This is a genomic window from Pseudomonas sp. I3-I5 (assembly GCF_022699445.1).
Lineage (GTDB): Bacteria > Pseudomonadota > Gammaproteobacteria > Pseudomonadales > Pseudomonadaceae > Aquipseudomonas > Aquipseudomonas fulva.
This window is the reverse complement of the sequence record NZ_CP093940.1, coordinates 4636338-4749566: the sequence shown is the minus strand read 5'-3', so window position 1 is coordinate 4749566 and position 113229 is coordinate 4636338. Positions and strand designations below refer to the sequence as shown.

Annotated in this window: 111 protein-coding genes (2 of these 111 running past the window's edge); 54 read left to right on the top strand and 57 right to left on the bottom strand. The window is 59.5% G+C overall.

Annotated elements, in window-relative coordinates; all coding sequences use genetic code 11:
* From MOP87_RS21390 to MOP87_RS21350, 9 genes are all read right to left on the bottom strand, one after another.
* Nucleotides 1–468: the beginning of a type IV secretory system conjugative DNA transfer family protein gene (locus MOP87_RS21390; RefSeq protein WP_027913252.1), read on the bottom strand. The gene continues 1371 nt to the left of window position 1, outside the view; only the first 468 of its 1839 coding nucleotides appear in the window; the start codon lies at nt 466–468; its stop codon lies beyond the left edge, outside the window.
* Nucleotides 469–514: 46 nt separating this feature from the next.
* The gene (locus MOP87_RS21385) at nt 515–1054 is read right to left on the bottom strand and encodes an IncP plasmid survival protein KfrC family protein (RefSeq protein ID WP_023532599.1); all 540 of its coding nucleotides are present in this window, start codon (nt 1052–1054) and stop codon (nt 515–517) included.
* Nucleotides 1055–1064: 10 nt separating this feature from the next.
* Nucleotides 1065–1826 (bottom strand): TraX family protein, encoded by a 762-nt coding sequence (locus MOP87_RS21380; protein WP_242809968.1) that lies wholly within the window; start codon nt 1824–1826, stop codon nt 1065–1067.
* Nucleotides 1823–3523, bottom strand: coding sequence for a DUF2235 domain-containing protein (locus MOP87_RS21375; RefSeq protein ID WP_145278678.1), 1701 nt, complete (start codon nt 3521–3523; stop codon nt 1823–1825). The genes MOP87_RS21380 and MOP87_RS21375 overlap by 4 nt, the downstream gene beginning before the upstream one ends.
* A 69-nt stretch (nt 3524–3592) precedes the next feature.
* The gene (locus MOP87_RS21370) at nt 3593–4180 is read right to left on the bottom strand and encodes a hypothetical protein (protein WP_231977362.1); all 588 of its coding nucleotides are present in this window, start codon (nt 4178–4180) and stop codon (nt 3593–3595) included.
* Between the two features lie 245 nt (nt 4181–4425).
* Nucleotides 4426–4896 carry a hypothetical protein gene (locus MOP87_RS21365; protein WP_027913255.1) on the bottom strand — a complete coding sequence of 157 codons (471 nt, stop codon included), beginning with the start codon at nt 4894–4896 and terminating at the stop codon, nt 4426–4428.
* Nucleotides 4897–5003: 107 nt separating this feature from the next.
* Nucleotides 5004–6698, bottom strand: coding sequence for a DUF2235 domain-containing protein (locus MOP87_RS21360; protein WP_059183493.1), 1695 nt, complete (start codon nt 6696–6698; stop codon nt 5004–5006).
* 60 nt (nt 6699–6758) lie between these two features.
* Nucleotides 6759–7217, bottom strand: coding sequence for a hypothetical protein (locus MOP87_RS21355; protein ID WP_027913256.1), 459 nt, complete (start codon nt 7215–7217; stop codon nt 6759–6761).
* Between the two features lie 348 nt (nt 7218–7565).
* Nucleotides 7566–8171 carry a muramidase gene (locus tag MOP87_RS21350; RefSeq protein WP_111475821.1) on the bottom strand — a complete coding sequence of 202 codons (606 nt, stop codon included), beginning with the start codon at nt 8169–8171 and terminating at the stop codon, nt 7566–7568.
* Between MOP87_RS21350 and MOP87_RS21345 the strand changes: the two genes are divergently transcribed.
* Nucleotides 8164–8475 carry a hypothetical protein gene (locus tag MOP87_RS21345; RefSeq protein ID WP_241194853.1) on the top strand — a complete coding sequence of 104 codons (312 nt, stop codon included), beginning with the start codon at nt 8164–8166 and terminating at the stop codon, nt 8473–8475. The two genes, MOP87_RS21350 and MOP87_RS21345, sit on opposite strands and share 8 nt — an antisense overlap.
* A 31-nt stretch (nt 8476–8506) precedes the next feature.
* Here the strand turns inward: MOP87_RS21345 and trbL are convergent, their stop codons facing one another.
* From trbL to prlC, 15 genes are all read right to left on the bottom strand, one after another.
* Nucleotides 8507–10210, bottom strand: coding sequence for a P-type conjugative transfer protein TrbL (gene trbL, locus MOP87_RS21340; protein ID WP_242809967.1), 1704 nt, complete (start codon nt 10208–10210; stop codon nt 8507–8509).
* Nucleotides 10211–10225: 15 nt separating this feature from the next.
* Nucleotides 10226–10471 carry an entry exclusion lipoprotein TrbK gene (gene trbK / locus MOP87_RS21335; RefSeq protein ID WP_111475819.1) on the bottom strand — a complete coding sequence of 82 codons (246 nt, stop codon included), beginning with the start codon at nt 10469–10471 and terminating at the stop codon, nt 10226–10228.
* Between the two features lie 10 nt (nt 10472–10481).
* Nucleotides 10482–11261 (bottom strand): P-type conjugative transfer protein TrbJ, encoded by a 780-nt coding sequence (trbJ, locus tag MOP87_RS21330; RefSeq protein WP_033694858.1) that lies wholly within the window; start codon nt 11259–11261, stop codon nt 10482–10484.
* 23 nt (nt 11262–11284) lie between these two features.
* Complete coding sequence (locus MOP87_RS21325; RefSeq protein WP_027913260.1) at nt 11285–12682, bottom strand: TrbI/VirB10 family protein; 1398 nt, start codon at nt 12680–12682, stop codon at nt 11285–11287.
* 6 nt (nt 12683–12688) lie between these two features.
* Nucleotides 12689–13132: a hypothetical protein gene (locus MOP87_RS21320; protein ID WP_081728179.1), complete on the bottom strand. Its 444-nt coding sequence runs from the start codon at nt 13130–13132 to the stop codon at nt 12689–12691.
* Between the two features lie 2 nt (nt 13133–13134).
* The gene (gene trbG, locus MOP87_RS21315; protein WP_023532808.1) at nt 13135–14025 is read right to left on the bottom strand and encodes a P-type conjugative transfer protein TrbG; all 891 of its coding nucleotides are present in this window, start codon (nt 14023–14025) and stop codon (nt 13135–13137) included.
* Nucleotides 14026–14035: 10 nt separating this feature from the next.
* Complete coding sequence (locus MOP87_RS21310) at nt 14036–14794, bottom strand: VirB8/TrbF family protein (RefSeq protein WP_027913262.1); 759 nt, start codon at nt 14792–14794, stop codon at nt 14036–14038.
* Nucleotides 14791–17349, bottom strand: coding sequence for a VirB4 family type IV secretion/conjugal transfer ATPase (locus MOP87_RS21305; protein WP_027913263.1), 2559 nt, complete (start codon nt 17347–17349; stop codon nt 14791–14793). The genes MOP87_RS21310 and MOP87_RS21305 overlap by 4 nt, the downstream gene beginning before the upstream one ends.
* Nucleotides 17346–17657, bottom strand: a complete 312-nt coding sequence (locus MOP87_RS21300) for a conjugal transfer protein TrbD (protein ID WP_023532470.1) — start codon at nt 17655–17657, stop codon at nt 17346–17348. The genes MOP87_RS21305 and MOP87_RS21300 overlap by 4 nt, the downstream gene beginning before the upstream one ends.
* Before the next feature lie 3 nt (nt 17658–17660).
* Nucleotides 17661–18062, bottom strand: a complete 402-nt coding sequence (locus MOP87_RS21295; protein WP_050587287.1) for a TrbC/VirB2 family protein — start codon at nt 18060–18062, stop codon at nt 17661–17663.
* 13 nt (nt 18063–18075) lie between these two features.
* Nucleotides 18076–19026: a P-type conjugative transfer ATPase TrbB gene (gene trbB / locus MOP87_RS21290; RefSeq protein ID WP_305955236.1), complete on the bottom strand. Its 951-nt coding sequence runs from the start codon at nt 19024–19026 to the stop codon at nt 18076–18078.
* Nucleotides 19027–19566: 540 nt separating this feature from the next.
* Complete coding sequence (locus tag MOP87_RS21285) at nt 19567–20625, bottom strand: PA0069 family radical SAM protein (RefSeq protein WP_145278702.1); 1059 nt, start codon at nt 20623–20625, stop codon at nt 19567–19569.
* A 61-nt stretch (nt 20626–20686) separates the two neighbouring features.
* Entirely contained in the window at nt 20687–22693 is a 2007-nt protein-coding gene (locus MOP87_RS21280; protein ID WP_145278705.1) for a M3 family metallopeptidase, read from the bottom strand.
* Between the two features lie 121 nt (nt 22694–22814).
* Nucleotides 22815–23096 (bottom strand): YheV family putative zinc ribbon protein, encoded by a 282-nt coding sequence (locus MOP87_RS21275; protein ID WP_027913266.1) that lies wholly within the window; start codon nt 23094–23096, stop codon nt 22815–22817.
* Nucleotides 23093–25180, bottom strand: coding sequence for an oligopeptidase A (prlC, locus tag MOP87_RS21270; protein ID WP_028687752.1), 2088 nt, complete (start codon nt 25178–25180; stop codon nt 23093–23095). The genes MOP87_RS21275 and prlC overlap by 4 nt, the downstream gene beginning before the upstream one ends.
* A gap of 66 nt (nt 25181–25246) precedes the next feature.
* Between prlC and MOP87_RS21265 the strand changes: the two genes are divergently transcribed.
* Complete coding sequence (locus MOP87_RS21265) at nt 25247–25795, top strand: gamma carbonic anhydrase family protein (protein ID WP_023532446.1); 549 nt, start codon at nt 25247–25249, stop codon at nt 25793–25795.
* A 74-nt stretch (nt 25796–25869) separates the two neighbouring features.
* Nucleotides 25870–26526, top strand: coding sequence for an HAD family hydrolase (locus tag MOP87_RS21260; RefSeq protein ID WP_049695250.1), 657 nt, complete (start codon nt 25870–25872; stop codon nt 26524–26526).
* A 16-nt stretch (nt 26527–26542) separates the two neighbouring features.
* On the opposite strand, the gene MOP87_RS21255 is transcribed toward MOP87_RS21260, so the two are convergent.
* Nucleotides 26543–27643, bottom strand: a complete 1101-nt coding sequence (locus tag MOP87_RS21255; protein ID WP_242809966.1) for an aminopeptidase — start codon at nt 27641–27643, stop codon at nt 26543–26545.
* 66 nt (nt 27644–27709) lie between these two features.
* Between MOP87_RS21255 and MOP87_RS21250 the strand changes: the two genes are divergently transcribed.
* Both MOP87_RS21250 and MOP87_RS21245 read left to right on the top strand, forming a co-directional pair.
* Nucleotides 27710–28123, top strand: coding sequence for a hypothetical protein (locus MOP87_RS21250; protein WP_027913270.1), 414 nt, complete (start codon nt 27710–27712; stop codon nt 28121–28123).
* A 57-nt stretch (nt 28124–28180) separates the two neighbouring features.
* Complete coding sequence (locus tag MOP87_RS21245) at nt 28181–28594, top strand: hypothetical protein (RefSeq protein ID WP_023532343.1); 414 nt, start codon at nt 28181–28183, stop codon at nt 28592–28594.
* Nucleotides 28595–28622: 28 nt separating this feature from the next.
* Here the strand turns inward: MOP87_RS21245 and MOP87_RS21240 are convergent, their stop codons facing one another.
* Both MOP87_RS21240 and MOP87_RS21235 read right to left on the bottom strand, forming a co-directional pair.
* Nucleotides 28623–28856 carry a DUF1161 domain-containing protein gene (locus tag MOP87_RS21240; RefSeq protein ID WP_027913271.1) on the bottom strand — a complete coding sequence of 78 codons (234 nt, stop codon included), beginning with the start codon at nt 28854–28856 and terminating at the stop codon, nt 28623–28625.
* Between the two features lie 71 nt (nt 28857–28927).
* Complete coding sequence (locus tag MOP87_RS21235; protein WP_027913272.1) at nt 28928–29353, bottom strand: OsmC family protein; 426 nt, start codon at nt 29351–29353, stop codon at nt 28928–28930.
* A 151-nt stretch (nt 29354–29504) separates the two neighbouring features.
* Here MOP87_RS21235 and MOP87_RS21230 point away from each other — a divergent pair, with 151 nt between their 5' ends.
* Nucleotides 29505–30509 (top strand): LLM class flavin-dependent oxidoreductase, encoded by a 1005-nt coding sequence (locus MOP87_RS21230; protein ID WP_242809965.1) that lies wholly within the window; start codon nt 29505–29507, stop codon nt 30507–30509.
* A 123-nt stretch (nt 30510–30632) separates the two neighbouring features.
* Here the strand turns inward: MOP87_RS21230 and MOP87_RS21225 are convergent, their stop codons facing one another.
* Nucleotides 30633–30854 carry a DUF1161 domain-containing protein gene (locus MOP87_RS21225; protein WP_023532365.1) on the bottom strand — a complete coding sequence of 74 codons (222 nt, stop codon included), beginning with the start codon at nt 30852–30854 and terminating at the stop codon, nt 30633–30635.
* A 101-nt stretch (nt 30855–30955) separates the two neighbouring features.
* Complete coding sequence (locus MOP87_RS21220) at nt 30956–31171, bottom strand: dodecin (RefSeq protein ID WP_023532741.1); 216 nt, start codon at nt 31169–31171, stop codon at nt 30956–30958.
* Nucleotides 31172–31321: 150 nt separating this feature from the next.
* On the opposite strand from MOP87_RS21220, the gene MOP87_RS21215 reads away from it, so the two are divergent.
* Nucleotides 31322–31645 (top strand): DUF883 family protein, encoded by a 324-nt coding sequence (locus tag MOP87_RS21215; protein ID WP_023532474.1) that lies wholly within the window; start codon nt 31322–31324, stop codon nt 31643–31645.
* Here MOP87_RS21215 and MOP87_RS21210 read toward each other — a convergent pair.
* Entirely contained in the window at nt 31642–32538 is an 897-nt protein-coding gene (locus MOP87_RS21210) for a LysR family transcriptional regulator (protein WP_236166837.1), read from the bottom strand. The genes MOP87_RS21215 and MOP87_RS21210 overlap by 4 nt on opposite strands.
* Before the next feature lie 108 nt (nt 32539–32646).
* Between MOP87_RS21210 and trpB the strand changes: the two genes are divergently transcribed.
* Nucleotides 32647–33864, top strand: coding sequence for a tryptophan synthase subunit beta (trpB, locus tag MOP87_RS21205; RefSeq protein WP_023532832.1), 1218 nt, complete (start codon nt 32647–32649; stop codon nt 33862–33864).
* Nucleotides 33861–34670, top strand: a complete 810-nt coding sequence (trpA, locus tag MOP87_RS21200) for a tryptophan synthase subunit alpha (RefSeq protein ID WP_027913275.1) — start codon at nt 33861–33863, stop codon at nt 34668–34670. The genes trpB and trpA overlap by 4 nt, the downstream gene beginning before the upstream one ends.
* A gap of 165 nt (nt 34671–34835) precedes the next feature.
* Here trpA and MOP87_RS21195 read toward each other — a convergent pair whose 3' ends face one another.
* Nucleotides 34836–35174, bottom strand: coding sequence for a DOPA 4,5-dioxygenase family protein (locus MOP87_RS21195; protein ID WP_027913276.1), 339 nt, complete (start codon nt 35172–35174; stop codon nt 34836–34838).
* A 55-nt stretch (nt 35175–35229) separates the two neighbouring features.
* Nucleotides 35230–36129, bottom strand: coding sequence for a LysR family transcriptional regulator (locus MOP87_RS21190; RefSeq protein WP_027913277.1), 900 nt, complete (start codon nt 36127–36129; stop codon nt 35230–35232).
* 108 nt (nt 36130–36237) lie between these two features.
* Here MOP87_RS21190 and betC point away from each other — a divergent pair, with 108 nt between their 5' ends.
* The 3 genes from betC (at nt 36238) to MOP87_RS21175 (ending at nt 40356) form a co-directional block, all read left to right on the top strand.
* Nucleotides 36238–37755, top strand: coding sequence for a choline-sulfatase (gene betC / locus MOP87_RS21185; protein WP_145278719.1), 1518 nt, complete (start codon nt 36238–36240; stop codon nt 37753–37755).
* A 14-nt stretch (nt 37756–37769) separates the two neighbouring features.
* Nucleotides 37770–38699, top strand: a complete 930-nt coding sequence (gene choX / locus MOP87_RS21180) for a choline ABC transporter substrate-binding protein (protein ID WP_197873900.1) — start codon at nt 37770–37772, stop codon at nt 38697–38699.
* A 91-nt stretch (nt 38700–38790) separates the two neighbouring features.
* Nucleotides 38791–40356 carry a SulP family inorganic anion transporter gene (locus MOP87_RS21175; RefSeq protein WP_197873901.1) on the top strand — a complete coding sequence of 522 codons (1566 nt, stop codon included), beginning with the start codon at nt 38791–38793 and terminating at the stop codon, nt 40354–40356.
* Nucleotides 40357–40395: 39 nt separating this feature from the next.
* Here MOP87_RS21175 and aroE read toward each other — a convergent pair whose 3' ends face one another.
* Nucleotides 40396–41220 (bottom strand): shikimate dehydrogenase, encoded by an 825-nt coding sequence (gene aroE, locus MOP87_RS21170; protein WP_028687745.1) that lies wholly within the window; start codon nt 41218–41220, stop codon nt 40396–40398.
* Between the two features lie 25 nt (nt 41221–41245).
* On the bottom strand, nt 41246–42157 hold the full coding sequence (gene hemF, locus MOP87_RS21165; protein ID WP_023532527.1) for an oxygen-dependent coproporphyrinogen oxidase: 912 nt from the start codon (nt 42155–42157) through the stop codon (nt 41246–41248).
* A 134-nt stretch (nt 42158–42291) separates the two neighbouring features.
* Between hemF and MOP87_RS21160 the strand changes: the two genes are divergently transcribed.
* Entirely contained in the window at nt 42292–43269 is a 978-nt protein-coding gene (locus MOP87_RS21160; RefSeq protein ID WP_028687744.1) for an NADPH:quinone reductase, read from the top strand.
* Nucleotides 43270–43599: 330 nt separating this feature from the next.
* Here the strand turns inward: MOP87_RS21160 and MOP87_RS21155 are convergent, their stop codons facing one another.
* From MOP87_RS21155 to dprA, 3 genes are all read right to left on the bottom strand, one after another.
* The gene (locus MOP87_RS21155; RefSeq protein ID WP_242810560.1) at nt 43600–43908 is read right to left on the bottom strand and encodes a DUF3077 domain-containing protein; all 309 of its coding nucleotides are present in this window, start codon (nt 43906–43908) and stop codon (nt 43600–43602) included.
* 362 nt (nt 43909–44270) lie between these two features.
* Nucleotides 44271–44828, bottom strand: coding sequence for an L-threonylcarbamoyladenylate synthase (locus tag MOP87_RS21150; RefSeq protein WP_027913284.1), 558 nt, complete (start codon nt 44826–44828; stop codon nt 44271–44273).
* Nucleotides 44829–44869: 41 nt separating this feature from the next.
* The gene (dprA, locus tag MOP87_RS21145) at nt 44870–45967 is read right to left on the bottom strand and encodes a DNA-processing protein DprA (protein ID WP_242809964.1); all 1098 of its coding nucleotides are present in this window, start codon (nt 45965–45967) and stop codon (nt 44870–44872) included.
* 207 nt (nt 45968–46174) lie between these two features.
* Between dprA and def the strand changes: the two genes are divergently transcribed.
* The 5 genes from def to MOP87_RS21120 are packed head-to-tail and all read left to right on the top strand — an operon-like array spanning nt 46175 to nt 50692.
* Complete coding sequence (gene def, locus MOP87_RS21140) at nt 46175–46681, top strand: peptide deformylase (RefSeq protein ID WP_023532616.1); 507 nt, start codon at nt 46175–46177, stop codon at nt 46679–46681.
* 59 nt (nt 46682–46740) lie between these two features.
* Nucleotides 46741–47673 (top strand): methionyl-tRNA formyltransferase, encoded by a 933-nt coding sequence (fmt, locus tag MOP87_RS21135; protein ID WP_242809963.1) that lies wholly within the window; start codon nt 46741–46743, stop codon nt 47671–47673.
* Nucleotides 47670–48980, top strand: coding sequence for a 16S rRNA (cytosine(967)-C(5))-methyltransferase RsmB (gene rsmB, locus MOP87_RS21130; RefSeq protein WP_242809962.1), 1311 nt, complete (start codon nt 47670–47672; stop codon nt 48978–48980). The genes fmt and rsmB overlap by 4 nt, the downstream gene beginning before the upstream one ends.
* A gap of 19 nt (nt 48981–48999) precedes the next feature.
* A complete protein-coding gene (gene trkA, locus MOP87_RS21125) occupies nt 49000–50373 on the top strand; it encodes a Trk system potassium transporter TrkA (protein ID WP_242809961.1) in 1374 nt (457 codons plus the stop codon).
* A gap of 10 nt (nt 50374–50383) precedes the next feature.
* Nucleotides 50384–50692 (top strand): tetratricopeptide repeat protein, encoded by a 309-nt coding sequence (locus tag MOP87_RS21120; protein WP_027913289.1) that lies wholly within the window; start codon nt 50384–50386, stop codon nt 50690–50692.
* A gap of 55 nt (nt 50693–50747) precedes the next feature.
* Here MOP87_RS21120 and MOP87_RS21115 read toward each other — a convergent pair whose 3' ends face one another.
* Nucleotides 50748–51635: a lysophospholipid acyltransferase gene (locus MOP87_RS21115; RefSeq protein WP_027913290.1), complete on the bottom strand. Its 888-nt coding sequence runs from the start codon at nt 51633–51635 to the stop codon at nt 50748–50750.
* A 41-nt stretch (nt 51636–51676) separates the two neighbouring features.
* Nucleotides 51677–52228 carry a DNA-3-methyladenine glycosylase I gene (locus MOP87_RS21110; protein ID WP_027913291.1) on the bottom strand — a complete coding sequence of 184 codons (552 nt, stop codon included), beginning with the start codon at nt 52226–52228 and terminating at the stop codon, nt 51677–51679.
* An 83-nt stretch (nt 52229–52311) separates the two neighbouring features.
* Between MOP87_RS21110 and glyQ the strand changes: the two genes are divergently transcribed.
* Genes glyQ through MOP87_RS21090 form a run of 4 tightly spaced genes read left to right on the top strand, consistent with a single transcriptional unit; the run spans nt 52312 to nt 56671 of the window.
* Nucleotides 52312–53259, top strand: coding sequence for a glycine--tRNA ligase subunit alpha (gene glyQ, locus MOP87_RS21105; RefSeq protein WP_023532379.1), 948 nt, complete (start codon nt 52312–52314; stop codon nt 53257–53259).
* On the top strand, nt 53256–55310 hold the full coding sequence (glyS, locus tag MOP87_RS21100; protein ID WP_028686817.1) for a glycine--tRNA ligase subunit beta: 2055 nt from the start codon (nt 53256–53258) through the stop codon (nt 55308–55310). The genes glyQ and glyS overlap by 4 nt, the downstream gene beginning before the upstream one ends.
* A gap of 3 nt (nt 55311–55313) precedes the next feature.
* On the top strand, nt 55314–55841 hold the full coding sequence (gmhB, locus tag MOP87_RS21095) for a D-glycero-beta-D-manno-heptose 1,7-bisphosphate 7-phosphatase (RefSeq protein WP_027913294.1): 528 nt from the start codon (nt 55314–55316) through the stop codon (nt 55839–55841).
* A 47-nt stretch (nt 55842–55888) separates the two neighbouring features.
* A complete protein-coding gene (locus tag MOP87_RS21090) occupies nt 55889–56671 on the top strand; it encodes a lysophospholipid acyltransferase family protein (RefSeq protein WP_049695258.1) in 783 nt (260 codons plus the stop codon).
* Nucleotides 56672–56851: 180 nt separating this feature from the next.
* Here the strand turns inward: MOP87_RS21090 and MOP87_RS21085 are convergent, their stop codons facing one another.
* Both MOP87_RS21085 and MOP87_RS21080 read right to left on the bottom strand, forming a co-directional pair.
* Nucleotides 56852–58471, bottom strand: coding sequence for an MFS transporter (locus MOP87_RS21085; protein WP_027913296.1), 1620 nt, complete (start codon nt 58469–58471; stop codon nt 56852–56854).
* 93 nt (nt 58472–58564) lie between these two features.
* Nucleotides 58565–60211, bottom strand: coding sequence for a GMC family oxidoreductase N-terminal domain-containing protein (locus MOP87_RS21080; RefSeq protein ID WP_242809960.1), 1647 nt, complete (start codon nt 60209–60211; stop codon nt 58565–58567).
* A gap of 169 nt (nt 60212–60380) precedes the next feature.
* On the opposite strand from MOP87_RS21080, the gene MOP87_RS21075 reads away from it, so the two are divergent.
* Entirely contained in the window at nt 60381–61268 is an 888-nt protein-coding gene (locus tag MOP87_RS21075) for a LysR family transcriptional regulator (protein WP_027913298.1), read from the top strand.
* Here the strand turns inward: MOP87_RS21075 and MOP87_RS21070 are convergent.
* The 3 genes from MOP87_RS21070 to MOP87_RS21060 are packed head-to-tail and all read right to left on the bottom strand — an operon-like array spanning nt 61257 to nt 64265.
* The gene (locus tag MOP87_RS21070; RefSeq protein WP_242809959.1) at nt 61257–62075 is read right to left on the bottom strand and encodes a sulfite exporter TauE/SafE family protein; all 819 of its coding nucleotides are present in this window, start codon (nt 62073–62075) and stop codon (nt 61257–61259) included. The genes MOP87_RS21075 and MOP87_RS21070 overlap by 12 nt on opposite strands.
* Nucleotides 62072–63343 (bottom strand): FAD/NAD(P)-binding oxidoreductase, encoded by a 1272-nt coding sequence (locus MOP87_RS21065; RefSeq protein ID WP_128611056.1) that lies wholly within the window; start codon nt 63341–63343, stop codon nt 62072–62074. The genes MOP87_RS21070 and MOP87_RS21065 overlap by 4 nt, the downstream gene beginning before the upstream one ends.
* Before the next feature lie 37 nt (nt 63344–63380).
* Nucleotides 63381–64265 carry an MBL fold metallo-hydrolase gene (locus MOP87_RS21060; RefSeq protein ID WP_242809958.1) on the bottom strand — a complete coding sequence of 295 codons (885 nt, stop codon included), beginning with the start codon at nt 64263–64265 and terminating at the stop codon, nt 63381–63383.
* Between the two features lie 230 nt (nt 64266–64495).
* Between MOP87_RS21060 and MOP87_RS21055 the strand changes: the two genes are divergently transcribed.
* Nucleotides 64496–65794 carry a sigma 54-interacting transcriptional regulator gene (locus MOP87_RS21055; protein ID WP_088522806.1) on the top strand — a complete coding sequence of 433 codons (1299 nt, stop codon included), beginning with the start codon at nt 64496–64498 and terminating at the stop codon, nt 65792–65794.
* Nucleotides 65795–66072: 278 nt separating this feature from the next.
* Here the strand turns inward: MOP87_RS21055 and gyrB are convergent, their stop codons facing one another.
* From gyrB to dnaA, 4 genes are read right to left on the bottom strand one after another with little or no spacing between them, the layout of a single operon-like run.
* Nucleotides 66073–68493 (bottom strand): DNA topoisomerase (ATP-hydrolyzing) subunit B, encoded by a 2421-nt coding sequence (gene gyrB, locus MOP87_RS21050; protein WP_027913303.1) that lies wholly within the window; start codon nt 68491–68493, stop codon nt 66073–66075.
* Nucleotides 68494–68497: 4 nt separating this feature from the next.
* The gene (gene recF, locus MOP87_RS21045) at nt 68498–69601 is read right to left on the bottom strand and encodes a DNA replication/repair protein RecF (RefSeq protein ID WP_110606327.1); all 1104 of its coding nucleotides are present in this window, start codon (nt 69599–69601) and stop codon (nt 68498–68500) included.
* 14 nt (nt 69602–69615) lie between these two features.
* Complete coding sequence (dnaN, locus tag MOP87_RS21040) at nt 69616–70719, bottom strand: DNA polymerase III subunit beta (RefSeq protein WP_023532585.1); 1104 nt, start codon at nt 70717–70719, stop codon at nt 69616–69618.
* Nucleotides 70720–70759: 40 nt separating this feature from the next.
* Complete coding sequence (gene dnaA / locus MOP87_RS21035) at nt 70760–72286, bottom strand: chromosomal replication initiator protein DnaA (RefSeq protein WP_027913305.1); 1527 nt, start codon at nt 72284–72286, stop codon at nt 70760–70762.
* A gap of 598 nt (nt 72287–72884) precedes the next feature.
* Here dnaA and rpmH point away from each other — a divergent pair.
* The 23 genes from rpmH (at nt 72885) to cfaB (ending at nt 96807) form a co-directional block, all read left to right on the top strand.
* Entirely contained in the window at nt 72885–73019 is a 135-nt protein-coding gene (gene rpmH, locus MOP87_RS21030) for a 50S ribosomal protein L34 (protein ID WP_003253163.1), read from the top strand.
* Nucleotides 73020–73032: 13 nt separating this feature from the next.
* Nucleotides 73033–73437 (top strand): ribonuclease P protein component, encoded by a 405-nt coding sequence (gene rnpA, locus MOP87_RS21025; protein WP_027913306.1) that lies wholly within the window; start codon nt 73033–73035, stop codon nt 73435–73437.
* Complete coding sequence (gene yidD, locus MOP87_RS21020) at nt 73430–73675, top strand: membrane protein insertion efficiency factor YidD (RefSeq protein ID WP_078477749.1); 246 nt, start codon at nt 73430–73432, stop codon at nt 73673–73675. The genes rnpA and yidD overlap by 8 nt, the downstream gene beginning before the upstream one ends.
* A gap of 2 nt (nt 73676–73677) precedes the next feature.
* A complete protein-coding gene (gene yidC, locus MOP87_RS21015; protein ID WP_242809957.1) occupies nt 73678–75366 on the top strand; it encodes a membrane protein insertase YidC in 1689 nt (562 codons plus the stop codon).
* 87 nt (nt 75367–75453) lie between these two features.
* Nucleotides 75454–76824, top strand: coding sequence for a tRNA uridine-5-carboxymethylaminomethyl(34) synthesis GTPase MnmE (gene mnmE / locus MOP87_RS21010; RefSeq protein ID WP_027913308.1), 1371 nt, complete (start codon nt 75454–75456; stop codon nt 76822–76824).
* Between the two features lie 483 nt (nt 76825–77307).
* Nucleotides 77308–79200, top strand: a complete 1893-nt coding sequence (gene mnmG, locus MOP87_RS21005) for a tRNA uridine-5-carboxymethylaminomethyl(34) synthesis enzyme MnmG (RefSeq protein WP_028686809.1) — start codon at nt 77308–77310, stop codon at nt 79198–79200.
* Nucleotides 79197–79847 (top strand): 16S rRNA (guanine(527)-N(7))-methyltransferase RsmG, encoded by a 651-nt coding sequence (gene rsmG, locus MOP87_RS21000; RefSeq protein WP_027913310.1) that lies wholly within the window; start codon nt 79197–79199, stop codon nt 79845–79847. The genes mnmG and rsmG overlap by 4 nt, the downstream gene beginning before the upstream one ends.
* 18 nt (nt 79848–79865) lie before the next feature.
* Nucleotides 79866–80657 (top strand): ParA family protein, encoded by a 792-nt coding sequence (locus tag MOP87_RS20995; protein ID WP_027913311.1) that lies wholly within the window; start codon nt 79866–79868, stop codon nt 80655–80657.
* A 9-nt stretch (nt 80658–80666) separates the two neighbouring features.
* Entirely contained in the window at nt 80667–81539 is an 873-nt protein-coding gene (locus tag MOP87_RS20990) for a ParB/RepB/Spo0J family partition protein (protein WP_027913312.1), read from the top strand.
* 148 nt (nt 81540–81687) lie between these two features.
* Nucleotides 81688–82095, top strand: coding sequence for a F0F1 ATP synthase subunit I (locus tag MOP87_RS20985; RefSeq protein ID WP_023532288.1), 408 nt, complete (start codon nt 81688–81690; stop codon nt 82093–82095).
* 16 nt (nt 82096–82111) lie between these two features.
* Entirely contained in the window at nt 82112–82981 is an 870-nt protein-coding gene (gene atpB / locus MOP87_RS20980) for a F0F1 ATP synthase subunit A (RefSeq protein ID WP_023532311.1), read from the top strand.
* A gap of 145 nt (nt 82982–83126) precedes the next feature.
* On the top strand, nt 83127–83384 hold the full coding sequence (gene atpE, locus MOP87_RS20975) for a F0F1 ATP synthase subunit C (RefSeq protein ID WP_003097235.1): 258 nt from the start codon (nt 83127–83129) through the stop codon (nt 83382–83384).
* A gap of 57 nt (nt 83385–83441) precedes the next feature.
* On the top strand, nt 83442–83912 hold the full coding sequence (locus MOP87_RS20970) for a F0F1 ATP synthase subunit B (RefSeq protein ID WP_011536505.1): 471 nt from the start codon (nt 83442–83444) through the stop codon (nt 83910–83912).
* Between the two features lie 12 nt (nt 83913–83924).
* Complete coding sequence (locus tag MOP87_RS20965) at nt 83925–84461, top strand: F0F1 ATP synthase subunit delta (protein WP_023532623.1); 537 nt, start codon at nt 83925–83927, stop codon at nt 84459–84461.
* Nucleotides 84462–84482: 21 nt separating this feature from the next.
* A complete protein-coding gene (gene atpA, locus MOP87_RS20960) occupies nt 84483–86027 on the top strand; it encodes a F0F1 ATP synthase subunit alpha (protein WP_023532736.1) in 1545 nt (514 codons plus the stop codon).
* A gap of 48 nt (nt 86028–86075) precedes the next feature.
* Nucleotides 86076–86936 carry a F0F1 ATP synthase subunit gamma gene (gene atpG / locus MOP87_RS20955; protein ID WP_023532742.1) on the top strand — a complete coding sequence of 287 codons (861 nt, stop codon included), beginning with the start codon at nt 86076–86078 and terminating at the stop codon, nt 86934–86936.
* A gap of 27 nt (nt 86937–86963) precedes the next feature.
* Nucleotides 86964–88340, top strand: a complete 1377-nt coding sequence (atpD, locus tag MOP87_RS20950; protein WP_023532615.1) for a F0F1 ATP synthase subunit beta — start codon at nt 86964–86966, stop codon at nt 88338–88340.
* Between the two features lie 44 nt (nt 88341–88384).
* Nucleotides 88385–88804 carry a F0F1 ATP synthase subunit epsilon gene (locus tag MOP87_RS20945; RefSeq protein ID WP_023532701.1) on the top strand — a complete coding sequence of 140 codons (420 nt, stop codon included), beginning with the start codon at nt 88385–88387 and terminating at the stop codon, nt 88802–88804.
* Between the two features lie 120 nt (nt 88805–88924).
* Entirely contained in the window at nt 88925–90292 is a 1368-nt protein-coding gene (gene glmU, locus MOP87_RS20940; protein WP_128611060.1) for a bifunctional UDP-N-acetylglucosamine diphosphorylase/glucosamine-1-phosphate N-acetyltransferase GlmU, read from the top strand.
* Between the two features lie 199 nt (nt 90293–90491).
* The gene (locus MOP87_RS20935; protein WP_028686807.1) at nt 90492–91265 is read left to right on the top strand and encodes a DeoR family transcriptional regulator; all 774 of its coding nucleotides are present in this window, start codon (nt 90492–90494) and stop codon (nt 91263–91265) included.
* Nucleotides 91266–91271: 6 nt separating this feature from the next.
* Entirely contained in the window at nt 91272–93107 is a 1836-nt protein-coding gene (gene glmS / locus MOP87_RS20930; protein WP_242809956.1) for a glutamine--fructose-6-phosphate transaminase (isomerizing), read from the top strand.
* A gap of 352 nt (nt 93108–93459) precedes the next feature.
* Nucleotides 93460–95511, top strand: coding sequence for a TonB-dependent receptor (locus MOP87_RS20925; protein WP_242809955.1), 2052 nt, complete (start codon nt 93460–93462; stop codon nt 95509–95511).
* A gap of 111 nt (nt 95512–95622) precedes the next feature.
* Nucleotides 95623–96807 carry a C17 cyclopropane fatty acid synthase CfaB gene (gene cfaB, locus MOP87_RS20920; RefSeq protein ID WP_111475537.1) on the top strand — a complete coding sequence of 395 codons (1185 nt, stop codon included), beginning with the start codon at nt 95623–95625 and terminating at the stop codon, nt 96805–96807.
* 67 nt (nt 96808–96874) lie between these two features.
* Here the strand turns inward: cfaB and cls are convergent, their stop codons facing one another.
* Nucleotides 96875–98314 carry a cardiolipin synthase gene (gene cls / locus MOP87_RS20915; protein WP_028686803.1) on the bottom strand — a complete coding sequence of 480 codons (1440 nt, stop codon included), beginning with the start codon at nt 98312–98314 and terminating at the stop codon, nt 96875–96877.
* 130 nt (nt 98315–98444) lie between these two features.
* Between cls and MOP87_RS20910 the strand changes: the two genes are divergently transcribed.
* Nucleotides 98445–98972: a DUF3617 domain-containing protein gene (locus tag MOP87_RS20910; RefSeq protein WP_027913319.1), complete on the top strand. Its 528-nt coding sequence runs from the start codon at nt 98445–98447 to the stop codon at nt 98970–98972.
* On the opposite strand, the gene folE2 is transcribed toward MOP87_RS20910, so the two are convergent.
* Complete coding sequence (gene folE2 / locus MOP87_RS20905; RefSeq protein WP_110606330.1) at nt 98956–99867, bottom strand: GTP cyclohydrolase FolE2; 912 nt, start codon at nt 99865–99867, stop codon at nt 98956–98958. The two genes, MOP87_RS20910 and folE2, sit on opposite strands and share 17 nt — an antisense overlap.
* Nucleotides 99868–100090: 223 nt before the next feature.
* Here folE2 and zigA point away from each other — a divergent pair, with 223 nt between their 5' ends.
* Genes zigA through MOP87_RS20890 form a run of 3 tightly spaced genes read left to right on the top strand, consistent with a single transcriptional unit; the run spans nt 100091 to nt 102928 of the window.
* Nucleotides 100091–101299 carry a zinc metallochaperone GTPase ZigA gene (zigA, locus tag MOP87_RS20900; protein ID WP_110606331.1) on the top strand — a complete coding sequence of 403 codons (1209 nt, stop codon included), beginning with the start codon at nt 100091–100093 and terminating at the stop codon, nt 101297–101299.
* 53 nt (nt 101300–101352) lie between these two features.
* Nucleotides 101353–101916, top strand: coding sequence for a DUF1826 domain-containing protein (locus tag MOP87_RS20895; RefSeq protein ID WP_042139011.1), 564 nt, complete (start codon nt 101353–101355; stop codon nt 101914–101916).
* 40 nt (nt 101917–101956) lie between these two features.
* Nucleotides 101957–102928, top strand: coding sequence for a CobW family GTP-binding protein (locus MOP87_RS20890; RefSeq protein WP_110606332.1), 972 nt, complete (start codon nt 101957–101959; stop codon nt 102926–102928).
* Here the strand turns inward: MOP87_RS20890 and MOP87_RS20885 are convergent, their stop codons facing one another.
* Nucleotides 102929–103321, bottom strand: coding sequence for a DUF3301 domain-containing protein (locus MOP87_RS20885; protein ID WP_110606333.1), 393 nt, complete (start codon nt 103319–103321; stop codon nt 102929–102931).
* 119 nt (nt 103322–103440) lie between these two features.
* Here MOP87_RS20885 and pdxY point away from each other — a divergent pair, with 119 nt between their 5' ends.
* Nucleotides 103441–104313 carry a pyridoxal kinase PdxY gene (gene pdxY, locus MOP87_RS20880; RefSeq protein ID WP_049695278.1) on the top strand — a complete coding sequence of 291 codons (873 nt, stop codon included), beginning with the start codon at nt 103441–103443 and terminating at the stop codon, nt 104311–104313.
* Here pdxY and MOP87_RS20875 read toward each other — a convergent pair.
* Nucleotides 104310–104795: an acyl-CoA thioesterase gene (locus MOP87_RS20875; protein ID WP_023532667.1), complete on the bottom strand. Its 486-nt coding sequence runs from the start codon at nt 104793–104795 to the stop codon at nt 104310–104312. The two genes, pdxY and MOP87_RS20875, sit on opposite strands and share 4 nt — an antisense overlap.
* A 330-nt stretch (nt 104796–105125) precedes the next feature.
* On the opposite strand from MOP87_RS20875, the gene MOP87_RS20870 reads away from it, so the two are divergent.
* Nucleotides 105126–106886, top strand: coding sequence for a cation:proton antiporter (locus tag MOP87_RS20870; RefSeq protein WP_028686796.1), 1761 nt, complete (start codon nt 105126–105128; stop codon nt 106884–106886).
* Between the two features lie 76 nt (nt 106887–106962).
* On the opposite strand, the gene MOP87_RS20865 is transcribed toward MOP87_RS20870, so the two are convergent.
* From MOP87_RS20865 to zwf, 5 genes are all read right to left on the bottom strand, one after another.
* Nucleotides 106963–107370, bottom strand: a complete 408-nt coding sequence (locus MOP87_RS20865) for an SMI1/KNR4 family protein (protein ID WP_023532298.1) — start codon at nt 107368–107370, stop codon at nt 106963–106965.
* Nucleotides 107371–107650: 280 nt separating this feature from the next.
* Nucleotides 107651–108505: a Tim44 domain-containing protein gene (locus MOP87_RS20860; RefSeq protein ID WP_027913326.1), complete on the bottom strand. Its 855-nt coding sequence runs from the start codon at nt 108503–108505 to the stop codon at nt 107651–107653.
* Between the two features lie 166 nt (nt 108506–108671).
* Nucleotides 108672–110858: a DNA helicase II gene (uvrD, locus tag MOP87_RS20855; protein ID WP_059183518.1), complete on the bottom strand. Its 2187-nt coding sequence runs from the start codon at nt 110856–110858 to the stop codon at nt 108672–108674.
* A 137-nt stretch (nt 110859–110995) separates the two neighbouring features.
* On the bottom strand, nt 110996–111310 hold the full coding sequence (locus MOP87_RS20850; RefSeq protein ID WP_027913328.1) for a hypothetical protein: 315 nt from the start codon (nt 111308–111310) through the stop codon (nt 110996–110998).
* A gap of 82 nt (nt 111311–111392) precedes the next feature.
* Nucleotides 111393–112835 (bottom strand): glucose-6-phosphate dehydrogenase, encoded by a 1443-nt coding sequence (gene zwf / locus MOP87_RS20845; protein WP_027913329.1) that lies wholly within the window; start codon nt 112833–112835, stop codon nt 111393–111395.
* A gap of 104 nt (nt 112836–112939) precedes the next feature.
* Here zwf and hexR point away from each other — a divergent pair, with 104 nt between their 5' ends.
* Nucleotides 112940–113229 carry the beginning of a transcriptional regulator HexR gene (gene hexR / locus MOP87_RS20840; RefSeq protein ID WP_023532857.1) on the top strand. 577 nt of this gene lie beyond the right edge of the window, so 290 of the gene's 867 nt are visible here — the first part of the coding sequence; it begins with the start codon at nt 112940–112942; its stop codon lies off the right edge, out of view.

Below are 113229 nucleotides of genomic sequence, written 5' to 3'. Positions count from 1 at the left end.
GTTGTGACGCAGGTAATGCAGCTTGTTGCGCTTGTCGAGCCAGGCGCCGACGTACACGCCTTCATCGGCCAGCAAACCCGCGCTCTGGATGTCCTTGTGCCCACCCCAGCGCGCCGAACCGTGCAGGAAGGCGTTGGCCTGGGCACTGTTGTTGGTGATCATGCGCACCACCACCACGGCAATCAGGCCAACCCCTGTGACCAATACCCCGACGGAGCCTGCGGTCATCAGCGCGTCCTGCTGTTCGGTCGACCAGCGAGCGGCCCACACCAGGATCATCCAAGGGGCATAGACCCCGTTGAGGTTAGGCCCAAGGGCGGCGTGATAGTTGAACAGATAGGCGAAATATTGCGTGGCAGTGGCCAACCCGGCGAGCAAAAACGCCAGCGCCAGCAAAGCTTGCCAACGGCTGGCGCCGCCGCGCCTCTCGCCGCGAATTTGCGGCCCAACGGCGTTGTTGTGCTTCATGGATGGGCTCCGGAAAGGATGAAGTGAGTGGGAAAAAGGGTTGGCGTCATGGTGATGGCGTCCGACCACGGCTCAGCTCTTGGGTGAGGCTGCGGCGCTGTGTTTCGGTCAAGCTGCGCTCGGCCTGGCGTTGCAGGCTCCATTGCTCGACCAGTTCAGGTTGCTCGGCTCGCAACTGGCGCGCCGCCATCTCCTCGATACGCGGAGAGTACAGACCCATGCCATGGTGCAGGTCCTGTACCCGTTCCAGGCGCGCCTGCAACTGTTGCAACCGTGCCTGGCAGCGCTGGTTCGCCTGTTCCCAGGCAGCACGTGTGGAGGGCAGGGCGATCATGCCTGGGCGTGAGGCCATGTTCTGCTGCAATTGCGCCTGCTGACGATCGAGCATGTTCTCCAGCCGCTGTTCCAGCGCACCCGCCTGATCGGCTTTCTGCTCCACCAGTTCGCCGAGGGCCTGATCGTAGCGGGCCTGTACCGAACTGCCCTGCAGCAGCGCAGCCTGCTCGGCGGCCAATGCCTGGGCCTGCGCCTCGATACCTTGGCCAGCATCATCCGCCGGCGGGTTGATGGGGGTGGGCATTTTCATCAAGCACTCCTCAAATCAGGAACAGGTAACCGGCCTTGGCCATGGGGATACGGATCAGCCAAAGCGCCGCAAGGTGCAGGGGGTAATAGGCATAGAACAGCCAGCGCCACCGCGGTACGTTCAGTGACAGGCCGCGCGCCAGCAGCACGATGGGCAGGGCAGCCATGGCCCAGGCATTGCCATTGACATAGGTAAGCGATGCCAACGAGAGCACTGCGCCCAGTGCGGCTATCGGATTGGGACGACGGACGAACCAAGTCGTACACAGCCCCAGCAGTACCGCCGGCCACCAGAACTCCACCAGTGCGCCGCCGAGCACGAACACCATCAGTGCCACGAACCACGCCCAGCGTTGGCCTGCCAAGGCGCGCTCGCAGGCGGCCAGGGTAAGCGTGATGACCAGCAGGGTGAAGAGGATGTTCAACGGGTAGTAGCCATACCACAGCCCGCCCAAGGCGATGAACGGCGGCGTGGCGAGCAGGCCGGCGCCCAGCAGGCGCCAGGCGGTACGCCGGTGGCCGCCCTTGTGCCAAGTCGTCGGGCGCGCCAGGTTGTAGCTCAGCACCATCACGAACAGCGGCATCGCGACACGGCCAGCCTCGAACAGATAGGGGAGCGTCTCGTTGAACAGGTACTTGTTCACGTGATCGCCGGTCATCAACAACAATGCCAGCCACTTCAACGCTTCAAGCGCACCGGTCTGAAATCGAACGCCCGGCGCTGCCACCTGATCGGCAGGTGCAGGGGCGCAATGTGCGCTGGTGTGCGTCATCTGCGCATCGCCTGGCCTAGTCCTGTTTCGAGGGAGAGTTTGGGTGTCATGTCGCGCGCGACCTCGCCGAGCCCCTTCTCGTTGACGATGGCCGTGCTTTTACCAATCTGGAAATTACGGTTGGGGTCCACATCACGACGGTCGTGAATCACGAATTGATCGGAGCGCCCCACCTTCTGCAAGATGTGGTGATCATCCATGTCCACGACCATGCCACTGGTGGCAGAGCGGCCCTCTTGCCCAGCGTCGCGAATACTGGCCCCAGGGTTTAGCGACTTAGCCTTTTCCTCCATTGCTTTGTGGGATTCACCACGTTGGCGGGCCTGAGTATCTTCCTCGCCCGGGCGGTTTTTCTGACCGGGTATGGGAACAGGTTGCAGGTTCAGGCTAGAGATGTAGGCCTGGTCGGGCCTGGACTGCGTCATCGCAGCCTTCATGGCTTGGCTCTGCGCCGTAGACTGCGCATTCAACTGCTTGAGCTGCTTGTCGAAGAGGTCGTCGCCCATCTTGTCGACAGTTTGACTGACTTCGGGACGCTTACCCACGAATTCCGCAGCCCGGTTCTTGAGTTGATCGCCGGCTTTCTCAAACCATGTCCCGACCGTCTCCACGCCACGCTGGATCCGCGTTTTGCTCAGCGAGTCGTCGTTTTCAAAAATCACGCCTCGACCATTCGTCTCGTGATCGAACGGCCGAGTCTGGCGATTAGAGCTCAGCACCGTGCCTCGCTCACCGATGAACGGCGTATTGTCCAAGACAATATACGAGCCGTCTTCACCCCGTCCGAATGCCAGATTCCCATCCTTGAGTCGAGAATCGATCAGGGCCTCCTGAACCTTGGCAGGATCTTGAATAATGTCGTTATAGCGTCCGACGCGCTGGAGGTCCTCTTGCAACATTGGCTTGAGATCAAAGCCGGCGTCCTCAAGGCTGTTGTACATATGGGCAAGTGGCCCAGCCGCTAGGTCGTCATCCCTGTACCCGCCACCCACCTGCGAATGCGCACCAGGGAATTTCACCTCTTCGATCTTGGAGTTGTCATCATTGCGCAGTGCACTGGTCAACCGGAACGTACCGCGGTATTCGTTACTGGCCACCAGATGAGTGGTGGAGTCGACGTTCTTGCTGATTTCCAGGTTCTTGCCCAAGTGCTCGTCGGACAAGGCGTTCCCATAGGAAGCAACGGTATCGAAGATCGCCAACTTGTGAACGTGAGCTTGTCCGGGAGGAATCAGATATTCGCCCGTGCTTTTGCCTTGGTCATCGAGCTTGGGCACACCACGATCAATGAACTCGTTGGCCAAGGCACGCGACTGGGCAGCACCACGGCTGAAACCGACGATGTTTACATCGACTTTCTGATCCGGGTATTTGTTGTGGAACGCCACGATGGCGTTGTACGCCTGCTCAACCCGCTCCTGCCCGCCCAGGCCCGTCCCACCTTCCAGTGCCGAGCGAACGGACGTCTGTGCCTGACTGCCGACGCCGTCGAAGTACACCTTCTCGGACTGTCCCGTACGCAAGGTACTGTCGTACTGAGCGGGCTCGTGACCGGAGTTTCTGGCCAAGTTGGTACCTTGGGCATTATCCAGGTCGTACAGGCGAGCCACGTTCGTGTGCATGCCTTTAGGTTGGTCCAGGTCTTTGTTATTCCCGGTGCCATCAAAAAAGACCGAAAATCGCAGAGCGTCGCTCATGTCACGTCCCTATGCAGTTGTAAGGCTTGAGTGTTCGCGAGCCGGCGTGCATACCACGCCGGTACGCGGTCAGGCGTCTCGTTTGTTCAGCGTGATGATGAGATCACGAACTGCATCACCTGCCGCCCCGATGTAACCTTTGTAGAACTCCCTGCCCTGATGCAGTAATGGCGAACCGTCCATCGATTCTGCGGCGGCTTCGACGGTCGCAGAACCGTACTCTTCGCTCATCGCCTCGACACTGCGCGCTCGTGCGGCAGGATCGTCGTAGGGTTTCTGATACCAGCTCGACACTTGGTATTCGACGCCTTCACGTTCGAACTTTTCATTCATGTGCGCCGCCAGTGCGATCAACGACTCACGTATCAGCGTCGGGTCGATATCGTGCGCTTTCATGTACGCCTCAACGCGGACCTGAGCGGCTGCGATCAGGTCACCATGGGTGTAACCCTCCATGGGCGGGAAGACACCGTCGGGGAGCTTCATGCCAGGGGTGTAGGGGTGGTAGGTGTAGTCTTTATCAGCCATGGTTGGCTCCTTTGCTTGAACAGGGGAATTGATCAGCAGCGCTACCAGACTGGTAGTCAGTGCAAAGCCCAGTAGGCCGCCGCGCATTAGTCCACAGCGTCCTTGAGGCCAACGTTTTTTTTGGTTCATCACTCTCCTCCATAATGAGGAATGAAATTCAATGGTATTTTCCATGGTTGAAGTTTGGTCGTTGAGTGGCCTGCGTCCTTCTGAAGTGTTTTTCTGTTGATGCGTTGGCCTCACAAGACAGGCGAAGCCGAGAAGTTATGAGGCTCAGCAGACCAATGTTGCACCAGAACAGGGTGCCTACCTCGACTAAGTCGTGAGAGAACGTTCGACGAGCTTGGTGTCCTCATTCACTCGGCCTGGTGACCCTACACATCCGGTGTGGCGTCTGGCCGTTCCAAGCCAGCGATCAGGTCGTGCACGCCGTCCCCCGCGTTGCTGATGTACTCACGGATAAAATCCCAGTCTTTGTCCAATAACGCAGAGCCTCGCAGAGATTCGGTGGTGGCTCGCACCGCGAGAGCGCCAAAGGTTTCGGCCATGTCAGCAACGCTTCTGCCACGATCCGCCGGGTCCGCATATGGTTTTTGGTACCACGTCGAGATCTGGTACTCGACGTTTTGGGCCTCGAATGCTGGCTTGAGGTAGTTTGCCATTGCCAATAGCGACTCCCGAATCAGCGTGGGGTCCATACCATCCTTGGTCAGTACCGCTTCGGCACGGACTGCCGCCGCGCTTATCAAGTCCTCATGGGTATATCCCTGCATAGGGGGGAAGACCCCATCGGGCAGCTTCATGCCGCGTGTATCGCACGAATAGGCATCGTTTTTTTCAGTCATTTTGGACTCTCAGGTTTGTGGGGTAGCGCCTGCGATCAGGCCGGCAACTGACTGCCGAGCGACGCGTACAACACGTGAACTGGCAAGGTCTGCAGGTCGAGATGGATTTATCTACGCATCGCCTGACCTAGCCCCACATCAAGTTCGATCTTGGGTGGGGTACTACGCCCCAGCTCACCAATACCTTTCTCGTTGACGATGGCTGTACTTTTGCCTACCTGGAAGTTTCGGTTAGGGTCGACGTCACGCCGGTCATGGATCACGAATTGATCAGTCTGACCGACCTTTTGAAGGATATGGTGTTCGTCCATGCCAACGACCATACCGCTGGTAGCCTTGCGCCCGGATTGGGAAGCCTCATTAATAGTTGCTGATGGGCTCATGGCACGAGCCTTATCTTCCATCGCTTTGAACGACTCGTTACGTGGCTGCGAGAGAGGATCCAGTTCCTGGGCGTGCGAAGCAGTTTTGGGAATTGGGACAGGTTGTAATTTTATGCCTTCGATGTAAGTCGCGTTGGGGCGCGATGCCTTCAGGTCGCCCGTCAAATCAGAAACTTGCTTCTGCGCAGCCGCTGCTCTTTCCGCCTGCAGCTGATCAATGACGTCAAGCCCGTCTTGCTTGGCCTGCTTGCGCGTATCAAGCCCGACAAAACGCGATGTGGCTTCCAGCGCATTCTGGCCCAACGCCTTAAGACTGCCACCAAGCCCTTCCAGGCCACGGGTGACGCTGCTGCGGCTCAGGCTGTCGTCGTTCTCGAAAATCACGCCCCTGCCATCGGGTTCGTGATCGAAAGGCCGGCTTTGGCGATCAAAGACATTGAGCGTCCCTCTTTCCAGAGGAAAGGGCTGATTGTCGAGGGTTTTGTAGGCGCCGTTCTCGTCTTGGGAAAATGCCTTTTCACCTTTTATCAGGCGTGAATCAATGAGCGCTGCTTGGACCTTCTGCGGATCCTTTATCAATTCATTGTACTGCTCGACGCGTTGCACATCTTCCTGGTGCATCGGTTTGAGTTCGATGCCTGCCGACTGCAAGCGATCGTACATCACGGCAAGAGGACCCGCGGCCAGCACGTCATTCTGATAGCCACCACCGACCTGCGAGTGGGCGCCTGCGAACTTCAGCTCCTCGATTTTGCCGTTATTGTCATTGCGCAGCGCACTGGTCAACCTGAACGTATCTCGGTATTCGTTCATGGCCACCAAGTGGGTAGTCGAATCGACGTTCTTGCCGATTTCGAGATTCTTGCCCAGGTGCGTGTCTGTAATGGACAGGCCATCGGTGGCCACAGTGTCGAAGATCCCCAGCTTGTTGACGTGCGCTTGCCCAGGGGGAATCAGAAAATCCCCAGTAGGCTTGCCTTGCCCGTCGAGCTTAGGCACGCCGCTTTCAATGAATTTGTTAGCGAGCGCCCTGGACTGCGATGCACCCCTGCTGAAGCCAACGATATTTACGTCAACCTGCTCACCGGGATACTTGTTATGAAAGGCCACGATAGCGTCGTAGGCCTGGTCAACGCGCTCCTGTGCGCCGCGCCCGGTAGCGCCTTCGATGAGCGAGCGCCCTGATGTCTGGCCTTGGCTGCCCACGCCATCGAAATAGATTTTCTCAGACTGGCCCGAACGCTCCTGCGTGTCGTACTGCTGCGGAACATGCCCTGAGTTGCGTGCCAAGTTGGTGCCCTTGGCCGTATCAAGTTCAAAAAGGCGCGCGACGTTAGTCTGCGTACCTTCCGGCGTATTCAGGTCTTTGTTATTCCCGGTGCCATCGAAGTACACCGTAAAGCGCTTGGCATCACTCATTTCATGTCCCTATGGTGCTCGTAGCGCGGTACGGGCTCTCGGTACCGCTCTGGATAACGATCAGGCGCCTGGCTTTTCCAGGCCAGCGATCAAATCGTGAACGCCATCCCCGGCACTGCTGATGTATTCACCAAGCAGCTCCCTGTCTTGGTCCAGCAACGGCGACCCCTTGAGAGATTCAGTTGCGGCCCGGACGGCCAGTGCGCCGAAGGTCTCCGCCATGTCAGCGACGCTTTTGTCGCGATCGGCAGGGTTTGCATAAGGTTTCTGATACCAGGTCGATATCTGGTACTCGACATTCTGGGCTTCAAGCGCCTGGTTGAAGTGCTTGGCTAGCGCTATCAACGATTCGCGTACCAGTGTTGGATCCACGCCACCACGCTTGAGCACGGCCTCGGCACGCTTGGCTGCAGCGCCTACCAAATCTTCGTGTGTATAACCCTGCATAGGTGGGAACACACCCTCTGGTAGCTTCATGCCAGGTGTGTAGGGTTGGTATTGGCCTTGATTGTCTTGCATGGAAATCTCCTTGGCTTGGAGTGCAGAGGAAGTAGCCGGCAGGAGCACGAACGCTCCCAGGACCAGCGTGGCGAGCCAGCTCAGACGCAGGCGAGACCAGCAGCCTTGAATGGCGCTACTTGCAGCGGCGGGAACCCATGTACTCAGAATGTCGGTTCTACTCATTTATCCTCCGTGACCTCCGTCTCCGGATGGCTCTTGACAGGTTGTATTCGCATGGGTCATCCGGCTAAGTTGATCGAAGAATACTGATAAATCCCGAAATTGGGGCCACTACACGCGTATCCAACAACGTGAACAACTCACGGTTTGCGCTGATTGAAATGTCACCGCGCAGTACATTCACTATCATTTGCCGCCCAGCACCAGACCTCGCGGCACATACGCGGTCGCTGCCTTAGGCTGGGCCACGGCTGGCTGCGTTTCAACGACCGGCGTCGCTTCAAAAAAGGTGCTCGCCGCAACGACAGGCGCTTGGCCCGGGGCAGTAGACAAGACGGCGCCTTGTGCTACTTGCTGCGTGGCGAAGCGCTCATCCAGCCAATCGGCCCACCAGGCCGCCCGACGCATCAATTGCTGGCGATAGCGGGCATTGATGGCGGGGGTGCGCGAGTGGTAGTTGGCGACCCGCGTCCACAAGTCGCCACGGTCGTTGCGCACATGGCCGCGCAAGCGCCAAGCCGCCAAGTCGTAGGCATAGCAGCCACCTTGCTCCACATCCTGGGCAGTGATGCCGTAACGGGCGAGCTCGCGTAGGTAGCTGGTGTTGAACTGCATGGGGCCTACGTCGTAGGTGCCATTGGTATTGCGCACCCATTGGCCCGGCTTGCCGCCTTCCTGAGCTGCCACCGCGAGCACGATGTTCACGGGCAGCTCGTACTTAACGGCGGCCATGACCGAGCACACGATGGGCTCTTCGAGTGGCGGGAGCGGAGGCGGGGCGTCGATGGGCATGCGCGTGGGCCTAGATCACTTTGCCAAATTTGTTGTTAATTTCTTTGGTCTTATCCGAGTCAGCTGCTGGGCAGCTATCCAGGAAAGACTGCCTGGCGTTAGCGGTATCGTTCCACTTGATACCACCATGCTTTTTTCTCTTAACGATATTGAAATAGTCGGCTACTGGACCCTCGCAGCCTTCAACGACACCGGTGCCTTTGAGCTTGCCGAACATGCACAGTACTGTGGCGCATGGGTCACCGGCTTGGGCTGGGCTCACAACAGCCAGTGCAAGCGTGGCGGCCAACAGTATTTGAGTTGAGCGTATTGAGTTCTTCACAACGACCTCCAGGTCAGGACAAATCTTGTTTGCGCTCGCTGAAGCTCTTCACTTCTGCGTCGGGGTTGAAGTCACGGCTTTTTGACTGCGTGTCCAAGTTGCCTGATGTACGCTGGCCGCTATTGCTCACTGCCTGAGCCAGCTTACCGCCCGAGCTTTTGTCTACGCGCGCCTGCGCCACACGGCCTGAACCTGAGATTAGATTCGCTGTGGTTTGCAAAGCGACACGTCCCGCATTACCCAACTTACTTGAGGAGGTCTGAGCTGAACCGCTGCCAGCGGTGCTGCCTGCAGCGTCTTTTGAGGCGGAAGAGGTGCTACCCCCCTGAGCAACCGCAGCGCCAGCGGCGGTTGCAGAGTCGTTACTGCCCCCAGCTGTGCTTCCACCTCCAGCGTCAGCGACACTCTCTTGCGCCCCGCCAGCAGATGAACCAGACGACTCTGCACCTGCACTGGTCAAGGACTGTTCGCCTCCGCTAGAGGAGGCGCTTTGTACGCTTCCCGCACTCGATGATGAGGACAGGCCCATCACTGAGCTGAGAGGACTTGATTCCGAACTACTACTTTTGCCGCCAGGTAAACCCGCTTGGCCCCCATTGGTGCCGCCACCCAACATGCCGGAAAGACCGCTAGCCATGCGCGAGCCAATGTCGGAGCCAGATGCGACGCTTGATTGCGCTCCTTTGAATGCGGCATGCACAGCCTGCGCACCACCTATCAGGTTTGCCCCGCCGCTGGCGACTGCAGATGCACCCTTTCCAGCCATCGAAACAGCGGTAGTTGCCGCACCCACTACCGCGCCTGCGCTAAAGTTTCCGATGCCCGATGAAGCACTGCCTGCGCCACCTACCAGCGCTGCAATCATGGGCGGAATTTTGTGAACAAGTAAAAGTAGCAGCACAGAGACTACGAGCATCACAGCCAGCTCTTGCACTGCCATTTTGTCGCTGATGCGGTTAGCGAAGTCTTCAATGAAACGTTTGCCAATGGCGACAAGAAGGACCATCGAAAACAGCTGGGCCCCGACACCTAATACCGCTCGGTAATAGTTCAAGGCGATATCAGAAGTCCATCGCGAGCCGCCGAAGCCCAAGAAAAACACACCGGCATACAATAAGAACCAACTCGATGCCAGAAGTATTAGCAGGTTGATACCCACTACGGCCAGGACGACCAGAACAACGATTGCCATTAGTTCCATAGTGATCTGCCGGCCCATTTGGTACCAGCTCAGCTTATCAGTCGCTTTAACTGTCCGGTCATAGAGTTCGAACCCTATGTCGACAATGGTAGACGGCTGGAGATCAGTAGTACCAATATTACCGGTTGTCGATCCCAGTTCGCTCAATGATCTCACGATGCTCTCAGCCAATTGGAGGCCCTGCATGGCATTTCTCAGTAACCACCAAAACAACCCGAACACCACCAGAAACCGGATCAGCTCTGCGAAAAACTCGCCAATGTCGGCTTTTTTGAGCAGCATGAGCCCAAACGTCCACACCATGGAAATCACGGTCAGTGCCAAAAACAGCCGTTCAGCAGCAGCCTGAATGGCGGGCAACCATTCCTGGGTGGCATCACGGAAGCGATGGAGCACTTCGTTCATGATTCCCGAGCTGCCTAACCCGGGGCCCGCCGCTTGAGCCACCGCCGGGATTGACAGAATGGCGAGGATAGCCAAGGCGTTTACGAACAAATCCCGACGTTTGCCAAGCATAAAACTCATTCCTTACTAGAAATCGTCTTTCGGACTTTTCTTAAATTCCCAATCCGTCATTTTTTTGGAAGACAAGAAACTATCACAGTTGGCTTTGAACTCATTTTTACTGGCCTCTTTCGAAAGTTCTGCAAGGACTTTTTCGTACATAACGGGCGAGCAGTTTTCAGCCGTAGCCTGCGGTACGTCTTCGCCAAAGCAACCTGCCAGCAACCCGGCAGTGACCAGCACGAGGGCAGCTTTTACGCTAAACACTTTCATAACTTCTCCATTAAAAATCATCTTTAGGGCTCTTTTTATAAGTCCAATCGGTGAGCCTGCGATTCTGGGCTTCGCCACGTGCTCGCTCATCGAGCTCTGCAGCATGACGGTTGGCTTCGGCGGTTTGCTGCGCCAGCATCAAGGTACGCAGTTGAAGTAGCTGATTGGCCTGCTGGCTAGACAGTTGGTTGGCATATTGAATGGCCTTCACTTGTCCATCGGCAGTGGTGGCGGCCTGTTGGAGCCTCTCAAGCTGCCGAGCGTCCGCTTTCAGGTTTTCTTGCTGCTGTTTGATGCTCTTGAACATCCCATCGTTTGCGTTTTTCTGGGATGCAGTGGCCATGTCCTGTTGTTTCTGAATGGCCGCCTCGTCTTCAGCTGAGCATCCGCCGCTCCCATAGCAGGGGGAGTTCCTGTAGTAGCTTGTATCCTGGAACTTATCCAAATAGGAATCGAAACTACCCGCCTGATTGGTGTAGTAGTCCAGCATATCCTGGGCACGCATCAGTTTGTTGATCGTGTTGTTCGCTTCATCCCAGATATAAGCTGCAGGGGCGACAGTATTCTTGATCATGTTTTCGTACTGATCAAGCTGTGTCTTGTATTGGTTAACCTGCGTTGCATACTCTTCGATCTGCTTTGCCGTCTGGGCAATGCTTTCAATAGAAGTGACCTTATTAAGCGCCACATTCGCTCCATCGATCACTGGAATCCCAGCATGGGCTTGCAGGGCGAGCCCGATACCAGCCACTAAGCCCAGAGCCGATTTAAACGCGGTAGGTCTGTTCATAGTCCTCTCCTTGACTTAGTCCATCAGTAGTCAAACGATTGATAAGGCTTGGAAAACGTAAGGTCTTTGGTGACCATCACGTTGAAACGGAATCCAGGGCGAATCTCGAGGGTGGGGGCGATATTCAGGTTCTTGGCGATCATCTGGGCCGTCACCTGACCCAACTGCTGACCCAGTGCTTCGCTCATGGCGCTGCTGGCACTCTCGCGCTGATTGCCGCCACCAAAACTGCTGCTGTTGTTCTGGTCTTGGCTCAAGCTGATACCGGCCACTACGCCGGACATCAGGAAGGCAGACCCGAAGAGTCGCACATAGTGGTTATTGACTTGATCGCTCAGACCGGAATAGCCCAGGCCGTCCGCTCCAGGCATCGCGCCGATATCCATCGCCTTGCCATCTGGAAAAATGATGCGCTGCCAGGCAACCAGTACTCGCGCCTGACCATAGGCCACCTCGCTGGAGTACGACCCCACCAGCCGCGCGCCCTGAGGCACCAACAAGTGCTTGCCGGTCGCAGTGTCATAGACGCCCTGAGTGACCTGCCCAATGATCTGCCCTGGCAAGTCGGAGTTGATCCCAGACACCAGCATCGCGGGAATAATGAAGCCGGCGCGCAACTCGTAAGGGCTTCTCGGTGCCTCCACTTTCGAATTCAGTGCCCAACGGTCTTCGCTCCCACCTGCGGCGAACTGGTCGTAGCCCGCATTGCGAGCGGATGAAGGCGTTACTCTAAACGGCGAGTCATCGTCGCCGTCAGCGCCACCACCGACGCCGCCCATGCCTGCACGACGCAGTTCGGCCATGCGGGCCTTGAAGGCGCTGTTTGGATCACTTCGCGCCTGTTCATCCAACCGTTGGCGTGCAGCCGCAATGTTTGCGAGCGCGTCCTGAGGGCCCAGCGGACCATGAGTCGGTTGAGAGGATGCTGCGCTACGCGGTGCTTGCACCTGAACGGTGCTCCTGGCCCGCACTGCCTCCTGGAACTGCTGCGCCTTCATTACGCGAATGCGTTGCAACTCGTCCGCATTCACATCTGGCTGCGACGCACGCGGAGGCAATGGCGGCGCATCAAGGTTGTCCGGGCGCACCACCTGAAGCCGCTCAGGTTCGCGCGCGGGCGCGTTGTCGAGCACTGGCACTTTTGGCGGTTCTGCCTTGCTTGGGATGATCCCGTCCGAGTCCATACCGCTGATCTGACTGGCAAACAGGCTACTGTTGCCCGTTTTTTCACTCTTCTTGTCCTTCGGCTCGCTCTGCTCACCCGACCGATCCGCTGCCACCAGCATCATGATCAGCAGGAAGATAGCGGTCGCAGCACCGATGATGTACATCGGCCAGTTGTTCACGCGGCGCACACCGCTGCTGCGGTTCAGCTTGCCAGGGGAGGCATCCGGGGACATGGCATCGTTAGCTTTACTCATCCCATGTCACTCCTTGCGAACCCAGACGCCAGCAGCCAGCAGGCGATCGTTCTGTACGCCATAGGCACGGCTCAGGGTTTCAGGGCCGACCCGCAGGATCACCCGCAGTAGCTGGGTGTCTTTGGGGGTGTCGACCACGTAGTTCAGCGGCAGCGCAGGTACCACGCCGCGCGCAGCAGGCGCTGGCTGCGCCTTGGGGTCGAACTCCTGCACGGAATAGCCCGAGGCGCGCAGAGTGCTCAACAGGGCAGTACCGAAGCCATCACGGGTTTCCTGAGCAAACCGCAAGCGGGTGCTGGCAGGCGGGTGCACCACCGCCAACTGGCGAACGGTGGCCTGCGCCAGCTGCTGGTTGACCGCAGGCGATGTGCGCTCGGCGAAGTTGCCATAAGGCCCGTTGGCACAGGCGGCCAGCCACAGGGTGGCGAACAGTGCTAGACAAGCGCGCATGCTCATTTACCCCGCTGGATGGTGACACGGTCCTGGGACTTGCCCACGCCGGCAATCAGGATGGCTTTGTCGAACACGGTGTCAACAATGTAACGGTCGCCCTGGATGCGGTAGTTGACCATCACGGTCTCATCATCCCGGAACCAGCCGCCGTCCTTGCGCACCACCATCAGCGACGGGGCCTCGGTTTGGGCTACGGTTTGCGGCATCTGGATGATGGTCTTGCTGCCATCGTTATAAACCCGCACGGGTTTCCAGGCAGTGTCGCCTTCGACGGTGTAGTCGAAGCTCAGGTTACCCAGGTATTCGCCGGTTTCGGGGATGGTCGCGCGCTTGCGCTCGGTGGTTTCGCGCTGCTTGATCATGTTCCACTTCGCCAGCGCTTCTTCCGGATAGGTGAAGGCCACCTGCGGCATGTACTGGGTGCGGTGCGAGCGGAGCTTGAAGTGGTAGGTGCGGCGGTTGGTGGTGACCACCAGCGACGTCTCCAGCCCCACGTCCATGGGCTTGATGATCAGGTGTTGTACTTCGCTCGGGCCCACACCGGTGATGGCCGGCTCGACGGTCCAGCGTGCAGTGTCACCCAGGTTGATCGAGTTGACCTGCTCACCGGCTTGCAGGGCGATGTCGCACACCTGCAACACGGCGCAGACGATGCTCGGCTGCTGGGCACCGAAGATGAAGCGGGCAGTACCATCGCCGCCATCGACCGGCTTGATGCCAGTGGCACTGGCCTGCTGCCAACGCTGGGAAATGGCCAGGGCGGCCTTTTCCTGCGGGGTCAAGGTGGGGTTGGCGTCCGAGAAGTACAGGTCGGCCTGACTGGTGCCGGGCGCGGCCTGAACGAACGCAGGCAGTGCGGCGGCGAGCAAAGCGCAAAGATAACGGTTCATGGTCGGTCCTTCAGAGTTGCTTAGACCAGGAGAAGTCGCGCACATAGGTCCCGATCGGGTTCATCCGCAGTTGCTCTTCGCTGGTTTGAGTAGTGGGTTCGGCGGTATAGGTGGTTACCAGGGCACGCCAGTTGACTTTGCTCTTGACCAAGCCTTGCCGATCACGAGTGACTTCTTCCCAGTCCACCTGCCATGTCTCCGGGGTCTGCTGCATGACCGAACGGATGTCGACGCTGACGGTTTCCTCTGCAGCGCGCACGAACGGGCTCGAGTCCTTGGTGCCGTTGAGCCATTCGTTCATTTTCTGCGTAGCCGGATCGTTCTGGCTGAGCAGCGCATAAATGCGGAAGATCGATTTGCGCAACAGCGCCACGTCCGGCGTGACGGTGCGGGCATCGGCAATGAAGCTGGCGATTTGCGATTTCACAACGCGTTGATCGACTGGCTGCGCCACCTGCGCCGGCGCTACCGCCAATGGCTGCCCAAGCTTGTCCACTTCAACCACGTAGGGCACGAACTTGGACTGGCTGCCGATATGAATCAGCCCGCCCACACAGGCCAGGGCGATCATCATCGAAAGGATCGCAACCACCTGCCACATCAGGCGCGAGGTCACGACGCTGCCGACATGGTCATTCCAGGTACGGCGGGCCGTCAGGTAGGGGTTGTCGAGTACTGCGCCTTGCGGCGACGGGGCGCCGGTAACGGTATCGACAGATTCAGCGGGGCGTTTGCGCACCATCGCTTTCATGCGTTCAGCGAAGCTCATGCGGCCACTCCATAATCATTCAGTCTGAGGCCACGGGCGGCCAGCCATTCGTCCACCCAACCGTTGCCATACTTGGCTTCCAGTCGCTTGATGGCGGCCACCGACTCTTTGTCGGAGGCGCCGACGAACGCCAGGGCGAGCGGACCCAGGGCAAGGTCATATAACCGGCGGCCGTTTTCCGAGACGTAGTAGTACTGACGCTTGGGTACGGCGGTGGCGAGGATTTCGATCTGCCGGGCGTTCAAGCCCATGCGCCGGTACAGCAATGAAGTGTCTTCATCACGTGCATAGACGTTAGGCAGGAAGATCTTGGTGGCCGTCGACTCGACGATGACATCGAGAATGCCGGAGTTGGCGGCATCCGACAGGCTCTGGGTAGCCATCAGTACCAGGCAGTTGGCCTTACGCAACACTTTGAGCCACTCACGGATTTTCTCGCGGAAAGCGGGGTGGCCAAGCATCAGCCAGGCTTCGTCGAGAATGATCACCGCCGGCTGCCCCTTGAGCGCGCGTTCGATACGGCGGAACAGATAAAGCAGCACTGGCAAGGCGTACTTGTCGCCCAGGTTCATCAGTTCTTCGATCTCGAAGACGGTGAAGTCGGACAGTGTCAAACCATCCTCATCGGCATCGAGCAGGTGCCCCATGGTTCCGTCGACGGTGTACTGGCGCAGGGTTTCACGCACGTTCTCGTCCTGCACCACCAGGCAGAACTCGGAAAGGGTGCGCGAACCGTCGCGGTACATGCTCATCACCGCATGGCCAATTTCGTTACGCTGTGCAGCGGTGGTCTCAAGGCCGTTCAGCGCCAGGATGGTATCGAGCCATTCCATCGCCCACGCGCGGTCACCCTTGGTTTCCAGGAACTGCAGCGGGCAGAAGGCAAGACGCTCGTCGTCGGCCGCTACGGTGAAGTGAAGCCCGGAGCTCCCGGCACTTTCTGCCCGGATACCTGCTGCGAGGGGGTACATGGACATGCCTTTGTCGAAGGCGAAAATCGACATGCCCTGGTAGCGGCGCAGTTGTGCAGCGATCAGCGCCAGGTGCGTGGACTTACCCGCACCCGTGGGGCCGAACATGAATGTGTGACCCAGATCGCGCACGTGCAGATTCAGACGGAACGGCGTGGCACCGCTGGTTACACAGTGCATCAGCGCCGGCGAAAGCGGCGGGTAGAGTGGGCAGGGGGCTTCGGCGCTGCCTGTCCAGATGCTGCTGGTGGGCAGCATGTCAGCCAGGTTCAGCGTATTCATCAACGGGCGACGGACGTTTTCAACGCCATGGCCCGGCAGGCTTCCCAGATACGCGTCCAGCGTATTGATGGTCTCGATACGAGCGGCAAAGCCAAGCCGCTCGATGGCCTTCTCCACACCACGGGCGGCTTCTTCAAGTTGCTGGCGGTCCTCATCCATCAAGACGACGACGCTGGTGTAATAGCCCTGAGCGATCAAGCCACTGTTGACCTCGGCGATCGCGTCAGCCGCATCCTGCACCATCGAGAGCGCGTCCTGGTCGATATTGCCGCTGTTGGTGTTGAAGACTTGATCGAAAAAGCCACGAACCTTCTGCTTCCATTTCTTGCGGTATTTATCCAGGTGTCGCACGGCCTCATGGGTATCCATGAATATGAAGCGACTGGACCACCGGTATTCGCAGGGCAGCTCGGCAAGCGCGGCCAGGATGCCGGGCGCAGACTCCAGCGGAAAACCTTCTATCGCCACCACCTGAATGAAGTTGCGGCCGATCTTCGGTACCACGCCCCCCCACAGTTCCTTGCCGCCAAGAATGGCATCCAGGTACATGGGGTTGCTTGGTAACTGTACGGGTTGGCTTATACCGGTCACGCAGAACTGGACCCAGCTGAGCAGATCCTCATGGGTGATCTGTGCGCCTTCCTCTGTCACCAGCGTATTGGCCTTCAAACGTGTCATCTTGAGCACCGACGACAGGCTGCCCTCGACACTGGTGCAATCGCGCTTGAATTGCTCGATAAGGTTACGCGTGCGCGCCTTGTGGTCTGGCGGCGGTGTGTCATCGTCGAACATCAGCTCGACGAACTTCTGCTGCGCCAGCATGGGCGGGAAGTAAGTCAGCGTCAGGACGAAATAACCTTCATACAACGATCCCAATGACTCGAAGAAGCTGCGTCGCTCTTCGTCCATCGCTTCGGTGAGCCGATCCGGGAAATGCGAGAAACCCTTGCTGGAATAATTGACCGCAGGACGCCGCACGGCATCGACGTGGATCATCCACCCACTGCCCAACCCAACCAAGGCCTGGTTGATACGCAGCGATACCAACTCGCGCTGGGCGTCGGTGCTGCTGGCGTTATCGTCACCTCGATACAACCACGCAGCCATGAATGCGCCGTTCTTGCCGACGATCACACCGTCGTCGACCAGCGCCGCATGGTTCAGCAGATCTGAGAGGCCCGCATCTTTGGAGCGGTGCTTTTTGAGCTTGAGCTCGGCATCGACCTGCAGGAGACGCTGGACCAGCAGCAGGACCAGCAACGCACCGAGGGCTGCGATGGCATACGCAATACCTTCGATCATTTGTATTGATTTCCCTGACTTGGCGGGTTGTCCCTGTACGGGGTACTACGCGCCGGGTAGTAAGACTTGTAGCGTCGATGACGCAGGTACACCGGGCGCATCTTCGGGTCGGCCTTGGCCATGACCCGCAGAATGAAAAGTGCGGCAAACCACAGCACCAGCCCGACTACCGTGGCGCGCAATTCCTGGGCGCTGAAGATCAGGGCGAATGCCAGCAGGCCGGAGAACATCACCAGCTCGCGGTCGCCACCCATGAACAGATTGTCGCGGTTTCCCGCACGGCGAATAGGGATGGTGCGCAGCGCCATGGTTCAGACCTGCCCTTGTACCGAGTGGGCAGTCATCATCGGTACCGATTGGGCCAGTTCAGCCGAGGTGCCGAAGAATTTCTGCATGATGTTGTTGGCGCCCACGATCAGTGCCATAACCAGCACCAGGAAGATCAGCGTGCGGAAGAAGCCGTTGAGGTCGCCACCGAAGATCAGCACGCCGCCTGCGACCACGATGCCGATCAGCGACAGGGCAAAGGCGACTGGGCCAGTCACCGATTTCTGCAGAGACTCCAACCAGCTCTCGTAGGGCAAGCTGCCGCTACCGGCAGTAGAGGCGAATGCATTTTCCGGGGTGACCATTACGTAGAGCATCAACAGGCAGAGCGCCAGGTAGCCAAACGTTTGGGCATTGATGCGGGACAGAGAAATGTTGGCTTGCATGTGCGATGTTTTCCTAGAGGTTGCGCATGATGTAACGGCCGTTTTCGTACCCGGAAACCTCGAGGATTTCCTGGATGCGGCGGCCTTCTGGGGTTCTGGCGATGGAGATGACGACGTGAACCGCTTCGCCAATCAGCGGCTCGATGTCGGCCGGGGCCGACTTGTTGCGAGAAACCAGGGATTTAAGACGGGTCAGCCCTTCACTGGCGCTGTTGGCATGCAGGGTCGCAGCACCGCCAGGGTGACCAGTGTTCCAGGCGTCGATCAGGTCGAGTGCCTCTTCGCCACGCACCTCACCGACCAAGATGCGGTCAGGCCGCATGCGCAAGGAGGTCTTGAGCAGGTGGGTCATGCTTACGTCGACGGTGGTGTGGTACTGCACGAAGTTCTTGGCAGCGCACTGAATCTCACCGGTGTCCTCGATGATGAATACCCGCTCACTGGGGAACTCGATGACCATCTCGTTGATGACTGCGTTGACCAGGGTGGTCTTGCCGGTACCCGTACCGCCGATAACGAGGATATTGCGGTGATCGCGGATGGCCCGCTTGATGGCATCGCACTGGGCCGGCGTCATGATCGCCGACTCCACATACTGGTCCAGGGTGTAGATGGCGACCGCTTTTTTTCGGATCGCAAACGTGGCGGCGCGCACCACTGGCGGAAGCTGGCCCGCGAAGCGCGACCCATCGAGGGGCCATTCGCCTTCGAGCAGCGGTTTGCTGCGGGTCACTTCCTTGCCATGGAAGCCGGCCACGGTCTTGATGATGGACTCGGCCTGCGCCGGGCGCAGGTCGCCAATGTGCCTCATCGGTTGGCCCAATTGTTCGAGCCACAGCTTACCGTCGCCGTTACACATCAACTCGACGGTCTGCGGATGGTTGAGCGCGTCGATAATCAGCGGGCCGGCATCGCGTTCAAGTTTTTTCTTGGCGCGATCTTTCAGGCTGACAGTTTCTGCAATATCCACACTATTCGTCCATGAATTAAACGCTGACCCAATCGCAAGGTATTCCACCGAGCGTGTGTTACAGATCTTCAACTACTGATGAGGGCAAAACGCGCCTCGCTCGAAATATCCACCTGGGCTGACCAGATGCTTTCAAGTTACGAGAGGCGATCCACAATGGCGCGGAGGTTACCGGAGCAACAATTGCTAACGAAATGGTAAATCTCTTACAGCCATGTAAGTCTTTTCCTACAAAATTGGTACGAGCGTTCTTCGAATTGACCGCACGCGTGCCTCTGAAACCCGCGCCGTAGCTGGTCTCTACCATGAGCGCCAGTAATGCTGGCAGCTAAACGCCACTACCGCTGACTGATCGCCTTTCACAAAAAATGAGAGGCAATTCACAATTAGCCAAAACATTTTTTTGTGGCCCAGTTCACAATTGCCTCCTGCGCAAACATCGCTTTTGTTGGCTGTGAGTTGATATAAGACAGCCATACGATGATGGCACTTAGATATCAACGAGCAAGCCAGACAGCATCTACGTTAATTGGTTCAAAGCAATTGAAGTTGTCTGCCGGGTGGGCTGAACAATGAGCAATCAAGTTGCAGAGATTCACGGCCCTCCAGGTTCAGCTTGCGTACAGCCCTGTCAAAACGCTGCGCCAACAACTGCGCAAAAATACCCTCGCCCTGCATACGAGCACCGAAACGGCTGTCATAAAGCGCTCCACCCCGGCTTTGCCGAATAAGGCTGATTACATGGGCTGCACGCTGCGGGTAGTGATCGTGCAACCACTGCTCAAACAGAGGGGCCACCTCAAGCGGTAAGCGAAGCATCATGTAGGCTGCGCTTTGCGCCCCAGCCTCTTGCGCCGACTCCAGCAACTGCTCCAGTTCACAGTCGTTGATCATGGGAATGATCGGCGAGCACAGGACGCCTACGGGTACGCCGGCATCGCGCAGCAGGCGTATGGCCCGCAAGCGTGCAGCAGGCGAAGCGGCACGGGGCTCCAGAATGCGCTTGAGGCCGGCATCAAGGGTGGTATGGCTGATCATCACGCGCACGAGCCGCAAGCTGGCCATTTCAGTCAACAGGTCAAGGTCACGCAGAACCAAGGCGCCCTTGGTAACGATGGTCACTGGGTGGCGAAACTTCAGCAGCACCTCCAGCAAACGCCGGGTCAGCATGTATTCGCGCTCTATGGGCTGATAAGGGTCGGTGTTCGCCCCCAGGTTGATTGGCGCACACACGTACCCAGGTTTGCTCAGCTGTTGCGCCAGCACATCGGCTGCATTGGTCTTGGCAATCAGCTTGGTTTCGAAATCCAGACCAGGCGACAAATCCCAATAGGCGTGCGAAGGGCGTGCATAGCAGTAGATGCACCCGTGCTCGCAACCGCGATAAGGGTTTATCGACCGGTCGAAGGGCAGATCGGGTGAGGTATTGCGGCTGATAACCGTCTTGGCCGTCTCGATCCGCACTTTGGTCCCTTGCGTGACCGGTACATCTTGGTACCAGCCATCGTCCTCATGCGAAGAGTGGGTAGGGCCGAAGCGGTTATGCGGGTTATGCGCAGTGCCGCGGCCCTTCAACGGAGGTGAATATGACATGGCTACACCCTTTACTGTATGCATGTACAGTAAAGGGCCTGGCGACTAATTGCCAGCCCGATCATCCGACGGCCTGAAGCCACTGGAGGTAGGGGTGTAGGTTTGTCTCACGGCCAAGAAACTGCATCACTCCTTCACGCAATGGGCGCGATGCTCCGGGGGCAATCAATGACTCGAACAGCGCCTGTCCAAGTGCACGATCAAGTAGCCCTGTTTGCTCGAAGCGGGTGAAGATATCCACAGCACATACATCTGCCCAGAGGTACGCGTAATAACCGGCGTCATAGCCGGTAACCAGGTGGTCGAAGGCGTGGGCTGGGTGCTCTAGGGCGTTCAAAGGCCAGTAACCACATTGCTCGCGCGATCGAGTAAATCGCTGGCGAAGGGTTTTCCCGTCAGCTGGGTTCGTGTGCAGATCCACATCGAACAAGGCCTTGCTCAGCTCAAGCGCGGCTTCGCCGATGGCTTCGCGTCTGTAGCGCTCGACGCACTGCTCGACCTGCGCCCTGTCAATCTGACGCCCATCCGAATAGTGCGAGGAAATGCTGACGAGATAGGCGGCGTTCCACACCCAACGTTCGAACAGCTTGCCGAAGAGCTCCGTACCGTCCGTACCGAGTTCGACTACGCCCGACTGGACCTGATTGTCCGTGCGCACCAAGAGGTGGTGCAAGGCATGGCCGAACTCGTGGTACAGCTTGCGCAGCGCGAGGTGATCCAACAGTGGCTGCGCACCTGCACTACCTTCGGGCACATCGCTGAAGACGATCACCACCGCTTGCTGGAAAATCCCTTCCGCGTCGATCCGGCGGTTACGCACATACGTTGTGAACACCGCCTCTGCCTGCTTACCGGCGTGCTGCACGGCATCGAGGTAGAGCAAGCCAATCCGTGCGTCGTCCTGGAATGCCTCGAACACCAGTACCGAGGGTGCCCATACGGGGGCAGGGGTGGGCCTCAACTCCAGGTCAAAGAGCCGCTTGGCCAGCTGGACCAACGCGTCGATGACGGCAGCCATCGGGAAAAATTCGCGCAGCGCGTCCTTTGGCACTATCTTGGCCGCGTCTCGCAGTTGCTTTTGGGCAAAGCGTAGGTCCCAGGGCTGCATGTCTTCCAGACCCAATGCCTGAGCGTCACGCTCAAAGTCTGAGCGCCACTGCAGCACTACGGGCTTCATGCCAGCAGCCAAGCTTTGCAGGAAGGCGCGAACCTGGTCTGGCGAACCAGCACTTTTACGCGCCAAGCTCAGGGTCATGTGATCGGAGAACGCCAATAGCGTCGCTCGTTCATGGCGCAGAAGGGCCAGTTGCTGCAGCACTTGACCATTATCTTGCGACAGGTCGGTATTGACGCCACGTCCATGAAAAGCCTGATACACCTGCTCACGGAGAGCACCCAGCTCGGCCTCTTCCAGCACACGCTCGGCAGCCCAGCTTTCGCAAGGTATGGACCATCCGTTACTGCCACGCTGCCTTGCTCGCTCGCTCAACTCATCGAGACTGCGTTGGGACAGACCACGCAGCTGAGTGACGTCATCGACGATCATGTCCGGCTGGTCGAGATTAATCAGATACTGCTCTTCAAGCTCGGTTATCCGACGTTGCAGGTCGAGCAGCCGCGCCTTGTCGCTCGTGGGCAGGGAAGCGCCACTCACGCGAAACCTTTCCAAGTGCCAGCGCAGTGTTGCCCGCTGGCGATCATCGAGGTTAACGCCGATATCGCTGTGCGCCAGCTGTTCATACAGCGACTGAAGCTGCTCGTTGCTAAACCTTGAGTCCAACGCAGCGCTGGCCGCGATATGAAACGCCAGGATAGGGTCACTCCAGGTCTGCCCTTTGCCCAGAAAGGGCATTACCCCATAAAGCACTGCGTACACCTGGGCGTCCAGATCATCCATGGCCAGCACCAGGTCATCCCATGTTGGCATCGATGGCTGGCTGTTGATCACGCGCTCGATGCCTTGAGCATACTGCTCAAGGACCTGATCGAATGCATCCTGCATGCTTTCGACTGTAATGGAGGGGTAGTCGACGGGCACATTGCCGTCTTGCAGAAGCGGGTTGCTCATCACGCGTTACCTTGCTCAATGATGGGAGCATGCAAGCGTGGACGACTGCGCAAGCGTGCAGGTCGCTCTTAATTACCACCAGCCGCCACCGCCCGGGCCTTGCACCCGGGCGGTGCGGTGGTCAATCGGCCGGTTTCTTCAGCTTCGGATTGGGAAAGAACTGCACGGTCTGCACTTTCGCCGCTGCCGGCTTGGGCGCTTGTTGGTTGACCCGCGTGCCCAGTTCACTGGGTACCGACAAGCCCTGCTCATTGAGCGTATCGGTAAAACCACACGCCACGCACTCGCGGTGCGGCACACCGTCTTCGTTCCACATCGTCAGCTTGTCAGCTTCACTGCACGCCGGGCATACCGCGCCGGCGATGAAGCGCTTCTTGGTCTTGTTCACGGCATCCTCGCTCATGCTGCCGATTCTTCGGCCAGACCGCTGTGGCGCAGCAAGGCGTCAATGGACGGCTCGCGACCGCGGAAGTCGACGAACAATACCATCGGCGCACGCGAGCCGCCGCGTGCCAGCACCGCTTCGCGGAACGCCCGGCCTGTTTCGGCATTGAAAACGCCTTCTTCCTCGAACCGCGAGAAGGCATCGGCCGACAACACTTCAGCCCATTTATAGCTGTAGTAACCTGCGGCATAACCGCCCGCGAAGATGTGCGCAAAACTGTTGGGGAAGCGGTTATAGGCCGGTGGGCGCATGACCGACACTTCATCGCGCACCCCTTCGAGCACCTGCAGTACCGTACGGCCGTCACCGTGGCTGGCGTGAAGCTCAAAGTCGAACAGCGAGAACTCGAGCTGGCGCACCATCATCATGCCCGACTGGAAGTTCTTCGCAGCCAGCATCTTGTCCAGCAGGTCCTGCGGCAGCGCCTCGCCAGTTTCGTAATGGCCGGAGATCAAGGCAAGGCCTTCGGGCTCCCAGCACCAGTTCTCCATGAACTGGCTGGGCAGTTCTACCGCATCCCATGCCACGCCGTTGATGCCGGACACTCCAGCGTGGTCGATGCGGGTCAACAGGTGGTGCAAGCCATGGCCGAACTCATGGAACAGCGTCGTGACCTCGTCATGGGTCAGCAAGGCAGGTTTGCCCGGCGCGGCAGGGGTGAAGTTGCACACCAGGTTGGCCACCGGGCTTTGCAGTTTGCCCTGCGCCGTTACGCGACGGTCACGCGCACCGTCCATCCAGGCACCGCCACGCTTGTTGGCGCGGGCATAGAGGTCGAAGAAGAAACGCCCCACATGCTGGCCGTTCTCCTTGATCTCGAACAGGCGTACATCCGGGTGCCAGGCATCGAACTGCTTGAGCTCGTTGATCTCGATGCCGTACAGGCGCTGCACGATGCTGAACAGGCCGCCTAGCACCTTGTCGATGGGGAAGTAGGCGCGCAGTGCTTCCTGGGACACGCTGTAGCGCTGCTCTCGCAGCTTCTCGCCAAAGTAGCCGGCATCCCAGCTGGCCAGCTCGGGACAACCCTGTTCGGCAGCATAGGCCTTGAGCTGGGCCAGGTCGCGGGCGGCGAAGGGCTTGGAGCGCTTGGCCAGATCGCGCAGGAAGCTCAACACCTGGTCGCTGGACTCGGCCATCTTGGTCGCCAGGCTGAGCTCGGCGTAGTTCTTGTAGCCCAGTAATTCGGCAAGCTCCTGGCGCAGATCGAGAATCTGCTGCATCACCGGACCGTTATCGAACTGCCCCGCGTTCGGGCCCTGATCCGAAGCGCGGGTACAGTAGGCCGCATACAGCTCTTCGCGCAGCGCGCGGTCGCTGGCGTAGGTCATCACCGCGTAATAGCTGGGGAACTCTAGCGTGATCAGCCAGCCCTCGAGGTCCTTGGCGGCGGCAGCGGCGGCCATCTGGGCCTTGGCCGAGTCGGGCAGGCCGTCGAGCGTGGTTTCGTCGGTGACGTGCTTGCTCCATGCCTGGGTGGCATCCAACAGCTGGTTGGAGAAACGGCTGCCCAGCTCGCTGAGTTTGCTCTGCACCTCAGCGTAGCGCTGCTGTTCTGCGGCGGGCAGGTCGATGCCCGACAGGCGGAAGTCGCGCAATGCATGTTCAAGGATGGTCTTTTGCGCCACATCGAACGAGGCAGCTTCAGGGCTTGCAGCCAGTGCCTGGTAGGCATCGAACAGCGCGCGGTTCTGCCCAAGCTCCGTGGAGTAGGCACTCAGCGCTGGCAGGCAGGCCTCATAGGCTTCACGCAACGCTGGGCTATTGCACACCGCATTGAGGTGGCTCACCGGGCTCCAGGCGGCACCGAGGCGGTCGTTCAGTTCGTCCATGGCCAGCACCAGGCCTGCCCATGTAGGCGCTGCGCCTTGTTCTTCAAGAATCCTGGCAATGGCTTTACGGTTGTCGGCCAGGATCGCTTCGATCGCCGGCAGCACGTGCTCTGCACGGATTTGCGAGAAGGGCGGCAGATCGTGGGATTGCAGAAGCGGGTTGTTCGCAGTCACGGTTTGGATACCTTGGCAGAAGAAACACAGCCCCATCTTAATTACAATCGACGCCGACCGCAGCAGGCAGCCAGCCTATCGGCACACATGAGGAACACTATCATGGCCATTCGAAGCTTCCAGCAACACCATCCCAAGCTCGGAGCGCGGGCCTTCGTCGACCGCTCGGCGGTGGTACTGGGCGATGTGGAGATCGGCGAAGACAGTTCGGTCTGGCCATTGGTGGTCGTGCGAGGCGACATGCACCGCATCCGTATCGGCGCGCGGACCAGTGTGCAGGACGCCAGTGTGCTGCACATCACCCACGCCAGCCCGTTCAACCCCGATGGCTTTGCGCTGATCATCGGTGACGAAGTCACCATCGGGCACAAGGTCATGCTGCACGGCTGCACATTGGGCAACCGCATCCTGGTCGGCATGGGCAGTACCGTCATGGACGGCGCCATCGTCGAGGACGAGGTGATCATTGGCGCCGCCAGCCTGGTGCCACCGGGCAAGCGCCTGGTCAGTGGCTACCTGTACATGGGCAGCCCAGTCAGGCAGGTCCGGTTGTTGAACGACCAGGAACGTGCCTTCTTCGCCTACAGCGCTGGCAACTATGTGAAGCTCAAGGACCAGCACCTGGCCGAGGGCTTCGATCAGCCAGACTGATCGTTTTTCCACAGCCATGCGGGCACGGCTTGCCCGCCAGCATGCGGCGCAGCACTCAAGCGGAAACCTTCCCTATGCACCAGCAAAACATTCTGTTCGACCTTGATGGCACCCTGACCGACCCACGCCTGGGTATCACCCGCTCCATCCAGTACGCCTTGGCGAAACTGGGTATCGACGAGCCAGACCTCTCTCGCCTTGAACACTTCATCGGCCCGCCGTTGTTGCAGGCGTTCATGCAGTTCTACGGTTTCGACGAAGCCAAGGCCTGGGAGGCGGTCAACTTCTACCGTGAGCGTTTTCGCGTCACGGGCCTGTACGAAAACCTCGTGTTCGACGGGGTGCCGCAGCTGCTCGAGACCCTCAATGGCCAAGGCCGCACGCTCTACATAGCGACTTCCAAGCCGTGGGAATTCGCACGCGAAATTGCCCGCCACTTCGCCTTCGATCAGCATTTCAAAGTGATCTACGGCAGCGAGCTGGACGGTACGCGAACCAACAAGGTCGAGCTGATTCGCCACTTGCTGGACGAAGAAGGGCTGGACCCGGCGCACACGCTCATGATCGGCGATCGCAAGCATGATCTGATCGGAGCCCGTAGCAACGGTTTGCAGGCCGTGGCAGTAGGGTATGGGTTCGGAAGCCGCGAGGAACTGATGGCAGAAGCGCCGGCGTTCCATTTCGCCTCCCTGGCCGAGATGCACGAGGCGTTCAACAGGCAACCTCGCTGAAGGGCTGGGCAACCGGCTAGCGCGACCTAGCCCTTGGCATCAACCCTTGCAAGGCTGCAGTACGCGCTGCGAGGGGCAATGAAGCCAGTTGCCCGACGCGCTCATAAAAGCGTTCCCAGTCACCTTCGACCTGGCGAAACAAAACCGAAAAAGCAGGCACCCACTGGTCGTACAGTCCGAATGGCAGCAATTTCGCATTGTTCATCGGCCCATAGACCCAAGCGTCGTAACGCCTGTCGCCTCCCCATGGGCCATCGCGCAGCGAACGGTAATCGCGCCGCAACCGCTCGAACTCGGCCCGCTTGGCCAAGCGCTTGGTTTGATCATCGGTGGGCGCCGCATAAAGGGCCTGTAGCCGTGCCCGCGTGGCCAGCACCAAGCGAATGAACTGCTCGCGCTGCGGACCATGGTCGTCGCCGGTGGCCGCCAGCCCACGGCTGAGCCGCCATTGCCGCGTGCCTTGCTGCTCCACGAACGACGCGAATGACTCGTTGAAGGCCGTATCGTCTTGCACATAGACACGCTGATGAGCCAGCTCGTGAAAGATCAGTGTGGCCAGGCGCTCTTCACCCCAGCCCATCATCGATGACAGGATGGGGTCATCGAACCAGCCCAGGGTCGAATAGGTTTCAACGCCGCCCACATAGACGTCAAGGTGCTGCTGGCGCATCAACGCCGCTGCACCCCGTGCTGCGCCCTGACGATAATAGCCGCGGTAAGCCACGCACCCGGCAATGGGAAAACAGTGGGTGACTGGCTGAAGCGACAACTCGGGGGTGGCGAAAACATTCCACACGACGTAGGGGCGGCCCAAGTCGGCGTACATCGTGTAGCTTCGGTTGTCGGGCAATTTCAGCTGCTGGGTGGCGAACGCTCGCGCTTGTTGGGCGTACTCCAGCAGAGCGCGCAATGGCACAGACGTGGCAGGATCAGCCATCACCTTCGTCACGGGCCGACGCGCCTGTAGCAGCTCCCACTGGCCGGCTGCCAGCTGGCCATAGTAGCCAGCGCTGCTGCAACCGTTGAGCAGCGCGGCGACCAGTAGCGGAACAAACCGGGTGAAAACACGGTCGAGTGCCCCAGGGTCTGAGCGCTGCGCAAGCACTATTCCAAGCATCGTTTACCGTCTTATTCGCTCAACCCCATTCGCCTAAAGATTATCGTGCCGAAGGGGAGTTTCGCCATGCGCGCATTGTGGGTTACCGGTTCCTTGCTGCTGACAACGGCCTGTTCGACATTGCCCGACCCCGACCCCTCTCAGGCGTGGGTCGACCTTGAACCAGGCCAGCAGACCTCCCTGGACGCGGTGAAAGTCGACGCACGCGACTGGGACGACAACCGTTACTTCCAGGTACCGCCTGGCAACCATGAGCTGACCGTGCGCTATCAATTCCCGGTGGCGCCCAGCAACATCGGCCCCGTCGACGCCCCGCTATGGCGTGATTGCCAGGTCAAGGTAGCCTTCAAGGGCTTCGATGCTGGCGAGCGTTACCAGCTGCAGGCTGGCAGCATCGGCTTCCGTCCCTGGATCAAGCTCTATGATCAGCAACAGAAACTGGTCAGCCAGGGCGAACCGGCAGGCTGCCAACGGACGTAAAGCATCCAAAACAGCGCTATGCTTGTCACATATTCACTGCAAGTGGAAAACCCTGCCATGCGCCAGCCCATGATGCTGATCGCCCTCAGTGCACTGGGAGCTTGTGCCAGCCCCCTACCGCCCAAAGATCCCAAACAGGCCTGGGTAGACCTATACACCATGACACCCGGCAGGGTCATCATGGCCGACCGCCTCGATGGCAAGCGCCTGGACGATGGCCGTTATTTTCAGGTGACGCCCGGCAAGCACGAACTGATCGTACGTTTCGACTATGAGATCTACGCGGGCGGGTTCTCTACCGACCCCAGGGACCGTACGTGCTACCTGACGGTGCGTTACGATCACTTCGAGGCAGGGGAGCGTTATCGGCTTGAGGCAAGAGCGCCGGTGATGGAGCCACAGGTGCTGCTGTATGACTCAGCCAGGACCGTGGTCGTCAACGAACCTAGCAGGGTCTTCTGCATTCCTTAGGTTTCTTAATGACCCGCTGTTGGCAGGCTTACTGATCATTCTTCTGATAAATGATCTTGCGGGCACCGCCATCGCAGCTGCCGACCACCATATTAGGGTCCTGCACTTCGCTGTTGGGCACGATTTCAAGGGTATAGGACGGCACGCCCTGGGCCTGGATCTTGGCCTCGATTTCTGCCTTCAACTCCTCGCATGGCTTGATTGCTGCCAGTGCCGAAGTTGTCATCAGGGAGACCAGTAAAGTTGTAGCGATGCGAATCATGGGCGGCTCCAGTAAAGGCAGCGAGGCTGCCGGGTTTTCAGATTACCGCAAACCGCCCACGGCTGGAGCGATCAGCTTACCAGCTTGGCATCCAGGGTAATGTCGGCGTTGAGCACCTTGGACACGGGGCAGCCTTGCTTGGCCTTATTGGCGATTTCCTGGAACTGCTCTTCGCTCGCCCCTGGTACCTTGGCGCGGAGCACCAAGTGCACTGCGGTGATGGCAAAACCATCGCTTTGCTTGTCCAAGGTGACTTCTGCCGCTGTGTCGATACGCTCGGGCGTCAGCTTGGCTTCGCCCAGCATCATCGACAGCGCCATCGAGAAGCACCCAGCGTGGGCGGCGCCGATCAGTTCTTCCGGGTTGGTGCCCGGCGTATCTTCGAAACGGGTGTTGAACCCATAAGGATTGTTCTTGAGCGCGCCGCTTTCAGTGGAGATCTGGCCCTTGCCGTCCTTGAGACCACCTTCCCAGATTGCCGATGCTGTCTTCTTCATGATGCCTCCCGGTCATTGGTTAAGTACCTATCTATTCAGAGGCTGGTAGCCTGATGAGAGTTCAGCTCAATCCGACAGGGGACATTGAATCCAACGATTGCGCCCATACAGAGTCAAAAGGCCTCAGGCCAACCATCATTGCGGAGGCTTCATGACGCAGTTGCGAAATCTGAAAATATCCACCCTTGATCTGGTGCCAGTGCGCGCCGACCAGGGGCCCGCGCAATCACTGCGCAATTCGCTGGACCTGGCGCAACATGTCGAGCGCTTCGGTTACAACCGTTTCTGGGTAGCCGAGCACCACAACATGGACGGCATCGCCAGCTCGGCCACCTCAGTGCTGATCGGTTACCTCGCAGGCGGTACATCGAGTATCAGGGTAGGTTCCGGGGGCGTCATGCTGCCCAACCACGCGCCGCTCGTTGTGGCCGAGCAGTTTGGCACCCTGGCCAGCCTCTACCCCGGCCGTATCGACTTGGGCCTGGGCCGCGCTCCAGGGTCCGACCAGATGACCGCCCATGCACTGCGCCGCGACCGGGCCGGCAGTGCGGACGATTTCCCGGATGACGTCGAAGAGTTGTCGCGCTACCTGGGCCCACGCACCGATGATCAGAAGGTGATTGCCGTACCGGGACACGACACCGAAGTACCTATCTGGTTGCTGGGCTCTAGCTTGTTCAGCGCCCAATTGGCCGGCATGCGTGGTATGCCCTATGCCTTCGCATCGCATTTTGCGCCGCGCTACATGCACGAGGCCATTCGGGTCTACCGCAACCACTTCAAGCCCTCTACCACGCTGGACAAGCCCTACGTCATGCTCGGCATCCCCATGGTAGTGGCCGAGACCGATGAGAAAGCCGAGTACCTGGCCACGTCGGTTTATCAACGCATCCTGGCCTTGATTCGCGGTCAGAGCCTGATGCAGAAGCCCCCGGTAGAAACCATGAATGGCTTGTGGTTGCCGCATGAGCGCGATGCAGTGGGCAGCTTCATGGGGCTGGCGATGATCGGGAGCCCAGACAAGGTCCGTGCCAAGGTCGACGTGTTGCTGGAGCAGACAGGGGCCGATGAACTGATCTTTACCTGCGACCTGTACGAGCACGCAGACCGGATACGCTCCTACGAGTTGCTGGCTCAGGCCCTGCAGCCAGCCTAGCGGTTGAGCAGGGCGCGCCGCGGAGAGAACTGGGCCAGGCCGGCCTCTTGATGGGTGGCCGGCAGCCGAGCAAACGGCCGTATGCCCGAACCCCGTGGTCAACCCACGGGGTTCGGTGGCCCTTTAGTTGCGGCTGTAAACGATTTCCTTGGTACCGCCTTCACAACTGCCCACCACCTTGCCAGCGGGATCGCCCTTGTCCACGACCGTCAGCGTGTAATTTTGCACGCCCTTGGCATCGAGCTTGGCAGCGATTTCCGCTTTCAGCTCTTCGCACGGCTTGCCGGCCGCCATCGCGCCGCCCGCCAGGGTCATCAGGCCCAACGCCAGAACCACTTTGTTCATCACTTGCTTTCCTTGTGCAGATGAAATCGCAAAAGGCGCCCATCAGGCGCCTCGTCTAAGTCTTACCCCATCGCGCCAGGCACATCCAGCCCGGACCTGTATCAGCTGTTGGTGATACGGAAGCCGACCTTCAGGGTCACCTGGAAGTGCTCGACTTTGTTGTCGCGAATATGGCCGCGGGTGCTGACGACTTCGAACCACTCCATCATCTGCACGCTTTTGGAGGCTTCGGCCAGGGCATTCTGGATTGCATCTTCGATACCGGTGGTGGAAGAACCTACCAGTTCGAGCATTTTGTACGTGTGGTGATCGGACATGTGTTGACTCCTTGGATGGCGATAACGTTGAGCCTAGCAGCGCAGTGCTGGTTTACCTGCGAGCAGGCGCAGCGGCAGAAAGTTCGATCGCACTTTCGCTTCGCTTGATAGTCGCACTCTCTAGAGCCCATAACGCGAAGGAGAGTCAACATGCCCCGCAACTCGCTGCGTAAAACATCACTGGAAAGCATGGAAGCCGAGATCGAGAGCCTCCTGAAGAGCCTGGAAAGCCTCAAGAACGATGCCTCCGAGGAATCCCAGAAGTCCCTCAAGGCTATCCGCAGCAATGCCGAGACGGCCCTGAAGCACTCGCGCAGCCTACTGAGCGACGCTTACGAAGAAGTCAAAGACCGCACGGTCAAGACCAGCATCGCTACCCGCGACTACGCCCAGGAACACCCCTACACCACCGCTGGCGTGGCAGTAGGCGCACTGGGCCTGCTGGCTGCCTACCTGCTGTGCAAGCGCAACTAAACGCTCTGCCCAGCCAACTCGGCGCGTAACCACTGCGCCAGCTGCTCGGCGCGCCCATCCGCGGCGCGCCGTGGCACCCACAGCGCCAACGCTGCAGGCGTTGCGCTAAAGCCCCATGGCGCGATCAGGCGCCCTGCACGCAAGTCATCGGCCACCAGTGGCTCCGGTGCGATGGCCACCCCCAATCCTGCGACTGCGGCTTCCAACAAGTAATACAAGTGCTCGAACGACTGCCCATATTTCATCGCCTGGGCATCGAGGTCATTGGCCAACGCCCAGGTAGGCCAGGCTTGCGGGCGCGAGGTGGTGTGCAGCAAGGATTCTTCCAAGAGCTGGCTGACAGCCGCTTTACGCAGGCGCCCGGTGCCCTCGTAGTGCGGGCTGACGACTGGCCCGATACGTTCCTGCGCCAGTACGTGAACCTGCATGTCCGCTGGCCACGGCGGTTCGGCATAGACCAGCAACGCATCCAGCCCAGGGCGACGCGGGTCCAGGTCACCCTCACCGGCAGAAAGATGCAGGCGAAGCTCAGGCAAGTCGGCATTCAGCCGTCCCAGGCGCGGGATGAACCAACGCGCCAGCAAGCTTCCGGAACAGCCAAGCACGAAAGGGGCGTGCTCCACTTCGCGGGTCAGCTCCCGGCATACCCCACGCAGCCGATCAAAGACCTCACCACTGACGTCACGCAACCTGGCGCCTGCATCTGTGAGTTTGACACCTCGCCCATCCTTGGCGAACAGGGCCACGCCAAGGTGCGCTTCGAGCGCTTTGATTTGCCGGCTAACTGCGCCGTGGGTGACGTGCAGCGCCTCGGCTGCCTGGCTGACGCTGTTGAGCCGGGCAGTTGCCTCGAAGGCGCGCAACGCATTGAGAGGAGGGAGATCACTGGCCATTACGTGTGAGTTTTCCTGACAAGTCAGAGCAATCTTATCGGTTTTCATCGGGGCAGGTCATGGTTACAGTAAAGCCCATCACTCATTCGTTATGCCTTGGAGCGTCTCATGACCCAGTCCCAATATCGCCCCGGCCCCGATGCCAATGGCCTGTTCGGCTCGTTCGGCGGCCGCTACGTGGCCGAAACCCTGATGCCACTGGTACTGGACCTGGCCCGTGAATACGAAGCGGCCAAGGCAGACCCTGCATTTCTCGAAGAGCTGGCTTATTTTCAACGCGACTACATCGGCCGTCCCAACCCGTTGTACTTCGCCGAGCGCCTGACCGAGCACTGCGGTGGCGCCAAAATCTACTTCAAGCGCGAGGAACTCAACCACACCGGCGCGCACAAGGTGAACAATTGCATCGGTCAGGTATTGCTGGCCAAGCGCATGGGCAAGAAGCGCCTGATCGCTGAAACCGGTGCCGGCATGCATGGCGTCGCGACCGCCACCGTGGCGGCGCGTTTCGGGTTGCCTTGCGTGATTTACATGGGCGCTACCGACATCGAGCGGCAGCAGGCCAACGTGTTCCGCATGAAACTGCTGGGCGCTGAAATCGTGCCGGTCACCGCTGGCACCGGCACCTTGAAAGACGCCATGAACGAGGCTCTGCGCGACTGGGTCACCAATGTCGACGACACCTTCTACCTGATCGGCACCGTGGCCGGCCCGCACCCCTATCCAGCCATGGTCCGGGACTTCCAGTCGATCATCGGCAAGGAAACCCGCGCCCAGATGCAGGAAAAGGAAGGCCGCCTGCCGGACAGCCTGGTGGCATGCGTGGGTGGCGGGTCCAATGCCATGGGCCTGTTCCACGAGTTTCTCGAAGAGCCGAGCGTTCAGATCATCGGTGTCGAGGCGGGCGGGCACGGCGTGCAGACCGACAAGCACGCAGCCAGCCTGAACGGCGGGGTGCCTGGGGTACTGCACGGCAACCGTACCTACTTGCTGCAGGATGCCGACGGCCAGATCACCGATGCCCATTCGATCTCTGCAGGCCTGGACTATCCGGGCATCGGCCCCGAGCACGCCTACCTGCACGAAGTGAAGCGGGTCGAATACGTCAGCATCACCGATGACGAGGCCCTGGATGCCTTCCACGCATCCTGCCGGCTCGAAGGCATCATTCCAGCGCTGGAAAGCGCCCACGCGCTGGCCGAAGCCATCAAGCGCGCTCCGTCCTTGCCCAAGGACCACCTGATGGTGATCTGCCTGTCGGGGCGCGGAGACAAGGATATGCACACCGTCATGAACCACATGGCCGCCCAGGAGAAACAGGCATGAGCCGTCTTGAACAACGTTTCGCCGAGCTGAAAACCGAAGGCCGCGCAGCACTGGTCACCTTCGTCACCGCAGGTGATCCAGGCTATGACGCCTCGCTCCAGATTCTCAAGGGCCTGCCGGCGGCAGGTGCCGACGTGATCGAACTGGGCATGCCCTTCACCGACCCCATGGCCGATGGTGTAGCGATCCAACTGGCTACCCTGCGCGCGCTTGAGGCTGGCCAGACCTTGGCCAAGACGCTCCAGATGGTCCGCGAATTCCGAGTGGATGACCAGACCACGCCGATCGTGCTGATGGGTTACTACAACCCGATCCACCGCTTTGGCGTGGAAGCGTTCGTGGCCCAGGCCAACGAAGCCGGTGTCGATGGCCTGATCATCGTCGACCTGCCACCTGAGCATGACGACGAACTGGCCAGCCCGGCCCAGGCTGCGGGTATCGACTTCATTCGCCTGACGACCCCGACCACCGACGACGCGCGCCTGCCCCGCGTGCTGCAGCGTAGCTCCGGGTTCGTCTACTACGTGTCGGTGGCCGGTGTGACCGGTGCAGGCTCGGCGACTACCGAACATGTGACCGAAGCCATTGCACGCTTGCGTCGCCATACGGATTTGCCGATCAGTGTCGGGTTTGGTATTCGCACCCCCGAGCAAGCGGCCAACATCGCCCGCCTTGCCGACGGTGTGGTGGTAGGCTCGGCCCTGGTCGACAAGATTGCCCACGCGCAGAACCCCGGTCAGGCGGTAGACGATGTGTTGAGCCTGTGCTCGGCCTTGGCAGAAGGGGTACGTGGCGCTCGGCGCTAACCGATGGTTGTCGCTTCAAGGGTTGCTCGGTGCCCGAAGCTATCCTGGGACTGCTTGCAGTCCCAGGATTTCAACTTTCCACAGAGGTTTCCGGACACGCTCCGCGACTCATCGGCGCCAGTCCGGCGCCCCGGCAAGAACGTTCCTGAGATTGGGATCGCCCAATCAACGCCCTTCGCCAAAGCCCGACAAGTCCAGAGGCCGCAACGCTCCCATCCAGATCGCATGATCGCGGTGGTCTGCCAGCTCATCCCCGGTCAGCGGGTGCAGAAACACCACCAGCCCCTTGCGGTGCAGCGCCAACCAGGGCAGCACCACGCCAATGAGCTCCGGCTCGAACGCCAGCTGGCAGCTCCAGTCGGGATGCGGCCCTACCGCCCTGGTGTGCATACGCCCCATGACGACCGGGAACAGCGCCGCTGCCTCCTCGCACAAGGCTCGCGCCTGCTCCTGGGTCGAGGCATCGTAGTACACGTGGGCGTGATAACCCTTGATTCTCTGCACAGCTACTCCTGATGTGCGTCGATTCTGACAACATGCCACAAGCGGGCCCAGCATCTCAGAGGCTACGCTCGTGCTCAAGCCAATCCACGAAGCGTCCGATCAACGCCCCGCGACGCTTGCGCGGCGGCAGTACGGCGTAATAGCCACGCGCCGACCGTAAGCTGCCCTCCAACGGTCGACACAACAACCCTTGATCGACCAGCCCATCCACCAGATGCCGCCAGCCAATCGCCATGCCCTGGCCCGCGATGGCAGCCTGGATCAACAACGTGTAGTTGTCGAATCGTAGCTGCCCCGCAGGCGGTGCGCTGGTCACCCCTAAGCCGCGAAATACACCTGCCCAGTCGAACCACCGGCTGGCCTGTTCACCCTTGAGATGCAGCAGCGGCAAACGCTGCAAGGCCGCAGCAGACAAGGATTTGCCATGGATCAGACGAGGGCTGCATACCGGGAAAACTTCCTCGTCGAACAGCCAACGGCTCTCGCCTTGATGAAAACGCCCATCGCCGAACAGCACCGCCACGTCGATATCCGGGCGCAACATGCCTTGGCTTCGCTCACCTGTCACCAGGCTCACATCGACCTGAGGATACGCTTCATGAAAGCGCTGCAGTCGGGGCATCAACCAGAACGCAGCGAACGCAAAATCCGTTGCCACCTGTAGGACTTCACGCTGTGTGCGCCCGCTTGCGCGGGCCACGCCATCGTCCATGGTGTGCAGCCCCTGGCCGACATATTCCAACAACACCTGGCCCGCTTCGGTCAGCTCGATGCCCCGGTAGATACGGTCGAACAGCCGCGTGCCCAGCTGCGCCTCCAGGCGTTTTATCTGCTGACTGATCGCCGGCTGCGTGGTGCCCAGCTCCAAGGCAGCTGCCGTAAAGCTGCGCAAGCGCGCGGCGGCCTCGAACACGCGCAACGTATCCAACGACAATCCCGCAAGGTGCTCGAACATAAGCCTGGCTAATCCCACACATTGCCCGACAGGGGCTTTACCCCCGTTATGCACCGCCTCATCGTGGTAGGCAAGCATTCCGCATAACCTTCAACGATGGAAGCTTGCATGAAACGCCCTAATATCCTGTTCATCATGGCCGACCAGATGGCAGCGCCGCTGCTGCCCATCTACGCTGACTCACCCCTTCAAATGCCTCACCTCACTCGCCTGGCCGCTCAGGCCGTGGTGTTCGATTCGGCTTACTGCAACAGCCCGCTGTGCGCGCCCTCGCGCTTCACCCTCGTCAGCGGTCAGCTCCCCAGCCGCATTGGGGCCTATGACAATGCAGCAGATTTCCCCGCCGATATCCCCACCTACGCCCATTATCTGCGCCGCCTGGGTTACCGAACGGCACTGTCAGGCAAGATGCACTTCTGTGGGCCTGATCAATTGCACGGCTACGAGGAACGCCTGACCAGTGATATCTACCCGGCCGACTACGGCTGGGCCGTGAACTGGGATGAGCCTGACGTGCGACCAAGCTGGTACCACAACATGTCCTCGGTGCTGCAGGCAGGGCCATGCGTGCGTACGAACCAGCTGGATTTCGACGAGGAAGTGGTGTTCAAGGCGCGTCAGTATTTGTATGACCATGTCCGTGAAAACGACGGCCGTCCGTTCTGTCTGACAGTGTCCATGACCCACCCCCACGACCCTTACACCATTCCCAAACGCTACTGGGATCGCTACGAAGGTGTGGATATTCCGTTGCCCAGGCACACAGATAGCCAGGCGTCACTCGATCCCCACTCCCAGCGATTGCTCAAGGTCTACGACCTTTGGAACAAACCGCTTCCTGTGGACAAAATCCGCGATGCTCGGCGGGCCTACTTCGGCGCATGCAGCTATATCGACGACAATATCGGTCAATTGCTGCAAACCCTCGAGGAATGCAACCTCGCCGACGATACTTTGATCGTGTTCTCGGGCGACCATGGCGACATGCTGGGTGAGCGTGGCCTCTGGTACAAGATGCACTGGTTCGAGATGTCAGCCCGTGTACCGCTACTGATCCATGCCCCGCAGCGCTTCGCGCCCGGACGCGTCAGTGCGTCCGTCTCGACCTGCGACTTGCTGCCCACCCTGGTCGAGTTGGCAGGTGGGGCTGTGGATAAATCCCTTCACCTGGATGGCCGCTCTCTGCTTGGTCATTTGCAAGGGCAGGGCGGTCACGACGAGGTCATTGGTGAATACATGGCCGAGGGTACCGTCGGCCCGCTCATGATGATTCGCCGTGGTTCCTACAAGTTCGTGTACAGCGAGGACGACCCCTGTCTACTCTATGACCTGAGCCGCGACCCGTACGAGCGGGAGAATCTGGCTACCAGCCCGGATCATCAGGCATCGATGCAGGCGTTCGTCACCGAGGCGCGCCAGCGCTGGGACATACCCGGCCTGCGCCAGCAAGTGCTGGCCAGCCAGCGACGTCGCCGTCTGGTGGCCCAGGCACTTGCCATTGGCAAGTTGAGCAGCTGGGACCACCAACCTTGGGTGGACGCCAGTCAGCAGTACATGCGCAACCACATCGATCTTGATGACCTTGAGCGCAAGGCACGTTATCCACAGCCCGCCCCACTGGATTGAAAAGAGAGCCCGCCATGCATACGTTCGCTGCTACCTTGTTCGCGCTAGCCGTCAGCCTGGGCACACTGAGCGCCCAGGCCGCCGATGACAACGCGCAGTGCTCAACCGTCAAGCTGGCCGACCCTGGGTGGAGTGACATCGCCACCACCAACGCAGTGGCCCGCCTGCTGCTTGAACCCTTGGGGTACCAGGTCAAGGTGGACAGCCTGGCGGTGCCGATCATCTATGGCGGGCTCAAGGACGGCCAGGTCGATGCCTTTCTTGGAAGCTGGATGCCTGCGCACCAAGGCTTCCATGACAAATTCGTCGCCAACGGGGATGTGCAGCAGCTCTCGCGCAATCTGCAAGGAACCGAATTCACCCTGGCGGTGCCGGACTACGTGTGGAATGGCGGGGTACGCGATTTCGCAGACCTGAACAAACACGCCGATCAGTTTGGCAGGAAGCTCTACGGCATTGGCTCAGGCGCGCCGGCCAACCTCTCGCTACAAGCGATCATCAAGGATGATGCCTTCGGCCTGGGCAAATGGAAGCTGGTGGAGTCCAGTGAGCAGGCCATGCTGGCCCAGGTGGACCGAGCGGTCAAGAAACAGCAGTACATCGCCTTCCTCGGCTGGACGCCTCACCCCATGAACGTGAAGCTGAACATGCATTACTTGACCGGTGGAGAGAAGTGGTTCGGCAGCAAAGGCGACGTGTTCACGCTGACACGCAAGGGTTATCCACAAGCCTGCCCGAACGCGGCAAAGTTGCTGAGCAACTTGAGCTTCACGCTGGACATGGAAAACACCATCATGGCCGAGGTTGTGGATAAGAAGATCAGCTTCGACGATGCCGCCAAGGCCTGGGTGAGAGCACATCCCGAAGCACTGGATGGTTGGCTGACCGGCGTGACCACCAAAGAGGGTGCGGACGCCGTCGCGGCCGTAAAAAGAACGCTGTAACGCGTTAATGGAGAGCGGGTCTGTCTGCGGTTGATTCGTGAAACAGATCGCTTCTCCAGAACAGACCCATTCGGGGGATTTTGACCGCACTATGCATCGCCTCATACGCCTGCTGCCCTTTCTGGGCTGGCTGCCGCGCCAGACGCGCCACAGTTTGCGTCAGGACCTGCTGGTGGGTTTGAGCGGCGCCATCCTTGCGCTGCCGCAATCCATCGCATACGCCCTGATCGCCGGCCTGCCAGCAGCATATGGGCTGTACGCGGCCATCGTCCCCGTGCTGGTCGCCTGCCTGTGGGGATCCTCCTGGCACCTGATCTGCGGGCCGACGGCGGCCATTTCCATCGTGCTATACGCCAGTGTCAGCCCGTTGGCGGTAGCAGGAAGCGATGACTACATCACCCTTGTGCTGCTGCTGACCTTTCTGGGCGGTGTCTTCCAGCTACTGCTGGGGCTTTTGCGTTTCGGGGCCTTGGTCAATTTCGTCTCGCATTCGGTAGTGATCGGCTTCACCCTCGGGGCCGCCGTGGTCATCGCGCTGGGGCAGCTGCCCAACCTGCTTGGGCTGGACTTGCCCAGCCAGGCCACCGCCTTGAAGACAGCTCAAGACCTGGCCAGCCATGCCGGTGAGATGGACGTGCCGTCCTTGATACTGGGAGCGCTCACCGTGGTAATGGGCATAGCGCTGAAACTATGGCGTCCCCGCTGGCCCAGCCTGTTGATAAGCCTGTTGGCCGTCAGCCTGCTGGCGTGGCTGCTGCCCGGCGTGTTCGGGCACGTGCCGCGTGTACCGGCGTTCGAGGGGCGCCTGCCCCCCTTGAGTGCCGTGCCGCTGCTGGACGTGGACCTGATACTGCGCCTGCTCCCCAGCGCCGTGGCCGTTGGCATGCTGGGGCTGGTGACCAGCTTGTCCATCGCACGTTCGTTGTCTGCGCGCTCCGAGCAACTGATTGACGCCGACCAGGAAATACGTGCCCAAGGGCTCTCCAACATCGTCGGTGCGTTCTTTTCCGGCTACCTCTCGTCGGGCTCGTTCACCCGATCGGGCCTGAGCTATGACGCAGGCGCACGCTCGCCCATGGCCGGCGTGTTCTCGGCGCTGTGGGTAGCGGTGTTCGCCGTCGCTGGTGCCGGCCTGATCGCGCACCTGCCGATTCCGGCGATGGCAGGGAGCATCCTGTTGATTTGCTGGGGGCTGATTGATCGCAAGGCCATTGGCGCATTGCTGCGTGTCAGCCGTGCCGAGTTCGCAGTCATGGCGCTGACGGCAGCGGCCACCTTGCTCTTGGAATTACAGACGGCCATCTATGCCGGTGTGCTGGTTTCCCTGTTCTTCTACCTCAAGCGCACCTCGCGCCCGCGGATTCACCAGAGCCGCGAAGGCGATGCGGACATCTTGCGTGTAGGCGGGTCGATCTTCTTCGGTGCTGCGCATTACCTGCAAGTACGCCTGCAAGGTTGCCAAGGCCCGCAGGTGGTCATGGATGCGCGGCAGGTGAACTTCATCGACTATTCAGGGGTGGACATGCTGCACCGCGAGGCGAGGCGGCTGGCGCGAACAGGCGGTAGCCTGACCTTGCGCGGCGCCAGGCCACAGGTGATCGAAGAGCTGCACAAGCTCGAAGGCCCGGCGCGTTGCCCAATCCGGTTCGAGGACTGAGCAGCCACACCCAGCACCGCTCAGTAGCCCAGCTGGCGGTCAGCCCCGCGCCAGTTGGCGGCGCAGTTCAGCGAGAACCGGTGCAGTGTCCGGCCGCACGCCGCGCCACACATAAAAGGCTTCGGCTGCTTGTTCGGCCAGCATCCCCAGGCCGTCCAGCACCTTGGCGGCGCCATGTTGGGCGGCCCACTGGCAGAACGGCGTTGGCGCCTTGCCATACATCATGTCGTAGCACACCGTGCGCCCGGGTTCGATCAGGCTGCTGGCAATCGGTGGCAGCTCACCGGCCAGGCTGGCCGAGGTTGCATTGATGATCAGGTCCACTGGCTCTTGCAACCAGGCGAACCCACTGGCCACCACCGGCCCCAGTTCATCGAACGCCTCGGCCAGGCGTTCGGCCTTCTCCACCGTGCGGTTGGCGATCACCAGTGACTGCGGGTTGTGTGCCAGCAGCGGCTCCAGCACCCCGCGCACGGCGCCGCCGGCACCGAGGACAAGGATGCGTTTACCTGCCAGTTCAACACCGGCATTGACGGTGAGGTCACGGACCAGCCCCGCGCCGTCGGTGTTGTCACCCTGCAAGGTACCGTCGGCCAGCTTGCTGAGCGTGTTCACCGCACCTGCGCGACGTGCGCGCGGGGTAAGGCTGTCGCACAGGCGATAGGCTTCTTCCTTGAATGGCACGGTAACGTTACCACCGCTGCCTTGCTTGAAGAAGCCGCGCGCGCAGTCACTGAAGTCATCCAGCGGCGCCAGCAGCGTGGCGTACTCCAGGTCCTGGCCGGTCTGTTCGGCGAACAGGCGATGAATCAGCGGCGACTTGCTGTGGCCGATCGGGTTGCCAAAAACGACGTACTGGTCCATGACGGCTCCTTGAATGGTTACAGGCTTACTGGCCGAGCCAGTCACGGTCTTGCAGGAAGTACTCGGTCAGCCGTGCCTCCTCGCTGCCTGGCGCGGGTTTCCAGTCGTAGCCCCAGCGTACCTGCGGTGGCAGCGACATGAGGATGGACTCGGTGCGCCCACCAGACTGCAGCCCGAACAGCGTGCCACGGTCATAGACCAGATTGAACTCGACGTAGCGGCCCCGGCGAAACTCCTGGAATTCCCGTTGCTGTGGGGTATAGGCCGTCCCTTTTCGGCGCTGCACGATGGGCAGGTACGCGTCGATGTACGCGTCGCCGATGGCACGGATGAAGGCGAAGCAGGTATCGAAGTCCCATTCGTTCAAGTCATCGAAGAACAGCCCGCCGATGCCACGGGGCTCACCCCGGTGCTTGAGATGGAAATACCGGTCGCACCAGGCCTTGTAGCGTGGGTACACATCGGCGCCGAAGGGGGCGCAGGCCTGTTCAGCGATTCGATGCCAGTGCACGCAGTCTTCCTCCACGCCGTAATACGGCGTCAGATCGAAGCCACCGCCGAACCACCAGACCGGCTCTTCGCCTTCCTTTTCGGCGATGAAAAACCGAACGTTGGCGTGGGAAGTAGGCACGTGCGGGTTGTGCGGGTGGATCACCAGCGACACCCCGAGCGCCTGGAAACCGCGCCCAGCCAACTCCGGTCGATGGGCGCTGGCCGAAGGCGGCAACCCGGTGCCGAACACATGGGAGAAATTCACCCCGCCTTTCTCGATGACGGTGCCTTCGCCGATCACCCGCGTACGGCCCCCGCCACCGGCTTCGCGCACCCAGGCGTCCTCGACGAAGCGGGCGCCGCCGTCTTCGCGTTCCAGGGCTGAGCAGATGCGGTCTTGCAAATCGAGCAGATAGGCTTTCACAGCCTCGGTGCGGCTAATCATCGGGTCACCAGGAGCGGGCAGGAAACAAGTGGCGCGTAGCATAACACCGCCTGCCAGCGCCCCGCAGTTGACGGCAGTCAAGCAAAGGCGTCCGATAGAAGCCTCTTTCCCGATCCCCAATCCAGGAGTACGAGATGGCCAAGCGTATCCAGTTCAGCCAGCACGGCGGCCCCGAAGTGCTGCAGTGGGTGGACTTCGAACCCGCCGACCTTGGGCCTCAGCACGTGCGCGTGCGCAACCATGCTGTGGGCTTGAACTTCATCGATACCTATTTCCGCAGCGGGTTGTACGCGCCGCCGTCCCTGCCTTCGGGCCTGGGCACCGAAGGCGCAGGGGTGGTCGAGGCCGTGGGCCAAGGCGTGTCACGGTTGAAGGTCGGCGACCGTGTGGCGTATGGCGGGGGCCCATTGGGCGCCTATGGCGAGGTGCACACGCTGCCTGAGGCCAACCTGGTCAAATTGCCAGAGGCCATCAGCTTCGAGCAGGCTGCCGCCGTCATGCTCAAGGGCATGACCGTGCAGTACCTGCTCAAGCAGACCTACGCTGTGCAGCCTGGCGATGTGATCCTGTTCCATGCGGCCGCAGGCGGCGTTGGTTCGCTGGCCTGCCAGTGGGCAAAAGCGCTGGGCGCCAAGCTCATCGGCACCGTGAGCTCTGCCGAAAAGGCCGAGCGGGCCAAGGCCTTGGGCGCGTGGGCCACCATCGACTACAGCCACGAGGATGTCGCCAAACGGGTGCTGGAGCTGACCGACGGCAAGAAATGCCCAGTCGTGTATGACGGCGTGGGTGCCGACACCTGGCTGACGTCGCTCGATTGCCTGCAACCGCGGGGGTTGATGGTGAGCTTCGGCAATGCCTCGGGCGCGGTGAGTGGGGTGAACCTGGGGATTCTGGCGCAGAAGGGCTCGCTGTACGTCACTCGGCCGACCCTGGCGACTTACGCCAACAACGCCGAGAACACCCAGGCCATGGCCGATGACCTCTTTGCCATGATTGCCAGCGGCCAACTGACGGTGGATATCCAGCAACGCTACCCGCTCAGCGAAGCGGCCAAGGCCCAGAGCGAGCTGTCGGCGCGGCGGACCGTGGGGTCTACTATTTTGTTGCCTTGATTGGCAGAAGGTCGCGTTATGGCGACCAGGTGCTTGCCTTGGTTTTTGTAGATCGAGCGCCGCCCACGCGGCGCTTCGCGGGACAAGCCCGCTCCTACATCCGTTGCAACGCGACCACGCCTGGTTGTCAGCCTTGCTGGCATGACTGGATTTCAAGGCGGGCATTGATGCCGCCGCCTGCCTCAAGCTATACATCAAGGCGGGCAACCATGGCCTGACAGGTTCGGCACGTTGCAACAAATGTGGGAGCGGGCTTGTCCCGCGAAGCGCCGCGCGGGCGGCGCTCGATCTCACAGGCGCTAAAAACTAAAGGCGGACACCTGTCAGCCCTCACACCTTCTTCTGCGACGGCGGATTCGACTCGATGCCATTCAAGATGGCCTCGACCACACCTTCTGCCATTTCAACGGCATGCAGATTGGACCAGAACAGGCCACGACCTTCTTCGCGCATATGGTCCAGGGCCTTGTAGCCGGCTTCGTACGCACAGCGCAGATACAGGGCGACATGCACCAGGGCGTCTTCAGCGGAGATGTCTGGGTTAACCGCAAACAGCGGCTGGTGGCCTGCGTCGCAGCGGCCGAATGGATGGGTGGAAGTGGAGGGAAGGGGTGGATCGGGGACGATCTTCTTCATCATTAGATCTCGCTTCATGGCCCCAACCAGTCGTTACCACACGAATGGGTGGCAGCTGTACGCAGGGTGGTAAACCGGGTGGGAGATCTAAAACCCAGCAGGCACGAAGCCTCCTGCGAACAGCCGCCATGGACTGCCAAGATCACCCTGAACCCGGGTTACCACACCCGATCGCCAAGTTATTCAGCGACGGTTGAAGCCTACGGGCAGCGGTTCCTACTGAAAAGGTGATGGCAGGGGACGCGGCTCGTAGGATATTTCCCAAACCGAATATCAAACAACCGCCTTGGCAAAAATCAGAAAAAACCAAGGGGTCATGTGGGGGATGGCTCAGGCACTCGGCCCAAGCCTGGTCAGCAAGTGCATCAACCCGGCCGTACTACCTCGCCGGTAGCCAGATTGCGAATCAGGCTCGGGTTCTTCCGCCCACCCAATGCCCCGCCCAGTACCAGATCCAGTTGCCCATGGAAGTACTGCTCCACCCGCAGCCGGGTCTTCGCCGCAGGGCGCCCGCCAGGGTTGCACGACGTGGAGATCAGCGGCCCGACCAAGGCGCACAGCTCGCGTACCACCGGATGGTCGCTGACGCGAAGCGCTACGGTGTCGTGCTGCCCGGTCACCCATTCAGGCAGTAGATCCTGATGCGGCACCAGCCAGGTGTTGGGCCCAGGCCAGGTGCTGGCCATTCGGTCGATCCAGTCTTCGGGGAAGTCTTCGAACAGGAAGTCGAACTGGCGGATGTTGTCGGCGACCAGGATCAACCCTTTATCCACAGGCCGCGACTTCAGTGCCAGCAGCCGATAGACCGCATCCTCGTTCCATGGGTCGCAGCCCAGGCCCCAGACCGCCTCCGTCGGGTAGGCGATCACTGCGCCTGCCCGGATCTCACGTGCGGCTTGTTGCACACGAAAACTGCTCACCATTGATGTTTCTCCACTGGGAATGTTGCCTGGGCGCAGTTTACTCAGCCCGAGCGGGCAAACCAACGCCCCGCTTGATTGCTGACCCGGCCATCGAGCTCCAGTTCGGTGAGCTGCGCCAGCACCTCTGCCAGCGGCTGCTCACTGCAATGGGCCAGGCTTTCGGTGGTCTGCGGTGCAGCGTGCAATAGCGCCAGCAGCGGGTGATCGAACGTGTCCGCAGCGGCCGGGGGCAGGTTCTGCCAGCCTTGCAGGGTTTCGAGTATCTGCCCGACGCTTTCGACGAGCAGTGCGCCGTCGCGGATCAGCTGGTGACAACCCTTGGCGCCGGGATGGTGAATGGAGCCTGGAATGGCATAGACCTCCCGGCCCTGCTCGGCGGCGAGCCGCGCCGTGATCAGCGAGCCACTGGCCAAGCTGGCCTCGACCACCAGCACACCCAACGAAAGACCGCTGATGATGCGGTTGCGCCGGGGGAAGTTAGCCGGCAGCGGCCCGGCGTTGAGCGGGTACTCCGACACCAGCGCACTGCCGTTGTCGATCATCGCCTCGGCCAACTGCTTGTGCCGCTGTGGATAAAGTTTTTCGAGCCCTGTGCCCAGTACGCCTATCGTGGCCCCTCCAGCCTGCAGCGCGGCGCGGTGAGCGGCGCCATCAATGCCTACTGCCAGGCCGCTGGTGACGACGAAGCCTGCCTGGGCAAGGTACCTGGCAAACGCTCCAGCCGTGTCCACCGCCGGCGGCGTCGCGCGGCGGCTGCCCACGATCGCCAACTGCGGGCGGCTGAGCAGCGATGCGTTCCCCGTCACGAACAGCAGCGGCGGGGCGTCGTCGATTTCGGCGAGCAGCGGGGGGTAGTCTGGGCTGTCCCACATCAGCAATTGCTGGCCCGGACGCTCTAGCCAGCGCATTGCGGCACTGGCCGCATCCCGCACTTCAGGGCTGCGCCTTGCATCGATACTGGCATGGGGAATGCCCAGTGCGCGCCAGGCCGAGCCGGGGGCACTGAGCGCCGATGAGGCACTTCCGAAGGCCTCGATCAGCGTAGAAAAGCGTCGCAAGCCGGTCTCGGGAAGGCAATGCAGGCGCAAGCGCGCCTCCAGTTCCGCAGGTGGGCAAGTGGATAAGGAGCAATCAGACATCGGCAATCATCCTTGATGCAAAACGGTTGATTCAGGCTGCGCAACCTGTGGATAACTCTGTGAGTAACACTTTGAAAAGCTGTCCATTGGCTGGGGGCTATCACGCCAATAGTCACCCTAGACGAGCTTGCCAGGTGCCGAAGTCCGCGTTTCCCTTTATTATGTGTGTTCAGTTTTCAACCAAACGCACAGTGACTGCCTGACCTTATGGCCATTTTGAACATTCTCGAATTCCCGGACCCGCGCCTGCGCACCATCGCCAAACCGGTGACGGCGTTCGACGACGCCCTGCGCCAGCTGATCGACGACATGTTTGAAACCATGTACGAAGCCCCTGGCATCGGCCTGGCTGCGACCCAGGTCAACGTGCACCAGCAAGTCGTGGTGATGGACCTCAGCGAAGACCGCAGCGAGCCACGCGTCTTCATCAACCCGTCGGTCGAGGAACTGACCGATGACATGGGCCAGTACCAGGAAGGCTGCCTGTCGGTGCCGGGCTTCTACGAGAACGTAGACCGGCCCCTGCGTGTCAGGGTCAAGGCCCAGGATCGCGACGGCACACCGTTCGAGCTGGAATGCGAAGGCCTGCTGGCGGTGTGCGTGCAGCACGAATTCGATCACCTCAATGGCAAGCTGTTCGTCGACTACCTGTCGCAGCTCAAGCGGGATCGAATCAAGAAGAAGCTGGAAAAACAGCACCGCCAGCAAGCCTGATTCCCACCTCCCAGAAGGCTTGCTCCGGCAAGCCTTTTTCTTTTTGCAGCGAGAACACCATGCGCATCGTCTTTGCAGGCACTCCCGAGTTTGCCGCCGAACACCTCAAGGCCCTGCTCGACAGCCCTTACGAAGTCGTGGCCGTCTACACGCAGCCCGATCGCCCGGCAGGCCGCGGTCAAAAGCTGATGCCCAGCGCCGTCAAGGCGCTGGCCGTAACCCATGACATCCCGGTGATGCAGCCGCCGAGCCTGCGCAATGCCGAGGCCCAGGCACAATTAGCAGCATTGGAACCCGACCTGATGGTCGTGGTTGCCTACGGCCTGATCCTGCCCCAGGCGGTGCTCGACATCCCGCGCCTTGGCTGCATCAACAGCCATGCGTCCCTGCTGCCACGCTGGCGCGGGGCGGCCCCGATTCAGCGGGCCGTGCAGGCGGGCGATGCCGAAAGCGGCGTAACCGTCATGCGCATGGAAGCGGGCCTGGACACCGGCCCCATGCTGCTCAAGGTCGTCACCCCGATCAACGCCATTGATACCGGCGGCAGCCTGCACGATCGCCTGGCGCAAATGGGACCGCCGGCCGTCATCCAGGCCATCGCCGGGCTGGCCGATGGCACCTTGCACGGCGAGGTACAGGACGATGCCCTGGCCACCTATGCGCACAAGCTGAACAAGGACGAGGCGCGTCTGGACTGGTCGCTGCCCGCTGAACAGCTGGAGCGCCTGATCCGGGCATTCAACCCCTGGCCGATTTGCCACAGCACGCTCGACGGGAAAACCGTGAAGGTGCTGGGTGCGTGCCTGGCCACAGGGCAGGGCGCACCCGGTGAAATCCTGGCGGCCAGCAAAGACGGCCTGGTGGTGGCTTGCGGCGAGCAGGCGCTCAGCCTGACCCGCCTGCAGTTGCCTGGCGGTAAAGCCTTGGCCTTCGCTGACCTGTTCAACAGCCGCAAAGAGAAATTCACGCCAGGCAAGGTGCTCGGCCAATGAACCCACGCCTGGCTGCCGCCCGTGCCCTTGCCGCTGTGCTCAGCGGCAAGGCCTCCCTGAACAGCTCCCTGCCCGCGCAACTGGACAAGGTCGAGGACCGCGACCGCGGGCTGACCCAAGACCTGGCCTTTGGTACCGCGCGTTGGCAGCCGCGCCTGGACCTGCTGGCAGCGCAGCTGTTGCAAAAGCCCTTCAAGGCCGCCGATGCCGACGTGCAGGCATTGTTGCTGATTGGCTTGTACCAGTTGTTCTATACACGCATCCCGGCTCACGCCGCCATTGGTGAAACCGTAGGCTGCGCCGACAAGCTGAAAAAACCCTGGGCCAAGGGGCTGCTGAACGCCGTGCTGCGCCGTGCTCAGCGCGACGGCGAAGCGATGCTGGCCGACATGGAGCGCGACCCTGTGGTGCGCACGGCGCACCCACGCTGGCTGCAGAAGGCGCTCAAGGCCTTCTGGCCGGATCAGTGGGAAGCCATCTGCGCCGCCAACAATGCGCACCCGCCGATGATCCTGCGCGTCAACCGCCGCCACCACAGCCGCGACGGCTATCTGAAGCTGCTCGCCGATGCAGGCGTCCAGGCCCTGGCCTGCGCGTACAGCCGTGACGGTATCGTGCTGGCCGAACCGCGGGACGTACGCGGTCTGCCAGGCTTTGCCGAGGGCTGGATCAGCGTCCAGGACGAAGCCGCGCAACTGGCCGCCGACCTGCTGGACCTGGCGCCCGGTCAACGCGTGCTCGACGCATGCTGCGCCCCTGGGGGCAAGACCTGCCATGTGCTTGAAGCCCAAGCCGGGCTCTCTCACGTGGTGGCCATCGACCTTGAAGCCAAGCGCCTGGTACGCGTGCGGGAAAACCTCGACCGCCTGAAGCTCGACGCCGAGCTGATCGCCTGCGATGCCCGCGACACGGCCAGCTGGTGGGACGGCAAACCGTTCCAGCGCATCCTGCTGGACGCGCCTTGCTCGGCGACTGGCGTAATCCGTCGTCATCCAGACATCAAGCTCACCCGCCAGGCCGAAGACATCGCGCCGCTGGCGGCCTTGCAAGGCGAGTTGCTCGATGCCCTGTGGCCGACATTGGAGGTGGGCGGCATGCTCCTGTACGCCACCTGCTCCAGCCTCCCGACCGAGAATACCGAGGTCATCGGCGCGTTCCTGGCACGCACGCCAGGCGCACGCGAGCTGGACCTGGCCACCGAAGCGGGCCTGCGCCAGGCGCATGGGCGCCAGTTGTTGGCTCAGGAAGGCGGCCACGACGGTTTCTACTATGCCAAGCTGATCAAGATTGCCGCCTCGCGCGGTTGAGCACACTGGAGAGTAGCGGATGAAGATCATCATCCTGGGCGCCGGCCAGGTGGGCGGGACGCTTGCAGAGCACCTGGCCAGCGAGGCCAACGACATCACCGTGGTCGACACCGATGGCGACCGCCTGCGCGACCTGGGTGATCGCCTGGATATCCGCACCGTGCAGGGGCGCGGGTCGCTGCCGACGGTGTTGCGCCAGGCCGGCGCCGAGGACGCCGACATGCTGGTTGCCGTGACCAACAGCGACGAGACCAACATGGTCGCGTGCCAGGTGGCCTACTCGCTGTTTCACACACCGACCAAGATCGCCCGGGTGCGCGAGTCGGCCTACCTGACCCGTGAAGAGCTGTTCGACAACGACCACATTCCGGTCGATGTGCTGATCAGCCCGGAGCAGGTCGTCACCCACTACATCAAGCGCCTGATCGAACAGCCCGGTTCGTTGCAGGTGATCGACTTCGCCCAGGGCAAGGCGCAGCTAGTGGCCGTGAAGGCCTATTACGGCGGCCCGCTGGTCGGCCAGCAGCTGCGCCAGATACGCGCGCACATGCCCAATGTGGAAACCCGGGTGGCGGCGATCTTCCGCCGTGACCGTTCGATCACACCGCGCGGTGATACGGTGATCGAGGCCGATGACGAGGTGTTCTTCATCGCCGCCAAGAAGGACATCCGGGCGGTCATGGGCGAGCTGCGCCGTATCGATGAAACCAACAAGCGTGTCGTCATCGCAGGCGGCGGGCAGATAGGCGAGCGCCTGGCCGAAGCCATCGAAAGCCGCTACCAGGTGAAGATCATCGAGATGAACCCGGCACGCTGCCGGTACCTGTCCGATACGCTGGACAGTACCGTGGTGCTGCAGGGCAGCGCATCGGATAAAGACCTGATGCTGGAAGAGAACATCGCCGACACCGATATCTTCCTGGCCCTGACCAACGATGACGAAGCCAACATCATGTCGTCCCTGCTGGCCAAGCGCCTGGGTGCGCGCAAGGTCATGACGATCATCAACAACCCGGCCTATGTGGACCTGGTGCAGGGCGGTGAAATCGACATCGCCATCAGCCCGCAATTGGCCACCATCGGTACCTTGCTGGCGCATGTGCGCCGTGGCGATATCGTGAGCGTGCACTCGCTGCGTCGTGGTGCAGCCGAAGCCATCGAGGCTGTGGCCCACGGTGATGCGAAGTCGAGCAAGGTGGTGGGCAAGGCGATCAAGGACATTACCCTGCCCCCGGGGACGACCATCGGTGCCATCATTCGCCACGACAGTGTGCTGATCGCGCACGACACGACAGTCATCGAATCAGGTGACCATGTGATCCTGTTCGTTGTGGACAAGAAACACATTCGGGATGTGGAGAAGCTGTTCCACGTCGGCTTGAGTTTCTTCTAGGAGGCGGGACATGCGCCAATCGTTGGAAAAGATGCTGGCCAAGGGTGTGGATAACCCGTTGTTGCGCTTTGGCCTGGGCAAGGCGTGGCTCGACGAAGGCGATGGTGCCCAGGCTGCCGTGCACCTGGCTCGCTGTGTCGAGCAGGACCCCACCTATTCGGCAGCCTGGAAGCTGTTGGGCAAGGCCTACCAGTTACTGGGGGACCTGCCAGCGGCGCGCAAGGCCTGGGAAGATGGCATCGCGGCGGCGCAGGCCCATGGCGACAAGCAGGCCGAGAAAGAAATGACGGTGTTTCTCAAGAAACTCGACAAACGCTGAGTGCGCTGTCGCCGACACGTCGGCTGCCAGACAGCCGCTGCCGGCGATGCGCGCCTCAATACCAGCGCGCCTCACCCGCCGGACGCTTCTTGAAGCGCTTCATGCTCCACATGTACTGGCTGGGATACTCGCGCACATAGCGCTCGACCACCTTGCTCATCGCGGCCGCCGACTCGTTCACGTCGGTGCTGTACATCGCCTCCGGCGCGGCTTCCAGAAACACCTTGAAGCCTGACCCGTCAGGCAGGCGCAGGGCATGCAGGAAAACCCCGACTGCCTTGCCGCCGGCGAGCATGTTCGGCACGAACTTGCTGGTCAGCGCTTCAGTGCCCAGGAAGGGAACGAATACACCCGCAGATTCGGCCGGCTCGGGATCGGCCGGGATGCCGACCTGGCCGCCGCGCCGAACTTCCTTGATCACGCTGAGGATGCCTTCCTTGGTCGAAGGCGCCACACGGTTGCCCATCTGCACACGCTGCTCGCGCAGCAGGTCGTCCACCGCCTTGAGTTTGGGGGGCCGGTAGAAAATGATCGGCTTGCACTGGTTGCAGTAGAAGTGGTTCAGCACTTCCCAATTGCCCAAATGGCTGGTGATGCCCACAACGCCCTTTCCAGAAGCCAGGGCCTGCTCCAGCACTTCAAGCCCATGCACTTCCTTGACCAACTCCAACGAGCGGTGTGGAGGCCAGATCCAGGCGCAGGCGCTTTCGACGAAGGATTTGCCGATGTCCCGCAGGGCCTGGCCGACCAGTTGCTCACGGGCAACCGGGTCCATCTCGGGGAAGCATTTGGCCAGGTTGATGCGCACCACGTTGCGCGAGCCATTGGGTATTTTCCACATCAGCCAGCCGATGCCGGCCCCGACGCGTTGCACCGCACCCCAAGGCAACTTGGCGAACAGTCGCAGCACCCCGACCATCAGGGCGCCCTTGAACTTTTCCACAGGCGAGTTCCTTATTTCAGCAAGACGGGCATTGTAACCCTTCAGTGGGACAAGTCGGCGTAGCGATCACAGTCGGTGGTGTGGTCCATGACCATGCCGGTCGCCTGCATGAAGGCATAGCAGATGGTCGGGCCGACGAAGGTGAAGCCGGCTTTGCGCAACGCCTTGCTCATGGCTTGGGCTTGTTCGGTGACCGCCGGGACTTCGCTGCGGGTGCTGAAATGGTTGATCTTCGGGGCGCCACCGACGAACGACCACAGCCACTCGGCCGGGTTATCCACAGCCAGCCAGGCCTGGGCATTGCGCCTGGCAGCCTTAAGCTTGAGCCGATTGCGGATGATGCCGGCATCCTGCATTAACGCCTCGATGCGCTCGTCGCTCATCACCGCGAGTTTCGCAGGATCAAAACCCTCCAGCACTTCACGATAGCGCTCGCGCTTGCGCAGCACGGTGATCCAGGAAAGGCCTGCCTGGAACCCTTCGAGCAAAAGCATCTCGAACAGCAACGCCGGGTCACGCTGGGGCGTTCCCCATTCCTGGTCATGGTAGGCCTGGTACAACGGATCGTCGGTACACCAAAAGCAGCGTGGCATAAGGCTCCAATGAGTAGAGGGCGAGGCGAATCAGGTTATACTCCCGCTCTTTACATCCGCATCCCCAGATACAGGTGAATTTCGTGAGCCAGCCTACGCCAGCCGTGCGTACCTTCCAAGACCTGATCCTCGCCCTGCAGAACTACTGGGCCGAGCAAGGTTGTGTGGTGCTTCAGCCCTACGATATGGAAGTAGGCGCCGGCACTTTCCACACCGCCACCTTCCTGCGCGCGGTGGGTCCAGAAACCTGGAACGCCGCCTACGTGCAGCCAAGCCGTCGCCCTGCCGACGGGCGGTACGGCGAAAACCCCAACCGCCTGCAGCACTATTATCAATTCCAGGTAGTGCTCAAGCCCAACCCGGCCAACTTCCAGGAGCTGTACCTCGGCTCGCTGAAAGCCATCGGTCTGGACCCGCTGGTGCACGATATTCGCTTCGTCGAAGACAACTGGGAATCGCCAACCCTCGGGGCCTGGGGCCTGGGCTGGGAAATCTGGCTCAATGGCATGGAAGTGACTCAGTTCACCTACTTCCAGCAGGTCGGTGGTATCGAGTGCTACCCGGTGACCGGTGAAATCACCTATGGTCTGGAGCGCCTGGCCATGTACATCCAGGGCGTGGACTCGGTCTACGACCTGGTCTGGGCCGATGGTCCGTTCGGCAAGGTCAGCTACGGCGACGTGTTCCACCAGAACGAAGTGGAGCAGTCGACCTACAACTTCGAGCACGCCAACGTCGAGAAACTGTTCGAGTTGTTCGACTTCTACGAAAGTGAAGCCAACCGCCTGATCAAGCTGGAACTGCCATTGCCGACCTATGAAATGGTCCTCAAGGCATCCCATACGTTCAACCTGCTCGATGCCCGCCGTGCCATCTCGGTGACCGAGCGCCAGCGTTACATCCTGCGGGTGCGCACCCTGGCCCGCGACGTGGCGCAAAGCTACCTGCAGGCCCGTGCGCGCATGGGCTTCCCGATGGCGACCCCCGAACTGCGTGACGAAGTGTTGGCTAAGCTGGAGGCTGCACAATGAGTGCTCAAGATTTCCTGGTAGAACTGGGCACCGAAGAGCTGCCACCCAAGGCCCTTGCGACCCTGGGCGACGCGTTCCTGGCCGGCATCGAAAAAGGCCTGCAAGCTGCAGGCCTGAACTACACCGGCAAATCGGTCTACGCCGCGCCGCGCCGCCTGGCCGTGCTGATCCGCCAACTCGATGTGCAGCAGCCTGACCGCAGCATCAACATCGACGGCCCGCCCCTGCAGGCGGCCTTCAACGCAGAAGGCGAGCCGACCCAGGCTGCACTGGGCTTTGCCAAGAAGTGCGGTGTGGAGCTGGCCGACATCGACCGTAGCGGCCCCAAGCTGCGCTTCTCCCAGCACATCCCCGGCAAAGCGACCGCGGGCCTGCTGCCGACCATCGTCGAAGACTCGCTCAACGACCTGCCTATCCCTAAACGCATGCGCTGGGCGGCAAGCCGTGAAGAGTTCGTGCGTCCGACCCAATGGCTGGTGATGCTGCTGGGCGATCAGGTGGTCGACTGCACCCTCTTGTCCCAGAAGGCCGGCCGCCAATCGCGCGGGCACCGCTTCCACCATCCGGAAAGCGTCACCATCAGCGCCCCGGCCAACTATGTCGAGGACATGCGCAAGGCCTATGTGCTGGCCGATTTCAGCGAGCGTCGCGACCTGATCGCCAAACGTACCGCCGAGCTGGCCATGCAGCAGGAAGGCACCGCCATCGTGCCACCCGCGTTGCTGGACGAAGTGACCGCGCTGGTGGAGTGGCCGGTACCGCTGGTGTGCTCGTTCGAAGAGCGTTTCCTGGAGGTGCCGCAAGAAGCCTTGATCACCACCATGCAGGACAACCAGAAGTACTTCTGCCTGCTCGACAGCGAAGGCAAGTTGCTGCCGCGCTTCATCACCGTGGCCAACGTCGAGAGCCGCGACCCCAAGCAGATCGTGCAGGGTAACGAAAAGGTCGTGCGTCCACGCCTGACCGACGCCGAGTTCTTCTTCAAGCAGGACAAGAAGCAACCGCTGGAAACCTTCAACGAGCGCTTGAAGAACGTGGTGTTCCAGGCCCAGCTGGGTACGGTCTATGACAAGGCCGAGCGGGTATCGAAACTGGCAGCGTTCATTGCGCCCTTGATTGGCGGCGATGCGCAACGAGCCGCGCGTGCCGGCTTGCTGTCCAAGTGCGACCTGGCTACGGAAATGGTCGGTGAGTTCCCAGAGATGCAAGGCGTCGCTGGCTACTACTACGCGCTCAACGACGACGAACCGCAGGATGTGGCGCTGGCGCTGAACGAGCAATACATGCCGCGCGGTGCAGGCGCCGAATTGCCCCAGACCCTGACCGGTGCTGCCGTCGCCATCGCCGACAAGCTCGATACCCTGGTGGGCATCTTCGGCATCGGCATGCTGCCCACCGGCAGCAAGGACCCGTACGCCCTGCGCCGCGCCGCACTGGGCGTGCTGCGCATCCTGATCGAGAAGCAGCTGGACCTGGACCTGACCGGTGCCGTGCAGTTCGCGGTCAAGCAGTACGGGGCCAAGGTCAAGGCTGCCGGGTTGGCTGACCAGGTGCTGGAGTTCATCTTCGACAGGCTGCGTGCCCGTTACGAAGACGAAGGCATCGACGTCGCCACTTACCTCTCGGTTCGCGCGCTTCAGCCAGGTTCCGCACTGGACTTCGATCAGCGCGTCCAGGCGGTCCAGGCCTTCCGCAAGCTGCCCGAAGCCGAGGCACTGGCCGCCGTCAACAAGCGCGTGTCGAACCTGTTGAGCAAGGCAGAAGGCGCCATCGCCGAACAGGTCGAGCCCAAGTACTTCGACAATGCCAACGAGTTCTCGCTGTACTCGGCCATCCAGCAAGCCGATCAGGCTGTGCAACCGATGGCTGCTGCACGTCAGTACAGCGAGTCGCTGGCGCGCCTTGCCGCCCTGCGTGATCCGGTCGATGCCTTCTTCGAGGCTGTGATGGTCAATGCCGAGGACGCCAAGGTACGTGCCAACCGATATGCCCTGCTCAGCCGTCTGCGTGGGCTGTTCCTGGGCGTGGCCGACATTTCGTTGCTGGGGTAAGCCTTGAAACTGCTGATTCTCGATCGTGACGGGGTCATCAACCAGGACTCCGACGCCTACATCAAGTCGCTGGATGAATGGGTGCCCATCCCTGGCGCCATCGAGGCGATCGCGCAGTTGAGCAAAGCGGGCTGGACGGTGGCCGTGGCCACCAACCAGTCCGGTATCGCCCGTGGCTATTACCCGCTCGCGACCCTTGAGGCCATGCATGCGCGCTTGCGCATGCTGGTGGCCGAGCAGGGCGGTGAGGTGGGGCATATCGTGTATTGCCCGCATGGCCCCGATGAAGGCTGCGATTGCCGCAAGCCCAAGCCGGGCCTGTTGCGAGCCATCGCCGAGCACTACCAGGCAAGCCTTGAGGGCATCTGGTTCGTGGGCGATAGCCAAAGTGACCTACAGGCTGCGCTGGCCGTCGATGCACAACCTGTTCTGGTAAAGACAGGCAAAGGCGAACGTACCCTTGAGAAGGGCGTTCCGGCTTCAACCCTGATTTATGACGATCTGGCTGCCATCGCCAGGGCACTTATCTAAACGGTGCGCCCGTGGGCGCACTTTTCTAAAAGCGGGCAGGTCCCGCAATGGTACAAACCACTATGTCGATCCTGCAGGCGATCAGAGTCTTTCTTTTTTACCTGCTGCTGGGTACCAGTTCGCTGCTCTGGTGCTCGCTGAGCTTCTTCATTGCGCCGTTTCTGTCGTTTCCCAAGCGCTACAAATTCATCAATGTGTACTGGTGCCGCTGCGCTATTTTCCTGGCACGCGCCATCGTAGGCATCGATTACAAGATTACCGGCGCTGAAAACGTGCCAGCCGAGCCCTGTGTGATTTTGTCGAATCACCAGAGCACCTGGGAGACATTTTTCCTGTCTCAGTATTTCTCTCCGCTCAGCCAGGTGCTCAAGCGTGAGCTGCTGTATGTGCCGTTCTTCGGCTGGGCCATGGCCATGCTGCGTCCCATTGCCATCGACCGCGACAACCCCAAGGAAGCATTGCGCCAAGTGGCCAAGAAAGGCGATGAACTGCTCAAGCAGAAAACCTGGGTTCTGATCTTCCCGGAGGGCACACGCGTACCCTTTGGCACGGTGGGCAAGTTCTCCCGGGGCGGGACGGCGCTGGCGGTAAACGCTGGGCTCCCGGTGTTGCCCATTGCCCATAATGCCGGCAAGTACTGGCCGAAGAATGGGTGGGGCAAGCACGCTGGCACCATCGAAGTGGTGATCGGCGAACCCATGTACGCCAACGGCACAGGCCCTCGCGCCATTGCCGAGCTCAATGACCGCGCCCAGGCCTGGAACGAAGCCACCCAACGGGCCCTGGGCTCGCTTGCGCAGGTCGAAGAAAGCACGCAAGCCGAGGCCTGAGCGGCTTGTGGATAACATGTGAGCAAATTATGGATTAGCTGTTGCAAAAATAAGCTAACCCTATGAATTAGCTACATATTTACTCTTTGTTGATTTTTCCTAAAAACGTGCATAAGTTTTTTCACGGCATAAAAAAACCGGCTTTTAGAGCCGGTTTTTTTGTGGGGGTGGTTCAGCGAATCACACCTTGTCGATATCCACGTCCTTGGTCTCTTTGAGACAGAAGATGCCCACTATCAGGCTGATGCCCGTGACCAGTACCGGGTACCACAACCCGTAAAAGATATCGCCGGTGTAAACCACCAGGGCGAACGATACCGTGGGCAGAAAACCGCCGAACCAGCCATTACCGATGTGATACGGCAAGGACATGGAGGTGTACCGGATACGCGTAGGGAACAGCTCGACCATCACGGCAGCCAGCGGTCCGTAGGTCATCGTGGCGATCAGGATCATGGCCACGATCAACACCACCACCATCACGCTGTTGACTTGGGCCGGGTCAGCCTTGGCGGGGTACCCTGCCTGCTCGACCGCCGCGCGCATGGCCGCCTCGTCATAGCCATTGATGGTCTTGTCGCCGATGCTCACGACCACTTCGCTGCCGTCAACGCTTACCGAGCTATAGGGCAAGCCTTGCTTGACCAGGAAGGTCTTTACTTTGTCGCAGGGGCTATCAAAGCGCGCCTTGCCCACAGGGTCGAACTGGAAAGTGCAGCCTTTCGGGTCAGCGGTCACGACGATGGGGGCCTGGCGGCTGGCGGTGTCGATCTGCGGGTTGGCGTAGAAGCTAAGGGCCTTGAACAACGGGAAGTAGAGCACCGTGGCCAACAGCAGGCCCAGCATCAATATCGGTTTGCGCCCGATCCGATCGGACAGCCAGCCAAAGAACACGAAAAACGGCGCGCCGATCACGACGCTGATGATCAGCAAGGTGTTGGCCTGGGCCGGGTCCATCTTCAACATCTGGGTCATGAAGAACAGCACGTAGAACTGTGCCGTATAGAAGGTGACAGCCTGGCCCGCATTGATACTGAACAGCGCAGTGAGCACGACCTTCAGGTTGGGCCAGGACGTAAACGACTCACGAATCGGCGATTTGCTGATCTTGCCCTGTGCCTTCATTTTCACGAAGGCCGGGGACTCGTGCATGCTCATTCGAATCCAGGTCGAGATCCCCAGCAGCACGATGGACAGCAGAAACGGCAGGCGCCAGCCCCAGGTTTCGAACTGATCGCCACTTACATAACGGCTGCCCAGTACCACCAGCAATGACAGCAACAGTCCCAAGGTGGCGGTGGACTGGATGAACCCAGTATGGAAGCCCCGCTTGCCAGGTGGCGCATGTTCGGCCACGTAGGTGGCTGCACCGCCGTACTCACCGCCCAGCGCCAGGCCTTGCAGCATGCGCAACACGACCAGGATGATCGGCGCCGCGATGCCAATGCTGGCATAGGTGGGCAGAAGGCCAACGGCGAACGTGGACAGCCCCATCAGCACGATGGTGATGAGAAAGGTGTACTTGCGCCCGATCATGTCCCCCAAGCGGCCGAATACCAGGGCGCCAAACGGTCGCACCAGGAAGCCGGCGGCAAACGCCATCAGTGCGAAGATGAACGCGGTGGTGTCGTTGACGCCCGCGAAGAACTGCTTGCTGATGACGGCAGCCAGGGCGCCGTAGAGGAAAAAGTCGTACCACTCGAACACCGTACCGAGCGATGACGCGAAAATGATCTTGCGCTCTTCACGACGACTGGGGCGGCTGGCGGCCGCATCCTGCTCTTGGATGTAATCCGACATCGTTGCTGTCCTCGGCCCGCAGGCCACAGTGATTATTCTTGTTGTTCCACTGCCGACAGCGTTCGACTACGCGCTGCCGTATTGCACACCCATTCAGGGTGTTGGTAGTGCATCCTGGTTGAGGAAGGTCGTTGTGGCTGCTCCTTTCAAAATAAGCTGCGCCGCCTTTTCAGCGATCATCAGGGTAGGTGAACAGGTATTGCCCGACGTTATCTGGGGCATGATCGATGCGTCTGCCACACGAAGGCCGGGGATGCCATGGACACGAAGCTGGTCATCGACAACATCCATGGGGCCATTGCCCATGCGGCATGTCCCTACGGGATGGAAAATCGTCGTGCCTATCTTGGCCGCCGCTTCGTGCAGCTGTTCTTCAGTTTGTAGGGCAGGTCCAGGCAGATATTCTTTGGGCGCAAAGGCTGCCAGGGCAGGGGCCTGCACGATGCGCCGGGTGAGACGGATAGCGTCGGCGGCGACACGCAGGTCCTGGGGGTCGCTGAGGTAGTTAGGGTCGATGAGCGGCGCGCTGTGCATGTCTGCACTGCGAATATCGATACGCCCGCGGCTCAATGGCCGCAAGTTGCATACAGAAGCCGTGAAGGCTGGAAACGGATGCAACGGCTCGCCAAAACGGTCCAGGGACAGAGGCTGCACGTGGTACTGCAAGTTCGCAGTGGCCTGGTCGGGGTTCGAACGCAAGAAAGCGCCCAGCTGGCTTGGCGCCATGGCCAGCGGACCGCTGCGATCGTACAGGTAGCGCAGGCCCATGCCCATCTTGCCCCACAGGCTATTGGCCATCTGGTTGAGGGTACGTGCGTTGCCGATCTGGTAGATCAGCCGTAGCTGCAAGTGATCCTGCAGATTGCTGCCTACACCCGGCATGGCATGGCGCACCCCGATACCCAAGTCCTCCAGCAACTGCTGCGGACCGATGCCCGAGCGTTGCAGGATGCCGGGTGAGCCTACTGCACCTGCGCATAGCACAATCTCTCGTCGCGCCGAGAACTCGTGCCAGCGGCCCTGCCAACGGGTTTTGACAGCGCGGGCGCGCGTGTTGCCTAGCAGCACTTGATCCACCTGCACATCGGTCAGAACAGTCAGGTTGGCGCGGTGCTTGATGGGGCGCAGAAACGCTTTGGATGCGTTCCAGCGAACACCGCTACGCTGGTTGACCTGAAAATATCCACAGCCTTCGTTGTCGCCGGTGTTGAAGTCATCGATTTTGGCAACACCCGCCTGCTCGGCTGCATCGCGGAAGGCATCGAGGATCGGCCAGCTGTAGCGCTGGCGCTCTACACGCCATTCACCGCTGGCACCATGGTATTCGCTGGCACCGCCATGGTGGCTTTCGCTTTGCTTGAACAGCGGCAACACGTCTTTCCAGGCCCAGCCTCGGTTGCCTAGGCTAGCCCAGTGATCGTAGTCAGCTGCCTGGCCACGCATGTAGATCATGCCGTTGATGGAGGAGCACCCGCCCAGGACCTTGCCACGGGGGTAGCCCAACGACCGACCTTGCAGCCCAGGCTGCGCCTCGGTCTTGAAGCACCAGTCCGTGCGGGGGTTACCAATGCAGTACAGGTAGCCCACCGGCACGTGTATCCAGGGATAGTTGTCCCGCCCACCGGCTTCGAGCAGCAGTACCCGGCATGACGGGTCGGCAGACAACCGGTTCGCCAGCAAGCAGCCAGCGGGGCCGGCGCCCACGATCACATAGTCGTAGGCAGAATCGACTGATGACATAGAGGACCTCAGGGCCTGTTTTTGTTCTTGTCCCCAACCAGCTTAGTGAGTAATTTCGCGGAAGAAACACGCGATTTCGCGCACCCGTTGTGCGTTTAAGCACAGCGATGCCTCTCGGAGCGTCGGCGCCTCTTACCGGGGTGTTCGATACAGATATGCAAGGACCAGCATGTTCGATTGGAATGATTTGCGGTTTTTCCTGGAGCTGCAGCGCAGCGGGCGCTTGTTGACGGCTGCCAAGCGTCTGGAGACGACCCACAGCACCGTTGCGCGCCACATCGAGCGTATCGAGCAGAGCCTGGGCACTGCGTTGTTCGTCCAGCATGCCCAAGGGTATGAGCTGACGCCTTCCGGACAGGCGCTGCTCAAACATGCCGAAGCCATGGAGAACACCGCCTTGCTGGCGCAGGAGGAAATCACCCAAGCCATCACGCCGCTTGGCAAGATCCGCCTCGGCGTGACCGAGGGGATCGGCATCATGTTCTTCACGCCACGGATGAATGAGTTGTTCGAGCGCTACCCCGGCCTGGAAGTGGAGTTGGTTGCGGTGCCGCGTTTTGTCAGCATCCTCAACCGTGAAGCGGAAATCAGCATTCACCTGGAAAGGCCAAGTGCAGACTTGCTGATCACCCGCAAGCTCACCGACTACCGGCTGGCCCTCTATGCCAGCGCAGCGTACTTGGAGCGTGCCGCGCCCCTGCGCAACCGCGAAGACCTGGCGCGCCACAGTTGGATTGGCTACGTGGACGACTTGCTGTTCAGTCAGGAGCTGCTGTTTCTCAACAGCTTCTGCCGATCGCCGAATGTGGTGTTTCGCAGTACCAGCGTAATAGCCCAACAAGCGGCGGCGCGTGCAGGGCTGGGTATCGCCGTGCTACCCAACTACATGGCGCGGCACGACCCGACGCTGGTGCGGGTGCTGCCAGGGGAAACCATCCAGCGCAGTTACTGGATCTGCACGCGGCGCGAACTGCATAAATCCGTACGCCTGCGCGTGGTATGGGATTACCTGCTGAACCTGTGTGCTGCCGAGCAGGATGCGCTGCTAGCGCCCTAGCGCTTTGCTGATCAGCAATGCCGCCGCGGCCCAGCCTGCGATGGCGAACAGTTGTTGCAGCCGCGGGCCCTCCAGCCTTGCCGCCAGTGGTCGGGCCACCAGCAAGCCCAGTACCGCACCCAGCGCAAACGGCGCACCCACCTGCCAGCGCATGCTCCCTGCAAAGGTGGCGGTGGCAACACTGCCCAAGGCAACCAGCGCGATGACTGCCAGGGAGGTAGAGACGATACTGCCCATACGCAAGTTGGTGTAGCGCCGCAGGGCAGGGACGATGACGAAGCCGCCGCCCACGCCCAGCAGGCCTGACAGTAGCCCCGACAACGCCCCGGTGCCGGCGAGCGCCCGCGCGCACGGAAGCGTCCAGCGTAAGCGACCCTGCAGGGGGTTGAGTACACAGGGCTCGATGAAGCGATGTGCACCTGCGTTTGCGCCGCTCAATTGCTGACGGGCCTTCAACCAGGTGCGCACGCACGCGTAGATCAGGATGCCTGCAAACATCAGCTGAAGCGGTGCGTTGGGCAAACGATGCGCAAGCATCAGCCCCAGCGGCGTAAACACGATACCCACCGCAGCGATGAACAGGGCCGCACGGTAGCGCACCACGCCCTGGCGCAAGCCCAAGCCGGCACCTACCGCCGCCGACAGCCCCACAGCCAGCAAACCGATCGGGGCAGCCTGCGCCATCGAAAGCCCCAGGCCAAACACCAGCAACGGAACCGCAAGGATGCCACCGCCGGCACCTGTCAGCGCCAAGACCGCGCCGATGATCGTGCCCAGCCCTGTGCTGAGCCACGTCTGATCGATCACTGGGCTGCCTCGGTCGTTCTTGCAACCGGCTTGGCCAGCCACTCACGGCCCTTGAGCATGCCTTGCCAATACAAGGGCGGCAGCAGACGAGCTTTGAGCAGCCAGGCCAAGCGGGTGGGTTTGCGGCCGTCGAGGAGCCACTGAGGGAAGCTCGGCTTGAGCGCGCCACCATAGCCAAATTCGGCCAGCACGATCTTGCCGCGCTCGACGGTCAGCGGACAGGAGCCGTAGCCATCATAGTGCGCCAGGCCCGTGCGTCGACCCAGTGCCACCAATACATTGTTTGCCACCACCGGCGCTTGTTTGCGTGCAGCGGCAGCCGTCTTCGCGTTGCTGGCATTGATCACGTCCCCAAGCGCGTGCACATGGGCGAAGACACGATGGCGCAGGGTAGAGGGGTCCACGTCCACCCAACCAGCGCCATCGGCGAGGCAGCTGTGGCGAATGAAGTCGGGGGCGACCTGTGGCGGTACCACATGCAGCATGTCGAACGGCTCGGTGCGAACATGCTGGGTGCCATCCGCAAGCGTATGGGCGAACACAGCCTGCTGCTTTGGTCCATCCACGGCGATCAGCCGATGGCCGAAGTTGAGGTCTACCGAGTACTTGTCGATGTAAGCCATCAAGGCGGGCACGTAGGCGGGCACCCCGAACAAGGCATTGCCGGCATTGAAAAAGCTGGCTTGCACGGCGCCCAGCCGGCCCTGGCGCAGCCAGTGGTCGCAGGACAGGTACAGCGCTTTTTGCGGGGCGCCAGCGCATTTGATGGGCATGGGCGGCTGGCAGAACACGGCGCGGCCTTGCTTGAGGCCCTGCACCAGCTCCCAGGTATAGGGCGCTAGGTCGTAGCGGTAATTGGACGTGACGCCATTCTCGCCCAGGGTGTCCGCCAGCCCCTCGATGGCCGCCCAATCCAGCTTCAGCCCAGGGCAGACTACCAGCTGTTCAAAGGTAAAGGCCCTGCCATCTGCCAGCAGGACCTTGCGACACTGTGCATCGAACCCTTGCACCTGTGACTTGATCCAGCGCACCGCGCGGGGGATGACCGACGACATCGGCCGAGCCGTGCTCGGGGCATCGAAGACCCCGGCACCGACCATGGTCCAGCCGGGTTGGTAGTAATGAACCTCGGCGGGGTCTATCAGGGCGATGTCCAGCGAGGGGTCGCGCTGGAGGAGGCTGGACGCCGTAGCAATGCCGGCAGCACCGGCGCCTATGATGATGACTTGGTGATGAAACGCTGGAACGGAGGAGGGCACGGCGGGCATGGTCGATCCTGACTGTCTGATTATGGGATGTGCCTGACTACAACGTATTGAGGGGAATCTTCAGGTAGCGCACCCCATTGGCCTCAGGGGCTGGGAACTGGCCACTGCGCATGTTCACCTGGACGGCGGGCAGGATCAGGACAGGCATGTCCAACGTTCGATCACGCGCTTCGCGCATGGCCACGAAGCTGTCTTCGTCGATACCTTCATGGATGTGAATGTTCTGAGTGCGCTGCTCGGCCACGGTGGTCATGTAGCGCAGCTCGCGCCCTTCGGGCAGGTAGTCGTGACACATGAACAGCCGGGTGCCATCCCCTAGCGCCAGGAGGCGATGAATCGAGCGGTACAGGGTCCGGGCATCGGCACCAGGGAAGTCGCATCGCGCAGTCCCGTAGTCCGGCATGAACAACGTGTCGCCGACGAAGACTGCCGCCTGGCCTTCATGCTCGATGAGATAGCTCATGCAGGCAGGCGTATGCCCAGGGGTATGCAGGGCTTTAGCCTGCAGATTGCCTATGTGGAAAATTTCTTCATCGTCGAACAGCACGGCGAACTGGCTACCATCACGGGCGAAGCCAGGTTCAGCGTTGAACAAGCTACCGAAAACTTTCTGGACCTGGGTGATGCAAGCTCCAATTGCAATGCGCCCCCCCAGCGTGTCTTTGAGATAGGCAGCAGCGGACAGGTGATCTGCATGCACATGGGTTTCCAGTATCCATTGCACCTGAGCACCAAGCGCTTTCACACGTTCGATCAGGCAGTCCGCAGAGGACGTCGTCACGCGCCCGGCCTTCGGGTCGTAATCCAGAACGCTGTCGATCAAGGCGCAAGCGCGCGTTTCGCCATCCATGACCAGATAGCTGATGGTTGAGGTGGCGCTGTCGAAGAACGCTTCCACGTGAAGGTTTTTGCCAATGATCATTCAAGTCTCCCATTCGGCTAGCCCCGTTTGCTGCCCGGTTTCAGGGGCGCCACATCTACCCCCCATCAAGATACATGCCACCGCACAGATGCCTGCCTGGGGCCCTGGATTGGCGGGTCATGGGCAGATGGCCGCTTCGTTGGCAGTGAAGAGTGGCAGTGCGGTGTCAGTCGATGGCAGCGGCTGGCAGTCCTTGCTACCCTCGAACACGTTATCCGACTGGTGCCGTCATGTCCGAACCTCACCCCTCAGTGCTTGCCTTGGTGTCTTTTCTGGAGCACGACGTCCTGCCCGCCATCGTACTGGACACCGACTACAACATTCTGGCCGCCAACGCCGCTTATCGACGTCAGTTCGGTCAGGACCAGCAGGCGCCGCTTGGGCAGAAATGTCACAAGGTCTCACACCATTACCACGTTCCCTGCGACCAGGCCGGCGAGGACTGCCCGATGCGCAAGGCCTGGTCCAGCAAGGTGCCCGAGCGCGTGCTGCATGTGCATCACACCCCTCGCGGACCGGAACATGTGGATGTCGAACTTCGGCCGATCCTGGATGAGCAGGGCAGGGTGATTGCTTTCGTCGAACGGCTCACCCGTATCGTCATCGCATCTGCCCAGCCGCAAGAGCAAGGGCTCGTTGGCCAGGCACCTGCATTCACGGCGGCATTGGCCAGCTTGCAACGTGCGGCGCCGGCTGACATCCCTGTCCTGCTCCAGGGTGAGTCCGGCACGGGCAAGGAACTGTTCGCGCGGGCGTTGCACATGGGCAGCCCCAAGGCCGATGGCCCCTTGGTCGTGGTCGATTGCACCAGCCTGACGGAGGCGCTTTTCGAGAGCGAACTGTTCGGTTACGAGAAGGGTGCATTCACCGGTGCTCACCAGCGCAAGACCGGCCTGGCAGAAGCTGCCCACGGCGGCACGCTGTTCCTGGACGAGATCGGTGAAGTGCCCTTGGCCATGCAGGTCAAGCTGCTGCGCTTGATCGAAACCGGCAGCTTCCGGCCTGTTGGCAGCCTGCGTACCGTGCATTCGGATTTCCGCCTGGTGTCGGCAACCCATAAACCCTTGAGGCAGATGGTGGCCGACGGCACGTTCAGGGAGGACCTGTACTACCGGATCAGTGGGTTCCCTATCCGGATGCCTGCACTGCGCGAGCGTATCGAGGATTTGCCTCTGCTGGTCCAAAGCCTGCTGAAAAGAATCGCAGGGCCCAGCGCGCCCACACTCGGTAATGCTGCTCTCGATCGACTGATGACGTATCCGTTTCCGGGGAACATCCGCGAGCTACGCAACATCCTGGAGCGGGCACGGCTGTTTGCCGATGAAGGCGTCATTCAGCCAGAACACTTGCCCGAAGACGTGGTGTCGCTCCCTGCCCAAGTGCGCGCCCACGGAAGTCGGCCAGCAGATCTCCTACAGGTGCTTAGTCAGTTCAGGGGGTCGCGCAGTGAGCTGGCCAAGCACTTGGGTATCAGCGAACGTACCTTGTATCGGCGTTTGAAAGCGGCGGGCATTGCCGAGGACCATTGATCCCCTACGCACAAGCTCGATCTGGGCCACTGCTCACCCTCGTCGCACTTCGCCCTTGCAGAATCATGTCAGCGATTGGCTGCTTTCAAAACTTGAAGCACTCAAGGTCGAGGCGTAGGACCCACTGCAGGTCCGTTCTGAATTACACCCTTGAGCTAACGCGGGGTGAGCGTGCCTACCCGGAGATTGGAAATGAAAAAGCCCGCTAGCGCGGGCTTGATGATGACCGGTTAGGCTCGAATTTCGAAGCTGCCCGGTCGTGCAACGGTCAAGGCTGATCAGAAGTCCAGGTTGGACACCGACAATGCATTGCTTTCGATAAAGTCACGGCGCGGTTCAACGGCGTCACCCATCAGGGTGTTGAAGATCTGGTCAGCCGCGATTGCATCTTCGATGGTGACCTTCAGCATACGGCGCACAGTTGGGTCCATGGTGGTTTCCCACAACTGATCCGGGTTCATCTCACCCAGCCCTTTATAGCGCTGGATGGTATGGCGCTTGGTGGTCTCGTTCATCAACCAGTCCAAGCCTTCCTTGAACTCGACGATGGCCTTGCGACGCTCACCACGTTGCACATAAGCGCCTTCACCCAACAGGCTGGAAAGCTTGGCACCCACGTTGACCACGGTGCGGTAGTCGTTGCTGCCGAAGAAGTCACGGTTGAACGTGATGTAGCTGGCAAGCCCGTGGGAGGTGATTTCCACCTCAGGCAGCCACACATTACGTTCCTTGTCTTCACGCAGGCTGGCCTTGTAGACCAGGCCCGATTTCTGGGTCGAATTCAGGCGCTCATGCAACTGGTTCTTCCAGGCTTCCATCACCGCATGATCACCCAGCTGCTCGAGAGTGACTTCAGGCAGGTAGATGAAATGCTCGGTGAGCTCCTGCGGGTACAGGCGCGACAGACGCTTGAGGGTCTTCATCACACCGCGGAACTCGTTGACCAGGGCTTCCAGTTGCACGCCGGATACCGGCGGCGCGGATTCGTCCAGGTGCAGGCTGGCGTCTTCCAGGGCCGATTGGGTCATGTACTCTTCCATGGCCTCATCGTCCTTGATGTACTGCTCTTGCTTGCCGCGCTTGACCTTGTACAACGGTGGCTGAGCAATGTAGATGTAGCCGCGCTCGACCAGCTCTGGCAACTGACGGAAGAAGAAGGTCAGCAGCAACGTACGAATGTGCGAACCGTCAACGTCAGCATCGGTCATGATGATGATGTTGTGATACCGCAGCTTTTCGATGTTGTACTCTTCCCGGCCAATGCCGCAGCCCAGCGCGGTGATCAAAGTCCCGACTTCCTGGGACGAAATCATCTTGTCGAACCGAGCTTTCTCTACGTTCAGGATCTTGCCTTTGAGTGGCAAGATGGCCTGGGTCCGACGGTTACGCCCCTGTTTCGCAGAGCCGCCTGCAGAGTCACCCTCCACCAGGTAGAGTTCAGACAGGGCAGGGTCCTTCTCCTGGCAGTCAGCCAGCTTGCCTGGCAAGCCCGCAATATCAAGTGCGCCTTTACGGCGAGTCATCTCACGCGCTTTGCGTGCAGCTTCACGGGCGCGCGCAGCATCGATCATCTTGCCGACGACAGCCTTGGCTTCGTTCGGGTTCTCCAGCAGGAAGTCAGAGAAGTACTTGTTCATCTCCTGCTCGACAGCGGTTTTTACTTCCGACGATACCAGCTTGTCTTTAGTCTGCGAGCTGAACTTGGGGTCGGGCACCTTGACCGAAATGATCGCAGTCAGGCCTTCGCGTGCGTCGTCCCCAGTGGTGGAAACCTTGTTCTTCTTAGCCAGGCCTTCCTGCTCGATGTAGCTGTTCAGGCTGCGCGTCAAAGACGAACGGAAACCCACCAGGTGCGTACCGCCATCGCGTTGCGGGATGTTGTTGGTAAAGCACAGCAGGTTCTCGTTGAAGCTGTCGTTCCACTGGAGAGCAACTTCTACACCCACACCGTCTTCGCGCTGTACGCTGAAGTGGAACACCTGGGCGTTCACCGGCGTCTTGTTGGTATTCAGGTATTCGACGAATGCCCGCAGACCGCCTTCGTACTTGAAGAACTCTTCCTTACCACTGCGCTCGTCTTTCAGCAGAATGCCGACGCCCGAGTTCAGGAAAGACAGCTCACGAATACGCTTGGCCAGGATGTCCCAGCTGAAGTGAATATTCTTGAATGTCTCTGCGGATGGCTTGAAGTGAATGTGAGTACCGGTCGTCTCACTTTCACCGACGATGGCCATCGGCGCCTGAGGCACACCGTGTACGTACGTCTGTTCCCAGATCTTGCCGCTGCGACGCACCGTCAGTATCAGTTGCTCGGACAACGCGTTGACGACCGAAACGCCTACCCCGTGCAATCCACCGGATACCTTGTAGGAGTTGTCATCGAACTTACCGCCTGCGTGCAGCACAGTCATGATGACTTCTGCTGCCGAAACGCCTTCTTCTTTATGCACGTCGACCGGAATGCCACGGCCGTTGTCACGCACGCTGATGGATTCATCAGGGTGAATAATTACTGTGATGTCGTCGCAGTGACCGGCCAGGGCTTCGTCGATGGAGTTGTCGACCACCTCGAAGACCATGTGGTGCAGGCCGCTACCATCATCGGTGTCGCCAATGTACATGCCGGGACGCTTGCGCACGGCATCCAAACCTTTTAGCACCTTGATGCTGGAGGAGTCGTACGTCTGATTTTCGCTCATGCCTTCACTCCCGATGGTCGTGGGTCTGGGTGATACGGCCTTGTTCCACGTGGAACAAAGCAACCGGCGTTTCCGTCTGCCAGCCTTCCCTCAATAATTCATGATCTACACAGGTGATGAATACCTGGCAGCGTAATTCTTCAAGCAAGCGACATAGTGCGCGGCGATGTTGCTCATCGAGTTCCGACGGCAAATCGTCCACAAGATAAATGCAGTGGCCGCGTCGTGCTTGGCCAACCAAATGACCTTGAGCTATCCGCAGTGCGCATACCACCAGTTTTTGCTGGCCGCGGGACAGGATGTCTGCTGCGTTGTTTGCAGCTAATCGAAGTCGCAAATCTGCACGTTGCGGACCCGCCTGCGTGTGTCCCATCTGCTGGTCACGAAGGAGGGAAGTAGTCAACACATCCTGCAGCTCCCGGTCTTTGTCCCAGCCTCGGTAATAGCTCAGGGTAAGACCGTCTAGCTCAAGCAACTCACTCAAAGTCTTTTCGAATACAGGCTTCAGGGCCTTGATGTATTCGCGGCGGTATTCATCTATTTCGGCGCTGGCCAGGCATAACTCCCGGTCCCAAGCGGCTTGCGAAGCTGGGTCAAGTGTACCATGCCGCAACCATGAGTTCCGCTGCCTGAGGGCCTTCTGCAGGCGTTGCCACGCGGGCATGAAGCGAGGTTCCACGTGGAACACGCCCCAGTCGAGAAACTGTCGCCTGATCTTCGGGGCGCCTTCGAGGAGTCGAAAGCTGTCTGGGTTGATGAGCTGTAATGGAAGCAATTCAGCAAGCTGTGCAGCGCTACGCGCATTCTGCCCATCGATCCTGATGGTGAAATCACCCTGCCGCTCGCGAGACACCCCAAGGTTACAGGTACCGCCTTCGGCAAGGAGCACCTCCCCGAATACCGTACAAGAGGCTTGCTCGTACTGGATTACCGGGTTCAAGCGAGTGCTGCGAAAGGATCTAGCCAGACCGAGTAGATGAACAGCTTCAAGAAGGCTTGTCTTGCCGCTCCCGTTATCGCCATAGAGCACGTTGATACGCGGGGAAGGGGAGAGCGTCACCGGGTGCAGGTTTCGCACCCCGGTGACGATGATACGCCTAAGTGACATTTGGCCTGCTTTGCTTACAGCCGCATCGGCATGACAACGTACGAAGAGTCGTCATTGCCGGCCTCCTGCAGCAGTGCACTGCTGTTGGAGTCCGACAAAATCAGGCGCACCTGCTCAGTGGTCATGACGCCCAGCACATCCAGCAGGTAGCTGACGTTGAAACCGATCTCAAGCGAGCTACCGTCGTAGTCGACGCTGATTTCTTCCTCAGCCTCTTCCTGCTCGGGGTTGTTGGCCTGGATCTTCAACTGGCCGGCAGCGAGCAACAAGCGAATCCCGCGGTACTTTTCGTTGGACAGGATCGCGGTGCGGCTGAACGCCTCGCGCAAAGCTTGGCGATCACCAATCACCAGTTTGTCACCGCCTTTGGGCAGCACACGCTCGTAATCAGGGAATTTACCGTCGACGAGCTTGGAGGTGAATGTGAACTCACCCGTCGTTGCGCGGATATGGTGTTGCCCAAGAACGATGCTGACCATGCCTTCAGGCTCGGTCAGCAAGCGAGCAAGCTCCAGAATACCTTTGCGCGGCACGATCACCTGGTGGCGGTCGTCCTGTTCGATCGGTGCACTCATCGAGCACAATGCCAGGCGGTGGCCATCAGTGGAAACGGCACGCAGGGTATTGCGCGACACCTCCAGCAGCATACCGTTAAGGTAGTAACGCACGTCTTGCTGGGCCATGGCGAAGCTGGTGCGTTCGATCAATCGACGCAGTTTGCTTTGTTCCAGATTGCACGTGAGCGAGCCTGGCCCCTCTTCCACGGTCGGGAAATCATTGGCAGGCAACGTCGACAGTGTGAAGCGGCTACGCCCGGCCTTGACCAGCAGTTTTTGCTCATCGAGCTTGATGTCGATCAGCACGTCACTGGGCAGGCTTTTGCAGATGTCCATCAGCTTGCGTGCTGGGACAGTGATCTCGCCAGGCTCGGCAGGTTCTTCCAGTTGCACGCGGCCCACCAGTTCAACCTCAAGGTCGGTACCGGTCAGCGACAGTTGCTGGCCTTGAACGACCAGCAACACATTTGAAAGCACCGGCAACGTCTGCCGGCGCTCGACGACACCTGCCACCAGTTGCAGAGGTTTGAGCAAGGCTTCGCGTTGAATCGTGAAATGCATGGTCTAGTCCCTTGCCTTCATATGGCTGCGCTGACGGCCCTCAGGTCGTCAGCGTGCGCAGCAGGTTCTTGTAGTCCTCGCGGATATCCGCGTCGGATTCTTTCAGTTCATTGATCTTTCGGCAGGCATGCAGCACGGTCGTGTGGTCGCGCCCACCAAACATGTCGCCGATTTCTGGCAAGCTGTGGTTGGTCAGCTCCTTGGAGAGCGCCATCGCCACCTGACGTGGACGAGCTACCGAACGGGACCGGCGTTTGGACAACAGATCGGAGATCTTGATCTTGTAGTACTCGGCCACCGTACGCTGGATGTTATCCACACTCACCAGCTTGTCTTGCAGTGCCAGAAGGTCCTTCAGGGATTCGCGGATCAACTCGATGGTGATGTCGCGCCCCATGAAGTGCGAATGGGCGATCACGCGCTTCAGGGCGCCCTCCAGCTCACGCACGTTCGACCGAATACGCTGAGCGATGAAGAAGGCCGCATCGTGCGGCAGTTCCACCTTGGCCTGATCGGCCTTCTTCATCAGGATCGCGACGCGCGTTTCCAGTTCCGGCGGCTCCACGGCAACCGTGAGGCCCCAGCCAAAGCGCGATTTCAAACGTTCCTCGAGCCCTTCGATTTCCTTGGGATATCGATCGGAGGTGAGGATCACCTGCTGGCCACCTTCGAGCAGTGCGTTGAAGGTGTGGAAAAACTCTTCCTGTGAACGCTCCTTGCGCGCAAAGAACTGAATGTCATCGATGAGCAGCGCATCGACCGAACGGTAGAAGCGCTTGAACTCGTTGATTGCATTGAGCTGAAGTGCCTTGACCATATCGGCGACGAAGCGCTCGGAATGCAGATACACCACCTTGGCATTCGGGTTCTTTCTAAGCAGGTGGTTACCCACGGCATGCATAAGGTGGGTTTTACCCAAGCCCACACCGCCATAGAGAAACAGGGGGTTATAACCATGCTTGGGGTTGTCGGCAACCTGCCAGGCGGCGGCACGGGCCAGCTGGTTCGACTTGCCTTCTACAAATGTGTCGAACGTGAACGTGCGGTTCAGGTAGCTGGTGTGCTTGAGAGCACCTTCCACCTGCACCGTCCGCTGCTCTGTCCTACCCGCGGGGGCCTGAGCAGGTTCGGCCATGGCATCGAAGCTATCCCTCGAAGAAGGCTCGGCCACGTCATTGGCGTTTGCAGGCGCGGGGTCGGACGAGGCCACTGGAGCGGGCTCGGACGGCGTGATGGAGGGGGCCTTGGGCGTCGTTTGCACCAGAGAGGCTGCCACAGCCGCGCTCACTGGGGCATTAGGTGCCGCACGGGGGGCAGAGCTGCGCCGGCTGCCGATCAGCAGCGACAACGCAGGGGCGATGCCCGTGCCTTTTTCTCCCAAAAGCTCAAGCAAACGCCCCAGGTACTTTTCATTGACCCAATCGAGAACGAAACGGTTAGGCGCATAGACGCGCAACTCGTCGCCTTCGGCTTCGACCTGTAACGGACGGATCCAGGTGTTGAATTGCTGGGCAGGCAGTTCATCGCGCAGAAGCTCCACGCACTGCTGCCAAAGTTCCACTGACACGGATATCCCCTGAGCTTGAAAGCCACGAAGGCTGAAACAAACGGCCATTGTACCGGGCACGCGCTCAGTTATCCACATGCGGACACGCCGGCATGTATGGCAAAACTGTCGTTCAATGACCGAAACACCACTTATACGCTGTGCATAAACCCTGTGGATAACTAGCCATGAGGGCTATGCACAACCCAGTGAATCGACCTGTGTATAACCTGCCTGTGTATAAATAGCCCTTTTATGCACAGCTTAAATTCAGCTCTAGAACAGTTGCAGCACGGCTTCCGAACAGGGTTTAAAAATGCTGCGAAGCCCTGGCTATGAGGCCTTCAGCACGTTATCCACAGAAAGTTATCCACTTAAGAGTATTAAGATCTTTAGAGAAGCTTTTTATATGTCTTTCTTATTTTTCATGTTGAGCAGTGGTGTCCTGCCCAGCCTCATGGAGGTGTCAGGGCCGCTAGCCAACCCTTACGCCCGTTCATCCCACACCTAAAGGAAAGGTTGGTTGGAAATTGACCTATGGGCTTGCTTTCTCTAGAATCGCCGGTCTCTTAAAAGGGGGCCATCCCGGCCCGTCGTCGACAAACCCAGGTAACACGCCATGAAACGTACTTTCCAACCAAGCACCATCAAGCGCGCGCGCACTCACGGTTTCCGTGCCCGTATGGCTACTAAGAACGGCCGCGCTGTTCTGTCGCGTCGTCGTGCCAAAGGCCGTAAGCGTCTGGCCATTTGATTTTTCGGCACAGGTGGTGAGTCAGGACTTCAGTCGGGAAAAGCGACTGCTTACACCCCGGCATTTCAAAGCGGTCTTCGACTCCCCAACCGGCAAGGTTCCAGGGAAAAACCTGCTGATCCTTGCTCGCGAGAACGGTCTGGATCACCCGCGCCTTGGCCTGGTGATTGGCAAGAAAAGCGTCAAGCTCGCCGTTCAACGCAACCGCCTCAAGCGCTTGATGCGCGATTCCTTTCGTCTGAACCAGCATTCACTTGCCGGATTGGATATCGTGATCGTCGCGCGCAAGGGATTGGGTGAGATAGAAAACCCGGAATTGCACCAACACTTCGGCAAACTCTGGAAGCGCCTGGCGCGTAGCCGACCGGCACCAGCAGTCTCCGCCGATCGCGCAGGGGTAAGCAGCCAAGATGCGTAAACTGGCACTCGTTCCGATCCAGTTTTACCGTTATGCCATTAGTCCTCTGATGGCCAGCCACTGCCGTTTCTACCCCAGTTGCTCTTGTTACGCCTACGAAGCCATCGAAAACCACGGCCTCTGGCGTGGTGGATGGCTAGCCGTTCGTCGCCTGGGGCGTTGTCATCCGTGGAACGACGGCGGTTTCGACCCCGTTCCACCCGCTCCTTCCTCCCGAACTTCTTCGATAGCCGAGTAATCATGGATATTAAACGCACGATCCTGATCGTCGCCCTGGCAATCGTGTCCTACGTCATGGTCCTTAAATGGAACCAGGACTACGGCCAGGCTGCCCTGCCGACTCAGAATACTGCTGCCAGCACGACCAACCCTGGTTTGCCCGATGGCGTACCTGCCGGTGATTCCGGTACGGGTGCCAGCGCCGATGTGCCAAGCGCCACTGCTGAAACCCACACCGCCGATCAGGCACCCGTGGCTGTCAGCAAGGACCTGATCCGGGTCAAGACCGATGTGCTGGACCTGGCTATCGATCCGGTAGGTGGTGACGTCGTCCAGTTGAACCTGCCGCAGTATCCACGCCGTCAGGACCATCCGGACATTCCGTTCCAACTGTTCGACAACGGTGGGGAGCGCGTCTATCTCGCGCAAAGCGGCTTGACTGGTGCCAACGGTCCAGATGCCCGCTCGACCGGTCGCCCCCTCTACGCTGCTGATCAAAAGCGTTATCAGTTGGCCGATGGTCAGGACCAGTTGGTGGTGGACCTGAAGTTCAGCGACAACGGGGTCAACTACATCAAGCGCTTCAGCTTCAAGCGCGGCGAATATGACCTGAACGTCAGCTACCTGATCGACAACCAGAGCAGCCAGGCTTGGAGCGGCAACATGTTCGCCCAGCTCAAGCGCGATGCCAGTTCCGATCCATCGTCGAGCACTGCCACTGGTACCGCGACCTACTTGGGTGCGGCCTTGTGGACACCTTCAGAGCCTTACAAAAAGGTCTCGATGAAGGACATCGACAAAGGTAGTTTGAAAGAAAATGTGTCCGGCGGCTGGGTAGCATGGCTTCAGCACTACTTCGTGACCGCATGGATCCCGGCCAAGTCCGACAACAACGTGGTGCAAACCCGCAAGGACAGCCAGGGTAATTACATCATCGGCTACACCGGCCCGGCTATCAGCGTGCCTGCTGGGGGCAAGGCTGAAACCAGCGCCATGCTGTATGCCGGTCCCAAGATCCAGTCCAAGCTCAAGGAGTTGTCCCCAGGCCTGGAACTGACCGTCGACTACGGCTTCCTGTGGTTCATCGCCCAGCCGATCTTCTGGCTCCTGCAACATATCCACAGCCTGCTGGGTAATTGGGGCTGGTCGATCATCGTGCTGACCATGCTCATCAAGGGCCTGTTCTTCCCGCTGTCCGCTGCCAGCTACCGTTCCATGGCACGTATGCGTGCGGTCTCGCCCAAGCTCGCAGCGCTCAAGGAACGCTTCGGCGATGATCGCCAGAAGATGTCCCAGGCGATGATGGAGCTGTACAAGAAAGAGAAGATCAACCCGCTGGGCGGTTGCTTGCCGATCCTGGTTCAGATGCCAGTATTCCTGGCCCTTTACTGGGTACTGCTGGAAAGCGTCGAGATGCGTCAGGCACCTTGGATGCTGTGGATTACCGACCTGTCTATCAAGGATCCGTTCTTCATCCTGCCGATCATCATGGGCGCCACCATGTTCATCCAGCAGCGCCTGAACCCGACCCCGCCGGATCCGATGCAGGCCAAGGTGATGAAAATGATGCCGATCATCTTCACCTTCTTCTTCCTGTGGTTCCCAGCCGGTCTGGTGCTGTACTGGGTTGTGAACAACTGCCTGTCCATCACACAGCAGTGGTACATCACACGCAGCATCGAGGCTGCCAACAAGAAAGCGGCTGCCTGACGGGCTGCTACGCTAGCTTGTGAATAAAACGCCCCTTCGTGGGGCGTTTTTGCTATCTGTCGTTTTTGTCGTAGAGGCTCCCCCAGCATGAATACTGTGCGTGAAACCATTGCCGCCATCGCAACTGCCCAAGGCCGCGGCGGTGTAGGCATCGTAAGGTTGTCAGGGCCACTGGCTGCCAAGGCGGGCCAGTGGATAACCGGTCGCAGCCTGCAGCCGCGTCATGCTCATTACGGGCCGTTTCGAGACGAGGAGGGGGTGGTACTGGATGAAGGTATCGCGCTGTTCTTTCCGGGGCCCCACTCATTCACCGGTGAAGATGTACTCGAGCTGCAAGGCCATGGCGGCCCCGTCGTTCTGGATATGCTGCTACAGCGCTGTGTACAACTGGGTTGTCGCCTGGCCAGGCCGGGTGAGTTCAGCGAGCGGGCATTTCTCAATGACAAGCTCGACCTGGCTCAAGCTGAGGCCATCGCCGACTTGATCGAAGCCAGCTCCAGCCAGGCAGCGCGAAACGCACTGCGATCGCTGCAGGGCGAATTCTCCAGACATGTCCACAGCCTTACCGAAGCGTTGATCGCGCTGCGCATCTACGTTGAGGCCGCCATTGATTTTCCCGAGGAGGAAATCGACTTTCTAGCCGATGGCCATGTGCTGTCGATGCTCGATGCCGTAAGGGATCATTTATCCACAGTACTGCGTGAGGCAGGCCAAGGTGCATTGCTGCGCGATGGCATGACAGTGGTCATCGCTGGCCGCCCCAATGCAGGCAAGTCGAGCCTGCTCAACCAGCTGGCGGGGCGTGAAGCGGCGATCGTGACGGACATCGCCGGCACGACCCGGGATACCCTGCGCGAACATATCCACATCGACGGTATGCCGCTTCACGTGGTGGACACAGCCGGGCTACGTTCGACAGATGATCATGTGGAAAAGATCGGTGTGGAGCGCGCGCTACGGGCGATAAGTGAGGCAGACCGGATATTGCTGGTTGTGGACTCCACGGCCCCTGAAGCCGGCGATCCCTTCGCCCTGTGGCCCGAGTTTCTGGACCAGCGCCCGGATCCGGCACGGGTAACCCTCATACGCAACAAAGCGGATCTGAGCGGGGAGCCTGTCGCGCTGCACCAGGGCGAAGATGGACAAGCCACCATCACGCTGAGCGCCAAAGGAGAGGGGGGAGGGCTGCAGCTGTTGCGCGACCATCTCAAGGCCTGCATGGGCTATGAACAGACCGCCGAAAGTGGTTTCAGCGCCCGTAGACGGCATCTGGATGCCTTGCGCCAGGCCAGTGAGCACCTGGAGCATGGCCGTGCGCAGCTGACCCTTGCCGGTGCAGGTGAGTTACTGGCAGAGGACCTGCGGCAGGCACAACAGGTGCTTGGGGAAATCACCGGAGCCTTCAGTTCCGATGACTTGTTGGGACGGATTTTCTCGAGTTTTTGCATCGGCAAGTAACAGACAAGCCAGGTCCCACATCAGCCAACCGCCTCTTTGAGGCGGTTTTTTTTGGCCCGAACAAAGCCTCCAGCAAGGCATAACCTAAGAACGGCACCCGCTAAGCCCTGTGGAAAACCCTCGCTAAGCTCCGTTGATAAGCGGCACTTTTTCTTGAGGATAAATGGCCCTGTGGGTAACCATCACTTTAATCCACAGGCTATTCCTCGTTATCCCAAGCGCTCAGAGGGGGTAAGCCACAGGGTTCAGGATCTCTGTACAGCACGTGCTACATGGCCTTCAGAGCGTTATCCACAGATAGTGCTGTGCATAAGAATAAACATAAAAACAAAGCTTTTATAAATCTCTCTTCTTGATTTCTGTTGTATGCCATTCATCCACAGCCTGATCAAAATTTGCTCAGACGGTTTCAATGAGGGGGGTGATGTCCCTATACTTGTCGGCTTACCTTTTTCTATTTGCACAACAGGCACGAGGTGCGTGGTGGATTTCCCTTCCCGTTTTGAAGTGATCGTCATCGGCGGCGGCCATGCCGGTACCGAGGCTGCGCTTGCGTCTGCACGCATGGGTGTGAAAACCCTGCTGCTGACCCACAACGTGGAAACCCTCGGGCACATGAGTTGCAACCCTGCCATTGGTGGCATCGGCAAGAGCCATCTGGTCAAGGAAATCGATGCCTTGGGCGGCGCCATGGCGCTGGCCACCGACAAGAGTGGTATTCAGTTTCGCGTGTTGAACAACCGCAAAGGCCCAGCCGTTCGCGCCACGCGTGCGCAGGCTGACCGCGCCATCTACAAGGCGGTGGTGCGTGAGATGTTGGAAAACCAGCCCAACCTGTGGATATTTCAGCAATCGTGTGACGACCTGATCGTTGAACAGGATGAAGTCAAAGGCGTGGTCACCCAGATGGGGCTGCGGTTCTTTGCAAACTCTGTCGTGCTCACCACCGGCACCTTCCTGGGCGGTTTGATCCATATCGGCATGCAGAACCACTCGGGTGGACGCGCAGGTGATCCGCCTTCCATCGCGTTGGCGCATCGCATGCGTGAATTGCCGCTACGCGTTGGCCGTCTGAAGACAGGTACGCCGCCTCGCATCGACGGTCGCTCCGTTGATTTCTCGGTCATGACCGAGCAGCCCGGCGACACGCCCATCCCGGTGATGTCGTTCATGGGCAATGCCGGCATGCATCCGCGCCAGGTGAGCTGCTACATCACTCACACCAACGCCCGCACACATGACATCATCGCTTCGAACCTTGACCGCTCGCCCATGTACTCGGGCGTCATCGAAGGGGTAGGGCCACGTTACTGCCCGTCGATCGAAGACAAGATCCACCGCTTTGCGGACAAGGAAAGCCATCAGGTATTCATCGAGCCTGAAGGCCTGACCACCCATGAGCTCTACCCCAACGGCATCTCCACGTCGCTGCCCTTCGATGTGCAGCTGGAGTTGGTGCGCTCGATCCGCGGCATGGAAAACGCGCATATCGTGCGCCCAGGCTATGCCATCGAATATGACTACTTCGATCCGCGTGACCTGAAGTACAGCCTTGAAACCAAAGTCATTGGTGGGCTTTTCTTCGCTGGCCAGATCAACGGCACCACCGGTTACGAAGAAGCCGGTGCGCAAGGCCTGTTGGCCGGGACCAACGCCGCACTGCGCGCCCAGGGGCGCGAGACCTGGTGCCCGCGGCGCGATGAAGCCTATATCGGCGTGCTGGTCGATGACCTGATCACCTTGGGTACTCAAGAACCGTATCGGATGTTCACATCCCGTGCCGAATACCGGTTGATCCTGCGCGAGGACAACGCTGACCTGCGTCTGACTGAAAAAGGGCGAGCGCTGGGGTTGATAGACGACGAGCGCTGGGACGCCTTCTGCACCAAGCGCGACGGAATCGAAAAAGAAGAGCAGCGGCTGAAATCGACCTGGATAAGACCCAACACCGAGCTAGGCCAAGCCGTTGTGGACAAGTTCGGTACGCCACTGAGCCACGAGTACAGCCTGCTGAACCTGTTGGCGCGGCCTGAAATCGACTACGCAGGGCTTATGGCGGCTACCGGCGGCGAGTCGATCGACCCACAGGTTGCCGAGCAGGTCGAGATTCGTACCAAATATGCGGGCTACATCGACCGTCAGCAGGACGAAATTGCTCGCCTTCGAGCCAGTGAGGACACGCGCCTGCCTGTGGATATCGAGTACGCCACGATTTCGGGGCTGTCCAAGGAGATTCAGGGGAAACTCAGCCAGACCCGTCCCGAAACCCTGGGGCAAGCCTCGCGCATTCCGGGCGTTACGCCGGCGGCCATTTCCCTGTTGCTCATTCACCTGAAGAAACGCGGCGCAGGCCGCGAGCTGGAGCAAAGCGTTTGAGTTCCCTGGTTACCTCGCAACATGCCGAAGAGTTGTCCACAGGTGCCCGCCAGTTGGGGGTGCCCCTGAGCCTTGAACACCATGAAAAACTGCTGGGCTACCTGGCCCTGTTGATCAAATGGAACAAGGCCTACAACCTCACCGCCGTCCGGGATCCGGACGAAATGGTTTCGCGTCACCTGCTCGACAGCCTCAGCGTGATGCCGTTTATCCACAGCGAGCGCAGCAACTGGCTGGATGTTGGCAGCGGCGGAGGCATGCCCGGTGTGCCCATGGCTATCCTGCATCCCGAAAAACGAATCACCGTGCTGGATGCCAACGGCAAGAAGACGCGCTTTCTGACCCAGGTGAAAATGGAACTCAAGCTGGACAACCTCACGGTTATCCACAGCAGGGTCGAGGGGTACACGCCGGCCCAGCCGTTCGACGGCATCATCTCCCGCGCTTTCAGCAGCATGGAGAATTTCACCAACTGGACCCGCCACCTGGGCGACACCGGGACGCAGTGGCTTGCAATGAAGGGGCTGCATCCTGCCGATGAACTGGTAGCATTGCCCGCAGACTTCACAGTGGAAAGCGAGCAGGCCCTGACCGTTCCGGGTTGCCAGGGCCAACGTCATCTGCTGATACTGCGCCGCAAGGCTTGATTGGGAACAGACGCATCAATGGCTAAGGTATTCGCAATCGCGAACCAGAAAGGTGGTGTGGGCAAGACCACCACCTGTATCAATCTCGCTGCCTCGCTGGTGGCGACCAAGCGCCGTGTGCTGCTGATCGACCTCGATCCGCAGGGCAATGCCACCATGGGCAGCGGCGTGGACAAGCACGAGCTCGAGCACTCTGTGTACGACCTGCTTATCGGAGAGTGTGACCTGGCCCAGGCCATGCACTTTTCCGAGCATGGCGGGTTCCAGCTGTTGCCGGCCAACCGGGACCTGACCGCTGCCGAAGTGGTGCTGCTGGAGATGCAGGTCAAGGAAAGCCGCCTGCGCAATGCGCTGGCGCCCATTCGCGACAATTACGATTTCATCCTCATCGACTGCCCGCCTTCACTGTCGATGCTGACGCTCAATGCCCTGGTGGCTTCCGATGGCGTGATCATTCCCATGCAGTGCGAGTACTACGCGCTGGAAGGGCTGAGCGACCTTGTGGACAACATCAAGCGCATTGCCGCCAAGTTGAACCCCGCGCTCAAGATCGAGGGGTTGCTGCGAACCATGTATGATCCGCGGCTGAGCCTGAACAACGATGTATCGGCGCAGCTCAAGGAGCACTTCGGTTCGCAGTTGTACGACACCGTCATTCCTCGAAACATCCGCCTGGCCGAAGCACCCAGCTTCGGTATGCCGGCATTGGCCTACGACAAGCAATCGCGCGGCGCACAGGCCTACCTCGCCCTGGCGGGAGAATTGGTCCGTCGTCAACGCCGCCAGTCCCGCACTGCACAAGCAACTTAAGGAATCCGCATGGCCGTCAAGAAACGGGGTCTCGGACGTGGATTGGATGCGCTGCTCAGCGGTCCAACCGTGAGCGCGCTCGAAGAGCAGGCTGTAAAGATCGACCTGAAGGAGCTTCAGCACCTGCCCGTCGAGCTGATTCAACGGGGCAAGTACCAGCCGCGTCGCGACATGGACCCGCAGGCGCTCGAAGAACTGGCACACTCGATCCGCAGCCATGGCGTGATGCAACCGATCGTGGTGCGGCCGGTTGGCGATGAGCGCTATGAGATCATCGCCGGTGAGCGGCGCTGGCGCGCGACTCAGCAAGCTGGGCTGGACACCATTCCGGCCATGGTCCGCGAGGTCCCTGACGAAGCGGCCATTGCCATGGCCCTTATCGAGAACATCCAGCGCGAGGACTTGAACCCTCTGGAAGAGGCGCTGGCCTTGCAGCGGTTGCAGCAGGAGTTCGAGCTGACCCAGCAGCAAGTGGCCGATGCGGTAGGCAAGTCACGGGTGACCGTGGCCAACCTGTTGCGGTTGATCACGTTGCCGGAGGCGATCAAGACCATGCTCGCCCATGGAGACCTGGAAATGGGTCACGCACGGGCTTTGCTAGGCCTGGAGGAGAATCGCCAGGAGGAAGGGGCGCGTCATGTTGTCGCACGTGGGCTGACCGTACGTCAGACCGAGGCACTGGTGCGTCAGTGGCTGAGCGACAAGCCTGATCCGGTTGAACCCGGCAAACCTGATCCGGACATTGCACGCCTGGAACAGCGGCTTGCAGAGCGTTTGGGCTCGGCTGTACAGATTCGCCACGGCACCAAAGGCAAGGGCCAACTGGTCATTCGCTACAACTCGCTCGATGAGTTGCAGGGCGTACTCGCACACATTCGCTGAAACAATTCCTGTTGTAGCGCGCAATCGGAAATCACTACGAATAGTTGAATAGGGGTTAATCCACCCCTATACTCTGCGCGCATTTTGTCGGCACAAATTATGCCAAGTCATCGCTGACTGGCGGGCCGATTCACGGGGAGCAGTTGTGATGGAAATCCGCACGCCAAACCGGTTGCCTTTCCATCGCTGGGCGGTTTTTCCGGTATTGCTGACGCAATTCGTCGTGCTGCTGCTGGCAACCTTGGTGTTGTGGCAGTTGGCTGGGACGGTCAGCGGATATTCAGGGCTCTGCGGAGGCCTGATTGCCTGGCTGCCCAATGTTTATTTCGCCTGGAAGGCTTTTCGCTTTAGCGGAGCTCGGGCGGCGCAGGCCATCGTCAAGTCGTTCTACGCTGGCGAGGCAGGCAAGATGATTTTGACGGCAGTGCTCTTCGCACTGACCTTCGCAGGAGTGAAGCCACTGGCGCCGCTGGCAGTATTCGGCGTCTTCGTGTTGACCCTTTTGGTCAGCTGGTTCGCGCCCCTGCTGATGAATAAAAGACTTTCGAGACCTTAGGGCGTTTGAGGCAACCATGGCAGCAGAAACCGCTTCGGGCTATATCCAGCACCACTTGCAGAACCTGACTTACGGTCAACTACCAGACGGCAGCTGGGGCTTCGCCCATTCGGCTGCAGAAGCCAAGGCTATGGGCTTCTGGGCATTCCACGTGGATACCCTGGGTTGGTCCGTCGCACTGGGTCTGATCTTCCTGTTCATCTTCCGCATGGCGGCCAAGAAGGCGACTTCCGGTCAACCGAGCGGCCTGCAGAACTTCGTCGAAGTGCTGGTGGACTTCGTCAACGGCAGCGTGAAGGACTCCTTCCACGGCCGTAGCCCGGTGATCGCGCCGCTGGCGCTGACCATCTTCGTCTGGGTATTCCTGATGAACGCCATCGACCTGGTACCGGTCGACTGGATTCCTCAGCTGGCCATCCTGATCTCGGGTGATCCGCACATTCCGTTCCGCGCCGTGTCGACCACCGACCCGAACGCGACCCTGGCCATGGCTTTCTGCGTGTTTGCGCTGATCATCTTCTACAGCATCAAGGTCAAGGGCCTGGGTGGCTTCATCGGTGAGCTGACCCTGCACCCGTTCGGCAGCAAGAACATCTTCCTGCAGATCCTGCTGATCCCGGTCAACTTCCTGCTGGAATTCGTGACCCTGATCGCCAAGCCGATCTCGCTGGCACTGCGTCTGTTCGGCAACATGTACGCCGGCGAACTGGTGTTCATCCTGATTGCCGTGATGTTCGGCGCCGGCATCCTGTGGCTCAGCGGCCTGGGTATCGTGCTGCAATGGGCGTGGGCTGTGTTCCACATCCTGATCATCACCCTGCAAGCCTTCATCTTCATGATGCTTACCATCGTCTACCTGTCGATGGCTCACGAAGATAACCATTAAGACCGCCTGGCGTGTCTGATAGCCTTCCCCGCTCGTTTGGGGGGAGGGCTTAAAAAGTCCGCAAGGGCATGCTGTACCAAACGATTCGTTTTACCGCTTCAAACTAAAAAACCTAACCAATACGACGTAAAAGTCGGGAGGAAAGATGGAAACTGTAGTTGGTCTGACCGCTATCGCTGTTGCTCTGCTGATCGGCCTGGGTGCTCTGGGTACCGCCATTGGTTTCGGCCTGCTGGGCGGCAAATTCCTGGAAGGCGCTGCTCGTCAGCCTGAGATGGTTCCGATGCTGCAGGTCAAAATGTTCATCGTTGCCGGTCTGCTCGACGCCGTCACCATGATCGGTGTTGGTATCGCTCTGTTCTTCACCTTCGCGAATCCCTTCGTTGGTCAAATCGCCGGCTAATCACTCGTTTCGACGAGTTGATTGGTGTGATGGACAAAGACCGAGCGAGGTGTTGGCGTGAACATTAATGCAACCCTGATTGGCCAATCCGTTGCTTTTCTGATTTTTGTACTCTTCTGCATGAAGTACGTATGGCCTCCGGTCATCACTGCTCTGCAAGAGCGTCAGAAGAAGATTGCAGACGGCTTGGACGCTGCCAACCGCGCAGCTCGCGACCTGGAGCTGGCCCAAGAAAAAGTGGGTCAGCAACTGCGTGAAGCAAAGGCACAGGCAGCTGAAATCATTGAGCAAAGCAAGAAACGCGCTGCTCAGCTTGTAGACGAAGCCCGTGAACAGGCTCGTGTCGAAGCTGACCGTGTGAAGGCTCAGGCTCAGGCCGAGATCGAACAGGAACTGAACAGCGTCAAAGACGCCCTGCGTGCCCAAGTGGGTGCCCTGGCTGTTGGCGGTGCTGAAAAGATCCTTGGCGCCACAATCGATCAAAACGCGCATGCAGAGCTGGTTAACAAACTGGCCGCTGAAATTTAAGCGAGGGCGATCATGGCAGAACTGACCACGTTGGCCCGACCTTACGCTAAGGCTGCCTTTGAGCATGCCCAGGCCCATCAGCAACTGGCCAATTGGTCAGCCATGCTCGGCCTGGCTGCTGCAGTGTCCGAAGACGACACCATGCAGCGCCTGCTCAAGGCCCCGCGACTGACAAGCGCAGAAAAGGCCGCCGCATTCATTGACGTTTGCGGTGACAAGTTCGATGCATCGGCACAGAATTTCATTCATGTTGCCGCGGAAAACGACCGTCTCCTGCTTCTGCCGGAGATTGCCGCTCTGTTCGACCTGTACAAGGCAGAACAAGAGAAATCCGTGGACGTGGAAGTCACCAGTGCTTTTGCGTTGAACCAAGAACAGCAAGACAAACTCGCCAAGGTTCTCAGTGCACGGCTCAGCCGGGAAGTGCGCCTGCACGCGTCGGAGGATGCCAGCCTGATCGGCGGCGTCGTCATCCGCGCCGGCGACCTGGTAATCGATGGCTCTGTTCGCGGCAAAATCGCGAAACTGGCCGAAGCATTGAAATCTTGAGTTTGAAGGGGCAGCAGAGCAATGCAGCAACTCAATCCTTCCGAAATTAGTGAAATCATCAAGGGTCGCATCGAGAAGCTCGATGTCGGCTCCCAAGCCCGTAACGAAGGTACCGTCGTAAGCGTTTCCGACGGTATCGTACGGATCCACGGTCTGGCCGACGCTATGTACGGCGAAATGATCGAGTTCCCGGGCGGCGTATACGGTATGGCACTGAACCTGGAGCAAGACTCCGTAGGTGCGGTGGTACTGGGTGCGTACACCTCCCTCGCCGAGGGCATGAGCGCCAAGTGCACCGGTCGCATCCTGGAAGTTCCGGTTGGTAAGGAACTGCTGGGTCGCGTCGTGGACGCACTGGGTAACCCGATCGACGGCAAAGGTCCGCTGAACAACACCGAGACCGACGCGGTCGAGAAAGTTGCTCCAGGCGTGATCTGGCGTAAGTCGGTAGACCAGCCTGTACAGACTGGCTACAAGTCGGTCGACGCCATGATCCCGGTTGGCCGTGGCCAGCGTGAGCTGATCATTGGTGACCGTCAGATCGGTAAGACTGCCATGGCGGTCGATGCGATCATCAACCAGAAAAACAGCGGTATCTTCTGCGTATACGTGGCCGTTGGCCAGAAGCAGTCGACCATCGCCAACGTCGTGCGCAAGCTCGAAGAAGCCGGTGCCCTGGCCAACACCATCGTTGTTGCCGCCAGCGCCTCGGAATCGGCTGCACTGCAGTTCCTGGCGCCGTACTCCGGCTGCACCATGGGCGAGTACTTCCGTGACCGCGGTGAAGACGCCCTGATCGTCTACGATGACCTGTCCAAGCAGGCTGTTGCGTACCGTCAGATCTCCCTGCTGCTGCGTCGTCCACCAGGACGTGAAGCGTACCCAGGCGACGTGTTCTATCTCCACTCCCGTCTGCTGGAGCGTGCATCGCGCGTTTCGGAAGAATACGTCGAGAAGTTCACCAATGGCGCAGTCACTGGCAAGACCGGTTCCCTGACCGCTCTGCCGATCATCGAAACCCAGGCTGGCGACGTTTCGGCGTTCGTTCCGACCAACGTGATTTCCATCACCGACGGTCAGATCTTCCTGGAATCGGCCATGTTCAACTCGGGCATCCGCCCTGCAGTGAACGCCGGTGTTTCGGTATCGCGTGTAGGTGGTGCCGCTCAGACCAAGATCATCAAGAAGCTGTCCGGGGGTATTCGTACCGCACTGGCTCAGTACCGTGAACTGGCGGCATTCGCCCAGTTCGCGTCCGATCTGGACGAAGCGACCCGCAAGCAGCTGGAGCATGGTCAGCGCGTTACCGAGCTGATGAAGCAGAAGCAGTACGCGCCGATGTCCATCGCGGACATGGCCCTGTCGCTGTACGCCGCTGAGCGTGGCTTCCTGACCGACGTAGAAGTCTCCAAGGTCGGCAGCTTCGAGCAAGCACTGATCGCCTTCTTCCACCGTGATCACGCCGAACTGATGGCGAAGATCAACGTGAAGGGTGACTTCAACGACGAAATCGACGCAGGCATGAAAGCCGGTATCGAGAAGTTCAAGGCCACCCAGACCTGGTAAGCCGCAGCGGGGGCCCAGGCCCCCGCTTGCTAACCTGATAGGTGATACATGGCAGGCGCAAAAGAGATTCGCAGTAAGATTGCGAGCATCAAAAGCACGCAAAAAATTACCAGCGCCATGGAAAAAGTGGCGGTCAGCAAAATGCGCAAGGCACAACAGCGCATGGCTGCTAGCCGTCCTTATGCGGAGCGTATCCGCCAGGTGATCGGTCATCTGGCCAACGCCAACCCGGAATACCGCCACCCGTTCATGATCGAGCGCCCTGTAAAGCGCGCCGGTTATATCGTGGTGAGCAGTGACCGTGGTCTGTGCGGTGGCTTGAATACCAACCTGTTCAAGGCCTTGGTCAAGGACATGAACGAAAACCGCGAACAGGGCGTGGAAATCGACCTGTGCGTGATCGGCAGCAAGGGTGCGACTTTCTTCCGTATCTTTGGCGGCAACGTAGTAGCCGCGATCAGCCACCTGGGCGAAGAGCCATCGATCAATGACTTGATCGGCTCCGTCAAGGTCATGCTGGACGCCTACCTCGATGGTCGTATCGATCGCCTTTCGGTGGTTTCGAACAAGTTCATCAACACCATGACCCAAAAGCCGACGGTCGAGCAATTGGTACCGTTGGTGGCAACCCCGGATCAGGAACTCAAGCATCACTGGGACTACCTGTACGAACCCGACGCAAAAGAGCTGCTGGACGGCTTGATGGTGCGTTACGTGGAGTCGCAGGTGTACCAGGCGGTGGTCGAGAACAATGCTGCTGAACAAGCAGCCCGGATGATCGCCATGAAGAACGCCACAGACAACGCCGGTGACCTGATCAGCGAACTCCAGCTGATCTACAACAAGGCGCGTCAGGCTGCGATCACCCAGGAGATCTCGGAAATCGTCGGCGGCGCTGCCGCGGTTTAACGGTTCAAAAATTCAGAGGATCCAGCTATGAGTAGCGGACGTATCGTTCAAATCATCGGCGCCGTCATCGACGTGGAATTCCCACGTGACGTCGTGCCGAGTGTTTACAACGCGCTGAAAGTACAAGGCGCGGAAACCACCCTGGAAGTTCAGCAGCAGCTGGGCGACGGCGTGGTTCGTACCATTGCGATGGGCTCGACCGAAGGTCTGAAGCGCGGTCTGGACGTCGTCGATACCGGCGCGGCCATTTCCGTTCCTGTCGGCAAGGCTACCCTGGGCCGCATCATGGACGTCCTGGGTAACCCAATCGACGAAGCCGGCCCGATCGGTGAAGAAGAGCGTCGTGGTATCCACCAGAAGGCGCCTTCGTTCGCTGACCAGGCAGGCGGCAACGACCTGCTGGAAACCGGCATCAAGGTTATCGACCTGGTTTGCCCGTTCGCCAAGGGTGGTAAAGTCGGTCTGTTCGGTGGTGCCGGTGTCGGCAAGACCGTGAACATGATGGAGCTGATCCGTAACATCGCCATCGAGCACAGCGGTTATTCCGTGTTCGCCGGTGTGGGTGAGCGTACTCGTGAGGGTAACGACTTCTACCACGAGATGAAGGACTCCAACGTTCTCGACAAAGTAGCGCTGGTCTACGGTCAGATGAACGAGCCACCAGGAAACCGTCTGCGCGTTGCGCTGACTGGCCTGACCATGGCTGAGAAATTCCGTGACGAAGGTAACGACGTTCTGCTGTTCGTCGACAACATCTATCGTTACACCTTGGCCGGTACCGAAGTATCCGCACTGCTGGGCCGTATGCCTTCGGCAGTAGGTTACCAGCCGACCCTGGCCGAAGAGATGGGCGTTCTGCAAGAGCGTATCACTTCGACCAAGGAAGGTTCGATCACCTCCATCCAGGCCGTTTACGTGCCTGCGGATGACTTGACCGACCCGTCGCCAGCGACCACCTTCGCCCACTTGGACGCCACCGTCGTTCTGTCCCGTGACATCGCCTCCCTGGGTATCTACCCAGCGGTCGACCCACTGGACTCGACTTCGCGCCAGCTGGACCCGAACGTGATCGGTACCGAGCACTACGAAACTGCCCGTCAGGTTCAGTATGTTCTGCAGCGCTACAAAGAGCTGAAAGACATCATTGCGATCCTGGGTATGGACGAACTGTCCGAGACCGACAAGCAACTGGTAGCGCGCGCTCGTAAGATCCAGCGCTTCCTGTCGCAGCCGTTCTTCGTGGCCGAGGTCTTCACCGGTTCGCCAGGCAAGTACGTTTCCCTGAAAGACACCATCGCTGGCTTCAGCGGCATCCTCAAAGGTGACTACGACCACCTGCCAGAACAAGCGTTCTACATGGTCGGCAGCATCGACGAAGCGATCGAGAAAGCCAAGAAACTGTAATCCCGGCGCTCCGCAAGGGGCGCTAATCAGGTTGAGGCAAGCAGATGGCTATGACAGTCCATTGCGATATCGTCAGCGCGGAAGGAGAAATCTTCTCCGGTCTGGTCGAGATGGTAGTAGCGCACGGCAACTTGGGCGATCTGGGTATCGCACCAGGTCACGCCCCGCTGATCACCAATCTCAAGCCGGGTCCGATCACGCTGACCAAGCAGGGTGGCACTCAAGAGGTGTACTACATCTCCGGTGGCTTCCTCGAAGTGCAGCCGAACATGGTGAAGGTTCTTGCCGACACCGTGCAACGTGCTGCCGACCTGGACGAAGCTCAGGCTCAGGAAGCCCTCAAGGCTGCCGAGAACGCGCTGAACACCAAAGGCTCGGACTTCGACTACGGCGCTGCTGCCGCACGTCTGGCCGAGGCTGCGGCTCAGCTGCGTACTGTCCAGCAGATGCGCAGAGGCAAGTGATCGGCTACGGCCATCATTTGTGTTGCGATTGAGTAAAAGGGTAGCCTCGGCTACCCTTTTTCTTTTTTCGATTTCCCCCTTTCGGTCAAGCAACTGACCGCCCAGGATTGGTAGCCAGTCATGTCCCTCGATATCGTTATTCTTGCCGCCGGCCAAGGCACCCGCATGCGCTCGTCGCTGCCCAAGGTACTGCACCCGGTAGCCGGCAACTCCATGCTCGGTCATGTTATCCACAGCGCTCGCCAGCTTCAGCCGCAGGGCATCCACGTGGTGATAGGCCATGGGGCAGAGTTGGTTCAGGCGAGACTGGCAGGCGACGACCTCAACTTTGTCATGCAGGACAAGCAACTGGGTACGGGGCATGCCTTGGCGCAAGCTTTGCCAGCACTGTCGGCGGACACCGTGCTGGTGCTGTATGGCGACGTTCCGCTCATCGAGGTACCGACCCTGCAACGTTTGTTGGCCAAAGCCAGCGAGCAGCAACTCGGTTTGCTCACGGTCACGCTCGAAGACCCGACGGGCTATGGCCGCATTGTGCGTGATGCGTATGGGCAAGTAACGGCCATCGTCGAGCATAAAGACGCTAACGAGGCGCAGAAGGCCATTCGTGAGGGCAACACCGGCATTCTGGCGCTTCCTGGCGCTCGCCTGGCGGATTGGATGGGCCGCTTGTCGAACAACAATGCCCAGGGCGAGTACTACCTGACGGATGTGATCGCCATGGCAGTCGCCGATGGCTTGATGGTTGCCACCGAGCAACCCGCCGATCCCATGGAAGTGCAGGGTGCCAATGACCGTCGTCAGCTTGCCGAACTGGAGCGTCACTACCAGTTGCGTGAAGGCCGCCGCCTGATGGCGCAGGGTGTGACCTTACGTGACCCTTCGCGTTTTGATGTCCGGGGCGAAGTGACGGTCGGCCGGGATGTGCTGATCGACATCAACGTCGTTCTGGAAGGCAAGGTTGTCATCGAAGACGACGTGCAGATTGGCCCTAATTGCGTGATCAAGGATTGCACGCTGCGCAAAGGTGCCGTGATCAAGGCCAACAGTCACCTTGAGGGTGCCGTCATGGGCGAGGGGAGTGATGCAGGTCCATTTGCACGCTTGCGTCCGGGGACCGTACTCGATGCCAAGGCCCATGTGGGTAACTTCGTCGAGTTGAAGAATGCTCATCTTGGTGAAGGCGCCAAGGCGGGGCACCTGTCGTACTTGGGTGATGCCGAAATCGGTGCCCGTACCAATATTGGTGCTGGCACCATCACCTGTAACTACGATGGCGCAAACAAATTCAAGACAGTGATGGGCGAAGACGTCTTCATCGGCTCCAACAGCGCCCTTGTCGCGCCTGTGGAAATCAAGGCCGGAGCCACGACTGCCGCGGGCTCGACGATCACTCAATGCGTGGAAGCAGGTGAGTTGGCGGTAGCACGCTCCCGTCAGCGCAACATCTCGGGGTGGAAGCGTCCAGAGAAAATCAAGAAGCCCTGATTTATCCACAGCTCTATCAAGGCCGGCCTTGTGCATAACAAGCCGGCCTTTTTATTTGTCCGGCATCAGATGGATAGCCAAAGCTGGGCTATGCCTCTGCACAGCGTTTTTTATCCACAGCGCTAAGACAGGTTGACGAACCCGAGCATTTAGGTTTTGATTGCGATCATTATCTTTCGAAACGAAACTTAAAGCGCCGATGTCGAAACGAAACACGCCACAACGTCGCCATAACATACTGGCTCTGCTCGCGGAGCAGGGTGAGGTCAGCGTGGACGCGCTGGCAAGGCGGTTTGACACGTCTGAGGTCACTATCCGCAAGGACCTGGCGGCACTTGAAACCAACGGCTTGTTATTACGCCGGTACGGCGGGGCGGTAACCATGCCGCAGGAATTGCTGGTTGAGCCGGCACAACCGGTGTCGGCCTACAAACGTGCCATTGCTCGCGCCGCTGTGAGCCTTATCCGCGAACACGCCCGGATCATCATCGACAGCGGCAGTACCACCGCTGCCATGATCCCTGAACTCGGACGCCAGCCTGGTCTGGTGGTCATGACCAATTCGCTCAATGTTGCCAGGGCCATCAGCGAACTCGAGCACGAGCCGGTGCTGCTGATGACGGGTGGCACCTGGGACCCACATTCCGAGTCTTTTCAGGGCCAGGTGGCCGAACAGGTTCTGCGTTCGTATGACTTCGACCAATTGTTCATTGGGGCCGATGGCATCGACTTGGAACGCGGCACCACCACATTCAACGAGTTGCTGGGTTTGAGCCGAGTCATGGCCGAGGTCGCCCGTGAGGTGATCGTGATGGTCGAGTCGGACAAGGTCGGCCGCAAGATTCCCAACCTCGAACTGCCGTGGGGCAGGGTGCACACCCTGATCTCGGACGAACGCCTGTGCGAACAGGCACGCGAACAAATTAAAGCACGCGGCGTCAATTTGATCTGCGCCGCTATCAGTCAGGAGTAACCAAGCATGTGTGGAATCGTAGGTGCTGTGGCCGAACGCAACATTACCGCCATCCTTATCGAGGGCCTGAAGCGTCTTGAATACCGTGGGTATGACAGCGCAGGCCTGGCGGTGCTGACGCCGGAAGGCGAATTGCAACGCCGTCGCCGTATCGGCAAGGTCAGCGAGCTCGAAGCAGCCGTCGTGCTCGAGCCAATCGCAGGACGGCTCGGCATCGCGCATACCCGCTGGGCCACTCATGGCGCGCCTACTGAAACCAATGCCCACCCTCATTTCTCAGGCCATGACGTGGCCGTGGTGCACAACGGCATCATCGAGAATCACGAGGCGCTGCGCGAGGAACTGAAAGGATTGGGCTATGCCTTCGTGTCGCAGACCGATACCGAAGTGATCGTCCACCTGATCGACCATATCCTCAAGGGCATCCCCGACCTGGCAGACGCCTTGAAGGCTGCGGTCAAGCGCTTGCACGGCGCCTATGGCCTGGCGTTGATCAGCAAAAGCCAGCCGGACCGCCTGGTCGCTGCCCGTAGCGGCAGCCCATTGGTGATTGGCCTGGGGCTCGGTGAGAACTTCCTCGCCTCCGACCAGCTGGCCCTGCGACAGGTCACCGACCGCTTCATGTACCTCGAAGAAGGGGACATCGCCGAGATCCGTCGCGACCACGTCGCCATCTGGGACCATGATGGCCACCCCGTGCAGCGTGAAACCGTGCAGTACCACGAGGGTGCCGAGGCCGCCGACAAGGGCCAGTACCGCCACTTCATGCTTAAGGAAATCCACGAGCAACCACGCGTGGTGCAACGCACACTGGAAGGTCGCTTGGGCAGTGACCATGTGCTGGTCCAGGCATTCGGCCCGCAGGCAGCCGAGTTGTTCGGCAAAGTGCGCAATGTGCAGATCGTGGCCTGTGGTACCAGCTATCATGCTGGCATGGTTGCACGTTACTGGCTGGAAAGCCTGGCAGGGATCCCCTGCCAAGTAGAGGTGGCGAGCGAGTTCCGTTACCGCAAGGTGGTCGTGCAGTCCGATACGCTGTTCGTTTCCATCTCCCAGTCGGGCGAGACCGCCGATACCCTGGCAGCGCTGCGCAACGCCAAGGAGCTGGGCTTCCTTGGCAGCCTGGCGATCTGCAACGTGGGCATCAGCTCGCTGGTGCGTGAATCTGACCTGACGTTGCTGACCCTGGCCGGACCGGAAATCGGCGTCGCCTCGACAAAGGCCTTCACCACCCAGCTGGTGTCGTTGATGCTTCTGACCTTGGCCTTGGGCCAGGTGCGCGGCACCTTGGACAAGGGCGTCGAAGCTGAGCTGGTCGAGGAGCTGCGCCGCTTGCCAACCCGTCTGGGTGAAGCATTGGCCATGGACGCAACCGTCGAGAAAATCGCCGAGCTGTTCGCAGACAAGCATCACACCTTGTTCCTGGGGCGCGGCGCTCAATATCCGGTGGCCATGGAGGGTGCGCTCAAGCTCAAGGAAATCTCCTATATCCACGCCGAAGCCTATCCTGCGGGCGAGCTCAAACATGGCCCACTGGCGCTTGTGGATAACGACATGCCCGTGGTGACCGTTGCGCCGAACAATGAACTGCTGGAGAAGCTCAAGTCCAACCTGCAGGAAGTGCGTGCACGCGGCGGTGAGCTGGTGGTCTTCGCTGACGAGCAAGCCGGCTTGAGCAACGGCGAAGGCACCCATGTGATTCCAGTCCCGCATATCGCGGATGCGCTGGCGCCGATTCTGTACACCATTCCTTTGCAGCTGCTCTCGTACTATGTCGCCGTGCTCAAAGGGACTGATGTTGACCAGCCGCGCAACTTGGCGAAGTCGGTGACGGTGGAGTAAAGGTAGCGTTTCAACAGTGCCGGCATACTGTCCTGCTCCTGAGCAGGGCTAGCCGTGAAACATGGCAGGTGATCATCGGATCAACCCGCAGCTAAGACCCCCGTATCACGGGGGTTTTTTTATCGATGATTTTTATACGGTTGTGCTTCAGGGTTGGATGCGGCTGAACCCTTCACCTAACAACCCCTAAGGCCTATCTCGAATCTGGGTGCGTTGAACATTGGGCGGTTGGAATTGAGTTGATATATCATAACGTTTAATTAGTTATGATATAACGTGTTAATAGCTCTGCATGATTTTCCCGAGCTTTGCGCACCTGATCCCACCCCTGTCTACTCACCTAGGAGCACCCATGCGAGTCACCCCGGCCTCCCTTGCCATGTTCACGGTAATGGTTACCCCTGAACTGTTCGCCGACCAAACAGGCAGCTCCACGATCACCCTTGGCGCCGTGAACATTACGCAGGACGCCAAGGTGGCCCTGAGCACCGAGAACGTGCTCACGTCGGTCGATGTGCTGGGCGGTGATCAGGTAGAGGACAAGAACGTCATGAACAGCTGGCAACTGTTGGGCCAGATGCCGGGCATTCAGCTCACCGAAACAGGGCAGGGGGCCGAATCGGGCAAGGTTACGTTCCGCGCTTTCAACGGCGAAGGCTACATCAACGGTATCAAGACATTGATCGATGGCATCCCGAGCAACGTCAACAGCGGTAACCAGCGCTTCATCGACATGATCTTTCCCCTGGACATCGACTACATCGAAGTGGTCCGGGGCACGAACGACCCTCGTTACGGGTTGCACAACATTGCGGGCAACATCAATTTCGCCACGCGCCAAGGCGGCAACTATGTCGATAGCCGGCTGACCTATGGCAGCTTCGACACCCGTGAAGTGCAGTTGGCGGTCGGGCATGAGGAGGGGAATTTTGCCCAGAACTACATCCTTGCCAAGCAGGACAGCAACGGCTACCGCGATCACAGCAACTCGAACAAATACGCACTGGGGGGTAAGTGGTTCGTCAGCAACGACGAGCAGAATTTCCGCATTGGGCTGATCGCGCGCTTGTACCATCACCAGGCCCAGGAGTCCGGGTTTCTCACCCGTGACCAGATGCACGCCAGCCGTACACAATCACCGGCCAAGAACGCTAATGACGGTGATGACCGCGACATGAAGCACCTCAGCCTGCACGCGGATTGGCAGCTCAATGATGACTTGAGCCTTAGCAGCAAGCTGTATTACAACGGCTACAACGATGATCGCACCGTTACCTTCACGGACTATCGCCCAGGTAATGCGCCCCGTCAGCGTCGGCAATGGGACGAACAGCAGACGGGCATCCTCAATAACCTGACATGGCGCGTTAACGAGCACCTCACCCTCGATGGCGGCGTCAACTACGAAGAGCAGGACAATACCTACCGTCGCCAGCGCTACAGCTTCAGCGTTCCGACCCACTTCGATACCGTACCGGCCCGCGTGCAGAATGACGATCGCTATACCCTGCGCAACACCGGTGCCTATGTTCAGGCCGTTATCCAGCCCATCGAGTCACTGAAGATCATCCCGGCCATGCGGGTGGACCAGTTCACCGGTAGTACGCAGCTCTTGGGTGGCGTCAAAGGCTCGCTGCAAGACTACGGCTGGATCCGACAGCCCAAGCTGAGCGTGATCTATAGCGTTACCCCCGATGTCGACGTTTACGCCAATTGGGGGCGTACCTTCCAGATACTCACCGGCTCGACCGAGCCCGCCTACTTGACCCCTGGGCAGCCTTCATACGACCCGTCGATCAACACAGGCAAAGAGGTCGGTATGAAGTTCAGACCGTTCGAGGGCGCCCAAGCGCGAGTGGCGATCTGGCAGCAGGATGCTACCGATGAAGTGGCAAACATGCCCAGCACCGGCACCACGGTCGGGTTGGGTGAAACGCGCCGTCGCGGCGTGGATTTGCAGATCAATGCTCAACTGGACGATCAGTGGACTGTCTATGCCTCCCACGCCATCCAGGAAGCAAAGGTGGTCAAAGCGTTTTCTGCCGCAGGGCAATCACTCTCGGGTAAGGAAGTGTTCTCCACGCCTCGGTACGTGAGCACCGTGGGCGTCGATTATCGTTATAACGATGACTGGAAGTTCGGTCTGCAGGGCAGGGCGCAAGGGAGCTACTACATCGACGAGCTCAATGAGCAAGGCAAATACGGTGGGTTTGTCGTTGCGGACGCCAGCGTCAGCTACCGCATCACGTCCGCTGCCAGCGTCGATGTGCAGGTCAAGAACCTGCTGGACCGCAAATACGAATACGTCTGGTACGACAACTTCTTCTGGGGCGGTGACGACCAGGCGATGTTTTCGCCAGCACCTGGTCGGTCGGCATTCGTTTCCCTGAATCTGAAGCTGTAGACCTCGGCTTAAACTTTCGTTTTACAGACAGCTCCTACAGATGGTCTACGCTGAACCGGTGGCTTTCGAAATGTCTTGGGTCTTGCCCCGTACATGGGAAGGAAGGGTTACATGCTTGCTCAGCTTCCGCCGGCTTTGCAGAGTCTACACCTGCCGTTGCGTCTCAAATTGTGGGACGGCAACCATTTCGACCTGGGCCCCAGCCCGCAAGTGACCATCCTGGTCAAGGAGCCTCAGCTCATCTCCCAACTCACCCATCCAAGCATGGATGAGTTGGGTACTGCTTTCGTGGAAGGCAAGCTCGAACTCGAAGGCGACATCGGTGAGGCCATCCGTGTCTGCGATGAACTCAGCGAAGCACTGCTACCCGATGATAGCGATCATGCTCCCCAGCGTCTGGCGCATGACAAGCGAACCGATGCCGAAGCCATTTCCTACCACTACGATGTGTCCAACGACTTTTACCGGTTATGGCTGGACCAGGACATGGTTTATTCCTGCGCCTATTTCCGTGAGCCGGACAATACGCTGCAACAGGCCCAGCAAGACAAGTTTGATCATCTGTGCCGCAAGCTGCGCTTGGCTGCTGGTGACTACTTGCTGGATGTGGGGTGTGGGTGGGGCGGTCTGGCGCGCTTTGCGGCACGTGAATATGGGGCGCACGTGTTCGGTATCACGTTGAGCAAAGAGCAGCTCAAGCTGGGCAGGGAACGGGTGGAGGCCGAGGGCCTGTCCGACAGCGTAGACCTGCAGATTCTTGATTACCGTGACCTGCCACAAGACGGGCGCTTCGATAAGGTCGTCAGCGTGGGCATGTTCGAGCATGTGGGTCATGCCAATCTACCTTTGTATTGCAAGACGCTGTTCGGCGCAGTGCGCGAAGGCGGCCTCGTCATGAACCATGGCATCACGGCCAAGCATGTGGATGGCCGCCCGGTGGGTCGGGGGGCTGGAGAGTTCATTGACCGTTATGTGTTCCCCCACGGCGAGCTGCCCCACTTGTCGATGATCAGCGCCGCTGTCTGTGAGGCAGGGTTGGAAGTGGTGGATGTGGAAAGCTTGCGCATGCATTACGCCAAGACCCTGCATCACTGGAGCGAGAACCTGGAAAACCAACTGCACAATGCAGCTGCGCTGGTCCCTGAAAAAACATTGCGTATCTGGCGCCTTTATTTGGCAGGTTGCGCGTACGCGTTCGAGAAAGGCTGGATCAACCTGCATCAGATATTGGCGGTCAAACCCTACGCGGATGGCCACCATGACCTACCTTGGACGCGTGAGCACCTTTACCGCTAGCGCCTACCAAACGTGTGCCAAGCGTGACCGACCTCACTTCAAGAGTGAGGTCGCCCCTTGGCGCGCTTTACAATACCGGTGAAATCAACCTTGCGATGCGCATGCCCACTTGCTGTAACCGATGGGTGGCCTCTGTTTCCTCGACCGTAATCTCCCGCGCGTTGGCAAAGTCTTTGTTGAGCATGCGTTCGACCGTATCGGCGAATGCCTTGTCGATGGTGAGCAACGTGATCTCGAAGTTGAGACGGAACGATCGATTATCGAGATTGGCGCTGCCGACAGCACTTATGTCGTCATCCACCAACACGACCTTCTGGTGCAGGAACCCAGGTTGATAACGGAACATGCGAACACCGGCGCGCACCGCTTCGAATGCGAACAGGCTGGAGGCGGCGTATACGATCTTGTGGTCCGGGCGAGACGGGATCAGGACCCGCACATCTACACCGCGTAGTGCCGCCAAACGCAGGGCGGCGAATACCGCTTCATCGGGCACGAAATACGGGCTGGTTATCCAGACTCGATGCTTGGCCGAGTGGATTGCCTCTAGAAAGAACAGCGAGCAGGTTTCCTTGGAGTCTGCAGGGCCGCTGGCCAATGCCTGGCACAGCACACCGTCATCGGGATAGGTGTCCTGGAGGATCAGGGGAGGCAACTGCCGGGTTACCCAGTACCAATCTTCAGCGAACGATTCCTGTAGGCACGCTAGCACTGGCCCGCTGATTTGCACGTGTGTATCTCGCCAGGGTGAAAGCTTGGGGTTGGCCCCCAGGTACTCGTCGCCGACATTGTGACCACCTACAAAGCCGACCAACCCATCTACCACGACGATCTTGCGGTGATTGCGGAAGTTGACTTGAAGGCGATTGAACAGGCCCCGACGGGTAGCGAATGCATGTATTTGCACACCTCCCGCACGAAGCTGCTGGCTGTAGTGGCGGGGCAGGGAATGGCTGCCGACACCGTCATACAATACAAATACCTGAACGCCTTCGGCCGCCTTGCGCAGCAGCAATTGTTGCAAGGCTCGCCCAAGTGCATCGTCATGGATGATGAAAAACTGCACCAGTACGACGCGTGTCGCTTTATCGATGGCTTCGAAAACCGCCTCGAACGTGCGCTTGCCATCAATCAACAGCTCGACCTGATTATTGGCCAGACATGGCATTCGACTGAGTTTGGGCATGGCGCGCAAAGCGGCGTAGCTGTCCGATGCGCGCGCGGCCAGCGCTTCTTCGACCCATGGGCGCCAATTCAAACTGGCCATGGCGACATGCATTTCCTGATTGGCTTGGCGCCTGGCCTTGATGTAGGCATTGAAAGAGCGCGCACCGAATATCAGGTAGGGGATAAGCGTCAGGTAGGGAATGAAAAAAAGTGGCATTGCCCAGGCAATGGCGCCTTGAGCAGTACGGACTGTGAACAACGCATGCAGCGCGGCGATAATACCCAGCAGATGAATCACGCCGAGTAGGTAGCCAAAAAAAAGGGGGCTGTGGTAATCCATATGCATCCTGCTCGTTGAATACACCTTAGGTAACAGAACACGAACGTGGTTCGCCTGCAACAAGCGGTTCGTTTCAACGTCTAACCCAAACATCGTCGGGATGACCGACATTTCCAGGAGTGTGATTTCCATGAAAATTCGTATGCCGTTGCTGGCGCTGGCCTTGTGCGCAGGCAGCGTCACAGCCCAGGCCCAGATGCTTCAACCCGGCTTGTGGGAGCTGACCACTAGCAATATGCAGGTCGACGGTAAGCCGCTACCTGATATGGATTTCATGCTCAGCCAGTTGAAGAACCTACCGCCCGATCAACGGGCGATGATGGAAGGCATGCTTGCCAAGCAAGGTGTCACTGTAGGTGGTAAAGGGGTGCGCTCCTGCCTCACCCCTCAGCAGGTGGCAACCAACGACATTCCGCTGCAGGATCCAAAGTCCGGCTGCACTCAGAAGATCACTGACCGCACCGGTAACGTTTGGAAGTTTCAATTCAGCTGCCCCAAAGCCCAGGGTAATGGCCAGGCCACCTTCCTGAGTGACAAGGAGTTCACCACCCAAGTGAGTGGCACGTTCAATGCGTCGGGTGTTCAGCAGCAGGGCAGCATGAATACACGTGCGGTATGGCTGGGCAATGATTGCGGTACGGTCAAGCCTCGGACGTGATGTTCCACTGCCACTGGCCAGTTGCTACGGCGTCGTGGGCATGCAGACTTTCAGCATGTTCCACGCGCGTCTTGAACCCTTTAATCCATTCGATAGTGCTTAGCGCTTGATACAAGCGTCTCGCTGCGTCCTCGCAAAACATCAGGTTCTGTCCGTTCGCCAACGCAAATGCTTGTTCATCGGCGCGCTTTACCGCAGTTTGTACCGCAGTGCCCAAGGCTTGCTCGGCCGCATCTATGACCTCGGTTATGGGAAGCTCAGGATGATTATCCTCGAGCCTAACGCTTATCTTTGCCATGCTCCTCTGGCTATGAGGCGTTGCTACGATGCCCTCCGAAGTCCCCAACCATGCCAATACCTCTTCGCTGTCCAAAGTTCCTGAGCCGAATCGAGCGTGGAACCGTTGCTGGATAAGCTGTCGAGCGAGCGCTGCCGAGCATGGGCATGTAGACGAATAAGGCACTAAAACAGATAGTTCCACGTGGAACATTTCACGTTCGATCCGTGCATCGATCTCGACGTCATAGCTTTTCCACCCAGCCAGAGGACTAACCAGCGCAGGCCGCCTGAGTAGGTGTTGGAAGCTCAGGCGCACATATGCCGCAGATGATTGCCCATCATGGCTGCTGAGAAAACTCGCCAAAAGGCGACGCAGCGATAGCGGGCGCAGCGGCTCATGCTCAAGATCTTCAAGCGCTAGGTACAGACGCGACATGTGTATGCCGCGTGAGCTGCCATCTACCAAATTCACCCCAGCATCCACTGTAGCCGCTACCTGACGGCCTCCAATCTGCATTGGCATGGCTATCCCACACATTCCTACCCAGTCCAACGGTGTGGTTGAGTTCATGTGTTGTGCAGCGACGTCAGGAAGCTGGGGCTGGAATTGGGACATGGGATTTCCAAGGCTATGCGTGTATGTGGAACATTGGGTCCACTGCTGATGGGTCGTGTGAGGTAACGGCAGAGCCGTTGGTACTGCGCTGTGAAATGAGCTGGTCAATTCCCAGTTCACCGCACCGAGCATTCGTCAGGAACCGCTTGGCTAAATTGTATTGTTACTTTATAACATTATGCAATGCATCGTTTCGAATGCGCCTGTGTGATGAGGTTTTGCCATGTCCAATCGTCTTCCTGTCACTGTGCTCTCCGGTTTTCTGGGCGCAGGCAAAAGCACGCTTCTCAACCATGTGCTGCGCAATCGCGAAGCGCTTCGTGTCGCGGTTATCGTCAATGACATGAGTGAGATCAACATTGACGCCAGCGAAGTTCAGCGCAATGTCACCCTTAACCGCGCCGAAGAAAAGCTGGTGGAAATGAGCAATGGCTGCATCTGCTGCACGTTGCGTGAAGATCTGCTTGAAGAGGTTGCACGGCTGGCCGAGGCGGGGCGCTTCGATTACCTGCTGATTGAATCGACCGGTATCTCAGAGCCGTTGCCTGTGGCTGAAACCTTTACCTTTCGTGATGAGCAAGGCCGCAGCCTGTCGGATCTGGCGCGTCTCGACACCATGGTCACCGTGGTGGATGCCTTGAATTTCATGCGGGATTACCAAGCCGCAGAGAGCCTGGAAAGCAGTGGCCAGACATTGGGGGATGACGATGAACGTTCGATCAGCGACTTGCTGATCGAGCAGGTAGAGTTCGCTGACGTGGTGCTGTTGAGCAAAATCGATCTGGTCAGTCAGGCCGAGCGGGAGGAGCTTTCAGCTATCCTCCGGAGCCTGAACCGCCGAGCCCAGATCATTCCCATGGTCATGGGTCAGGTTCCCCTTGCCAGGATTCTGGATACTGGCTTGTTCGACTTCGACCAGGCGGCGCAAGCGCCTGGCTGGCTGAAGGAGCTGCGCGGTGAACATACACCGGAAACAGAAGAATATGGCATCCAAGCCACTACCTGGACCGCACGCCGGCCTTTTCATCCGCAGCGGTTCCATGACTTTGTACACACACCCTGGAGTAATGGCCGGTTACTGCGTTCCAAAGGGTTCTTCTGGTTGGCGAGCAAATATAAAGAAGCGGGCAGTTGGTCCCAGGCAGGCGGCATGATGCGCCATGGGCTGGCGGGTCGTTGGTGGTGTTTCGTTCCCCGTGAACAGTGGCCTGAGGATGTGGATAACGTTTCTGCCATTCTCGAACATTGGTTACCGGATACTGGCGACTGCCGGCAGGAATTGGTATTCATAGGGCAAAATATGGACGTGGCCAAATTATCCACAGCCCTTGATCAGTGCCTGTTGACGGATGAAGAAATGGCACTCGAGCCCATGGGTTGGCTGCGTTTTCCTGACCCATTCGGCCCCTGGGACGAACAGGTGGCAGCGTGAGTACGTCAGTGGCTGTGGATATCCGCCAGGTGTTTGGACACACGCCTCAATCAATGGCAGAAGTCCTGCAAGAGGGTGTCAACCTCGCAGTCTGGCAGCGGCAACTTCCACCTCAGCTGCAAGACTTTTCAGAGGTTGTGGCGGGGCTTGGAGGATCGATAACAGACCAGCGTGTGATCGAGGTCGACGAGCATCAGGTCCCAGTGATTGAGGGGCTGCTGTACGAGGCTGTGGATATCCACGGCTATGACGCTTTCGTCGCGGATGTCACGTGGTTGGTTTCGGCTTATAGCTGTTTGCTTGGAGCGCATCGCGTAGGTTTGCGCATACGTGCACTGACCAGTCCGATGTGCCCACGCTTTCATGTGGATAACGTTCCACTGAGGCTAATTACCACTTACGCGGGTCCGGGGAGTGAATATCTACCGGAGCAGGCAGTGGCGCGAGCTGCGTTGTCCACAGGCAATGCTGCTGTGGATAAGGTGATGCGACTGAATACAGGTGACGTTGCCTTGTTCAAGGGCGAGCGCTGGGAGGGCAATGAAGGCGCAGGCGTCGTACATCGTTCCCCGTCAGGTCCACCGCGACTGTTGCTTACGCTTGACTGGCTAGCCTGACAGCGCATAGTTGAGCAAACCGCCTGCTTGAAGAACCATCATGCTTCGCAATATTCCCACCCATGTTATTGCTGGCCCGCTGGGGGCCGGCAAAACGACGGTGATTCATCACCTGCTACAGCAAAAGCCTGACCACGAACGCTGGGCCGTATTGGTCAATGAATTCGGGGCAGTAGGGCTGGATGCGGCACTTTTGACCACAAGCCAGAACGGCATCTCGATCGCCGAAGTAGCAGGAGGCTGCCTGTGCTGCGTCAATGGGGTTCCGTTCCAGGTAGGGCTGGGTAGGCTTCTGCGCCAGTGCAAGCCGCACAGACTGTTCATAGAGCCCTCCGGACTGGGCCATCCCCTTCAATTGCTTGATCAATTGGCCCAAGCGCCTTGGACTGATGTGCTGACAATTCAGCCGTTGATAGTCGTTACCACACCCGCATCTCTGCGCAGTGGCAGGCCGTTACCAACTGCTCAATCAGCCGCGTTGGAAGCCTGTGAAACCCTGGTTATCAATAAGTCGGAGTCTGTGGATAAAGATTTCAAGCTGTTGATAAACAAAGAATTCCCAGGGAAAAGGCTGATATGGACGACACAAGGTCAGCTTCCTTTGAATAGTCTGCCTGTCCATCAAAACAAGATTGTTGACAGCCCTGATAGCGATATAGAGATTGTCGACAATCCGCCGAAGGCCATGCGTGCTCTTTGGGCGGACCGGCGCGAGCCGATACGCCAGGTAGTTCAAGGAGAGGATGGGTGGAGCATAGGCTGGCGTTGGCACCCCCACCAGCGCTTTTATCCACAGGCCATAGATGAGCTATTGAAGTCGCTGAAGTGGAGGCGTGCCAAGGGTGTTATCCACACAGCACAAGGCAGATGCTCGTTCAATGCACTCGAAGGCAAGTTGGCGCCCTGGCAGCCCAGTGAATGGACAGCCGACAGTCGCCTGGAATTGATTTTCGAGAGGCCTCAGCCTGTGGACGAGTTGGAAGCCCGCTTGCAGAGCTGCCTCATGCCTTGATCAGTTGTGCCAACGGTCATGTTGCTGGCGCCACTGCTGCATTTCGATCACATTGTCCGCCCGCGGGGGCGTCTTGATTTCGAAGGGGTAGGGTGCCAGCTCTATCTGCATGCTGTGCGCGCCGAACTGAGTCACGGTACCAGGGTGACGTTGCTCCCCTGTCACGGTAAATTCGAAGCCATAGAGACGTGCCAGGCGCTTGCGACCCTTGGCATCATGCACGAAGGCAATACGTTTGAGCGCGACGGCGTCATCGAGCAACTGAAGGTCAAGCTTTGCGCAATGCTGTTTGACCCTTTCCAAGGCCTTCTCGCGCAGACCGTGGTTGTGCCACAGCCAAGCGCCTGCCGTGGCCATCACCATCAGGACTAACAGGTTCTCCAGGGTCAACATGTGCGTAGGCTCCAAACCGATCGATTCAGCTTAACTGCGTCCCTGGCCTGTCGTACAGGTGGCAATCACGTTCATACTGCGCGTTGCATGATTCTTGAACAGCTTTGGAAATGACTCGCATGAAACGTACCCCGCACCTGCTCGCCATCCAGTCCCATGTGGTGTTCGGCCACGCCGGCAACAGCGCTGCGGTATTCCCCATGCAGCGTATCGGCATCAATGTGTGGCCGCTCAACACGGTGCAGTTCTCCAATCACACTCAGTATGGCCAGTGGAGCGGAGACGTGCTTGCTCCAACGCAAATTCCAGCGTTGGTGGAAGGCATTTCCAACATCGGTGAGCTGGGGGAGTGTGATGCCGTGCTCTCGGGCTACCTCGGCAGTGCCGAGCAGGGGCGCGCGATTCTGGAAGGCGTGGCGCGAATAAAGGCCGTCAACCCGAGGGCGTTGTACCTGTGCGATCCAGTCATGGGCCATCCTGAAAAGGGGTGCATCGTATCGCCACAGGTTAGCCAGTTTTTGCTGGAACAAGCGGTCACAAAGGCTGACATCCTGTGCCCTAACCAGCTGGAGCTGGACAGCTTCTGTGGCCGGCGCGCGGCATCACTGGAGGATTGCGTAGGCATGGCTCGCAGTCTTCTGCTCAAAGGGCCCAAGGTTGTGCTGGTCAAGCACCTGGCTTACCCGGGGCGCGCAGAGGACCAGTTCGAGATGCTGTTGGTGACGGCCGAACACAGCTGGCATTTGCGCCGCCCGCTGCTGGCCTTCCCCAAGCAACCGGTAGGCGTGGGTGACCTGACTTCCGGTTTGTTCATGGCGCGGGTGCTGCTTGGCGACAGCTGGGAACAGGCATTCGAGTTTGCAGCCTCCGCCGTACATGAAGTACTGCTGGAAACTCAGGCCTGCGCCAGTTACGAGTTGCAGCTGATACGTGCCCAGGACCGCATCGCCCACCCGCGCGTACGTTTTGAAGCGAGGTTGTTGAACGCCTAGACACCGTCGGTTTTCAGGTTCTGATAGCGCTTTTCCAGTTCCTGGCGAATCTGCCGTCGCTGCTGGCCTTGCAGGAATCGGCGTTTCTCTTCGCTACTCTGCGGTTGACGCGGGGGAACCGAAACTGGCCGTCGATTATCGTCCACGGCCACCATGGTGAAAAAGCAGCTGTTGGAATGGCGCACCGAGCGTTCACGGATGTTCTCGGTAACGACCTTGATACCGACCTCCATGGAAGTATTGCCGGTGTAGTTTACCGACGCCAGGAAAGTGACCAGCTCGCCTACATGCACCGGCTCGCGAAAGATGACCTGGTCGACTGACAGCGTCACTACATAGGAGCCTGCATAGCGGCTGGCACACGCATACGCGACTTCGTCGAGGTACTTGAGCAGCGTTCCGCCATGTACGTTGCCAGAGAAATTCGCCATGTCGGGTGTCATCAAGACGGTCATGCTCAGCTGGGCGTTTCCAGGTTCCATAAAATGCTCACGGTAAGAGTGTGCGCAATCGCGCCAAAGGCTAGCAGGCGCTCTGTTCTGTTGAAGCGACAGCCTGCGTTTAACGGGACGCTCCCATGCTTTGAGGCGTCACGCTGTTTATGCCAGTGACGGCCTGATAGCAGTCGATCTGTTTCATCATATTGCATCGACAGTTCATGGGAAGGCGCGATGTTAATCTGAGTACGCCCATGCAACATGGGCACGCTTTCAATGAATACAGTGTGTACTCGCTGCTTGCTTGGGCCCGCCTCGGCGCAGGCGCGACCTGCCCGTTAGCACAGCCCAAGACGAGAGAAGGAGAATCACGTCATGCATGCCATCAGCTTCATTCAGGACCTGGCGGTCATCATGCTGGTTGCAGGCGTGGTCACCATTGTTTTTCACCGTCTCAAGCAGCCAGTGGTGCTCGGTTATATCGTCGCCGGTTTCATCATAGGCCCCCACACGCCCCCCTTCGGCCTGATTCACGACGAAGACACCATCAAAACGCTCGCCGAGCTTGGCGTGATTTTCCTGATGTTTTGCCTGGGCCTCGAGTTCAGCCTGCGCAAGCTGTTCAAAGTTGGCGCCACGGCCTTCATAGCAGCTTTTCTGGAAATCGTATTGATGATCTGGATCGGCTTCGAGATTGGGCGTTGGTTCGGCTGGAACACCATGGACTCCTTGTTCCTGGGCGCCATTCTCGCCATTTCCTCGACCACGATCATCGTCAAGGCCCTCAATGACCTGAAGATGAAGAACGAACGGTTTGCACAGCTGATATTCGGCGTGTTGATTGTCGAAGACATCCTGGGTATCGGCATCATCGCACTGCTGTCGGGTATCGCCGTCAGCGGCACCGTCAGTTCGGGGGAGGTCTTTTCAACCGTCGGCAAGCTGTCCTTGTTCATGATCGTTGCCTTGGTGATCGGCATTCTTCTGGTACCGCGCGTACTGGCTTATGTGGCCAAGTTCGAAAGTAACGAGATGCTGCTCATCACAGTGCTGGGTCTGTGCTTCGGATTCTGTCTGCTGGTCGTGAAACTCGAATACAGCATGGTCCTGGGGGCTTTCCTGATTGGTGCCATCATGGCCGAGTCGCGGCAGTTGTTGAAAATCGAGCGTCTGATCGAACCTGTCAGGGATTTGTTCAGCGCCATATTCTTCGTCGCAATTGGCTTGATGATCGATCCGCAGGTATTGGTCGACTACGCTTGGCCGATTGTGGTCATTACCTTGGCCGTTGTACTGGGCAAGATGCTGTCCTGTGGCATGGGCGCTTTCATCGCGGGAAACGACGGGCGCACCTCGTTGCGGGTGGGTATGGGCCTGTCTCAGATCGGCGAGTTTTCATTCATCATTGCGGCCTTAGGGATGACCCTGCAGGTCACCAGCGACTTCCTCTACCCGGTGGCGGTCGCCGTCTCGGCCATTACCACGCTACTGACACCGTATCTGATTCGTGCCGCTGATCCGCTGTCGATAAAACTGGGTAACGTAGTGCCTGGGCGGCTGGCTCGCGTGCTGTCCTTGTATGGGGAGTGGCTGCGCAACATCCAGCCTCAGGGCCAGAGTGCCCTGGTGGCGGCGATGATACGGCGCATATTGTTGCAGGTCGGCGTGAACCTGGCGTTGGTCATCGCCATATTCTTCAGCGGCGGTTACTTCGCAGGGCGGCTTGGCACTTGGCTCAGCCAGTGGATCAGCGATGTGAGCCAGCAGAAGGCGGTGATCTGGGGGGCTGCATTACTGCTTTCGCTACCTTTTCTGATCGCGGCTTACCGCAAACTCAAAGCGCTATCGATGCTGCTGGCCGAAATGGGCGTCAAGCCTGAAATGGCTGGGCGCCATACTCAGCGCGTACGGCGCGTGATTGCTGAAGTCATTCCGCTGATTTCGCTGCTAGTGATCTTTTTGCTGCTGTCGGCGTTGTCGGCGAGCATTCTACCCACCAACGAGCTATTGCTGATCATTGCCATCGTGGCAGCGGTGGTGGTCGCTTTGTTATGGCGTTGGTTCATCCGGGTGCATACACGCATGCAGATTGCGTTACTCGAAACGCTGGAGAACAATCGGGACAACGGCCACTGACCCCAGTGGCGTCTGCTGCAGACGGGCCGTAATCACGGCCCGCAAGGTACTTCGACCGAGGTGGGGGTGAGGCTGATCAGCTCTCTAGCCACACGTCCCGTGCCCAATGCCAAACCGATTCCCAGCTGTCCTCACCGACGAGTTCCTCATCGGCATCCCACAGCACCACGGTGCCATCTTCCTCGACGCAATAGTAATTGTCGCCATCCTGGCACAGCGGAATCAGTTCCCGAGGCACCCCGGCGTCCCAGGCATTTGCAGCAACGTCCGGGAGGTAGGTGTGTGACTGAGGGTCAGTCACCGTGACAGGTTCCAGCGAGCCATAGACCACATCGCTGACGTTCAGCAGGAACTCCTTGAACACGAACGGAATGTTGATGAACAGCTGCTCTTCGATTTCAACCAACTGATCCTCGTCTGGAAGCTCAAGGGGGACCGGTACTGGCTCGTTGGCTTCACGGAGTTGTTCAATCACTTCTTCCACGATTCACTTCCTCTGACCTAGATGACAACGCTGCGGGTTATACCCTAGTAGTGCGCTATGGCAAAAGCAAAAACCCCGGTAGGCCCGGAATGCTGTTCACTTGAAATGGTTGGGGCCGCTTTACGGCCCATCGCGGCACAAGGCCGCTCCTACATTGACCGCGTGGCACCCGAATTGACGGCATCACGAGACCTTACAGGAGCGGCCTTTTGCCGCGATGGGCTGCAGAGCAGCCCCAAAAGTAATAGCTTACGGATACGCCCGTGGTTTTTGGACCGGATTAACCGTTTTGACGGATACCCGCGACCAGCCAAGGCTGGTTTTCGCCCTTGGCACGTACCATGTGCCAGCTTTCGCTGAACTGTTCACCTTGGTCGAAGCGCGAGTTCTTCGATACGCCGCGGAAGGTGAGAGTAGCGTCAGTACGGTCGTCACGCTCATCGACGCCGTCCAGCTGTACATCGAGGTTGTCGATGTAGGTGGACTGGAAGCCATCACCCAGCTCGGCACGCTCGCGCTTGAGGAACTCGAGCATCTGCGGGGTCACGAACTCGGCGATCTTGTCCATTTCATTGGCGTCCCAGTGCTGCTGCAGCGACTGGAAGTGATTGCGGGCAGCTGCCAGGAAGCTTTGTTCATTGAACCAGGCTGGCGCGTTGATGACAGGCGATGGCGCTGCCGCCGGCGCAGTCGAACCGCCGAAAATGTTTGGCTGTGCAGGCTGACCCTGTGCTTCACGCTGCATGGGGGCATTGCCAGGCATGGCCATGTGTGGCTGCTGCTGACGTCGCCGTGCGGCGATGAAGCGGAACACCAGGAAGGCGATGAGCGCGATGATCAGGAAGTCCATGATCTGGAAGCCTTCGAAGCCGTCACCCATGAACATGGATGCCAGCAGACCACCGGCGGCCAAGCCCGCCAGAGGGCCCAACCAGCGCGAAGCACCGCTGGCGGCGGCCGGTGCGCGGCCAGGAGCGGTCGGCGCGGCGGCAGGCGTGTTCGGCGTAGCTTGACGGGTCTGGTGAATGGGCGCGGAGCCAGCGCTCTTGCCGCCGCCGAATCGCTTGGCGTTGGCGTCCAGGCTCAGCGTCAGGCCGACGCAGAGCGCCAGTGCGATGCTAAGAAAACGTTGCATAAATGGGATATCCCCTGTTGTGGATTGCACGCGCGTCATGGTGCACATGTTCCAAGGCATATGACCAGCGACATAATGTTTCGAGCTTTTGCTTGGTATGACCTATTTGAGCAAGCAACGGCGCAGGCGTTCAAACCTGGGTGCGCCCCTGGGCCGATGCTTGCCTTCAGATGGCTTCAAGCTTGGCGTAGCCCATCATCAACCACTTGCTGCCTTCGGCAAAATTGACCTGTACACGTGCCTGGGCCCCGGAGCCTTCGAAATTCAGGATGACCCCTTCACCGAAAACGGAATGCTGTACACGCTGGCCAAGGCTGAATGCGGTTTCGGGAATATCCGCATTGGCAAACAGGTGGCTGTTGAGGGCGGTCTTCGGGGTGCCGAACGGGCGGCTGACGCTGTTCGACAGACGTACCTCCTGCACCAGACCAGCAGGAATCTCGCGTACGAAGCGAGATACCTTGTTGTAGGTTTCACTACCGTACAGCCGTCTTGTCTCGGCATAGGTCATGACCAGCTGACGCATGGCGCGGGTGATGCCCACGTAGGCCAGGCGACGTTCTTCTTCAAGACGACCTGGCTCCTCCAGGCTCATCTTGTGCGGGAACAGGCCTTCCTCCATGCCCACCAGGAACACGTAGGGGAACTCCAGGCCTTTGGCACTGTGCAAGGTCATTAGCTGCACACTGTCCTCGTGCTCGTCAGCCTGCGTATCGCCGGCTTCTAGCGAAGCGTGACCCAGGAAGGCGGACAGTGGGGAGAGGTCGGCGTCTTCTTCGGTCGATTCGAAGTTGCGCGCTGCGCTAACCAGTTCCTCAAGGTTTTCCACCCGTGCCTGACCCTTTTCACCTTTTTCTTCCTGGTGATAGATGATCAGCCCGGATTGTTCGAGGGTGGTTTGCGTCATGGTATGCAGCGGCATGTCTTCGACTTTGGCTGCAAGCCCGTCGATCAGCTCGATGAATGCACCCAGGGCGCTGGCAGCCCGGCCCTTGAGCGCCTTTGCTGCGATCAGCTGGCACATCGCCTGCCACATCGATACCTGGCTGTGACGTGCATGCTCGCGAATGGCCTCGACGGTTTTCTCGCCAATACCGCGCGGCGGCACGTTGATCACGCGCTCCAGCGCGGCATCGTTACCGCGGCCTTCAATCAGTCGCAGGTAGGCCATGGCATTCTTGATCTCTGCCCGCTCGAAGAAGCGCTGGCCACCATAGATGCGGTACGGAATCCGCTCGCGCAGCAAGGCTTCCTCAAGCACCCGCGACTGGGCGTTCGAGCGATACAGAATAGCCATTTCGTCACGCGCGTTGCCTTGCTTGATCAGGCTTTCAATGGTCTCGACCACATAACGCGCTTCGTCATGTTCGTTGTAGGCGGCGTACAGCGTAATGGGTTCACCCTCACCCATGTCGGTCCACAATTCCTTGCCCAAACGCCCGCTGTTATTGGCGATCAGGGCGTTGGCAGCCTTGAGGATGCCACCGGTGGAGCGGTAGTTCTGCTCCAGGCGGATCGTCTCGGCATCTGGGAAGTCGGCCGTGTACTGGTGGATGTTCTCGATCTTCGCCCCGCGCCAGCCATAGATCGACTGATCGTCATCACCCACCGCCATCAGGCTGTCACCACCGCGGGCCAGCAGACGTAGCCAGGCGTACTGCACGGCGTTGGTGTCCTGGAACTCATCGACCAGTACGTGACGGAAGCGGCGCTGGTAGTGGGCCAACAGGCCTGGGTGATCGCGCCACAAATCCAGGGCGCGCAGCAGCAACTCGGAAAAATCGATGACACCCGCGCGCTCGCAGGCCTGCTCATAGGCGGTGTAGACGTCGCGCATGGTGGTCAGGAACAGGTCGCCGCCTGGCTGAATGTGCTGCGGGCGCAGGCCTTCGTCTTTCTGGCCGTTGATGAACCATTGAGCCTGGCGTGCCGGCCACTTCTGTTCGTCCAGCCCCAACTCGCGCATCACCCGTTTGACCAGGCGCTGCTGATCGTCGCTGTCCAGAATCTGGAAGTTCTGCACAAGCCCCGCTTCCTGCCAGTGAGCACGCAAGAGCCGATGCGCCAGACCGTGGAATGTCCCCACCCACATTCCTGCAGGGTTGATGCCCAACAGTTGCTCGATCCGGTGGCGCATTTCCGCAGCAGCCTTGTTGGTGAAGGTCACCGACAGGATCGAATGCGGCGATGCCTGCTCCACCTGGATAAGCCAGGCGATGCGGTGCACCAGCACACGTGTTTTACCGGAACCGGCGCCAGCAAGCACCAGTTGACGCCCGACCGTGGCCGCTACAGCCTGGCGTTGGGCGTCATTGAGGGAATTCAGCAGGAGGGAGAGGTCATCTGTGCTCATCTCGACATTCTAGGGGGAGGCCGAGCCAGGGGCAAACACCTACTGTATAAATGTTCACCTTCATCCCCTGCCGTTCATCGCGACCATCGCGCCCGGGTCAAGCCAAGGCTCGATCCTGGGCGTCCGGGCCGCCTACATCAGTTGGGCGCTTGAATGTCCTCGATGGCGATCCGCAGGTTGTCACTTCCGTGAATGATTTCCAGCGTCTTGAAACCGCTCGCGCCCTCATGGACGTACTCAACGGTCTTTTCGGTCATCACTGACATGGCGATGACACCGGTGTCTACCAGCTTGAGTTCCAGGACCTCCCAGCCACCTCGGTGGCGTCTGACCGGTTCGACCAGCACTGGTTCGTACGCCGGGCTGGGAACGGTGACGACGCCGTGAACCCTGAAGGACGTTTGGCCGCCAGCGGTCTGGTTGTAAGCAACGAAGTTCTTGAGTGTGCTCATGGGAGCCTCCTTGATGATAAGTAGCGCAAACGCGCATCGCTACTGTCGCTGCTTTCAAGGAAACCTTCGATTGGGCAACGCTTCATGCATGCCAGTGTCTGCCGTGTCGGGCCAGTAGGCTATTGGCCTGCTCCGGGCCACTGCTCCCGGCAGGATACGAGCGCGGGGCCTGGAAATGCTCCTCCCAGCCTTCGATGATGGGGTCAATCCACGCCCAGGCAGCTTCTACTTCATCCCGGCGCATGAACAAGGTCGAATCGCCTTCGAGTACGTCCAGCAGCAAGCGTTCGTAGGCCTCCCAGCGGCGCGTCTGGCTGAAAACCTGGGCCAGGTTCAAGTCCAGATCGACCGGCTCCAGGCGCATGCCCTTGCCTGGGGTCTTGGTCATCATCCGCAGGCTGATCCGCTCGTCTGGCTGCAACTGGATCAGTAGCTGGTTCACCTGACCCCCTTCGAACAGTTCGTGCGGAACGGGTTTGAACTGGAGCACAATTTGCGAAGAACGCCTTGCCATGCGTTTACCTGTACGCAAATAGAACGGCACCCCGGCCCAGCGCCAGTTGTCGATGTGTGCTTCTATGGCGACAAAGGTCTCGGTGTCGCTGTCATTGTCGACGTCTTTTTCGAAGTAGTACGCGCATACCTCCTGACCGCCGATGTGCCCGGCACCGTACTGACCTCGAACGGTTTTCTCCTGAACGTCTTGCCCAGTAATCGGCTGAAGCGCCCGCAGTATTTTCACCTTCTCGTCACGCACTGCCTCCGCCTCGAACTGGGCCGGCGGTTCCATGGCTACCAGGCAGAGCAGCTGGAGCAGATGGTTTTGCAACATGTCGCGCATTGCGCCTGCACGATCGTAGTAGCCGCCACGGTTTTCTACGCCCAGCGTCTCGCCGACACTTATCTGGACGTGATCGACCTGGCCGTTGCGCCAGACGGGTTCGAGCAGTGCGTTGGCGAACCGCAGCGCCATGAGGTTCTGTACGGTTTCCTTGCCCAGGTAATGGTCGATACGAAAAACCTGTCGCTCTTCAAATACCGCTCCGATCGCTTCGTTGATGGCAGTGGCCGACGACAAGGACTGACCGATCGGCTTTTCCAGCACGATACGTGCTTCGCTGTCGGCGAGACCGGCGATGTGCAGATGACTTGCAATGGGAGCGAACAACGAAGGCGCGGTGGCAAGGTAGAAGATCCGCATCAGGCCCCCTGGCTCACCCAGGTAGCGCGCCAGCCGAACGAAATCAGCACTCTGTGTCGCATCCATCGCGAAATAGTCGACCCGTGCACAAAACCGACGCCAGATTTCTTCGTCAAAGTCGCGGCGAGCGATTTGTGCCCGACAATGTCGCTCTGCAAGTTTGAGGTAGTCATCGCGCAGCAGGTGGCGTCTGGCCAGGGCGATTATCCGCACGGCTGGGTCCAGACGGCTTTCGCGAAACAGGTGGTAGAGCGCTGGCAGCAACTTGTGCAGGGCCAGGTCACCCGTGCCACCGAAGACCAGAATGTCGCAAGGAATAGTCAAACCACCACGCTCCACGTTCGTTTAACTGGGCGGGTTGCCGTCCATGTAGTATAACTACAAGAAAGCTACAACCCGGCCAGTCGATCATAACCCGAGTCCAGCCCGTGAATCTGTTGCAACATATCGCCCAATCGCGCCACCTGCTGCGCAAATCGGAACTGAAAGTGGCCGATCATGTGCTGCTGGACCCAGCCGCCGTCATGCACAGCTCGATGGCAGACCTGGCCCACAGTGTCGGCATCAGTGAACCGACCATTGTGCGTTTTTGCAGGGCCATCGGGTGCTCGGGTTTCCAGGACCTGAAGTTGAAACTGGCGCAGAGCCTGGCCGCCGGGGCCAGTTTTGGTCAGTTCGCTATTCATGAAGACGACTCCGTCGCCGATTACAGCCTGAA

What these genes read in the sequence shown, in the direction of transcription:
- MOP87_RS21175 (WP_197873901.1), top strand. Translation starts at nt 38,791, where the DNA reads ATGCATCGCCTCATACGCCTGCTGCCCTTTCTGGGCTGGCTGCCGCGC.
- MOP87_RS21260 (WP_049695250.1), top strand. Translation starts at nt 25,870, where the DNA reads ATGCACCAGCAAAACATTCTGTTCGACCTTGATGGCACCCTGACCGAC.
- MOP87_RS20965 (WP_023532623.1), top strand. Translation starts at nt 83,925, where the DNA reads ATGGCAGAACTGACCACGTTGGCCCGACCTTACGCTAAGGCTGCCTTT.
- aroE (WP_028687745.1), bottom strand. Translation starts at nt 41,220, where the DNA reads ATGGACCAGTACGTCGTTTTTGGCAACCCGATCGGCCACAGCAAGTCG.
- rpmH (WP_003253163.1), top strand. Translation starts at nt 72,885, where the DNA reads ATGAAACGTACTTTCCAACCAAGCACCATCAAGCGCGCGCGCACTCAC.
- MOP87_RS21360 (WP_059183493.1), bottom strand. Translation starts at nt 6,698, where the DNA reads ATGAGTGATGCCAAGCGCTTTACGGTGTACTTCGATGGCACCGGGAAT.
- rsmB (WP_242809962.1), top strand. Translation starts at nt 47,670, where the DNA reads ATGAACCCACGCCTGGCTGCCGCCCGTGCCCTTGCCGCTGTGCTCAGC.
- pdxY (WP_049695278.1), top strand. Translation starts at nt 103,441, where the DNA reads ATGAAACGTACCCCGCACCTGCTCGCCATCCAGTCCCATGTGGTGTTC.
- MOP87_RS21355 (WP_027913256.1), bottom strand. Translation starts at nt 7,217, where the DNA reads ATGCAAGACAATCAAGGCCAATACCAACCCTACACACCTGGCATGAAG.
- MOP87_RS21075 (WP_027913298.1), top strand. Translation starts at nt 60,381, where the DNA reads ATGTTCGATTGGAATGATTTGCGGTTTTTCCTGGAGCTGCAGCGCAGC.
- atpA (WP_023532736.1), top strand. Translation starts at nt 84,483, where the DNA reads ATGCAGCAACTCAATCCTTCCGAAATTAGTGAAATCATCAAGGGTCGC.
- trpA (WP_027913275.1), top strand. Translation starts at nt 33,861, where the DNA reads ATGAGCCGTCTTGAACAACGTTTCGCCGAGCTGAAAACCGAAGGCCGC.
- atpE (WP_003097235.1), top strand. Translation starts at nt 83,127, where the DNA reads ATGGAAACTGTAGTTGGTCTGACCGCTATCGCTGTTGCTCTGCTGATC.
- MOP87_RS21230 (WP_242809965.1), top strand. Translation starts at nt 29,505, where the DNA reads ATGACGCAGTTGCGAAATCTGAAAATATCCACCCTTGATCTGGTGCCA.
- MOP87_RS21245 (WP_023532343.1), top strand. Translation starts at nt 28,181, where the DNA reads ATGCGCCAGCCCATGATGCTGATCGCCCTCAGTGCACTGGGAGCTTGT.
- atpD (WP_023532615.1), top strand. Translation starts at nt 86,964, where the DNA reads ATGAGTAGCGGACGTATCGTTCAAATCATCGGCGCCGTCATCGACGTG.
- MOP87_RS20990 (WP_027913312.1), top strand. Translation starts at nt 80,667, where the DNA reads ATGGCCGTCAAGAAACGGGGTCTCGGACGTGGATTGGATGCGCTGCTC.
- yidC (WP_242809957.1), top strand. Translation starts at nt 73,678, where the DNA reads ATGGATATTAAACGCACGATCCTGATCGTCGCCCTGGCAATCGTGTCC.
- dnaN (WP_023532585.1), bottom strand. Translation starts at nt 70,719, where the DNA reads ATGCATTTCACGATTCAACGCGAAGCCTTGCTCAAACCTCTGCAACTG.
- yidD (WP_078477749.1), top strand. Translation starts at nt 73,430, where the DNA reads ATGCGTAAACTGGCACTCGTTCCGATCCAGTTTTACCGTTATGCCATT.
- MOP87_RS20910 (WP_027913319.1), top strand. Translation starts at nt 98,445, where the DNA reads ATGAAAATTCGTATGCCGTTGCTGGCGCTGGCCTTGTGCGCAGGCAGC.
- MOP87_RS21265 (WP_023532446.1), top strand. Translation starts at nt 25,247, where the DNA reads ATGGCCATTCGAAGCTTCCAGCAACACCATCCCAAGCTCGGAGCGCGG.
- MOP87_RS21235 (WP_027913272.1), bottom strand. Translation starts at nt 29,353, where the DNA reads ATGAAGAAGACAGCATCGGCAATCTGGGAAGGTGGTCTCAAGGACGGC.
- folE2 (WP_110606330.1), bottom strand. Translation starts at nt 99,867, where the DNA reads ATGTCCCAATTCCAGCCCCAGCTTCCTGACGTCGCTGCACAACACATG.
- MOP87_RS21210 (WP_236166837.1), bottom strand. Translation starts at nt 32,538, where the DNA reads ATGGCCAGTGATCTCCCTCCTCTCAATGCGTTGCGCGCCTTCGAGGCA.
- gyrB (WP_027913303.1), bottom strand. Translation starts at nt 68,493, where the DNA reads ATGAGCGAAAATCAGACGTACGACTCCTCCAGCATCAAGGTGCTAAAA.
- MOP87_RS20875 (WP_023532667.1), bottom strand. Translation starts at nt 104,795, where the DNA reads ATGGAACCTGGAAACGCCCAGCTGAGCATGACCGTCTTGATGACACCC.
- glmU (WP_128611060.1), top strand. Translation starts at nt 88,925, where the DNA reads ATGTCCCTCGATATCGTTATTCTTGCCGCCGGCCAAGGCACCCGCATG.
- MOP87_RS20860 (WP_027913326.1), bottom strand. Translation starts at nt 108,505, where the DNA reads ATGCAACGTTTTCTTAGCATCGCACTGGCGCTCTGCGTCGGCCTGACG.
- MOP87_RS20890 (WP_110606332.1), top strand. Translation starts at nt 101,957, where the DNA reads ATGCTTCGCAATATTCCCACCCATGTTATTGCTGGCCCGCTGGGGGCC.
- uvrD (WP_059183518.1), bottom strand. Translation starts at nt 110,858, where the DNA reads ATGAGCACAGATGACCTCTCCCTCCTGCTGAATTCCCTCAATGACGCC.
- trpB (WP_023532832.1), top strand. Translation starts at nt 32,647, where the DNA reads ATGACCCAGTCCCAATATCGCCCCGGCCCCGATGCCAATGGCCTGTTC.
- hemF (WP_023532527.1), bottom strand. Translation starts at nt 42,157, where the DNA reads ATGATTAGCCGCACCGAGGCTGTGAAAGCCTATCTGCTCGATTTGCAA.
- MOP87_RS21280 (WP_145278705.1), bottom strand. Translation starts at nt 22,693, where the DNA reads ATGAGCAACCCGCTTCTGCAAGACGGCAATGTGCCCGTCGACTACCCC.
- MOP87_RS21295 (WP_050587287.1), bottom strand. Translation starts at nt 18,062, where the DNA reads ATGCAAGCCAACATTTCTCTGTCCCGCATCAATGCCCAAACGTTTGGC.
- MOP87_RS21375 (WP_145278678.1), bottom strand. Translation starts at nt 3,523, where the DNA reads ATGAGCGACGCTCTGCGATTTTCGGTCTTTTTTGATGGCACCGGGAAT.
- MOP87_RS21220 (WP_023532741.1), bottom strand. Translation starts at nt 31,171, where the DNA reads ATGTCCGATCACCACACGTACAAAATGCTCGAACTGGTAGGTTCTTCC.
- MOP87_RS21275 (WP_027913266.1), bottom strand. Translation starts at nt 23,096, where the DNA reads ATGAGCGAGGATGCCGTGAACAAGACCAAGAAGCGCTTCATCGCCGGC.
- MOP87_RS21325 (WP_027913260.1), bottom strand. Translation starts at nt 12,682, where the DNA reads ATGAGTAAAGCTAACGATGCCATGTCCCCGGATGCCTCCCCTGGCAAG.
- MOP87_RS21255 (WP_242809966.1), bottom strand. Translation starts at nt 27,643, where the DNA reads ATGCTTGGAATAGTGCTTGCGCAGCGCTCAGACCCTGGGGCACTCGAC.
- atpB (WP_023532311.1), top strand. Translation starts at nt 82,112, where the DNA reads ATGGCAGCAGAAACCGCTTCGGGCTATATCCAGCACCACTTGCAGAAC.
- MOP87_RS21080 (WP_242809960.1), bottom strand. Translation starts at nt 60,211, where the DNA reads ATGTCATCAGTCGATTCTGCCTACGACTATGTGATCGTGGGCGCCGGC.
- glyS (WP_028686817.1), top strand. Translation starts at nt 53,256, where the DNA reads ATGAGTGCTCAAGATTTCCTGGTAGAACTGGGCACCGAAGAGCTGCCA.
- MOP87_RS21155 (WP_242810560.1), bottom strand. Translation starts at nt 43,908, where the DNA reads ATGATGAAGAAGATCGTCCCCGATCCACCCCTTCCCTCCACTTCCACC.
- betC (WP_145278719.1), top strand. Translation starts at nt 36,238, where the DNA reads ATGAAACGCCCTAATATCCTGTTCATCATGGCCGACCAGATGGCAGCG.
- dprA (WP_242809964.1), bottom strand. Translation starts at nt 45,967, where the DNA reads ATGTCTGATTGCTCCTTATCCACTTGCCCACCTGCGGAACTGGAGGCG.
- def (WP_023532616.1), top strand. Translation starts at nt 46,175, where the DNA reads ATGGCCATTTTGAACATTCTCGAATTCCCGGACCCGCGCCTGCGCACC.
- MOP87_RS20885 (WP_110606333.1), bottom strand. Translation starts at nt 103,321, where the DNA reads ATGTTGACCCTGGAGAACCTGTTAGTCCTGATGGTGATGGCCACGGCA.
- MOP87_RS21285 (WP_145278702.1), bottom strand. Translation starts at nt 20,625, where the DNA reads ATGTCATATTCACCTCCGTTGAAGGGCCGCGGCACTGCGCATAACCCG.
- MOP87_RS21310 (WP_027913262.1), bottom strand. Translation starts at nt 14,794, where the DNA reads ATGAGCTTCGCTGAACGCATGAAAGCGATGGTGCGCAAACGCCCCGCT.
- trbL (WP_242809967.1), bottom strand. Translation starts at nt 10,210, where the DNA reads ATGCTTGGCAAACGTCGGGATTTGTTCGTAAACGCCTTGGCTATCCTC.
- trkA (WP_242809961.1), top strand. Translation starts at nt 49,000, where the DNA reads ATGAAGATCATCATCCTGGGCGCCGGCCAGGTGGGCGGGACGCTTGCA.
- MOP87_RS20995 (WP_027913311.1), top strand. Translation starts at nt 79,866, where the DNA reads ATGGCTAAGGTATTCGCAATCGCGAACCAGAAAGGTGGTGTGGGCAAG.
- MOP87_RS21090 (WP_049695258.1), top strand. Translation starts at nt 55,889, where the DNA reads ATGGTACAAACCACTATGTCGATCCTGCAGGCGATCAGAGTCTTTCTT.
- cfaB (WP_111475537.1), top strand. Translation starts at nt 95,623, where the DNA reads ATGCTTGCTCAGCTTCCGCCGGCTTTGCAGAGTCTACACCTGCCGTTG.
- MOP87_RS21215 (WP_023532474.1), top strand. Translation starts at nt 31,322, where the DNA reads ATGCCCCGCAACTCGCTGCGTAAAACATCACTGGAAAGCATGGAAGCC.
- MOP87_RS20850 (WP_027913328.1), bottom strand. Translation starts at nt 111,310, where the DNA reads ATGAGCACACTCAAGAACTTCGTTGCTTACAACCAGACCGCTGGCGGC.
- MOP87_RS20895 (WP_042139011.1), top strand. Translation starts at nt 101,353, where the DNA reads ATGGCAGAAGTCCTGCAAGAGGGTGTCAACCTCGCAGTCTGGCAGCGG.
- glmS (WP_242809956.1), top strand. Translation starts at nt 91,272, where the DNA reads ATGTGTGGAATCGTAGGTGCTGTGGCCGAACGCAACATTACCGCCATC.
- MOP87_RS21300 (WP_023532470.1), bottom strand. Translation starts at nt 17,657, where the DNA reads ATGGCGCTGCGCACCATCCCTATTCGCCGTGCGGGAAACCGCGACAAT.
- MOP87_RS21345 (WP_241194853.1), top strand. Translation starts at nt 8,164, where the DNA reads ATGGGCATGCGCGTGGGCCTAGATCACTTTGCCAAATTTGTTGTTAAT.
- MOP87_RS20985 (WP_023532288.1), top strand. Translation starts at nt 81,688, where the DNA reads ATGGAAATCCGCACGCCAAACCGGTTGCCTTTCCATCGCTGGGCGGTT.
- MOP87_RS21370 (WP_231977362.1), bottom strand. Translation starts at nt 4,180, where the DNA reads ATGAACCAAAAAAAACGTTGGCCTCAAGGACGCTGTGGACTAATGCGC.
- zigA (WP_110606331.1), top strand. Translation starts at nt 100,091, where the DNA reads ATGTCCAATCGTCTTCCTGTCACTGTGCTCTCCGGTTTTCTGGGCGCA.
- trbG (WP_023532808.1), bottom strand. Translation starts at nt 14,025, where the DNA reads ATGAACCGTTATCTTTGCGCTTTGCTCGCCGCCGCACTGCCTGCGTTC.
- MOP87_RS20935 (WP_028686807.1), top strand. Translation starts at nt 90,492, where the DNA reads ATGTCGAAACGAAACACGCCACAACGTCGCCATAACATACTGGCTCTG.
- trbK (WP_111475819.1), bottom strand. Translation starts at nt 10,471, where the DNA reads ATGAAAGTGTTTAGCGTAAAAGCTGCCCTCGTGCTGGTCACTGCCGGG.
- MOP87_RS21120 (WP_027913289.1), top strand. Translation starts at nt 50,384, where the DNA reads ATGCGCCAATCGTTGGAAAAGATGCTGGCCAAGGGTGTGGATAACCCG.
- MOP87_RS21190 (WP_027913277.1), bottom strand. Translation starts at nt 36,129, where the DNA reads ATGTTCGAGCACCTTGCGGGATTGTCGTTGGATACGTTGCGCGTGTTC.
- trbJ (WP_033694858.1), bottom strand. Translation starts at nt 11,261, where the DNA reads ATGAACAGACCTACCGCGTTTAAATCGGCTCTGGGCTTAGTGGCTGGT.
- mnmE (WP_027913308.1), top strand. Translation starts at nt 75,454, where the DNA reads ATGAATACTGTGCGTGAAACCATTGCCGCCATCGCAACTGCCCAAGGC.
- MOP87_RS21060 (WP_242809958.1), bottom strand. Translation starts at nt 64,265, where the DNA reads ATGATCATTGGCAAAAACCTTCACGTGGAAGCGTTCTTCGACAGCGCC.
- MOP87_RS20925 (WP_242809955.1), top strand. Translation starts at nt 93,460, where the DNA reads ATGCGAGTCACCCCGGCCTCCCTTGCCATGTTCACGGTAATGGTTACC.
- cls (WP_028686803.1), bottom strand. Translation starts at nt 98,314, where the DNA reads ATGGATTACCACAGCCCCCTTTTTTTTGGCTACCTACTCGGCGTGATT.
- prlC (WP_028687752.1), bottom strand. Translation starts at nt 25,180, where the DNA reads ATGGGGCTGTGTTTCTTCTGCCAAGGTATCCAAACCGTGACTGCGAAC.
- choX (WP_197873900.1), top strand. Translation starts at nt 37,770, where the DNA reads ATGCATACGTTCGCTGCTACCTTGTTCGCGCTAGCCGTCAGCCTGGGC.
- MOP87_RS21250 (WP_027913270.1), top strand. Translation starts at nt 27,710, where the DNA reads ATGCGCGCATTGTGGGTTACCGGTTCCTTGCTGCTGACAACGGCCTGT.
- MOP87_RS20870 (WP_028686796.1), top strand. Translation starts at nt 105,126, where the DNA reads ATGCATGCCATCAGCTTCATTCAGGACCTGGCGGTCATCATGCTGGTT.
- MOP87_RS21225 (WP_023532365.1), bottom strand. Translation starts at nt 30,854, where the DNA reads ATGAACAAAGTGGTTCTGGCGTTGGGCCTGATGACCCTGGCGGGCGGC.
- MOP87_RS21150 (WP_027913284.1), bottom strand. Translation starts at nt 44,828, where the DNA reads ATGGTGAGCAGTTTTCGTGTGCAACAAGCCGCACGTGAGATCCGGGCA.
- recF (WP_110606327.1), bottom strand. Translation starts at nt 69,601, where the DNA reads ATGTCACTTAGGCGTATCATCGTCACCGGGGTGCGAAACCTGCACCCG.
- MOP87_RS21320 (WP_081728179.1), bottom strand. Translation starts at nt 13,132, where the DNA reads ATGCGCGCTTGTCTAGCACTGTTCGCCACCCTGTGGCTGGCCGCCTGT.
- MOP87_RS21085 (WP_027913296.1), bottom strand. Translation starts at nt 58,471, where the DNA reads ATGTCGGATTACATCCAAGAGCAGGATGCGGCCGCCAGCCGCCCCAGT.
- MOP87_RS21160 (WP_028687744.1), top strand. Translation starts at nt 42,292, where the DNA reads ATGGCCAAGCGTATCCAGTTCAGCCAGCACGGCGGCCCCGAAGTGCTG.
- MOP87_RS21380 (WP_242809968.1), bottom strand. Translation starts at nt 1,826, where the DNA reads ATGACGCACACCAGCGCACATTGCGCCCCTGCACCTGCCGATCAGGTG.
- MOP87_RS21110 (WP_027913291.1), bottom strand. Translation starts at nt 52,228, where the DNA reads ATGCCACGCTGCTTTTGGTGTACCGACGATCCGTTGTACCAGGCCTAC.
- MOP87_RS21385 (WP_023532599.1), bottom strand. Translation starts at nt 1,054, where the DNA reads ATGAAAATGCCCACCCCCATCAACCCGCCGGCGGATGATGCTGGCCAA.
- MOP87_RS20945 (WP_023532701.1), top strand. Translation starts at nt 88,385, where the DNA reads ATGGCTATGACAGTCCATTGCGATATCGTCAGCGCGGAAGGAGAAATC.
- MOP87_RS21240 (WP_027913271.1), bottom strand. Translation starts at nt 28,856, where the DNA reads ATGATTCGCATCGCTACAACTTTACTGGTCTCCCTGATGACAACTTCG.
- MOP87_RS21055 (WP_088522806.1), top strand. Translation starts at nt 64,496, where the DNA reads ATGTCCGAACCTCACCCCTCAGTGCTTGCCTTGGTGTCTTTTCTGGAG.
- MOP87_RS21350 (WP_111475821.1), bottom strand. Translation starts at nt 8,171, where the DNA reads ATGCCCATCGACGCCCCGCCTCCGCTCCCGCCACTCGAAGAGCCCATC.
- MOP87_RS21065 (WP_128611056.1), bottom strand. Translation starts at nt 63,343, where the DNA reads ATGCCCGCCGTGCCCTCCTCCGTTCCAGCGTTTCATCACCAAGTCATC.
- MOP87_RS21365 (WP_027913255.1), bottom strand. Translation starts at nt 4,896, where the DNA reads ATGACTGAAAAAAACGATGCCTATTCGTGCGATACACGCGGCATGAAG.
- MOP87_RS21305 (WP_027913263.1), bottom strand. Translation starts at nt 17,349, where the DNA reads ATGATCGAAGGTATTGCGTATGCCATCGCAGCCCTCGGTGCGTTGCTG.
- atpG (WP_023532742.1), top strand. Translation starts at nt 86,076, where the DNA reads ATGGCAGGCGCAAAAGAGATTCGCAGTAAGATTGCGAGCATCAAAAGC.
- fmt (WP_242809963.1), top strand. Translation starts at nt 46,741, where the DNA reads ATGCGCATCGTCTTTGCAGGCACTCCCGAGTTTGCCGCCGAACACCTC.